This window comes from Streptomyces sp. WI03-4A, assembly GCF_033792105.1.
Classification (GTDB): domain Bacteria; phylum Actinomycetota; class Actinomycetes; order Streptomycetales; family Streptomycetaceae; genus Streptomyces; species Streptomyces collinus_A.
The window spans coordinates 115,344-230,686 of the sequence record NZ_JARAUO010000003.1 but is presented as its reverse complement, the minus strand read 5'-3'; the positions used below and the strand labels follow the sequence as shown (position 1 = coordinate 230,686).

The 115,343-nt window shown below is 72.4% G+C and carries 93 protein-coding genes (2 of these 93 cut by a window edge); 61 read left to right on the top strand and 32 right to left on the bottom strand.

Going from position 1 to position 115,343, the window contains the following annotated elements; all coding sequences use genetic code 11:
- The 4 genes from PV343_RS05895 to PV343_RS05880 form a co-directional block, all read left to right on the top strand.
- On the top strand, positions 1-1,396 hold the end of the coding sequence (locus PV343_RS05895) for a GNAT family N-acetyltransferase (protein ID WP_319145695.1). It extends 1,424 nt beyond the left edge of the window; only the last 1,396 of its 2,820 coding nucleotides appear in the window; its start codon lies beyond the left edge, outside the window; the stop codon is at positions 1,394-1,396.
- Positions 1,397-1,543: 147 nt separating this feature from the next.
- Complete coding sequence (locus PV343_RS05890) at positions 1,544-2,131, top strand: DUF5998 family protein (protein ID WP_319145694.1); 588 nt, start codon at positions 1,544-1,546, stop codon at positions 2,129-2,131.
- Positions 2,131-3,321 (top strand): alkaline phosphatase family protein, encoded by a 1,191-nt coding sequence (locus tag PV343_RS05885; protein ID WP_319145693.1) that lies wholly within the window; start codon positions 2,131-2,133, stop codon positions 3,319-3,321. Before PV343_RS05890 ends, PV343_RS05885 begins: the two co-directional genes overlap by 1 nt.
- A gap of 40 nt (positions 3,322-3,361) precedes the next feature.
- The gene (locus tag PV343_RS05880; RefSeq protein WP_319145692.1) at positions 3,362-4,012 is read left to right on the top strand and encodes a thymidine kinase; all 651 of its coding nucleotides are present in this window, start codon (positions 3,362-3,364) and stop codon (positions 4,010-4,012) included.
- A gap of 37 nt (positions 4,013-4,049) precedes the next feature.
- On the opposite strand, the gene PV343_RS05875 is transcribed toward PV343_RS05880, so the two are convergent.
- The 5 genes from PV343_RS05875 to PV343_RS05855 form a co-directional block, all read right to left on the bottom strand.
- Positions 4,050-4,925 carry a PhzF family phenazine biosynthesis isomerase gene (locus PV343_RS05875; protein WP_319145691.1) on the bottom strand — a complete coding sequence of 292 codons (876 nt, stop codon included), beginning with the start codon at positions 4,923-4,925 and terminating at the stop codon, positions 4,050-4,052.
- A gap of 98 nt (positions 4,926-5,023) precedes the next feature.
- Positions 5,024-5,995, bottom strand: a complete 972-nt coding sequence (locus PV343_RS05870) for an EcsC family protein (RefSeq protein ID WP_319145690.1) — start codon at positions 5,993-5,995, stop codon at positions 5,024-5,026.
- A gap of 197 nt (positions 5,996-6,192) precedes the next feature.
- Entirely contained in the window at positions 6,193-6,780 is a 588-nt protein-coding gene (locus tag PV343_RS05865; RefSeq protein ID WP_319145689.1) for a hypothetical protein, read from the bottom strand.
- Between the two features lie 72 nt (positions 6,781-6,852).
- The gene (locus tag PV343_RS05860) at positions 6,853-7,494 is read right to left on the bottom strand and encodes a hypothetical protein (protein WP_319145688.1); all 642 of its coding nucleotides are present in this window, start codon (positions 7,492-7,494) and stop codon (positions 6,853-6,855) included.
- 138 nt (positions 7,495-7,632) lie between these two features.
- The gene (locus PV343_RS05855; protein WP_319145686.1) at positions 7,633-8,253 is read right to left on the bottom strand and encodes a hypothetical protein; all 621 of its coding nucleotides are present in this window, start codon (positions 8,251-8,253) and stop codon (positions 7,633-7,635) included.
- A 228-nt stretch (positions 8,254-8,481) separates the two neighbouring features.
- Between PV343_RS05855 and PV343_RS05850 the strand changes: the two genes are divergently transcribed.
- The 5 genes from PV343_RS05850 to PV343_RS05830 are packed head-to-tail and all read left to right on the top strand — an operon-like array spanning position 8,482 to position 17,481.
- Complete coding sequence (locus tag PV343_RS05850) at positions 8,482-10,632, top strand: hypothetical protein (protein WP_319145685.1); 2,151 nt, start codon at positions 8,482-8,484, stop codon at positions 10,630-10,632.
- Positions 10,633-10,649: 17 nt separating this feature from the next.
- Positions 10,650-12,269, top strand: coding sequence for a class I SAM-dependent DNA methyltransferase (locus tag PV343_RS05845; protein WP_319145684.1), 1,620 nt, complete (start codon positions 10,650-10,652; stop codon positions 12,267-12,269).
- Positions 12,266-13,393 carry a restriction endonuclease subunit S gene (locus PV343_RS05840; RefSeq protein WP_319145683.1) on the top strand — a complete coding sequence of 376 codons (1,128 nt, stop codon included), beginning with the start codon at positions 12,266-12,268 and terminating at the stop codon, positions 13,391-13,393. The genes PV343_RS05845 and PV343_RS05840 overlap by 4 nt, the downstream gene beginning before the upstream one ends.
- Positions 13,390-16,665, top strand: a complete 3,276-nt coding sequence (locus tag PV343_RS05835; RefSeq protein WP_319145682.1) for a type I restriction endonuclease subunit R — start codon at positions 13,390-13,392, stop codon at positions 16,663-16,665. The genes PV343_RS05840 and PV343_RS05835 overlap by 4 nt, the downstream gene beginning before the upstream one ends.
- A 39-nt stretch (positions 16,666-16,704) precedes the next feature.
- Entirely contained in the window at positions 16,705-17,481 is a 777-nt protein-coding gene (locus PV343_RS05830; RefSeq protein ID WP_319145681.1) for a hypothetical protein, read from the top strand.
- Between the two features lie 87 nt (positions 17,482-17,568).
- Here the strand turns inward: PV343_RS05830 and PV343_RS05825 are convergent, their stop codons facing one another.
- Positions 17,569-17,784 (bottom strand): DUF397 domain-containing protein, encoded by a 216-nt coding sequence (locus PV343_RS05825; RefSeq protein WP_319145680.1) that lies wholly within the window; start codon positions 17,782-17,784, stop codon positions 17,569-17,571.
- A complete protein-coding gene (locus PV343_RS05820; protein WP_415923457.1) occupies positions 17,781-18,680 on the bottom strand; it encodes a helix-turn-helix domain-containing protein in 900 nt (299 codons plus the stop codon). Before PV343_RS05820 ends, PV343_RS05825 begins: the two co-directional genes overlap by 4 nt.
- Before the next feature lie 152 nt (positions 18,681-18,832).
- Between PV343_RS05820 and PV343_RS05815 the strand changes: the two genes are divergently transcribed.
- From PV343_RS05815 to PV343_RS05800, 4 genes are all read left to right on the top strand, one after another.
- Positions 18,833-19,369, top strand: coding sequence for an ATP-binding protein (locus PV343_RS05815; RefSeq protein ID WP_319145678.1), 537 nt, complete (start codon positions 18,833-18,835; stop codon positions 19,367-19,369).
- Positions 19,370-19,513: 144 nt separating this feature from the next.
- Positions 19,514-21,946 carry an AAA family ATPase gene (locus PV343_RS05810; RefSeq protein WP_319145677.1) on the top strand — a complete coding sequence of 811 codons (2,433 nt, stop codon included), beginning with the start codon at positions 19,514-19,516 and terminating at the stop codon, positions 21,944-21,946.
- Entirely contained in the window at positions 21,946-22,473 is a 528-nt protein-coding gene (locus PV343_RS05805) for a hypothetical protein (protein WP_319145676.1), read from the top strand. The genes PV343_RS05810 and PV343_RS05805 overlap by 1 nt, the downstream gene beginning before the upstream one ends.
- A gap of 68 nt (positions 22,474-22,541) precedes the next feature.
- Positions 22,542-25,961, top strand: a complete 3,420-nt coding sequence (locus PV343_RS05800; protein WP_415923455.1) for a HelD family protein — start codon at positions 22,542-22,544, stop codon at positions 25,959-25,961.
- Between the two features lie 14 nt (positions 25,962-25,975).
- Here PV343_RS05800 and PV343_RS05795 read toward each other — a convergent pair whose 3' ends face one another.
- A complete protein-coding gene (locus PV343_RS05795) occupies positions 25,976-26,767 on the bottom strand; it encodes a VOC family protein (RefSeq protein ID WP_319145675.1) in 792 nt (263 codons plus the stop codon).
- Between the two features lie 318 nt (positions 26,768-27,085).
- On the opposite strand from PV343_RS05795, the gene PV343_RS05790 reads away from it, so the two are divergent.
- Positions 27,086-27,937, top strand: coding sequence for a sulfurtransferase (locus PV343_RS05790; protein ID WP_319145674.1), 852 nt, complete (start codon positions 27,086-27,088; stop codon positions 27,935-27,937).
- A gap of 88 nt (positions 27,938-28,025) precedes the next feature.
- On the opposite strand, the gene sepH is transcribed toward PV343_RS05790, so the two are convergent.
- On the bottom strand, positions 28,026-29,066 hold the full coding sequence (sepH, locus tag PV343_RS05785) for a septation protein SepH (protein WP_319145673.1): 1,041 nt from the start codon (positions 29,064-29,066) through the stop codon (positions 28,026-28,028).
- Positions 29,067-29,545: 479 nt separating this feature from the next.
- On the opposite strand from sepH, the gene PV343_RS05780 reads away from it, so the two are divergent.
- Positions 29,546-30,328: a hypothetical protein gene (locus PV343_RS05780; protein ID WP_319145672.1), complete on the top strand. Its 783-nt coding sequence runs from the start codon at positions 29,546-29,548 to the stop codon at positions 30,326-30,328.
- Here PV343_RS05780 and PV343_RS05775 read toward each other — a convergent pair.
- Complete coding sequence (locus tag PV343_RS05775) at positions 30,252-31,571, bottom strand: D-arabinono-1,4-lactone oxidase (RefSeq protein WP_319145671.1); 1,320 nt, start codon at positions 31,569-31,571, stop codon at positions 30,252-30,254. The genes PV343_RS05780 and PV343_RS05775 overlap by 77 nt on opposite strands.
- Positions 31,531-32,769, bottom strand: a complete 1,239-nt coding sequence (locus PV343_RS05770; protein ID WP_319145670.1) for an MFS transporter — start codon at positions 32,767-32,769, stop codon at positions 31,531-31,533. Before PV343_RS05770 ends, PV343_RS05775 begins: the two co-directional genes overlap by 41 nt.
- A gap of 172 nt (positions 32,770-32,941) precedes the next feature.
- Here PV343_RS05770 and PV343_RS05765 point away from each other — a divergent pair, with 172 nt between their 5' ends.
- Both PV343_RS05765 and PV343_RS05760 read left to right on the top strand, forming a co-directional pair.
- The gene (locus PV343_RS05765) at positions 32,942-34,069 is read left to right on the top strand and encodes a ferrochelatase (RefSeq protein WP_319145669.1); all 1,128 of its coding nucleotides are present in this window, start codon (positions 32,942-32,944) and stop codon (positions 34,067-34,069) included.
- An 8-nt stretch (positions 34,070-34,077) separates the two neighbouring features.
- Entirely contained in the window at positions 34,078-34,896 is an 819-nt protein-coding gene (locus PV343_RS05760) for an inositol monophosphatase family protein (RefSeq protein WP_319145668.1), read from the top strand.
- 74 nt (positions 34,897-34,970) lie between these two features.
- Here the strand turns inward: PV343_RS05760 and PV343_RS05755 are convergent, their stop codons facing one another.
- The gene (locus PV343_RS05755) at positions 34,971-35,144 is read right to left on the bottom strand and encodes a hypothetical protein (RefSeq protein ID WP_167528465.1); all 174 of its coding nucleotides are present in this window, start codon (positions 35,142-35,144) and stop codon (positions 34,971-34,973) included.
- 413 nt (positions 35,145-35,557) lie between these two features.
- Between PV343_RS05755 and PV343_RS05750 the strand changes: the two genes are divergently transcribed.
- The 4 genes from PV343_RS05750 to PV343_RS05735 all read left to right on the top strand — a co-directional run bounded on the left by PV343_RS05750 (position 35,558) and on the right by PV343_RS05735 (position 39,106).
- Positions 35,558-36,211 (top strand): response regulator transcription factor, encoded by a 654-nt coding sequence (locus tag PV343_RS05750; RefSeq protein WP_003993508.1) that lies wholly within the window; start codon positions 35,558-35,560, stop codon positions 36,209-36,211.
- A 6-nt stretch (positions 36,212-36,217) separates the two neighbouring features.
- Positions 36,218-37,465: a sensor histidine kinase gene (locus PV343_RS05745; RefSeq protein WP_319145667.1), complete on the top strand. Its 1,248-nt coding sequence runs from the start codon at positions 36,218-36,220 to the stop codon at positions 37,463-37,465.
- A gap of 395 nt (positions 37,466-37,860) precedes the next feature.
- Positions 37,861-38,157 (top strand): DUF4193 domain-containing protein, encoded by a 297-nt coding sequence (locus PV343_RS05740; protein ID WP_005481602.1) that lies wholly within the window; start codon positions 37,861-37,863, stop codon positions 38,155-38,157.
- Between the two features lie 13 nt (positions 38,158-38,170).
- On the top strand, positions 38,171-39,106 hold the full coding sequence (locus tag PV343_RS05735; protein WP_319145666.1) for a hypothetical protein: 936 nt from the start codon (positions 38,171-38,173) through the stop codon (positions 39,104-39,106).
- On the opposite strand, the gene PV343_RS05730 is transcribed toward PV343_RS05735, so the two are convergent.
- On the bottom strand, positions 39,103-39,570 hold the full coding sequence (locus PV343_RS05730) for a DUF3093 domain-containing protein (RefSeq protein WP_319145665.1): 468 nt from the start codon (positions 39,568-39,570) through the stop codon (positions 39,103-39,105). The two genes, PV343_RS05735 and PV343_RS05730, sit on opposite strands and share 4 nt — an antisense overlap.
- Before the next feature lie 58 nt (positions 39,571-39,628).
- Between PV343_RS05730 and PV343_RS05725 the strand changes: the two genes are divergently transcribed.
- The 8 genes from PV343_RS05725 (at position 39,629) to PV343_RS05690 (ending at position 47,235) form a co-directional block, all read left to right on the top strand.
- The gene (locus PV343_RS05725) at positions 39,629-40,213 is read left to right on the top strand and encodes a PaaI family thioesterase (RefSeq protein WP_319145664.1); all 585 of its coding nucleotides are present in this window, start codon (positions 39,629-39,631) and stop codon (positions 40,211-40,213) included.
- Positions 40,210-40,788, top strand: a complete 579-nt coding sequence (gene dut / locus PV343_RS05720; RefSeq protein ID WP_319145663.1) for a dUTP diphosphatase — start codon at positions 40,210-40,212, stop codon at positions 40,786-40,788. The genes PV343_RS05725 and dut overlap by 4 nt, the downstream gene beginning before the upstream one ends.
- A gap of 1 nt (position 40,789) precedes the next feature.
- The gene (locus PV343_RS05715; protein WP_319145662.1) at positions 40,790-41,551 is read left to right on the top strand and encodes a DUF3710 domain-containing protein; all 762 of its coding nucleotides are present in this window, start codon (positions 40,790-40,792) and stop codon (positions 41,549-41,551) included.
- Between the two features lie 244 nt (positions 41,552-41,795).
- A complete protein-coding gene (locus PV343_RS05710; RefSeq protein WP_319145661.1) occupies positions 41,796-42,488 on the top strand; it encodes an ABC transporter ATP-binding protein in 693 nt (230 codons plus the stop codon).
- Positions 42,489-42,733: 245 nt separating this feature from the next.
- Positions 42,734-45,289: a sensor histidine kinase KdpD gene (locus tag PV343_RS05705; RefSeq protein WP_319145660.1), complete on the top strand. Its 2,556-nt coding sequence runs from the start codon at positions 42,734-42,736 to the stop codon at positions 45,287-45,289.
- Positions 45,286-45,972 carry a response regulator gene (locus PV343_RS05700; RefSeq protein WP_319145659.1) on the top strand — a complete coding sequence of 229 codons (687 nt, stop codon included), beginning with the start codon at positions 45,286-45,288 and terminating at the stop codon, positions 45,970-45,972. The genes PV343_RS05705 and PV343_RS05700 overlap by 4 nt, the downstream gene beginning before the upstream one ends.
- Positions 45,973-46,056: 84 nt before the next feature.
- Positions 46,057-46,455: an OB-fold nucleic acid binding domain-containing protein gene (locus tag PV343_RS05695; protein WP_078614821.1), complete on the top strand. Its 399-nt coding sequence runs from the start codon at positions 46,057-46,059 to the stop codon at positions 46,453-46,455.
- Between the two features lie 3 nt (positions 46,456-46,458).
- Positions 46,459-47,235: a DUF3159 domain-containing protein gene (locus PV343_RS05690; RefSeq protein WP_319145658.1), complete on the top strand. Its 777-nt coding sequence runs from the start codon at positions 46,459-46,461 to the stop codon at positions 47,233-47,235.
- Between the two features lie 83 nt (positions 47,236-47,318).
- Here the strand turns inward: PV343_RS05690 and PV343_RS05685 are convergent, their stop codons facing one another.
- The 3 genes from PV343_RS05685 to PV343_RS05675 form a co-directional block, all read right to left on the bottom strand.
- Positions 47,319-47,990: a TrkA family potassium uptake protein gene (locus tag PV343_RS05685; RefSeq protein ID WP_317445847.1), complete on the bottom strand. Its 672-nt coding sequence runs from the start codon at positions 47,988-47,990 to the stop codon at positions 47,319-47,321.
- Complete coding sequence (locus PV343_RS05680) at positions 47,990-48,661, bottom strand: potassium channel family protein (RefSeq protein WP_319145657.1); 672 nt, start codon at positions 48,659-48,661, stop codon at positions 47,990-47,992. The genes PV343_RS05685 and PV343_RS05680 overlap by 1 nt, the downstream gene beginning before the upstream one ends.
- A gap of 115 nt (positions 48,662-48,776) precedes the next feature.
- Positions 48,777-48,911 (bottom strand): hypothetical protein, encoded by a 135-nt coding sequence (locus PV343_RS05675; RefSeq protein ID WP_268825454.1) that lies wholly within the window; start codon positions 48,909-48,911, stop codon positions 48,777-48,779.
- Positions 48,912-49,072: 161 nt separating this feature from the next.
- Here PV343_RS05675 and PV343_RS05670 point away from each other — a divergent pair, with 161 nt between their 5' ends.
- Positions 49,073-51,121: an APC family permease gene (locus PV343_RS05670; protein WP_319145656.1), complete on the top strand. Its 2,049-nt coding sequence runs from the start codon at positions 49,073-49,075 to the stop codon at positions 51,119-51,121.
- A gap of 140 nt (positions 51,122-51,261) precedes the next feature.
- On the top strand, positions 51,262-52,590 hold the full coding sequence (locus tag PV343_RS05665; protein WP_319145655.1) for a class I SAM-dependent RNA methyltransferase: 1,329 nt from the start codon (positions 51,262-51,264) through the stop codon (positions 52,588-52,590).
- 74 nt (positions 52,591-52,664) lie between these two features.
- On the opposite strand, the gene PV343_RS05660 is transcribed toward PV343_RS05665, so the two are convergent.
- Positions 52,665-53,876 carry an MFS transporter gene (locus PV343_RS05660; protein WP_319145654.1) on the bottom strand — a complete coding sequence of 404 codons (1,212 nt, stop codon included), beginning with the start codon at positions 53,874-53,876 and terminating at the stop codon, positions 52,665-52,667.
- Positions 53,873-55,765 (bottom strand): FAD/NAD(P)-binding protein, encoded by a 1,893-nt coding sequence (locus tag PV343_RS05655; RefSeq protein ID WP_387951165.1) that lies wholly within the window; start codon positions 55,763-55,765, stop codon positions 53,873-53,875. The genes PV343_RS05660 and PV343_RS05655 overlap by 4 nt, the downstream gene beginning before the upstream one ends.
- A gap of 424 nt (positions 55,766-56,189) precedes the next feature.
- Here PV343_RS05655 and PV343_RS05650 point away from each other — a divergent pair, with 424 nt between their 5' ends.
- The 8 genes from PV343_RS05650 to PV343_RS05615 all read left to right on the top strand — a co-directional run bounded on the left by PV343_RS05650 (position 56,190) and on the right by PV343_RS05615 (position 64,159).
- Entirely contained in the window at positions 56,190-57,542 is a 1,353-nt protein-coding gene (locus tag PV343_RS05650) for a KamA family radical SAM protein (protein WP_319145652.1), read from the top strand.
- A complete protein-coding gene (locus PV343_RS05645; protein ID WP_319145651.1) occupies positions 57,539-58,396 on the top strand; it encodes an N-acyl homoserine lactonase family protein in 858 nt (285 codons plus the stop codon). Before PV343_RS05650 ends, PV343_RS05645 begins: the two co-directional genes overlap by 4 nt.
- Complete coding sequence (locus PV343_RS05640) at positions 58,393-60,285, top strand: FAD/NAD(P)-binding protein (protein ID WP_319145650.1); 1,893 nt, start codon at positions 58,393-58,395, stop codon at positions 60,283-60,285. Before PV343_RS05645 ends, PV343_RS05640 begins: the two co-directional genes overlap by 4 nt.
- Complete coding sequence (locus PV343_RS05635; RefSeq protein ID WP_319145649.1) at positions 60,248-60,790, top strand: cupin domain-containing protein; 543 nt, start codon at positions 60,248-60,250, stop codon at positions 60,788-60,790. The genes PV343_RS05640 and PV343_RS05635 overlap by 38 nt, the downstream gene beginning before the upstream one ends.
- Positions 60,791-60,822: 32 nt before the next feature.
- Entirely contained in the window at positions 60,823-61,224 is a 402-nt protein-coding gene (locus PV343_RS05630; protein WP_319145648.1) for a VOC family protein, read from the top strand.
- Between the two features lie 68 nt (positions 61,225-61,292).
- On the top strand, positions 61,293-62,744 hold the full coding sequence (locus PV343_RS05625) for an MFS transporter (RefSeq protein ID WP_319145647.1): 1,452 nt from the start codon (positions 61,293-61,295) through the stop codon (positions 62,742-62,744).
- Between the two features lie 100 nt (positions 62,745-62,844).
- A complete protein-coding gene (locus PV343_RS05620; protein WP_319145646.1) occupies positions 62,845-63,219 on the top strand; it encodes a cupin domain-containing protein in 375 nt (124 codons plus the stop codon).
- 82 nt (positions 63,220-63,301) lie between these two features.
- Entirely contained in the window at positions 63,302-64,159 is an 858-nt protein-coding gene (locus tag PV343_RS05615) for a LysR family transcriptional regulator (protein WP_319145645.1), read from the top strand.
- A 161-nt stretch (positions 64,160-64,320) separates the two neighbouring features.
- On the opposite strand, the gene PV343_RS05610 is transcribed toward PV343_RS05615, so the two are convergent.
- The gene (locus tag PV343_RS05610; RefSeq protein WP_319145644.1) at positions 64,321-65,433 is read right to left on the bottom strand and encodes a sensor histidine kinase; all 1,113 of its coding nucleotides are present in this window, start codon (positions 65,431-65,433) and stop codon (positions 64,321-64,323) included.
- An 11-nt stretch (positions 65,434-65,444) separates the two neighbouring features.
- Positions 65,445-66,122: a response regulator transcription factor gene (locus PV343_RS05605; RefSeq protein ID WP_319145643.1), complete on the bottom strand. Its 678-nt coding sequence runs from the start codon at positions 66,120-66,122 to the stop codon at positions 65,445-65,447.
- A 443-nt stretch (positions 66,123-66,565) separates the two neighbouring features.
- Here PV343_RS05605 and PV343_RS05600 point away from each other — a divergent pair, with 443 nt between their 5' ends.
- Positions 66,566-67,807 (top strand): DUF418 domain-containing protein, encoded by a 1,242-nt coding sequence (locus tag PV343_RS05600; protein ID WP_415923454.1) that lies wholly within the window; start codon positions 66,566-66,568, stop codon positions 67,805-67,807.
- A 53-nt stretch (positions 67,808-67,860) separates the two neighbouring features.
- Here the strand turns inward: PV343_RS05600 and PV343_RS05595 are convergent, their stop codons facing one another.
- A complete protein-coding gene (locus PV343_RS05595; protein ID WP_319145642.1) occupies positions 67,861-68,502 on the bottom strand; it encodes a TetR/AcrR family transcriptional regulator in 642 nt (213 codons plus the stop codon).
- Between the two features lie 79 nt (positions 68,503-68,581).
- On the opposite strand from PV343_RS05595, the gene PV343_RS05590 reads away from it, so the two are divergent.
- From PV343_RS05590 to PV343_RS05570, 5 genes are all read left to right on the top strand, one after another.
- The gene (locus PV343_RS05590) at positions 68,582-69,247 is read left to right on the top strand and encodes a class I SAM-dependent methyltransferase (RefSeq protein WP_319145641.1); all 666 of its coding nucleotides are present in this window, start codon (positions 68,582-68,584) and stop codon (positions 69,245-69,247) included.
- A gap of 169 nt (positions 69,248-69,416) precedes the next feature.
- A complete protein-coding gene (locus PV343_RS05585) occupies positions 69,417-69,689 on the top strand; it encodes a hypothetical protein (RefSeq protein ID WP_319145640.1) in 273 nt (90 codons plus the stop codon).
- Positions 69,686-70,489: a DUF6338 family protein gene (locus PV343_RS05580; protein WP_319145639.1), complete on the top strand. Its 804-nt coding sequence runs from the start codon at positions 69,686-69,688 to the stop codon at positions 70,487-70,489. Before PV343_RS05585 ends, PV343_RS05580 begins: the two co-directional genes overlap by 4 nt.
- A 38-nt stretch (positions 70,490-70,527) precedes the next feature.
- The gene (locus tag PV343_RS05575; protein WP_319145638.1) at positions 70,528-73,068 is read left to right on the top strand and encodes a CHAT domain-containing protein; all 2,541 of its coding nucleotides are present in this window, start codon (positions 70,528-70,530) and stop codon (positions 73,066-73,068) included.
- Positions 73,065-82,376: a hypothetical protein gene (locus tag PV343_RS05570; protein WP_319145637.1), complete on the top strand. Its 9,312-nt coding sequence runs from the start codon at positions 73,065-73,067 to the stop codon at positions 82,374-82,376. The genes PV343_RS05575 and PV343_RS05570 overlap by 4 nt, the downstream gene beginning before the upstream one ends.
- 52 nt (positions 82,377-82,428) lie before the next feature.
- On the opposite strand, the gene PV343_RS05565 is transcribed toward PV343_RS05570, so the two are convergent.
- The 5 genes from PV343_RS05565 to PV343_RS05545 form a co-directional block, all read right to left on the bottom strand.
- Positions 82,429-83,529: an acyltransferase family protein gene (locus PV343_RS05565; RefSeq protein WP_319145636.1), complete on the bottom strand. Its 1,101-nt coding sequence runs from the start codon at positions 83,527-83,529 to the stop codon at positions 82,429-82,431.
- A 60-nt stretch (positions 83,530-83,589) separates the two neighbouring features.
- The gene (meaB, locus tag PV343_RS05560; RefSeq protein WP_319145635.1) at positions 83,590-84,603 is read right to left on the bottom strand and encodes a methylmalonyl Co-A mutase-associated GTPase MeaB; all 1,014 of its coding nucleotides are present in this window, start codon (positions 84,601-84,603) and stop codon (positions 83,590-83,592) included.
- A 5-nt stretch (positions 84,604-84,608) separates the two neighbouring features.
- Positions 84,609-86,783: a methylmalonyl-CoA mutase gene (gene scpA / locus PV343_RS05555; RefSeq protein WP_319145634.1), complete on the bottom strand. Its 2,175-nt coding sequence runs from the start codon at positions 86,781-86,783 to the stop codon at positions 84,609-84,611.
- The gene (locus PV343_RS05550) at positions 86,783-88,591 is read right to left on the bottom strand and encodes a methylmalonyl-CoA mutase family protein (RefSeq protein WP_319145633.1); all 1,809 of its coding nucleotides are present in this window, start codon (positions 88,589-88,591) and stop codon (positions 86,783-86,785) included. Before PV343_RS05550 ends, scpA begins: the two co-directional genes overlap by 1 nt.
- 109 nt (positions 88,592-88,700) lie before the next feature.
- Positions 88,701-89,204, bottom strand: coding sequence for a MarR family winged helix-turn-helix transcriptional regulator (locus PV343_RS05545; RefSeq protein WP_319145632.1), 504 nt, complete (start codon positions 89,202-89,204; stop codon positions 88,701-88,703).
- An 86-nt stretch (positions 89,205-89,290) separates the two neighbouring features.
- Here PV343_RS05545 and PV343_RS05540 point away from each other — a divergent pair, with 86 nt between their 5' ends.
- On the top strand, positions 89,291-89,806 hold the full coding sequence (locus tag PV343_RS05540; RefSeq protein WP_319145631.1) for a YceI family protein: 516 nt from the start codon (positions 89,291-89,293) through the stop codon (positions 89,804-89,806).
- Positions 89,807-89,810: 4 nt separating this feature from the next.
- On the opposite strand, the gene PV343_RS05535 is transcribed toward PV343_RS05540, so the two are convergent.
- Complete coding sequence (locus PV343_RS05535; protein WP_319145630.1) at positions 89,811-91,520, bottom strand: hypothetical protein; 1,710 nt, start codon at positions 91,518-91,520, stop codon at positions 89,811-89,813.
- A gap of 278 nt (positions 91,521-91,798) precedes the next feature.
- Here PV343_RS05535 and PV343_RS05530 point away from each other — a divergent pair, with 278 nt between their 5' ends.
- From PV343_RS05530 to PV343_RS05510, 5 genes are all read left to right on the top strand, one after another.
- Positions 91,799-92,188, top strand: a complete 390-nt coding sequence (locus PV343_RS05530) for a cell division protein SepF (RefSeq protein ID WP_319145629.1) — start codon at positions 91,799-91,801, stop codon at positions 92,186-92,188.
- A gap of 101 nt (positions 92,189-92,289) precedes the next feature.
- Positions 92,290-93,498, top strand: a complete 1,209-nt coding sequence (locus PV343_RS05525; protein WP_319145628.1) for an ATP-binding protein — start codon at positions 92,290-92,292, stop codon at positions 93,496-93,498.
- Positions 93,495-93,839 (top strand): nucleotide pyrophosphohydrolase, encoded by a 345-nt coding sequence (locus tag PV343_RS05520; RefSeq protein ID WP_319145627.1) that lies wholly within the window; start codon positions 93,495-93,497, stop codon positions 93,837-93,839. Before PV343_RS05525 ends, PV343_RS05520 begins: the two co-directional genes overlap by 4 nt.
- 200 nt (positions 93,840-94,039) lie before the next feature.
- Complete coding sequence (locus PV343_RS05515; RefSeq protein WP_319145626.1) at positions 94,040-94,525, top strand: DUF6099 family protein; 486 nt, start codon at positions 94,040-94,042, stop codon at positions 94,523-94,525.
- Positions 94,526-94,639: 114 nt separating this feature from the next.
- The gene (locus PV343_RS05510; protein ID WP_319145625.1) at positions 94,640-95,563 is read left to right on the top strand and encodes an LLM class F420-dependent oxidoreductase; all 924 of its coding nucleotides are present in this window, start codon (positions 94,640-94,642) and stop codon (positions 95,561-95,563) included.
- A gap of 91 nt (positions 95,564-95,654) precedes the next feature.
- Here the strand turns inward: PV343_RS05510 and PV343_RS05505 are convergent, their stop codons facing one another.
- Entirely contained in the window at positions 95,655-96,662 is a 1,008-nt protein-coding gene (locus PV343_RS05505) for a D-alanyl-D-alanine carboxypeptidase family protein (protein WP_401696524.1), read from the bottom strand.
- 185 nt (positions 96,663-96,847) lie between these two features.
- Between PV343_RS05505 and PV343_RS05500 the strand changes: the two genes are divergently transcribed.
- From PV343_RS05500 to PV343_RS05480, 5 genes are all read left to right on the top strand, one after another.
- On the top strand, positions 96,848-97,786 hold the full coding sequence (locus tag PV343_RS05500) for a hypothetical protein (RefSeq protein ID WP_319145624.1): 939 nt from the start codon (positions 96,848-96,850) through the stop codon (positions 97,784-97,786).
- A 478-nt stretch (positions 97,787-98,264) separates the two neighbouring features.
- The gene (locus PV343_RS05495; RefSeq protein ID WP_319145623.1) at positions 98,265-99,734 is read left to right on the top strand and encodes a 3' terminal RNA ribose 2'-O-methyltransferase Hen1; all 1,470 of its coding nucleotides are present in this window, start codon (positions 98,265-98,267) and stop codon (positions 99,732-99,734) included.
- On the top strand, positions 99,731-102,301 hold the full coding sequence (locus PV343_RS05490; RefSeq protein ID WP_319145622.1) for a polynucleotide kinase-phosphatase: 2,571 nt from the start codon (positions 99,731-99,733) through the stop codon (positions 102,299-102,301). Before PV343_RS05495 ends, PV343_RS05490 begins: the two co-directional genes overlap by 4 nt.
- Before the next feature lie 98 nt (positions 102,302-102,399).
- Complete coding sequence (locus PV343_RS05485; protein WP_319145621.1) at positions 102,400-102,540, top strand: hypothetical protein; 141 nt, start codon at positions 102,400-102,402, stop codon at positions 102,538-102,540.
- A gap of 2 nt (positions 102,541-102,542) precedes the next feature.
- Positions 102,543-104,687, top strand: a complete 2,145-nt coding sequence (locus PV343_RS05480) for a RiPP maturation radical SAM C-methyltransferase (RefSeq protein WP_319145620.1) — start codon at positions 102,543-102,545, stop codon at positions 104,685-104,687.
- Between the two features lie 18 nt (positions 104,688-104,705).
- Here the strand turns inward: PV343_RS05480 and PV343_RS05475 are convergent, their stop codons facing one another.
- Positions 104,706-105,596: a hypothetical protein gene (locus PV343_RS05475; protein WP_319145619.1), complete on the bottom strand. Its 891-nt coding sequence runs from the start codon at positions 105,594-105,596 to the stop codon at positions 104,706-104,708.
- The gene (locus PV343_RS05470) at positions 105,593-106,711 is read right to left on the bottom strand and encodes an SPFH domain-containing protein (protein ID WP_319145618.1); all 1,119 of its coding nucleotides are present in this window, start codon (positions 106,709-106,711) and stop codon (positions 105,593-105,595) included. The genes PV343_RS05475 and PV343_RS05470 overlap by 4 nt, the downstream gene beginning before the upstream one ends.
- A 130-nt stretch (positions 106,712-106,841) precedes the next feature.
- Here PV343_RS05470 and PV343_RS05465 point away from each other — a divergent pair, with 130 nt between their 5' ends.
- The 3 genes from PV343_RS05465 to PV343_RS05455 all read left to right on the top strand — a co-directional run bounded on the left by PV343_RS05465 (position 106,842) and on the right by PV343_RS05455 (position 110,715).
- Entirely contained in the window at positions 106,842-108,065 is a 1,224-nt protein-coding gene (locus PV343_RS05465; protein WP_319145617.1) for an arginine deiminase, read from the top strand.
- Between the two features lie 88 nt (positions 108,066-108,153).
- Entirely contained in the window at positions 108,154-109,161 is a 1,008-nt protein-coding gene (gene argF, locus PV343_RS05460) for an ornithine carbamoyltransferase (protein WP_319145616.1), read from the top strand.
- Between the two features lie 108 nt (positions 109,162-109,269).
- Complete coding sequence (locus PV343_RS05455) at positions 109,270-110,715, top strand: amino acid permease (protein WP_319145615.1); 1,446 nt, start codon at positions 109,270-109,272, stop codon at positions 110,713-110,715.
- Here the strand turns inward: PV343_RS05455 and PV343_RS05450 are convergent.
- Positions 110,675-111,127: an ATP-binding protein gene (locus PV343_RS05450; protein WP_319145614.1), complete on the bottom strand. Its 453-nt coding sequence runs from the start codon at positions 111,125-111,127 to the stop codon at positions 110,675-110,677. The genes PV343_RS05455 and PV343_RS05450 overlap by 41 nt on opposite strands.
- 294 nt (positions 111,128-111,421) lie before the next feature.
- On the opposite strand from PV343_RS05450, the gene PV343_RS05445 reads away from it, so the two are divergent.
- Both PV343_RS05445 and PV343_RS05440 read left to right on the top strand, forming a co-directional pair.
- Positions 111,422-112,249, top strand: a complete 828-nt coding sequence (locus tag PV343_RS05445; RefSeq protein ID WP_319145613.1) for an enoyl-CoA hydratase family protein — start codon at positions 111,422-111,424, stop codon at positions 112,247-112,249.
- Positions 112,234-114,555, top strand: a complete 2,322-nt coding sequence (locus PV343_RS05440) for a bifunctional salicylyl-CoA 5-hydroxylase/oxidoreductase (RefSeq protein ID WP_319145612.1) — start codon at positions 112,234-112,236, stop codon at positions 114,553-114,555. Before PV343_RS05445 ends, PV343_RS05440 begins: the two co-directional genes overlap by 16 nt.
- Before the next feature lie 152 nt (positions 114,556-114,707).
- Here the strand turns inward: PV343_RS05440 and PV343_RS05435 are convergent, their stop codons facing one another.
- A protein-coding gene (locus PV343_RS05435; RefSeq protein WP_319145611.1) for a PaaX family transcriptional regulator C-terminal domain-containing protein crosses the window boundary here: on the bottom strand, positions 114,708-115,343 show its 3' portion. Its footprint extends 192 nt past the window's final position; only the last 636 of its 828 coding nucleotides appear in the window; its start codon lies beyond the right edge, outside the window; its stop codon occupies positions 114,708-114,710.

Here is a 115,343-nt window from a genome sequence, read left to right as displayed (position 1 = left end):
CGACACCGTCTCCGCGCTGTTGCGGCAGGCCGGGGTGATCCGGGTCGACACGATCACCGAGCTGGTCGACGCGGGCCTGCTCCTCGCCCGCCAGCCGCTGCCCGCCGGACCGCGGGTGGCGATCCTCGGCAACTCCGAGTCGCTGGGCGTCCTCACCTACGACCGCTGTCTGGCGGAGGGGTTGCGGCCGGCCCGCCCGGTGGACCTGACGACGGCGGCCACGGCGGCGGACTTCCGCCGCGCGCTCGGGCAGGCCCTGGCCGACGACACCCACGACGCCGTCGTCGTCACGGTGATCCCCGCGATCGGCGAGGGCGCGCCGGGCGACGCCGAGCTGGCCGAGGCCCTGCGGGCGGCGGCCGCCACGGTGCCCGGCAAGCCGGTGCTGGTGGTCCACGTCGAGCTCGGCGGACTCGCGGAGGCCCTCTCGGCCGCGGCGAGCACCGCCCCCCAGGCCGCCGACCGGCAGGCGGAGACCCCGGACCCCGCGGACCGGCCGCCCGCCGCGCTGCCGGCGACACCCCCCGACGGCACGCACCTGATCCCCGCCTACCCCGCCGCCGAACGCGCGGTCCGCGCCCTGGCCGAGGCCGTCCGGTACGGGCAGTGGCGGCGCGAGGCCGCCGACCCCGGCCGGGTCCCGGAGTACGACGACATCGACGAGAAGGGCGCCGCCCGGCTGATCGACACTCTGCTGCGGCGCGGCCAGGGCCTCACCATCGGGCAGGAGGAGACCTGCGAGCTGCTCGCCGCCTACGGCATCCAGGTTCGCCGGGCGCTGCCCGCGCCGTCTCCCGACGAGGCCGCCGAGGCCGCCCGCACCCTCGGCTACCCGGTCGCCCTCAAGGCCACCGCGCCGCACCTCAGGCACCGCGCCGACCTGGGCGGCGTCCGCCTGGACCTCGCCGACGAGGAACAACTGCGCCGCGCCTACGCCGAGTTGACCGAACTGTTCGGCAAGCCCGAGGAGCTGCGCCCGGTGGTGCAGGGCATGGCGCCGCGCGGGGTCGACACCGTCGTACGCGCCGTGATCGATCCGGCGGCCGGCGCCGTGCTGTCCTTCGGGCTCGCCGGTGCCGCCTCGCAGCTCCTCGGTGACATGGCCCACCGACTGGTCCCGGTCACCGACCGGGAGGCGACCTCGCTGGTGCGCTCGATCCGCACGGCACCGCTGCTCTTCGGCTGGCGCGGCTCCACCCCGGTGGACACCCCCGCGCTGGAGGAACTGCTGCTGCGGCTCTCCCGGCTGGTCGACGACCACCCGGAGGTCGTCGCGGTCACCCTGGAACCGGTCGTCGTCGCCCCGCACGGGGCGAGCGTCCTCGGCGCCACCGTCCGGCTCGCGCCCCCGCCCGCCCGCGACGACCTCGGCCCGCGCACGATGCCGGCGTACTGACCGGCCGAGGGGGGAATCACAGGGGAGATCACCGTCCGCAGGGCGGCGCGGTGCCCGTCCCGGGGCGCCGGCGTGCGGGCGGGCGGGCCGCGGCGGGTGCCCACGACTGGCCCGGACCGCCCTTGCCCACGGATTAGGATGGACGCCATGGCCAAGACCAGTACGACGACCCAGGGGCTGCGCGCGGCGATCGAGCGCAGCGGCTACTACCCGGCCCTCGTGGCCGAGGCGGTGGAGGCCGCTGTGGGCGGCGAGCCCATCCGGTCGTACCTGGTCCACCAGGAGACCACGTTCGACCAGAACGAGGTCCGCCGGCACGTGACCGTCCTGGTCCTCACCGGCAACCGCTTCATCGTCAGCCACACCGACGAGCAGGCCGCCGACACCACCTCCCCGACGCCGTACGCCACGACGTCCACGGAGTCCGTCAAGCTCGGCCGGATCTCGTCGGTCGTGGTCAGCAGGGTGGTCGCCAACCCGGAGCAGTACACGCCGGGCACCGTGCCCCGCGAGGTCGTCCTGACCATCGGCTGGGGCGCGGTCAGCCGCATCGACCTGGAGCCAGCCGCCTGCGGCGACCCCAACTGCGAGGCCGACCACGGCTACACCGGCAGCTCCACGGCGGACGACCTCAGCCTGCGGGTCAGCGAGGCCGGGGACGGCCCGGAGACGGTGCGCCAGGCGCTCGCCTTCGCGCAGTCCATCTCCGAGGCGACCGCGGACATCACGCGCTGATGGCCCAGCCCTCCCCCTGGGACCACCCGGAACCGCTCGCCCTGGACACGGCTCCGCTGCCCGAGTACGGCAGCGGCTCGCTCGCCGACCTGCTGCCCACGCTGGCCGCCGGCCTCGGCGTCCCCGGCACGACCGCCACGATCACGGAGCTGACTCCCGCCGACCGGGTCTGCGTCTTCCTGGTCGACGGCCTCGGCTGGGAGCAGCTCAGGGCGCACCCCGACGAGGCGCCCTTCCTGACCTCGCTGCTCGGCAGCTCGCGCGGCGGCACCGGGCGCCCGCTCACCGCCGGCTACCCGGCGACCACCGCGACCTCCCTGGCCTCCGTCGGCACCGGCCTGCCGCCGGGCGCCCACGGCCTGCCCGGCTACAGCGTGCGCAACCCCGACACCGGCGAGCTGATGAACCAGCTCCGCTGGCAGCCGTGGACGCCCCCGCGCCCCTGGCAGCCGTACCCGACGGTCTTCCAGCTGGCCCACGACGCCGGCGTGCACGCCGCCCAGGTGTCCTCGCCCACCTTCGAGCGCACCCCGCTCACCAAGGTCGCGCTCAGCGGCGGCGCCTTCCACGGACGGCTGTCCGCCGAGGAGCGCATGGACCTCGCGGCCGGGCAGCTCGCCGCGGGCGAGCGCTCCCTGGTGTACACGTACTACGCCGAACTGGACGGCGCCGGGCACCGCTACGGCGTCGCCTCCGACACCTGGCGCGGTCAGCTCATGTACGTCGACCGGCTCGCCCAGCGCCTCGCCGAGCAGCTTCCGCCGCGCAGCGCGCTCTACGTCACCGCCGACCACGGCATGGTCGACGTCCCGTTCGACGAACAGCACCGCATCGACTTCGACGAGGACTGGGAGCTGCGCGCCGGCGTCGCCCTGCTCGGCGGCGAGGGCCGGGCACGGCACGTGTACGCGGTCCCGGGCGCGGCGAACGACGTCCTGACGGTGTGGCGCGAGGTGCTCGGCGAGCAGTTCTGGGTGGCCTCGCGGGACGAGGCGATCGAGGCCGGCTGGTTCGGGCCGCACATCGACGAGCGGGTGTACGCGCGTCTCGGCGACGTGATCGCGGCCGCCCACGACGACGTGCTGATCATCGCCTCCGAGCGGGAGCCCAAGGAGTCGGCGCTGGTCGGCAACCACGGCTCGATGACCCCCGCGGAGCAGCTGGTCCCGCTGCTCGAAGTACGCTCCTGAGACCCCCTGCCCGTCCCCGCCGAAAGGTGCTCCACCCCTCATGCCCGAGCTGGTGTTCTTCTCCGGAACGATGGACTGCGGGAAGTCGACCCTGGCTCTGCAGATCGAGCACAACCGCTCCACGCGCGGCCTCGTCGGCATGATCTTCACCCGGGACGACCGGGCCGGCGAGGGCAAGCTGTCCTCCCGCCTCGGCCTGGTCACCGACGCCGTGGAGGTCGAGGACGGCCAGGACCTGTACGCCTACATCGTCGACCACCTCTCCCAGGGCGGCCGCGCGGACTACGTGATCGCGGACGAGGCGCAGTTCCTCGCGCCCGGGCAGATCGACCAGCTCGCGCGCGTGGTGGACGACCTCGGCATGGACGTGTACGCCTTCGGGATCACCACCGACTTCCGCTCCAAGCTCTTCCCCGGCTCCCAGCGGCTGGTGGAGCTGGCCGACCGCATCGAGGTGCTCCAGGTCGAGGCGCTGTGCTGGTGCGGCGCCCGGGCCACGCACAACGCCCGCACGGTCGGTGGGGAGATGGTCGTCGAGGGCGCCCAGGTGGTCGTCGGCGACGTCAACCAGTCGGCGGGCGAGATCGGCTACGAGGTCCTGTGCCGCCGCCACCACCGCCGCCGGATGACCGCCGCGACGTCCCGCGCGGCGGCCCTGTCCCCGGACGTGCTGCCGGTCACGGCGGACTGAGCGGGGCCAGGAGGCGAAGCGCCTCCTCGCCGGCGCGTCAGCCGATGCGAGCCCCCGCGCCTCCGACCCGGACGCGTGGGTCGCCCGCGCGCAGCGTGACCGTGAGCTCGCCGGGGCGGCCCAGGTCCTCGCCCTGGTGCAGGGTGAGGACGGCGTCCTCGGGAACCAAGCGCAGCTCACGGGCGTACGCGCCGAACGCGGCGGCCGCCGCGCCGGTCGCGGGGTCCTCGACGACGCCACCGACGGGGAACGGGTCACGGACGTGGAAGACGGCGGCCGACTCCCGCCACACCAACTGCACGGTGGTCAGGTCCAGGCGGTGCATCAGCGCTTCTAGGCGCGCGAAGTCGTACGCGAGGTCCGCAAGGCGGGCGCGGGTCGCCGCCGCGAGAACGAGATGGCGGGCGCCGGCGAACGCGATCCGGGGCGGGAAGGCCGGGTCGAGGTCGGCTGCCGGCCAGCCGAGCGCGGCGAGCGCCTCCGCGAGGTCGGCACCGGCGAGCTCCTCGACGTGCGGCTCGACACTGGTGAGCGTGGCCCTGACCGTTCCGCCCTCCTCGGTCACCTCCACCGGCACGGTTCCGGCGCGCGTCGCGAACACGAGCTCCCCGGGGCCGATCCGCTCGGCAAGCGCGACGGCGGTCGCGACAGTGGCGTGCCCGCAGAACGGCACCTCGGCCTTGGGACTGAAGTAACGGATGCCGTACGCCCGCCCCTCCGGCCCGCCGAAGCCTTCCGGGGGCGCGGTCAGGAACGCGGACTCCGAGTACCCGAGCTCGGCGGCGATGGCCAGCATGTCACCGTCGTCCAGACCGCCGGCGTCCAGCACGACGCCGGCCGGGTTACCGCCGGCGGGGTCACTGGAGAAGGCTGTGTAGCGCAGCACCTCGGGCCGTGGCGCATTTGTCGTCATGCTCGCGGCAACATGGCCGAGGCATGGCCTATTCCGCGGATGACCTGACGGGGCGCGGGCACCCGCAGAGGTCGTATCGCGGACCCGGCGGCCATCGGTTACGTGGCGTCGGTCTGGAGGCCGTCGTCTCGGTCGGTCGCCAGTGCGGTCGGCAGCGGCATCCCGTACTTGTCGCACAGGAAGCGGGTCTGGCAGTACCGCTGGGCGTCGGCGGCGACCCTGCCGAGGACCGCGGAATTCATACCGGCACCGATGAGGATTCCCACGACCGGCACTACCTTGGCGACGTTCTTGACCGGAACCCTGGAGCCGGCCGGGCCCAGCTGCTGCATCAGCTTCTCAAGGGCGGCCAGGAGGCGGTGGTCTTGGCGAAGTTTGTCCGACCACCTTATGCGTCCTTTGATCGCATTCGCAGCCCGTGCGGTGTCACGCAACGGCTTGGCCTTGGCTGCCTGTGCCATGAAGGACCGCTGTACCAGGCGCTGGATGAACTCCTGCTCTTCGGGATCCTTGGCGTCGTAGCCGTAGGAGTACGCGATGCGCGCTGCTATCGACGTGCTCAGGACCTGGACGACGAGGATGTCCGCTGTCATCGCGGCGGGGATACCGGCGACGGGCACCAGGGCCAGCAGGCCCATGGCGCCGCCTTCGACCGCACCGGTGGTCCGCCACTTGAGGGTGTTGCGGGTCAGCAGCCGGTCGCAGACCTTGAGGTCCTGCTGCCTCAGGTCGGTGAAACTGTCGATGTCGAGACCCTGATTGCGGGCGAGCTCCTCCACGCTCTTCGGGTCGTTGAGATCCATGGCCTTGTCGTTGACCAGCTCGAGCAACGCTGCCGCGCCTGCGAGCGCCGGTCGCAGGGCCGTGTCGGCGACCGCGTCACCTGCGCGACGGACAGGCTCCGCGACCGCCTCCGGCACAGCGTCCTTGACTCGCCGCGCCGCGTTTCCCGCGACCTCACCGGTGCGACTGAGCGCGGTGCTCGCCCAGTTCGGCAACCCACGGCGGTCGCTGCGGCGCTGCCAGTGCTCGTTGAGCTTGTCCCATACCTGCCTCTCGTACTCGCTCATCGGGGTCGCACCATCGACGAGTGGGTCGACGTAAGTGCTCACTAAGGGTCTCCATTTCGACTGTGATCGCCGGGCCCGCGACGGCCTGCCAACCGACATGTGTGTGAAGTACATCGTCCAGTCACAAGTTGCGAAAGAGGTGGGGATGCGCGGAGAAGGACGAAGCGCTGAGCGGTTGTCCCGAGTGGTTCGGCCGCTCAGTCACCGAGGGTGAACGCGAGGCCGCCCGCACGCAGTTCGTCCTCGGTCTGGGTGAGACCACCTCGGTGGGAGACCTCGACCGTGTAGAACTTCGAGCCCGGCGTGATGTCGTCGACCGTGAAGGGGAACTCGCAGCCCAGCTCCGTCGCCTGGCCGAGGCCCAGACTGCCCTTGGCGACGAGGGTTCCGGCGGCGTCGGTGACGCTGACCTGGGTGCCGAAGTCGATGTCGGAGTAGCCGTCCGTTCCGGAGCACGGGTCGCCGGAGCCGAGCCCTGAGCCGATTCCGTTGACGGTGAGCGTCCCGTCGGTGCTGAACGTTTCTTCCGCGTTACCGGCCAGCGACAACCCAGCCCAGCAGGCTCCCACCACGACGGCCCCGATGCCGGCGCCGATTGCCAGGACGGTCCCGCGCGACAGCCGCGACCAGCGGGAGGCGGACGGAACGAGCGAGGTGGGCGGGTGGTCGGGCAGGGCGGGTACCGGTTCGGCGGACGTGGGGGCCGGCGCCTCGGCCGCCTCCTGGACCGGCTCGGGGGCCATGGTTGGGTTGGGGGTGTGCGCCTGCTGTTCGGGGACGGACATTGCTGGACTTCCTCTCGGTTCGAAAGGCAGGGAGGTGGGACGGAAGGAGTGAGCGGCGGGGGAAGGCGGGGCTCAGCCTCGGCTCCGGCCGCATCGGTACTCGGCCAGCGCCCCGCTCGCCCACAGCGGGACCAGCCGGGGTATCTCGGTCGCCGGAACCATGCCGTTCAGGGAGCGCAGACCGAGCTTGGCCAGGGAGTCGGCGGCCTCGTTGAGCGGGTTGCCGACGTGAGCCTTCTCGTGGACGAAGGTCAGGCCGGGCGTGTACTCCGCGTACATCTGCAGCTTGACGAGGCTGGCCTGCCGGCCTCGCGAGCGCAGCCGGGTCTCGTAGCCGTCGGGCATCCGGTCACCGCCGTTCTGCCACTCGTGCAGGAGGTCGAGGGCGTCGAGGTTGTCGACGCGCACCTCGACCGGCAGGCCAGAGTGTGCTGCGAGGATCCGTCGCAAGCCCCAGTACACGGCCCGGAGCTCGCTGACGACCACGCGGACCCGGGGAGTGGTGAGGTACTGCGGGTAGAGGTGGGCGCGCAGTCCGGTCTCGCCGGTGGTGGCGAGGTAGCCGGTGCCCACCTTGTCGGCGGCGACGGAGGCGTCGGTGGCGACGACGATCGGCGCCAGGCCGACGGCCTTGACCGAGCTGTCGAAGTGCACCTGGTGACGCCCCCGAGCGGTGGGGCGGGGTGCGTGGGCGAGCGGAGAGCGACGGCCCATCGGCGGTTCCTCCTGTTCAAAAAGGGCGGGTGACGGAGTCGGAGACAAGGAGGAAGGTGATGGGGCGGCCCGGGACCGGGCCGCCCCACCGAGTCCGCCGCGTCCCCCCACGAGCGCGGCGGCGTGTGCGGGGGCCGGTCAGCCGACCTTGGCCCACTTCTGGCAGCCCTTGGTCTCGAAGTACTCGCCCTTGTTGACCGTCACGCGGCCCTGCCCCTGGAGGTTCTCGTTGGCGATGATCGCGCCGAACTCCCCGGAGGCGTCCTTGGTGCGGGCCCAGTAGCAGTTCTCGATGATGCTGTCCTTGTCGGGCCCGGCGGTCTTGTACGTGCCCGGCTGCATGTCCTCCCCGACGAGGTACTGGCCCTCGCCCCCGACCGTGGTGGCAGGCCCGGACTTCTTGGCCGGCTTCGGCTTGACGGTGACCTTCGCCGTGACCGTGACCTTCGGCTTCGGCTTGTCGTGGGCAGGGGCCGCGGTCTTGGTGACGGTGACGGCCGGGGCGGGATCGGCGGAGTCGCCCGTACCGCCGGAGTCCCCGTTGCCGCCGATGCCGGCGCCGACCAGGAGCGCGACGAACGCGGTCGCACCGTGGGTCAGCCACGCCTTGCGGCGCGACGGCTTCGGTCCCGTGGGCGGGCCGGCGGGGACCTGCCAGCCCCCGGCCGACGGCACCGACGGCGCGGCGCTCCAGCCGGGTCCGCCGCCGGCGCCGGAGGGCTGCGGGCTGCTGGGCGGCATCGAGGGCGTGTGGCTCATGGCGGTGATCCTTCGGTCGGCGTTGCGGCGCTTGGCGACCTCAAGGTGCCCGCCGTCCCAAATCGCGTCGCTAGGAATCACTGATAACCCGTATTATCAAGCGGGCTGTGCCACGCTTCCTTGATCAGCGGTAGATTGCTGACACCTGCCTCACCGAGGGGCGGGCCGCGAGGCGCGGAGGCGGTTAACGCCGGCCTCAGGACGCCAGGGGAGAGGGGGGCACGTCCGTTGACGACGCACACCGCCGTTCCGGCACCCTCACAGACGTCGCCCATCCTGCCCGAAACCCCGGCCTGGCGGATGACGTACGCCGAGATCGCCGCACTCGCCCAGGTCCAGCGCCCGGTGCCCACCACCTGGGCCCGCCGCCACCCCGACTTTCCCGCCCCGGTCACGCAGGAGGACGGGCGTCCCCTGTTCGACGCCCGTGCGGTCGTCGACTGGCTCGCCTCGACCGGCCGCGGCAACACCGACCCCCGCCGGCTCCGCGCCGAGCTGGCCCTGCACACGCTGGCCGCCTGGCGCACCCCGTCCCTGCCAGCGCCCGTCCTGATCGGTGCCCTGACCGCCCTGGTCTGCCTCCATCAGCAGCTCGACGCCCCCGCCGCCGACGGCCGCCCCTGGGACACCACCCTGGAGCGGGCCGCCGAACTCGACCCGGACGACCGCTTCCTCGTCTCCGAGCTGCGAGCCCTCCCCGATCCGGACCGCACCGGCCCGGCACTCGCCCACCTCGCCGACGAGCTGATCGACGCCGCCTACAACCCCGCCGAGGCCTTCGACTGGATCCTCCAGGCCCGCCACCGCCTCGGCTCCCGCGACCTGGCCGCCGACGAGCCCGTCCCGGCCGTGGTCCGCGCCCTCGCCGCCCTCTCCGGCGTCGACACCCTCGACGAGGGCGCGGTCGTCGCCGTCCCGCACGCCCGCACCGGCGACCTCCTGGCCGCCCTCCACGACCGCGCGGCCGAGGACTCGGGCCACATCCACCTCGCCGCCGACCCGGACCCGGCCCGTGTGCGGCTCGTGCGCCGGCGGATGCTGGTACGCGGGGTGTACGAGTTCCGACTGGACGTCGCCGACGGCGAGGAACTGACCGCCGACGAGTGGGGCTACCCGAACCTCCTCGTCTGCGCCCTGCCCTACGAGGCCGCCGAGACCCGCGACCCCAAGGCCGTCCTGGACCAGGTCGCCGCCCTCACCGACTACCTCGACACCGGCTCCACCGCCGTCGTCCTCGGCCCCGCCGACGTCCTCACCGGCCCGCTCGCCCGGCACGGCGACGCCGACCGGCTGCGCCGCTCCTTCCTGAAGCCCGGCCTGCTCAAGGCCGCGATCAGCCTGCCCGACGGCGCCTACGCCTACCGCCCCGGCTACCGCACGGCCATCTGGGTCCTCGCCCGAGTGCGGGAGGAGCAGCGCACCGGCCTCGTCCTCCTCGCCGACTACTCCTCCCAGCCCCTCAGCGAACCCGTCCTCGACACCCTCGCCGAGGACATCGCCATCTGGCGCGCCTCCGGCTGGACGCCCGACCCGCGTCACGAACCACGCCACGCCGCCATCGTCCGCGGCACCGACCTCGACGACGCCCCCGGCGCCGCTCTCACCCCGCAGCACCGCACGCTCGCCTCCCGCCACACCCGCACCGTCGTCGAACGCCCGGCGGTCATCGCCGATCTGCAGGGCCACCTGAGCGACCTCCAGGAGCGCGCCCGCACCCGCGAACTCCGGCTGGACGCCCAGGCGGAGCTGCGCTCAGAGGACCAGCCGGTACGCCGCACCACCGTCGACCGGCTCCTGCGCACCCGCCGCCTGCGCCGCCGCCCCGGCCACCGGTTCGACCCCGAACACCTCACCTCCGACGGTCACTACACGGTCCTCACCCCCGAGGAGATCCTCGGCACGGCCCGCATCGGCGGCCGCCGCATCGATCGCGGTTTACTGCTCACCGCCTACGAGCACGCCCAGTTCACCGAACCGGGCGACCTCGTGGTCACCACCCACCCGCGATTCGGCGTCCACGTCGACACGGAGGGCCTCTCCCTGGTCGCCGCCCCGGCCCGCATCCTGCGCGTCCACCCCGATGCCGACCCGCCGCTGCGGCCCCGGGTGCTGGCCGCGCTGCTGCGCGCGGCGGCAGCCGAGCACGCCCGCGCCGGCGGAGCCGTGCGCGCCTCCCGCAGCATCGAGGACCTCGTCGTCCCCGACCTGAGCCGTGCCGAGGCCGACCGCTACGAGGCCGTCCTCGCCGAGATCGAGTCCCGGGCGGCCCTGCTGCGCGAGCAGACCGCCGCGCTCGACGACCTCGCCCGCGTGATGGCGGCCGGCATGGCCGACGGCACGCTCACCATCCAGCACCTCCCGAACACCGACGCCCACTGAAGGAGACGGTCCACCCGATGCCTCCACGCAAGAAGCCCGCCGACCAGGCGGAGCTGTTCACCGCCTCCACCGCCAAGGAGATCCAGGACATCCTCTGGAAGGCGGCCGACAAGCTCCGCGGCTCCATCGACGCTGCCCAGTACAAGGAGTTCGTCCTCGGCCTGATCTTCCTGAAGTACGTCTCGGACGCCTTCGAGGAGCGCCGCACCGAGCTGGCCAAGGAGCTCGCCGAGGACGGCATCTCCGAGGACCAGATCGCAGACTTCCTGGAGGACCGCGACGAGTACACCGGCGCCCATGTCTTCTGGGTCCCGGAGACCGCCCGCTGGTCCTGGATCGCCGCCAACGCCAAGGCCCAGGGCGTCGGCAAGCTCCTGGACGAGGCGATGGACGCCATCATGCGGGAGAACGCGGCGCTCACCGGCGTCCTCCCCAAGATCTTCAACCAGGACCGCGTCGACCAGAAGCGCCTGGGTGAACTCGTCGACCTCATCAGCGACGCGCGTTTCGGTGGCAGCGAGGGGCGGCCTGCTCAGGACCTGCTGGGTGAGGTTTACGAGTACTTCCTCGGCAACTTCGCGCGGGCGGAGGGCAAGCGGGGCGGCGAGTTCTACACCCCGCGGTCGGTCGTCCAGCTGATCGTGGAGATCCTTGAGCCGTACGAGGGCCGGGTGTACGACCCGGCGTGCGGCTCGGGGGGCATGTTCGTCCAGGCCGCCAAGTTCATCGAGGCGCACCGGGGCAAGGGCCACAAGGCCGACATCGCGGTGTACGGCCAGGAGCTGAACGAGCGCACCTGGCGCCTGGCCAAGATGAACCTCGCCATCCACGGCATCGACGGCAACCTCGCCGCCCGCTGGGGTGACACCTTCGCCGACGACAAGCACCCCGACCTCAAGGCCGACTTCGTGATGGCCAACCCGCCCTTCAACATCAAGGACTGGGCGAGGGACGAGACCGACCCGCGCTGGAAGCATGGGGTCCCGCCGAGGAACAACGCCAACTATGCCTGGCTGCAGCACATGATCTCGAAGCTGGGGGAGAGGGGCACGGCCGGCATCGTCCTGGCCAACGGCTCGATGAGCTCTCAGTCCAGCGGGGAGGGCGAGATCAGGCAGACGCTGGTGGAGGCGGACCTGGTGGCGTGCATGGTGGCGTTGCCGTCGCAGCTCTTCCGCACGACGCAGATTCCGGCGTGCCTGTGGTTCCTGTCCAAGGACAAGTCCCCGCAGGGCGTACGGCGGTTGGATGACCGACGTGGCGAGATTCTGTTCATCGACGCTCGGGGGCTGGGCGAGATGGCCGACCGCACGGAACGCGTCTTCGTGGAGGCCGACGTCAGAAGGATCGCCGACGCCTACCACGCGTGGCGCGGCACGGCGTCGGCGCGTGAGGCGGGGGCGGCGTATGAAGACGTCCCCGGCTTTTGCTGCTCGGCGGACCTGAAGACGGTCCGCGAGCATGGGTACGTGCTGACGCCGGGGCGGTACGTGGGCGCCGTCGAGGCGGAGGAGGAGGACGCGGGGGCTGTTGCCGAGCGAATCAGCAAGCTGACGCAGGAGCTGTATGAGCTCTTCGGCGAGTCGGCGGAGCTGGAGAAGAAGGTGCGGGAGCACATGCGAGGTGTCGGCGCATGATCTGGCCTCGTGCAACGGTTTCCGAACTGTGTAGTGCTGTCACCAGCGGTGGAACGCCAAGGCGCTCGAATCCGGCCTATTACACACCCAAAGGGATTCCCTGGGTCAAGACTCAGGAATTGAATGACGGTCGGCTGGAGGACGCGGCTGAACACATTTCAGCGCAGGCGATCCAGGAATCTTCGGCGAAGCTCCTCCCCGCAGGGACGATCTTGGTAGCCATGTATGGGGCCACGGCCGGAAAGCTGGGTGTGCTGGGTCGTCCAATGGCCTGTAACCAAGCTTGCTGTGCCCTTGTTGTCAAACCTGGAGCGGCTGATCCGAGGTTTCTTTTCTACGCCCTTTTGAATTCGCGGGAAGAGTTGAAGGGGCTCGCGAACGGGGCAGCGCAGCAGAATCTCAGCGTGCGTGTGATCAAAGAATTCAGAATCCCGAATCCCTCTCTTGAGGTGCAGCAGCGCGCCGGAAGCCTCCTAGGGGCACTGGACGACAAGGTTGCTGTCAATGAGCGCATCGTCGGCACCTGCCGGGACCTCGCCGGTGCGTTGTTCCAGCAAGCCACGGTGAGTCCTGGGAGCCGGACGGTCCCGCTGAGCGAGCTCGCTGTCCATAAGCCCGGAAAATACCTGTCGAAGGATGCGTACGCGGCAGGCGGCCCCTATGCGGTGTACGGCTCCAACAGTGTTATGGGCTGGCATTCGGCATGTCTCTACGAAGGCAGATTCGCCGTCCTCGCGAGGATCGGGAGTAATTGCGGAAGCGTTCGGTGGTCGAATTCTCCGGCATGGGTGAACAACAATGCATCAGCGATCATCCCCAAGGATTCGCGCGATGCCCTACTGCTGAGGCATGCGCTGGACACGGTGGACATGGCGCCGCATCGCTCCGGCAGCGCACAGCCTTTCATTCGTGTCGACTCGCTGATGGCCACGGATGTCACCGTCCCGGCCGCATCCGACCACGGGCGCGTCACTGCCCAACTGGAGGCACTCGCCCGGCGAGAGGCCGTGGCCGGGCCTGAGAGCCGCCAGCTGGCTCAGCTTCGCGACACCCTCCTCCCTCAGCTCATGTCCGGCCGCCTCCGCGTCAAGGACGCCGAGAAGATTGTCGAGGACGCCACGTGACGACGCATCACGACGGAAACGACCACGACGACAGAACCGACCGCCGCCCCACCGAAGCCGACTGGGAGGCCCTCGCCCTCGATGAGCTGTCCGAGTTGGAGTGGCTGCCGGGCTCCGGCAACGAGTTCGCGCCCGGGTCCGGGCACCGGAAGTCCTGGGACGACCTCATCCTCTACCCGCACCTCCAGGAGGCGATCGAGCGTCTGAACCCGGAGCTGCCTCCGGACGCCGTCCGGGATGCCATTGCGATCGCCGCCACCCCCGGCTCCCAGGACACCTACGAGGAGAACAGGGCCGCGCACCGCCACCTCACCGCCGGTATACGGTCCGTCACCTATACCGACTCCTTCGGCGCCGAGCACAACCCCACGATCCGCCTCCTCGACCTGGCCGACCCGGACGCGAACACCTACCGCGCCCTCAACCAAGTCACGGTGATCGACGGCGACAAGAACCGCCGCTTCGACGTCGTCCTCTACGTCAACGGCCTGCCCCTCGCCGTCGTGGAGCTGAAGCGCGCCGGCGACGAGGACGCGACGCTCCAGACGGCCCACGCCCAGGTGGCGCGGTACGTCGAGGAGTTCCCGACCGCCTTCCGCCACAACACGATCGTCCTGCTCTCCGACGGCATCACCGCGAAGTACGGCACGCCGTTCACGCCGTACGAGCACTTCGCCCCCTGGAACACGGACGAGTTCGGCGCCCGCGTCGACCCGCTGACCGCGGACGGCTTCGCGGAGTCCGGACAGAACCTGGCGATCCACGGCCTGTTCAACCAGCCCCGCTTCCTCGAACTGGTCCAGTCGTGCGTCAACTTCGTCCCGTCGAAGCGGATGAAGCGGATCGCGAAACCGCACCAGTACCACGCGGTGACCCGCGCCGCCGAGGCCGTCCGTACGGCCGCCGCCAGTGACGGCAAGGCCGGCGTCGTCTGGCACACCCAGGGTTCCGGCAAGTCGGAGGAGATGGTCCTCACCACCACCATGGTGATGCGAGACCCGGCGCTGCTGAACCCCACGGTTGTGGTCGTCACCGACCGTACGGATCTCGACGACCAGCTCTACTCGACGTTCCAGGAGAGTGAGATCCTCCCGGAGATGCCCAAGCAGGTCGTCACCCGCGCCGAACTCCGGGAGGAGCTCGCGGCGAAGAGGACGGGAGGGATCCTCTTCACCACGCTCCAGAAGTTCGGCAAGACGAAGGAGGAGCGGGAGTCGGGCACCGACCACCCGATGCTCTCCGACCGCCGGAACATCGTCGTGATCGTCGACGAGGCGCACCGCAGCCACTACGACGACCTCAACGGCCTCGCCCGCCACCTGCGCGACGCGCTCCCGCACGCCACCCTGCTCGCCTTCACCGGCACGCCGATCTCCGAGGCCGACCGCAACACCCGCGAGGTGTTCGGCGACTACATCGACGTCTACGACCTCAAGCGGGCCGCCGACGACGGCGCGACCGTGAAGGTCTACCACGAGAGCCGCGTGATCCAGCTTGTCCTGGACCGCGACGTCGACCCGACCACCATCGACGAAGAGGCCGACCGCATCACCGACGGCCTCGACGACACCGAGCGCCGCCGCGTCGAGCAGGCCGTGGCGACGATGAACGCGATGTACGGCGCGCCGGCCCGGATAAGGGACCTGGCCGCCGACCTGGTGGAGCACTGGGAGGCCCGCCGGGAGCGCATGCGGCCGTTCGTCGGTGCTTCGGAGTCGGGCGGGGCGCCCGGCAAGGCCATGGTGGTGTGCGCTACCCGCGAGATCTGCGTACGCGTCTACGACGCGCTGCGCGAGCTGCGGCCCGAGTGGCACAGCGACGAGTTCGACAAGGGAACGATGAAGATCGTCTTCTCTTCGAACACCCGCAAGGACAGCGACGCGCTGCTCGCTCATGCCCTGACCGACAGTCGCCGCAAGTCGGTCATCAACCGGGCCAAGGACCCCGACGACGAGCTTGAACTGCTCATCGTCAACAACATGCTGCTGACCGGCTTCGACGCCCCGCCGATCCACACCATGTACCTGGACCGGCCGCTCAAGGGCGCCAACCTGATGCAGGCACTGGCCCGCGTCAACCGTCGCTTCCGCGGCAAGGAGGACGGTCTCCTCGTCGGCTACGCCCCGCTGACGGAGAACCTGCAGAAGGCCATCGCCGAGTACACGGAGGCGGATCAGCGCGACCGCACCCTCGGCCAGGACGTCGAGCGCGCGCTGGACGAGCTGCGCAACGAGTACGACGTCCTCACCGGCATCCTGCGCGGCTTCGCCTGGGAGCCGCTGCTCGACCGTCCCGGCCCCCGCGCGTTCGTCGACGCGGCCCTGAAGACGGCCAACTACCTGCGCGACCCCCGCACCACCGGCAACAACCCCGACCTGCTCAACGACCCGCGCCAGACCCTGGGCCGTCGCTTCCGCGACCACGCCTACCGCCTGGAGCGCTTCTGGGCACTGGCCGGCAGCTCGAAGGAGGTGGGGAACCGGTTCGCGGACAAGCCGGCCTGGAAGCGGCACATCCAGTTCTTCGCCGAGGTCCGCGCCTACATGGCCAAGCTGGACGCCATGGAGCGGGAGGCGCGCGGCCTCCCGGTGGCCCGTGACATCGAGCTGTACCTCGCCCAGCTCACCTCGTCGGTCGTGGAGACGGGCGGTGTGACGGACCTGTTCGCCGAGGCGGGCCTTGAAACCGCCGACCTGACCCACCTGAACGACGCCCTCGTCGCCCAGCTCCAGAACAGCGATACCCCGCACCTGGCGGCCGAGGCGCTGCGGCGGCTCGTCGAGCGGAAGATGCGCGAGGTCACCCGGCACAACATCGTCCGGCAGACCACGTTCTCCGAGCGCCTCCAGGACCTGATGGTGCGGTACATGCGCCAGCAGTACACCAGCGCCGAACTCATCGCGAAGCTGGTGGAGATGGCCAAGGAGGTCGCTGCCGACGCCCGGCGCGGCGAGAAGTTCGAACCGCCGCTGAACTGGCGTGAGCTCGCCTTCTACGACGCCGTCGCCGACCACGGCACGGCCCGCTCGCTCATGGGCGACGAAGTCCTGGCCGGCATCGCTCGCGAACTCGTCACCGAGGTCCGTCGCCAGCTCAAGCCCGACTGGATCGCCCGCGAGTCCGTCCGCGCCCGCCTGCGCAGCACCATCAAACGCCTCCTGGCCCGCAACAAGTACCCGCCGGACCAGCAGAAGGAGGCCATCGACCTGGTCCTCCGCCAGATGGAGCACTTCGCCAACGAGTGGTCCCAGAATGGCATGCCGGACAACTGAGCCAAGATTCGAGATCGCTTGAGCCCGAGGGGGGATGCTGTGAGTGAGCTAACCGAGCTTGTCGCCAGGCTGGAGGGGCAAGTACGTGAGGCGGAGGAGGCGCACCAGATCGCCGACCGCCTCTCGGATACCTGTGAGGAACTGCTCGACGAGATCCGCCAAATTTCATCCACCGTCTCTGAGCTCGGGTTCGAGCTGGACGGATACGTCGCGGACTGCGACTACTCAGCAGTGCAGCGAGCAGCGTACGAAATCCGCGGAGCCACTGACGGCGACAGCCTGCTCCCCATAGTTCGCCAGGTTCTCTTGCTCCAAGCGCTTCGAGACGGCGTAACACTCCCGGATCCGGCAGCGATCGAGTCGTTGCCAGAGTTGTCGGCCGAAGAGGTAGCGCACCCGACCCTCACCCTGGAAGAACTGTGGCGTGACTCCGAAATGGAACTCAAGGAACGAGAGGAGTCCGCACGGCAGATCTGGTGCGACGAAGGTGACGAGGCCGACCTTGAGGATGCCCTTCACGAAGCGCGAACGGAGGCCATCCAAGACCGGGCGACCCGCGCGGGGCGGCACCTCATGGAGCTGTGCGAGTACATCGCCGAGGACCTCTGTCCCAGGCTTGTGACCAGCGCCGAGAACGGGAACAGCAAGGAAACGCTCGAGGAGCTCGCGGCCATCGATGCTGCCGGCAAGGAGGCGGAACCGGCGTACAAAGTCTATGAAGTGGCGCTCTCGGAGCAGTACGAGAGCAGTCCTTCCTCGCTGGGAGCCGTGGGCGAAGACCTCATGTTGTTCGAAAGTTGGCTCGGTACCCAGTAGGCGCCACTTGGGATCAGCACAACGGGTACAACGAGGGCCCTGTCGACCGAGAGTGAGGTCGGCAGGGCCCTCACGACCGTACCCGCGTCAGACGCCCCGCTCCGACGAGGCCAGGCCGACGAACCCTGCCCATGCCTCACACGAGACCGAGAGGATGGGCCCCGCGACGGCCTTGGAGTCACGGACGTACACGACTGCGGTATCCGGCGCGACCTCTACACACTGACCGCCCTCGGTCCCGCTGTAGCTGCTCTTGAACCAGGCGAGCCCGGATGCTGCGGTCGAGGACTCAGCGTTGTTCATAGCGCCCCCAGCAACCCTTCGATGAACTTCGTCGACTCTCGCGGACTGAGAGCCTGTGATCGGATGATCCCATAGCGGGCGGAGGCGAGAGCCGTCTGTTCCGGGTCGGTCTCAAGAGCACTGGTCGCGTGTGTCTCGGCGTACACGAACTTCTTGCCGTCCTTGCGGGTGACGACTGTGAAGGGTCCGTTCACGCCTGCGTTTTCCTCGCATTCGGTCGGCATGACCTGGATCTCGACATTCTGCTTCTGACCGACGAGGAGAATGAGCTCCAGCTGTCCGCGCAGTACGCCCTCGCCGCCGTAGCGATGCCGCAAGACCGCCTCGTCCATCACGAAGCTCAACAGAGGAGCGGACCGTCGATCGAAGATGTCCTGCCGAGCCAGCCGAGCGGTCACCCGCTGCTCGACCGTTTCTGGGTCCAGCGGCGGACGCCGCATGGCGAGCAGCGCCCTCATGTACTCCTCAGTCTGGAGCAGCCCGTTGACGACGTGAGTGTCGTACATGAGGAGCTCAAGGCACTCCTTCTCCAACGCCGCCATCCCCTGGAAGAACACCGGATACTGAGCCCGCTCCACCTGGTCCTTCCACAGGCACAGCAACCCGCCCGCCCCCAGAACCTCGTCCGCGCGCTCGATCGCCCGGGGTGACGGAATCCTCCGCCCCTGCTCGAACGCCGCCACCGTGGAGGCCGAGTAACCGAGCCGCCGCCCGAACTCCTCGCGTTCCAGGCCCTCCCGCAGCCGCAGCGTCTTCAGGGTCTGCCCGAACGCGACCACGACTCCGCGCCCGGCCTCGTCCTCCGGGCGCCGTCCGGCCCCGTCGTCGTTGTCCCAGCCGTCTCCGAGACTCACGACCGCCCCGGTCTCCGCCTCCGCGTCCTCGCGCTCAGCCATGTCCGTCATCACCGCCTCCTCGACCCAACGCCCCCGCAGGGAAAGCCGTTACGGCGCACAGCGCCTACGAGCCCCGACACCGCGCGTACAGCCGCGCTCTGTCGCTGCGTCACCGCTGGTTACGCTACGCGACCAACGGCACTGTGATCGGCATGACGGCAAAACCCACCAATCGCACCGCCACCGCCCAACCCACCATCCCACACGCCCTCTTAAGCCCCGGCGCCACCAGCACCTCGCCCCCGGAGCACACCTTCGAGATGCGCTTCACCTCCACACCCCGCGGAGCCCGCCTCGCCCGCCGCCTCGCAGCCGTACGTCTGGACGGGTGGGGGATCCCGTACGGCACCGACGCGCACGACGCGGTCGTACTGATCGTCGCTGAGCTCACCGCGAACGCCGTGCGGCACGGACACGTCCCCGGCCGGGACTTCCACCTGCGCCTCCACGCCCCGCCCCACGACCGCGTCTTGCGTGTCGAGGTCACCGACACCCGCGGCGAACGCCTTCCCCGTCGCCCCGGCGTTCCGCAGGGCGCAGCCGACACCGAGGAAGAGGCCGGCCGGGGACTGCTTCTCGTATCGCAGCTCGCCGCCCGCTGGGACTGGCACCCGCGCCCGGACGGTCCGGGCAAGACCGTCTGGGCGGAGTACGTGTTCGCGGCGTCACAGCGTCAACCGCGCTGCTAACACGGGTTATCGACTGCTCCATACGCGTGCAGCCCAGCCCGCTCCTACGGTTCCATCCGTCGACAGGCACCGGCGGCCCCACCGCACCCGGCCTGTCGGTGCTCACCCCTTCCGCACCAGTACGGAAACCACGGGAGACACCACATGGACGCGATGGAACCGGACCCCACCCACGCCCTGCCGCTGCCCGACCTCGTCGAGGCCCGGCTGGCCGCCGACACGAAGCTCAGCGTCGCCGCGAAGGCCCTCGTCCGCGAGGCGCTCGGCGGCTCCGAGGGCGCCGAGAGCCCTGCCGGCACCGCGGCCGGCCCCGTCTACCTGGGGAAGGTCACGGTCACCGGCTTCCGCGGTGTCGGATCCCAGTCGCGGCTGAACCTGCGGCCGAAGCCGGGGGTCACCCTCGTCGTCGGGCGCAACGGGTCCGGCAAGTCGAGCTTCGCCGAGGCGATCGAGACCCTGTTCACCGGGACCAATGCCCACTGCGCCGGAGGACACCCGAGCCACGCCGTCCGCTGGCGCAACCTGCACCACGGTGAGACGACCGCCGTCGAGGCCAAGCTGGCCGTAGAGGGCGATCCGTCGCCGAGCACCCTCACCCGTACCTGGACCGGCGACGCCTTCACCGACTCCCGGGCCGTGCTGAAGCGGCCGGGACAGGGCGTCGTACCGCTGGAGCAGTCCGGCTGGGAGCAGGCGATGCGCGCCCACCGTCCGTTCCTGTCGTACGCCGACCTCGGCAACATGATCAACGGCAAGCCGTCCGAGATGTACGACAACGTCGCCGCGATCCTCGGACTCGACCACCTCAACGCCGCCGCCCGACGGCTGGCGGCCGTCAAGAAGGAACTCGAGGACGTCCAGAGGGCCGAGAAGGAGAAGAAGCCGCTCCTACACGCGGCCCTGGAGAACGCCGGGCACGACGACCGGGCGCTCAGGGCCCTGATGGCGATGGACGAGAAGGGCGGCCCCGACTACGCCGTACTCGACGCCCTGATCAGCGGCGTCCCCAAGGCCGATGAAGGCCGGCTGCGCGAGGCGCGGCTGGAGGCCGACGCCCAGGGCCCCGACCTCGACCGGGTGGGTGCCGCCGTCGATGCGCTGCGGCGTGCAATGGCCGACGCCGAGGATCTGAAGGGGACGGCGGCCGCCGACGCCCACAGCCGGGCCGGGCTGCTCCAGGCGGCTCTGCGGCACAGCGATCGTCACGCCGACGAGATGGCCTGCCCGGTCTGCGGCACGGAGCAGGTCCTGGACCGGGAGTGGACCAGGCGCGCCGAGGCGGAGGTCGCCGCTCTCCTGCAGGAGGCCGAGGCCGTGCGGAAGGCAGAGGCCGGAGTGCGGGACGGGATGCGCGCACTGCATGATCTGGTGCATGTGCCGCGGGAGTTCCCGGCCGCGCTCACCGGCCCGTGGCAGGAGTGGGGCGAGTGCCGGCGGATCACGGAACCCGCCGAGCTCGCCGAGCGGGCGCTGCGGGCGGCGGTGACGCTGGCGGACGCGTGCGACGTCGTGGCCCGGGCGGCGCGTGCGGAACTGGCGGCGCTGGACGAACGCTGGCGTGAGGTGGTCGGCCTGCTGGCCGAGTGGACGACGCTCCACCGCGAGGTCGTTGCCGCCAAGCCGCGCAAGACGGCGGCCAACGCCGCCCACACCTGGATCAAGAACCTCACGACCGAGATCCGAGACCTGAGACTGAACGCCTTCGCCGGGCACACGCAGCGGATCTGGGAGAAGCTGCGCCAGCAGAGCAGCGTCGACCTCAAGCACGTCGGCCTGCACGGCACCGAGAGGGCCAATGTTCGCAAGCTGATCATGGACGTGACCGTCGACGACACCGAGGCTCCCGCCCTGGGCGTCATGAGCCAGGGCGAGCTGCACTCGCTGGCCCTCTCCCTGTTCCTGCCCCGCGCCGCCACGGCAGACAGTCCCTTCGGCTTCGTCGTCATCGACGACCCGGTGCAGTCCATGGACCCGGCGAAGGTCGACGGACTGGCTCAGGTGCTCGACGAACTCGGCCGCGACCGGCAGGTCGTCGTCTTCACCCACGACACCCGGCTCCCGCACGCCTTCCGCAGCCAGGGCCTGCCGGTGACCGTGCTGAAGGTGGAGCGCGGCGAGAAGTCACAGGTCAGGGTCACGTCGGAGACCGACCCGGTCAAGGAGGCCATCGACGACGCCATGGCCCTCGCGAAGACCGAGAACTGCCCCGACCGGGCCCTGCGCAACGTCCTGCCGGCACTGTGCCGTGAGGCCCTGACGAAGGCGATCGTCGAGGCGGCATGGCTGCGCCGTGGTCGCACGGGACTGTCCGCCGACGCCCTCCAGGCCGCCCTCGACAGCACCGACCGGCTCATCCCGCTCGCGTCCTTCGCCCTCTTCGACGACGGCCGCGTCCACCCCGACGACGAGGTCAGGACCCGTCTGCGCGCGCTGTACGGGAGTGAGAGCACGGTCCTGATCCACCAGTGCCAGCAGGGCGCCCACCCCGGCGGATTCCTCCCGGGGGAACCGGTCGCCTTCGTCAGGAGGGTAGAGGACCTCGCCAACCGGATCCGCAAGCCGGAGGTGAACCTCTGATGCCCGCCACCCCCGCCGGTACCGACAGCGTCACCGCACTCCTCGCGACCGCCGACGGCCTCCTCTCCGCGAACCTGGGCGGCCCGCTGACCCCGGCAGGCCGGGACCGCGGCGCGGCCTACGCACTCCGGATCGCGCTCGAAGCCGCCGTCGACACGGCCCTCACGGCCCGGGAAGCCGGTCTCGACGAGGTCAGCACGCGGGCGAAGCTGCTCTGTCTGCGCCACTACACCGCCCCCGACCTCGCTCGCCGGGTCAACGCCCTGTGGAGCCGGCTCAGCGCGGCCTGCAAGTACCACCACGACGAAATGGGACCGACTCCCGCCCAGGTGCGCGCCTGGCGGGCGGCCGTCGGGGAGGTCGTCGGAGAGCTCACCACCGCACGCGGGACGACGAGCCTGGAATTCCCTCAGCAGAAGGCCGGGGGACACACGCCGACGAAGGTGAACGCCGACGCAATACGACGGGGAACGCCGGATGGTGCCGACAAGAACAGGAAGGTGCAGACGGCAACTGACCACACGTGATAATTCTGTGAAGGGGAGCGGACGCCATGCGTCCGCTGCGGCCTGAGAGCCGTGAGGGAGGGGAGCACGTGGAAGTACGCGCGCACGAGGAAGTCATCGCCACCGAGCAGAAGAGGGTGGATTTCGCCTACGACTGCTACGAGGCCCGGCTGGCGCAGATGAGCGGCAAATCTGTCGCCAAGGCGTCGGCCAGTGGAAAGGACAGCGTCGCCAACCTAATCAAGGCGCAGGAGCTGGCCGCCGCCTATGGCGGTCTGGGCGACGAGAGCCTGGTCATCGGCCGCGTCGACGTCAGTGATCCAGACGAAGGGATGGAGACCTGGTACGTCGGGCGCCGAGGTGTCTCTGACGACGAGCACAATCGGGTGGTCGTGGAGTGGACCAACCGGCTGGCCCGGAAGTGGTTCGACGCGTCGCCGGATTCGCCGGGAGACGTGGTGCTGCGCCGGCGGCTGATCTGCTCGCAGCGGGTCGTCGACGATTACGCCGACGACATCGTGCCCACGTCCCCGGCCGCGGTCCCCACCCACCCGGATAGCGCCGTGACCGCGCCGGACACCGGTGCGGAGACGCTGGAAGACGCCGGCACGGTCGCGCACCGGCCGGCCGGTCGGGACCAGAGGGCCGAGCAGGGGACTCCCGGCCGTCCCGGTCTCACCCCCGGCGATATCGCCCGCATCCAGCGGCGCAAGCCCCAGCAGCCGGACGACCTCCTGCTGCGTGACCTGCAGCGCTCGCGCAGCGGCCGCATGCGGGACATCGTCGAGACGATCCGGCGCGACCAGATGGCACTCGTCACCGAGGCGCCCTCCGAGATCCTGGTCGTGCAGGGCGGTCCGGGAACGGGTAAGTCCGCGGTCGGTCTGCACCGCGTGACGTGGCTGGTGAACAACGACCACTTCAAGGCGCGGGACATCCTGGTCATCGGCCCGCACCAGCGGTTCCTCGAATACGTCGGCCAGGTTCTGCCCACCCTCGGCACCCGGGACGTCAATGCCGTGCAGCTGTCCCGCCTGTGGGACGGCGACATCCGGGGCACCGACAGTGCGCGTACGCGACTGGTGAAGTCCGACGAGCGCATGGCCGCTGTGCTGCGGCGACGCGTCGAGAACGAGTACCGACCGGCAGCTCTCGACGACCTCACCACGCCACCCTCCTTCGAGGGGGACGAGCCCGCGTTCGTCGTCACCGCCGCCGGCACGCCCCTTCGTGTGGTCCGCTCGGAGATCCTCACCGCCCTCGAGGAGGTCCGGCAGGGTGGAGGGTCCTACCGCGAACGGCGTGACCGTTTCCGCGGACTCGTCATCGACCTGCTGCTGCGCGAACTCGTCGCCGTCGCGCCACGGCGCAGTCGCGACCAGACGATCCGTCGCGAACTGGAGCGCAACCGGCGCGTGGAGCGCCTCATCGAGCGTGTCTGGCCGTCGCCCGGCCCGGCGGAGGCCCTGCGCACCCTCTACGACTCGCCGCAACTGCTGCGAGCCTGTGCCGAGGGCATCCTGGAGGATATCGAGCAGTACGTCCTACAACGCCCGCGCGCGACCAGGGCGGACGAGGAGCCGTGGACGCTCGACGACCGCGTCTGCCTCGAAGAGCTCCGATACCTCATCACGGGTGAGACCCCACGTCATTACGGACACGTCATCATCGACGAGGCCCAGGACCTGACCCCCATGCAGGCCCGTTCCCTGCGGCGCCGCCTCGCGGCCGGCGGTTCCATGACGGTGCTCGGCGACCTCGCCCAGGCCACCGGCCCCCACGCCTTCACCGACTGGGACCGCCTGGGCACGCTTCTCTCCGACCACGGAGACTGCCGGCTTGCCGAACTGAACACGAGCTACCGCGTCCCCGCCGAGATCATGCGCTTCGCCGCGCCGCTGGCCCGCGCCGTCGCACCCGCGCTGCCGTACCCGCAGGCCGTCCGTTCGGCCGGTGACGACGCCGTCCGACTGGTCGAAACCGAACCGGGATCACTCGTTGCCGAGACGATCGCCCGTATCCGCCACTTGACCGGCACCACCGACGGGCAGAACCTCCTGCGTTCCGTGGCTGTCATCGTCCCTGACGAGTACGAGGCCGCCGGTGAGATCGAACGCCGACTGGACGAAGTCGACGGCATCACAGCTGACGAGCGCCAGGCCATCACCGTGCTTCCGGCTTCGCAGGCCAAAGGCCTGGAGTTCGACCACGTCCTCGTCGTAGAACCCTCCGCAGTCGCGGGCCACGACCCAGCCGGTCTTCGGCTTCTCTACATCGCCCTGACCCGAAGCACCCAGAGCCTCACGATCATGCACTCCACTCCACTTCCGGCGGTGCTGGCCGGCGCCGACGACCACCTTGAGCCGTCCGCAACCCCGCCCCCGCAGGGCGCAGAGACGACCGGCACCCTTGAGATCGGTGCAGAGCTCCGGGTACGGGTGGTCTCGATCAGCGGAGGCCGGTACAAGGCCGAGGCGCTTCACGGTGCCTCCGAGGTCCCGTTGTACGTGGCCGTGCGCAAGGACGCCGTAGCGCCGGCCATCGGGACCGAGCTGGACGTGTGGGTGATGCGCCGGACACCGAACGCCACCTTCGTCACGGCCGACGACTTCGGCCGTCTGCCGATCTCCCCGACCATGCTCGGGCGCTACGTGGACGCTCTAGCCGTCATGGAGGAGCTGACCCGCGTTGCGCCCCCGGAGAACGCCCGCGCCAGGGTCTCGGAGCTCAAGGGCATGGCAACCCGCTGCATGAAACTCGACCAGCACGACTGGCTGGATGTGTGGCGCGTTCTCGGCAGTCCCGACAAAGCAAGTCTCAGTCGGTTGCAGAACCTCGCCGTGAGCACCAACCTCGCCCTCAAGGCAGGGACCTTCGACCCGAACCTGTTCCAGTCCGAACTCGCCCGCAGCGGCTGGGCCTGCGCCCTGACGAGCGCGCGGAAGACCCTGACCGAGCGTGTGGCCGTCCCGGAAGACGCAGCCCGTCTGCCGGAAGTCACCGAAGCCGAGCCTCAGCCCGGCATCACCCAGACCCTTGAGCCCGCCGTGAAGGAGCCTGCTTCCATGTCCACCGCCGCCCAGACAACCCAGCCGGCCGGAGGCATGCTCCAGCACCTGGAAGAAGCTGTCACCGCCGACCGGAAGTGCAAGACCCACGAAGCGGTGCGTCTCGAATTGATGGCGGCTCTTCTGCGAGCCGACCTGCAGCCCGAGAGCTCCGCGCTCGTGGACGTCAGTTGCCGGACCGGCCAAGGGCTTTCGCTCTACGAGGTTCTCGGCGCCGATCGTTCATCCCACGCCGATCTCCGTGCAGGGGCGGCCCGTCTTCTCGAGATCGAGCACACCCTGCCCGCCAAGGCGGACCGCCTCTACATTTGTCTCTCCGAACCGCCGACGGAGGCGTGGTCGGCCCAGGCCATCCGTGACGTATTCACGGTCGAAGTCATCTGGCGCACCTCTGTCGGTTGGGACGGCGATGAAGCGAAGGCGGCATTGGCCGGCGAATAGGGGTGCCGAGCGGGTCAGTGCGGGTTCTCGATCACCGAGAACACCGCACCCTCCGGGTCCGCGACCGCGGCGACCCGGCCGTGCTCGCTGTCGTGGGCCGGGCCGAGCACCCGGCCGCCCAGTGCCTCGACCAGACGCAGGGTCTCGTCGACGTCGGCGACCTCGAAGTAGGTCAGCCAGTGCGAACCACGGTCGCGCGGCAGCGCGTGTCCCACGCCGTGCAGGCCGGCCACCGGGCGGCCGCCGAGGTCCAGGACGACATGGTCGAAGTCGGGGGACACCACCGGCTCCTCCTCGTACCCGAACACCGTCTCGTAGAACTTGGCGACGCTCTCGGTCTCGAAGGTGAGCAGCTCGTTCCAGGCGGGCGTGCCCGGCACCCCGCTGAGTGTCGCGCCGAGGTGGGGCGCCCCCTGCCAGATGCCGAACACCGCGCCGGAGGTGTCGGAGGCGATGGCCATCCGCCCGGCCTCGGCCGCGTCCAGCGGTCCCACCGCCACCGTGCCGCCGCACAGCCGCACCTGGTCGGCCGTCCGGTCCACGTCGTCCGAGGCGAAGTAGGGCGTCCAGGCGACCGGCAGCCGCTGGTCCGGCGTCAGCCGGCCGATGCCCGCCACGTCCTGCCCGTCCAGCAGCGCCCGCACGTACGGGCCGAGCTGCTGCGGTCCGGGCCGGAACTCCCAGCCGAACAGGGCCCCGTAGAACTCCTCGGTCGCGGCCAGCCCGTGCACCATCAGGCTCACCCAGCAGGGTGTGCCGGGCGCGCGACGCGCGCGTGGACCGGCCGACTCCCGTGCCTCGGTCATCGATCACTCTCTCCCCGGCCCCTCGCGGTGGCCGTGTCGCATCCGCTCCCGGACGGTGCGTGCCGCTGCGCGTGCACGCCCGTGCCGGTACTCACATCCCCCGAGGTGCTGCTCGCCGGGCCGCGCCGATCGCCCGGTGCCGTCTTCGGAAGGATGCCCGATCGGCCGTCTTTCGCCGCTTCACGACGATGGCCGACGGGTGTTCGACAGATGTACAGCGTGTGCCCGATCCCGTACGCCTGGTGATCGAGCCTGTCCGGCCGAGCAGAGTAGCCGTACCTGGACGCCGCGGCCACCCCTGGCGTAAGGATGGACGTCATGACAGCCATCATCACCGCAACCGAACTCGCCGAGGACCTGGCCGGACAGGCCCCGCCGGTCCTGCTGGACGTCCGCTGGCAGCTGAGCACGGCGAAGGCGGCGGGCGCCCCCGCCTTCGACGGCCGGGCCGAGTACGCGGCCGGGCATCTTCCCGGCGCGGTCTTCGTCGACCTGGACCGGGAGCTGGCCTCCGCCGCCGGGGAGCACGGCCGCCATCCCCTGCCGGACCTCGGGGAGTTCGGCGCGGCCATGCGCCGCGCGGGCGTGTCGTCGGGCCGGCCGGTCGTCGTCTACGACGGCGGGCAGGGCTGGGCGGCGGCGCGCGCGTGGTGGCTGCTGCGCTGGACGGGTCACCCGGACGTGCGGGTCCTCGACGGCGGGTTGCCGTCCTGGCGAGGTGAGTTGTCGACGGAGGCGGTCACCCCGGCCGAGGGCGACTTCGAACCGGTGCCCGCCGCGGCCGGGTTGCTGGACGCGGACGCGGCCGCCGCCCTGGCCCGCTCGGGTGTGCTGCTCGACGCGCGCGCGGGGGAGCGGTACCGCGGTGAGGTGGAGCCGATCGACCGGGTCGGCGGGCACATCCCGGGCGCGGTGTCGGCGCCGACGACCGAGAACGTGGGCCCGGACGGCCGGTTCCTGCCCGCGGCGGACCTGCGGGACCGCTTCAAGGCCCTGGGCGTGTCCGAGGACGCGCCGGTGGGCGTCTACTGCGGCTCGGGCGTCTCGGGCGCCCACGAGGTGCTGGCCCTGGCGGTGGCGGGCCTTCCGGCGGCGCTCTACGTGGGCTCCTGGTCGGAGTGGTCGGCGGATCCGGCCCGTCCGGTCGCCGTGGGTCCCGACCCGCAGTAGGCACGGTGGGCACGGGGAAGCGGGGGGCACGCGCGCGTGCCCCCCGCCTCCCTGGACCTTCAGCCCTTCAGACGGACGTACGTCCGGTTTACTCCTGCTTCTTGCGCCGGGTGCCGAACACGATCTCGTCCCAGCTCGGGACCGCCGCACGGCGGCCTGGGCGGACGCCGTCGGCTTCGGCCTGCCGGTCGGTGGACCCGATGAGCCGGTCGCGGTGGCTGCCGACCGAGCGCGGCATGAGGACGTCCGCGTAGGCCGAGCCGGCCGAGGCCGCGGGCGCCGGCGGCTCCTCCGCCTCGGGCTCCTCGACGGGCTCCTCCGTGACCTCGGCGGGCCGTTCCGGCACGACCAGGTCGCCCCGGAAGCTCGGCACCGCCTCCAGCAGGCTGGTCAGCGAGTCGCGTTCGCCCGTGCTCTCCTCGGCGGGCTCGGACGCCTGCGCCGGCAGGCTCGGGCGCTCCCGGTCGACGCGGTCGAGCGTGCGGTCCAGCGGACGGTCGCGCGGCAGCCGGGCGATACGCGGCACGAACGGGAAGCTCGGCTCCGCCACGGCGAGGTCGTCGGACTCGCCGATCAGCGAGCGGGCCTCGTCGTCCACGGCCTGGACGAGCCGCCGGGGCGGGTCGTACGTCCAGCTCGCCGAGTGCGGTTCGCCCGCGACCAGGTAGACGAGGAGGACCTCCCAGGTGCCGTCGTCGCGGCGCCAGGAGTCCCACTGCACGGTGTCCTTCTCGGCGCCGCGCAGCAGCAGCCGCTCCTGGACGGCCTCGCCGAGCAGCGGTCCCGCGTTCTCACCGGGGCGGCGGACCGGCGTCTTGCGGGCGCGCTCGGCCATGAAGGCGCGTTCGGCCAGCACCGGACCCTCGAAGCGCCGTACCCGGTCGACGGGGATGCCGGCGAGCTGGGCGACCTCTTCCGCGGTGGCACCGGCTCGTATACGCGCCTGGATGTCACGGGGGCGGAGATGGCTCTCCACCTCGATCTCGATCTGGCCGAGGCGGGGGCGGTCGCCGCGCACGGCGGCGCGCAGGCGCTCGTCGATCGGAAGCGTGTACTCCGTGGAATCGGCAGCCTTCAGCACCAGCCGTGTGCCGTCATTCGAGACGGCCACGACACGCAGTTCGGGCATGGGGACCTCCCGGGTGGTGCCTGCCGACGTCACGTGCGTCGCTGCTTCCGCTAGTCGAGTGTGGCCTGCCCGGGTGCAGCCTGCCACAACCTTGCCGAGTTGCCCGGCGTGTCGGGCACGGGCCCTGGATCGCCGTTATGGCACGGTTACCTGTTCGCAACGCTAAGTGACAAACTCCGTCACCCTGTGCAACTAGCCCCCTCCCGGCGGTCCTGCGAGGCCGCGGACACCCTGGTGGGGGACCGGACCCAGGGCTCGCAACAGTACTCCATTTGGACCATGTGCGTGGATGGGCACGCCGTCCAACTTCTGGCAAGGGACGCGACTTGGCCGCCGACAACCGATTTCGGCGATCATGAAGGTGGCGAACTTCACGCAATCGCCAGAAACGGAACTAATGGTTTCGTCCGCACGTCCCTTTCTCGTGCAGACGATCCATCAAGTCGTTCAAGTGCGGGAAAGGGAGGCAAGTTCCGGGTATGCGTGAAACGCCCGATGCGGGTCGCAAGCGGATCGACCTGAGCGTCCCCCAGGTCGCCGGCAGCGCCCTCGCGGCGGTCGTGGCGGCCAAACTGGCCTCGTACTTCGGGGTGTACGGCACGATCCTCGGCGCCGGCGTCGTCAGTGTGGTCGCCAGCTGCGGCGGCACCCTCTTCCAGCATTTCTTCCGTCGTACGGGTGAACAGCTGAGGGAGACGAAGCCGTCCGTCCGCCCCCGCCGGGAAGGAGCACCCGCTCCCGACGGGTTCGGCGAGGGAACCGTGTACCGGGCTCGGACGCGGACCTGGCGGCGCCCGGTCGTCGCGGCCGCCGTCGTCTTCGCGGTCACCATGGCCGGCATCACGACGTACGAGCTGGTGTCCGGCAGCAGCTTCAGCGGCGGCAGGGGCACCACGGTCAGCGACGCGGTCGGCGAGCGCGGCCGGTCCGTCCCGAAGACCGGCGGGACCGGATCCGCGACACGGCCCTCGGCCCCCGCCGCCGACCCGTCCTCCGGGTCCTCCCGGTCGTCCTCGTCCGGCGTGTCGCAGGGGACCGGCGGGGCGGCCGCGTCACCTTCCGGCGCACCCTCCGAGGGCACCGCGGGCGGCGGTACGGACCCGGGTGCGACGCGCGCGCCGTCCGGATCGGCGAGCCCGCGCCCGAGCGGCGACCCGGCCCCCGCGCCCAGCGGGTCCACGACCGCTACGCCCCCAGGACCCTCCGCAAGTAGTCGTTCTGGAACAGGCGTTCCGGGTCCAGCCGGTCCCGCAGCGCCGTGAACTCGCCGAAGCGCGGATACACCCGGGAGAAGTACTCGGCGTCCCGGGTGTGCACCTTGCCCCAGTGCGGCCTGCCCTCGTGCGCCGTGAAGATGCGCTCGGCCGCCGTGAAGTAGGCGTGGTACGGCGTCCCCCGGAACATGTGGACGGCGACGTACGCGCTGTCCCGCCCGGAGGCGGTGGACAGGGTGATGTCGTCGGCGGGGGCGGTGCGCACCTCCACCGGGAAGCTGACGCGCAGCCCGGAGCGGTCGACCATGGTCCTCAGCTCGCGCAGCGTGTCGGCCAGGGCCGCGCGCGGAACGGCGTACTCCATCTCCACGAAGCGCACCCGGCGCGGCGAGGTGAACACCTTGTAGGGGATGTCCGTGTACGTCCGCGCGGACAGGGCCTTGCTGGAGATCCGGGCGATGGCCGGGATGGCCGCGGGCGCCCCGCGCCCCACCCACTGGGCCACCTGGAAGACGCCGTTGGAGAGGAACTCGTCCTCGAACCACCCGGCGAGCTGCCCCACCGGCTGTTCCGGGCCGGCGCTGCGGTTGTTCCGCTTGGTGTTCGTGTTGCCGGTGTGCGGGAACCAGTAGAACTCGAAGTGCTCGTTCTCGGCCCACAGTTGGTCGAACTCGGCCAGCACCCGGTCGAAGGCCATCGGCTCCTCGCGGGCGGTGAGCAGGAAAAGGGGCTCCACGGCGAAGGTGAGGGCGGTGACGATGCCGAGCGCGCCCAGGCCGATCCGGGCGGCCGCGAAGACCTCCGGGTTCTCCTTCTCGGAGCAGGTGAGCACCGAGCCGTCCGCCGTGACCAGTTCGAGTCCCCTGATCTGGGCGGCGATCGAGGCGGACTCGCGGCCCGTGCCGTGCGTGCCGGTGCTGACGGCGCCCGAGACGGTCTGCTCCATGATGTCGCCCATGTTGGTGAGCGACAGGCCCTCGCGCGCCAGCGCGGCGTTGAGCCTCTTGAGCGGGGTGCCGGCCTCGACCGTCACGGTCATGGCGTCCCGGTCGATGCCTCGGATGCCGGCCAGCAGCTGCGGCCGGATCAGCACACCGTCGGTGGCGGCTATGGACGTGAAAGAGTGCCCGGTGCCGACCGCCTTCACCTTCAGGCCGTCCTCGGCGGCCGCGCGCACCGCGGCGGCCAGCTCCTCCACCGAGGCGGGTTCGACCTGACGGACGGGACGGGCGCTGACGTTGCCGCCCCAGTTACGCCAGGTTCCGTTCTTCGCGCTCACTGTGGTGCTCAACGGTGCCTCCCCGCCCCGCGGCCGGCCTGCGCAGCCGGCGGAACCCGAGGAAACCGACCGCGACCGCGACGGCCCCGGACACGGCCGGAACCCCGTACCCGGCCCGCGCGCCGGCTGCGTCGATCACCCAGCCGGCCGCGGAGGAGCCGAGCGCGACGCCGACCGCGAGGCCGGTGCTCACCCAGGTCATGCCCTCGGTGAGCTTCGCGCGAGGTACGTGCTCTTCGATGAGGGACATCGTCGTGATCATCGTCGGTGCGATGGACAGCCCCGCAACGAACAGCGCCACGGCCAGAAGCGGCAGGTTTCCGGCCAGTAGGAGGGGGATCATACTCACGGCCGTCGCCGCCACGCCCAGCAGCCAGCGGCGTTCCGGCGCCCCGGCGAACCGCATCAGCCCGAAGACCGCGCCCGCCAGGCAGGAGCCGGCCGCGTACAGCGCCAGGACGACGCTCGCGGCGCCCTTGTGGCCGCGCTCGTCGGCGAAGGCCACCGTGACCACGTCGACGGACCCGAAGATCGTGCCCGTCGCCACGAAGGTGAGCACCAGCACCTGGAGCGGCGCCGAGCGCAGCGCGCTGCCGCCGCCGTGGTGCTCGCGCGGGTGCGGCTCCGGCTCGGTGGCCCGCTGGGCGGTCAGCCAGAAGACCCCGGCGGCCAGGAAGCAGGCGGCCAGCAGGGGGCCCGCCTCCGGGAACCAGGCCGTGCACAGGCCGATGGAGATGATCGGCCCGAAGATGAAGCAGGCCTCGTCGACCACCGACTCGAACGAGTAGGCGGTGTGCAGCTTCGGCGTGCCCCGGTACAGGGCGGCCCAGCGGGCCCGGATCATCGCGCCCAGGCTCGGCACGGAGCCGATGCCGGCGGCGCACACGAACAGCACCCAGTCCGGCCGGCCGAAGTGCGCGGCCAGCAGCAGCCCGGCCGCGGCCGTGAGCGCCGCCAGGGTCGCGGGACGCAGCACCCGGCGCTGCCCGTGCCGGTCCACCAGCCGGGAGATCTGCGGGCCGATCACGGCGGCGGACAGGGCGATGGTGGCCGACAGCGCGCCCGCGAGACCGTAGCGCCCGGTGAGCTGGGAGACCATCGTGACCACGCCGATGCCCATCATCGACAGCGGCATGCGGCCGAGGAAGCCCGCTGCGGAGAAGCTCTTGGTGCCGGGCTCGGCGAACAGGGCGCGGTAGGGGCTGGGCACGTGGTCTCCGGAGAGGATCAGTAAGGCGCGAATGCGGCTGATACAGCTTACGAGTTAGGTGACCCTAAACGCACCGGGGAGGACGGCGGGAAATTTCCGGCCGAACCGGCCGCAAACCGGCTCCCCACCGCGCCGCGTCCCCGCTGTCGGTACCGGGTGGGAGGATCAAGACATGCCAGACGCGCTCGATGCCAGCCCCTACGACGCCCTGCTCCTGCTCTCCTTCGGCGGCCCCGAGGGCCCCGACGACGTGGTCCCGTTCCTGGAGAACGTCACCCGCGGCCGTGGCATCCCGAAGGAACGCCTGAAGGAAGTCGGACAGCACTACTTCCTGTTCGGCGGGGTCAGCCCCATCAACGACCAGAACCGCGCCCTGCTGGACGCGCTGCGCGAGGACTTCGCCGGGCACGGTCTCGACCTGCCGGTCTACTGGGGCAACCGCAACTGGGCGCCGTACCTGACGGACACCCTGCGCGAGATGACCGCCGACGGCCGCCGCCGCGTCCTGGTGCTCGCCACCAGCGCCTACGCCTCCTACTCGGGCTGCCGCCAGTACCGCGAGAACCTCGCCGACGCGCTGGCCGCCCTCGAGGCCGAGGGCCTGGAGCCGCCGAAGGTCGACAAACTCCGGCACTACTTCAACCACCCCGGGTTCGTCGAGCCGATGGTCGACGGGGTGCTGCGCTCGCTCGCCGACCTCCCCGAGGACGTCCGCGACGGCGCCCACATCGCCTTCACCACCCACTCCATCCCGACCTCGGCGGCCGACACCTCCGGCCCGGCCGAGGCCCACGGCGACGGCGGCGCCTACGTCGGGCAGCACCTGGACGTGGCCCGGCTGGTCGCCGACGCCGTCCGCGAGCGCACCGGCGTCGACCACCCCTGGCAGCTCGTCTACCAGTCCCGCTCCGGCGCCCCGCACATCCCCTGGCTGGAGCCGGACATCTGCGACCACCTGGAGGAGCGGCACGCCGCCGGCGTCCCGGCCGTCGTCATGGCCCCGATCGGCTTCGTCTCCGACCACATGGAGGTCCTCTACGACCTCGACACCGAGGCCACGGCCAAGGCGGAGGAGCTGGGCCTGCCCGTGCGCCGCTCCGCCACCGTGGGCGCCGACCCCCGTTTCGCCGCCGCCGTCCGCGACCTGGTCCTGGAGCGGGCCGGCGCGGAACGCGGCCAGGAGGTCACCCGCTGCGCCCTGGGCGCCCTCGGCGCGAGCCACGACCTCTGCCCGGTCGGCTGCTGCCCCGCCCGTGCCCCCCGCCCCGCCGCCGCGGGCGCCGACAGCCCCTACGCGTGAGGAGCCCCGTGACCGACGCCGCCCTGCACCGGGACCTGCTCGACCTGGCCCTGGAGGCCGCCGCCCGTGCCGGTGAGCTGCTGCGCGACGGACGCCCCGCCGACCTGGCGGTGGCCAGGACGAAGTCGAGCCCCATCGACGTCGTCACCGAGATGGACATCGCGGCCGAGAAGCTGATCACCGACCTGATCTCCGGGCGGCGCCCCGACGACGGCTTCCTCGGCGAGGAGGGCGCCTCCGTGGCGGGCACCAGCGGCGTCCGCTGGGTGATCGACCCGCTCGACGGCACCGTGAACTACCTGTACGGGCTGCCGACCTGGGCGGTGTCCATCGCGGCCGAACACGACGGCGAGACCGTCGCCGGGGTCGTCGCGGCGCCTATGCGCGGCGAGACGTACCACGCGGTACGCGGCGGCGGCGCCCACGCGACCGGCGCCTGGGAGGGCGAGCGCGCGCTGTCCTGCCGCCCCGCACCCCCGCTGGACCAGGCACTGGTCTCCACCGGCTTCAACTACGTCGCCGCGGTCCGCGCCCACCAGGCCGAGGTGGCCGGCCGGCTCATCCCGCTGCTGCGCGACATCCGGCGCAGCGGCTCGGCCGCCGTCGACCTGTGCGACGTGGCCTGCGGCCGGCTCGACGGCTACTACGAGCGCGGACTCAACGCCTGGGACGTCGCGGCGGGCGATCTCATCGCCCGGGAGGCCGGCGCCCTGACCGGTGGAAGGCCCGGAGAGCGCCCCGGACGCGACCTGACGGTGGCGGGCACCCCCGGCGTCTTCGAGCCCCTCCAGCGGCTCCTGGAGGACTTCGGGGCCTGGCACGACTGACCCGCTCCGGGGCACACGCAAAAGCGGGACCCCCGGCGCTGGATTCGCCGGGGGCCCCGCTCGTGCTCGGCCGGTCAGACGCGTGACGCGCCGACTTCCACACCGTGGTCGGCGGCGAGGCGGCGCAGGTCGTCGAGCTCTGCCTGCTCCACCTCGACGAGGAAGTCGTCGCCCTCGTCACGAGCCCGCGACAGGTCGGACTCGGTCGCCCTTATGCGCTGGAGAAGCCCTGCGGTGAATGCGTCCATGCTGCGCCCCCTCGTCCTGGGTCGTGGGTCGGGTGGCACGGGGGTGTGCCGTTCGGAAGGGGCGATCACGTCTTACGCAGGTGCCCAGCGCAGCCCGGCCGGGCGGCGACGGTGCCGGACACCCGCGCCCGCTCTGCGGAAGCGGACCGCGATGTACCGCATGGTGTTGCGGCACGTGCAGAGCGTGATCGCGGGGTGTAAAGCCGTCCTCCCCCCGCTCCCTTCCGCGGAAACCTCAACCACTCGAAAAAATCCCGCATTCCCGGGCCCGTGACCGGATGCCTGCCGCCCGAACCCCGCCTTACAGCCGACTTATGGCCGAAAAGGGCAGGATGGAGGCCACATCCCACGGACACCCCTGCCCGTGCGCGCCCACGGCGCGCAGCGCGGTGGACACAGGAAGGACAAGCGACGTGCGCGTACTCGTCGTCGAGGACGAGCAACTGCTCGCCGATGCGGTGGCCACCGGACTGCGCCGGGAGGCCATGGCCGTCGACGTCGTGTACGACGGTGCGGCCGCCCTCGAACGCATCGGCGTCAACGACTACGACGTGGTCGTTCTCGACCGCGACCTGCCGCTCGTGCACGGTGACGACGTCTGCCGCAAGATCGTGGAGCTGGGCATGCCCACGCGGGTGCTCATGCTCACCGCCTCCGGTGACGTCAGCGACCGCGTGGAGGGCCTGGAGATCGGCGCCGACGACTACCTTCCCAAGCCGTTCGCGTTCAGCGAGCTGATCGCGCGGGTGCGGGCCCTCGGGCGGCGCACCAGCGTGCCCCTGCCGCCGGTCCTGGAGCGCGCCGGCATCAAGCTCGACCCCAACCGCCGCGAGGTCTTCCGCGACGGCAAGGAGGTCCAGCTCGCGCCCAAGGAGTTCGCCGTCCTGGAGGTCCTGATGCGCAGCGAGGGCGCGGTCGTCTCGGCCGAGCAGCTGCTGGAGAAGGCCTGGGACGAGAACACCGACCCGTTCACCAACGTGGTGCGCGTGACCGTCATGACGCTGCGCCGCAAGCTCGGCGAGCCCCCCGTGATCGTCACGGTGCCCGGCTCCGGATACCGGATCTGATCCGCCGTGGCCGCGACACCCGCGCCGCCCCAGGCGCCCCCGAAACCCACCTGGGACCCCAGGACGCCGCAGCCGCCCTTCCCGTGGCTGCGCCCGACCATCCGCATACGGCTCACGCTGCTCTACGGCGGCATGTTCCTGATCGCCGGCATCCTGCTGCTGTCGATCATCTACCTGCTGGCCGCGCAGGCGATCAGCAGCGGCAACCAGCCGCTGTTCAAGATCGTCGACTTCCAGAAGCTCCAGGTGTCCAGCGACAACTGCCCGGCGATCAACACCAAGAGCCTGCCGCTGCAGGACTTCAAGGACGCCATCGCGCACTGCATGGACCAGCAGCGCCAGACGGCCCTCGACGACCTGCTCAGCCGCTCGCTGCTGGCCCTGCTGGGCCTCGCCGTGATCGCCTTCGCGTTCGGCTACGCGATGGCCGGCCGCGTGCTGTCGCCGCTCGGCCGGATCACCCGCACCGCGCGCGCGGTGGCCGGCTCCGACCTGTCCCGCCGGATCGAGCTGGACGGCCCCGACGACGAGCTCAAGGAGCTGGCGGACACCTTCGACGACATGCTGGAGCGCCTGCAGCGGGCCTTCACCGCCCAGCAGCGCTTCGTCGGCAACGCCTCCCACGAGCTGCGCACCCCGCTGGCGATCAACCGCACGCTGCTGGAGGTGCACCTGTCCGATCCGGGCGCCCCGGTGGAGCTGCAGCAGCTCGGCAAGACGCTGCTGGCCACCAACGAGCGCAGCGAGCAGCTGGTGGAGGGCCTGCTGCTGCTCGCTCGCAGCGACAACCAGATCGTCGAGCGCAAGCCGGTCGACCTGGCGGAGGTGGCCGGCCAGGCCATCGACCAGGTGCACGCCGAGGCGGAGGCCAAGGGCGTCGAGATCAGGGGCGAGCGCAGGACCGCCGTGGTGCAGGGCAACGGTGTGCTGCTGGAGCGGATCGCGCTGAACCTGGTGCAGAACGCGGTGCGCTACAACGTGCCCGAGGACGGCTGGGTGGAGGTGGCCACCGAGACCGAGCACGGCCAGGCGGTGCTCACGGTGTCGAACACCGGCCCGGTGGTACCCGCGTACGAGATCGACAACCTCTTCGAGCCCTTCAGGCGGCTCCGTACGGAGCGCACGGGCAGCGACAAGGGCGTCGGTCTGGGCCTGTCCATCGTGCGGTCCGTGGCCCGCGCGCACGGCGGCCACATCGTGGCGCGGCCCCGCGAGGGCGGTGGTCTGGTGATGCGTGTCACCCTGCCGCTGTGACCGGGGTTCGACACTCGCGGAGGATGTTCGCTTTGCGCGGAATTTTCAGACCACCGTCTGGGGTTCCACCTGTGTGATCAATCACATGGGCGGATTTCCAGCCATGCACTCTCTGTGATCATGACAGGGGCCGCAAAGCCGGGAAAATCCTTGTTTTCAGGGCTCTTGATCACGGGAAGTACACGGTGAGGCGCCTTTGAGGTGCGACATTCGAACCGTGTACGGTCCACACCGCCATCCAAGCCGATCACTCCAGGGAGATCGGGTTGGGTGTCGATTGAGTAACAGACCTTGATGTGAGGCAAAATCTCCGCCTCAGGTCGGGCACAAGTCCGGCCTCTCACGCGTTACGTGCGCTGGAGAGACACCGCAGACACCCAGAGGGGGAGAGCGACATGGCAACCGATTACGACACTCCACGCAAGACCGACGACGACGTCGACTCGGACAGCCTTGAAGAGCTGAAGGCCCGCCGGAACGACAAGTCCACCTCAGCGGTGGACGTCGACGAGTTCGAGGCCGCAGAGGGCCTCGAACTCCCGGGCGCCGACCTCTCGAACGAGGAGCTGGCCGTCCGCGTACTGCCGAAGCAGCAGGACGAGTTCACCTGCATGAGCTGCTTCCTGGTACATCACCGCAGCCAGCTGGCCCGGGAGAAGAACGGTCAGCCGATCTGCCGCGACTGCGACTGAGGACGGGTCGGCCGTGACTGGCTCGACCCCTCCACGGAAGCGCCGCTTCTCCAGGCGGGGAGCGGACAAGGGGCCGTACGACGGCCCGCACGGCGCGCGTGACGACGAGCGGGGCTCACCCGACGCGGGAGCCTCGCTCGAAGCGGCGTCCGGCCAGGACCAGCCGGCGTCGGCCGAACAGCCCGCGCCCGTCGCCCGGCGGCGGGTCGCGGTGGTCCGGGACAAGGCCCGGCATCTGGCCCGGGAAGGCGCCCGCAAGGGCGGCAGCCGGGCTCGCGCGGGGCTGGCCTACCTCGCGGACCGCATCATCGAGATCGCCCCGCGTGTCCCCGTACGCGACCTCGCGACCCTGCGCAGGCAGTTCCCGGGTCTCGGACCCGAGCAGCTCGCCGACAAGCTCGTCACGGGCGCGGCGGCCGGGACCTCGACCGTCGGGGCCGGGATCGGCGCGGCGGCGATGCTGCCGGTGCCGCCTGCCATGCCGACCGAGCTGGCCGCGGAGATCACCGGCGTGGCGGCGATCGAGCTGAAGCTGATCGCCGAACTGCACGAGGTGTACGGCGTACGCCCGCAGGGGAACCTGAAGGTCCGCAGCACCGCGTATCTGTCCTCCTGGTCGGGGGAGCGCGGGATCAACGTGACGAAACCGTCGACCGTCGACGCGGCCCTCGGCGGCCAGATGAAACGCGAACTGCGGCAGCAGATCATGAAGCGGATGGTCAGGGACCTGCCCAACCTCATGCCGTTCATGGTGGGCGCCGCGGTGGGGGCGGCCATGAACCGCCGCGACACCAAGAAGCTCGCCGCCCGGATCCGGGCGGATCTGCGCAAGGTCCAGGTGCCCTGGGACGAGCTGTCGGGGCTTCCCGCCCTGGAGCGCCCCGAGCACCCGGTGAGACTGGGCGACCTGCCCGAGGTGCTGGGCGACCGCCCCGACGACCTGCCCTAGGCGGTCTGCTCGCTGCGGGCCGCCTCGATCGCCGCCGCGAGCCGCTCCGGCTCCCGCGTCGACAGGTACAGGTAGGGCGTCGGGTCCTCCGGATCGGTGACCTCCACCCGCAGGGCCCCGGGGATGTAGGCGCGCAGCAGCAGGAAGGCGCGGGTGTCGGCCTTGTACGTGCGCCAGGCGCGCGCCTCCTCCGCGTCCAGCACCTCCGACCCGCCGAGCGCCGAGACCGGGATCCGCGCCTCGCCCGCGATCAGGAAGCCGCCCACGACCCGGATGCGCGGGGACCCGTAGGCGCTGGCCACCACGGCGGCCGCGGCCGTGCCGCCGACGAGGCCGCCGAGCAGCGGCAGCGTGCCGAAGGGGAGCAGGATCAGGGCGAACGAGACGCCCACGAGGAAACTGATCAGCCACCACGAGCGCGGGGCGGTGAGGCGTTCTTCGTAGGGGGTGGCGGAGTGCTGCATGGGGCCAAGCTTGGCACGGTATCCGCAACCCGCCGACGCGCGGGTAAGGTCTGCGGACGTGAGTGGTAGTTCCGCAGCTCTTCAGCCTCCCGCCGACGCGGTGACACCCGTACGGCACCCCGACGCTCCCGCACCCGGCGAGCTTCTCGGGGCCCACTACGAACGCTGTTTCGGATGTGGACACGAGCAGCCGCACGGGCTGCACCTGGAGGCGCGCGCCGGCGAGGGCGTCTCGCTGACCGCCGAGTTCACCGTCCAGCCCGCCCACCAGGGCGCCCCGGGCCTCGCGCACGGCGGGGTGCTGGCCACCGCTCTCGACGAGACCCTCGGCTCGCTGAACTGGCTGCTGCGCACCATCGCGGTCACCGGCCGGCTGGAGACGGACTTCGTGCGGCCGGTTCCAGTGGGCACCACGCTGCACCTGGCGGCGGAGGTCACCGCCGTGGCCGGGCGGAAGATCTACTCCACCGCCACCGGGCGGATCGGCGGCCCCGAGGGGCCCGTCGCCGTGCGTGCCGACGCCCTCTTCATCGAGGTCAAGGTCGACCACTTCATCGACCACGGCCGCGACGAGGAGATCAAGGCCGCCATGAGCGACCCCGACCAGGTCCGGCGCGCCCGCGCCTTCGAGGTGAACCCGTGACGCACGACGCCGCCACGGCCCCCGGTGCCCGGGGCCCCCTGAACGTGCTCATCCGCCGAGTCGACGCGGACGTACCGCTCCCGGCGTACGAGCACCCGGGCGACGCCGGGGCCGATCTGCGCACCACCGAGACGTGTGAACTGGCACCCGGTGAGCGGGCCGTCCTGCCCACCGGAGTGTCGATCGCCCTCCCCGAGGGGTACGCGGCCTTCGTACACCCACGGTCCGGGCTGGCCGCCCGCTGCGGTGTCGCCCTGGTGAATGCCCCGGGGACGGTTGATGCCGGGTACCGTGGGGAGATCAAGGTGATCGTGGTGAATCTCGACCCGCGCGAGTCCGTGCGGTTCGAGCGCTTCGACCGGATTGCCCAACTGGTCGTCCAGCAGGTCGAGAGGGTCCGCTTCCAGGAGGTCGCGGAGCTTCCCGACTCGGCGCGGGCCGAAGGGGGCTTCGGGTCCACCGGTGGCCATGCCGCGGTGGGCGACGAGAGCGGCACAAGCGGTCGGGCCGCCGATGGCGGTCCGGCGGGTGGGAATCGATACGCTTCGGTCGTATCCGACCGGGAAGGACAGTGACGTGTTCGGACGTCGCAACAAGAAGGGTGCCGCCGAGGACGCGGCCGGCGAGGCCGAGCAGGTCGTCGACAGCGTCGACACCGAGGCGGACGAGGTGGAGGCCGGGCGCGAGCGCGTCCGGCTGGAGCCGGAGCCCAGGCCCGACGGGCCGTGGGACAGCACTGAGGTGCGCGACCCGGGCGAGGGGCGCGTCGACCTCGGCGGTCTGTTCGTGCCGGGCGTCGACGGCATGGAGCTGCGGGTCGAGGTGGCCGGTGACGCGATCGTCGCGGCGACCGTCGTGCTGCGCGACAGCGCCGTCCAGCTGCAGGCCTTCGCCGCGCCCAAGCGTGAGGGCATCTGGGGCGAGGTCCGCGAGGAGATCGCGGGCGGCATCACCCAGCAGGGCGGCATCGTCGACGAGGTCGAGGGCCCGCTGGGCTGGGAGCTGCGGGCCCAGGTGCCGGTGCAGCTGCCGGACGGCACCGGCGGCTTCCAGGTCGTGCGGTTCATCGGTGTGGACGGCCCGCGCTGGTTCCTGCGCGGTGTGATCTCCGGCCAGGGCGCCGTCCAGCCGCAGGCCGCCGGGCTGCTGGAACAGATCTTCCGGGACACGGTCGTGGTCCGCGGCGAGGGCCCGATGGCGCCCCGCGACCCGATCGTCCTCAAGCTGCCGAACGACGCCCAGATGGTCCCCGAGGGCGTCCAGCAGGAGGAGGGCTCGCGCTTCTCCGGCGGCATGGGCCAGCTCCAGCGGGGTCCGGAGATCACCGAGGTCCGCTAGACACCCGCTCGACGAGCGGTGCGAGGGCCGTACCCCTGTGGGGTGCGGCCCTTTCGCCTGCGCGGGTGCGTGTACGGGTTCCGGCCCTCGTCCGTGCGACCGGGCGTGACTGCCGGCGACACCGCCCGCACCGTTGAACGGCGGGACGCCCGGCGGCGATACTGACGCCCGGTCCACGAGTGATCACGGGGACCGCGGTGGACCAGGACCGGGGGACCGCGGGGGACGACGGGGAGGCAGCAGCATGAGCCGGGTGCTCACCGAGACGATGGTGCGGATCGAGGACGTCCACAAGTCCTACGGGCGCGGCGCCGCCGCCGTCCACGCCCTGCGGGGGGTCTCCCTGGAGATCCCGCGCGGCGAACTCGTCGCCCTCAAGGGGCGCTCGGGCTCCGGCAAGACGACCCTGCTGAACATCGTCGGCGGGCTCGACACCCCGGACCGGGGGCGGGTCGAGGTCGACGGGCGGGACCTCGCCGGCCTCGGCGAGAACGGGCTGCTGGAGCTGCGCCGGGACCGGATCGGGTTCGTCTTCCAGTCCTTCGGGCTCATCCCGATCCTCACCGCGGCCGAGAACGTCGGCGTACCGCTGCGGCTGCGCCGGGCCGACCCGCGCGAGCGCGAGGAGCGCGTGGACCTGCTCCTGTCCCTCGTCGGGCTCGCCGACCACGCGGCCCAGCGGCCCGGCGAGCTGTCCGGCGGCCAGCAGCAGCGCGTGGCGATCGCCCGAGCCCTCGCCAACCGCCCCGCGCTGCTCATCGCCGACGAGCCCACCGGCCAGCTCGACGCGGAGACCGGGCACGCGGTCATGGAACTGCTGCGCGCCGTCGTCCGCAGCGAGCAGGCCACCGCCCTCGTCGCCACCCACGACGCCACCCTCCTCGACCTCGCCGACCGGGTCCTTGAATTGCGGGACGGCGAGATCGTCGAGAACTGAGCGTCCCCGCGTCCGCGTCCCCGGAGCCGCCCGTCCCCGGAGCCGCCGGGCCCCGACGGGACTGCGGGCTGCCTCCGCGGTCCGTCGGGCCCTGCCCTACCCCCGACGGTGCAGCAGCCCGGCTCCCGGGGCCGTCAGAGTCGCGTCAAAGACCGCCGGAGAACGGGCCAACCGGCCATTCGCCCACATCCTTGGCCGTAGGGTCGACGCTGCGTACACAGCAGTCACGGGAAGACAATGGGGCCATGGCGCGTGGCAAGCTTCGGATCTACCTCGGTGCGGCACCGGGCGTGGGCAAGACCTACGCCATGCTGTCCGAGGCGCACCGGCGCGTGGAGCGGGGCACCGACTGCGTCGTGGGCTACGTCGAACACCACGACCGGCCACGCACCGAGGTGATGCTGCACGGCCTGGAGCAGGTGCCGCGCAGACGGCTGGAGCACCGGGGCGCGACCTTCGGCGAGATGGACGTCGACGCGGTGCTGCACCGGGCCCCCGCCGTCGCCCTGGTGGACGAACTCGCGCACACCAACGTGCCCGGGTCCCGCAACGCCAAGCGCTGGCAGGACGTCGAGGAACTGCTCGCCGCCGGGATCGACGTCGTCTCGACCGTCAACATCCAGCACCTGGAGTCCCTGGGCGACGTGGTCGAGTCGATCACCGGGGTGCGCCAGCGCGAGACCGTCCCGGACGAGGTGGTCCGCCGGGCCGACCAGATCGAACTGGTCGACATGTCCCCGCAGGCCCTGCGCCGCCGCATGGCGCACGGCAACATCTACCAGCCGGACAAGGTCGACGCCGCCCTGTCCAACTACTTCCGGCCCGGCAACCTCACCGCCCTGCGCGAGCTGGCGCTGCTGTGGGTGGCCGACCGGGTCGACGAGTACCTGAACGCCTACCGCAGCGAGCACCGGGTCTCCCGGATCTGGGGCTCCCGCGAGCGGATCGTGGTCGGGCTGACCGGCGGGCCCGAAGGCCGCACCCTGATCCGGCGCGCGGCGCGGCTCGCCGAGAAGGGCGCCGGCGGCGAGGTGCTCGCCGTCTACATCTCCCGCAGCGACGGCCTGACCTCGGCCTCGCCGAAGGAGCTGGCCGTGCAGCGCACCCTGGTGGAGGACCTGGGCGGCACCTTCCACCACGTGGTCGGCGACGACATCCCGGCCTCCCTGCTCGACTTCGCGCGCGGCGTCAACGCCACCCAGATCGTGCTCGGCTCCTCGCGCCGCAAGACCTGGCAGTACGCCTTCGGACCCGGCGTCGGCGCCACGGTAGCCCGGGAGTCCGGACCCGACCTCGACGTCCACATCGTCACCCACGAAGAGGTCGCCAAGGGCCGCGGACTGCCCGTCGCCCGGGGCGGGCGGCTCGGCCGGACCCGGATCGTCTCGGGCTGGCTGGTCGGCCTGGCCGGCCCGGCGATCTTCGCGGTGCTGCTGAACACCGTCGACCTCGGCCTCGCCAACGACATGCTGCTGTTCCTCGCCGTGACGGTGGCCGCGGCCCTGCTCGGCGGCCTGCTGCCGGCCCTGGCCTCGGCGGCCTTCGGCTCCCTGCTGCTGAACTACTTCTACACCCCGCCGCTGCACCGGCTGACCGTCGCCGACCCCAAGAACATCGTGGCCATCGCGATCTTCTTCGGCGTCGGCATGTCGGTCGCCTCGGTGGTCGACCTCGCCGCCCGGCGCACCCACCAGGCCGCCCGGCTGCGCGCCGAGTCCGAGATCCTCTCCTTCCTCGCCGGCAACGTGCTGCGCGGCGAGACCGGCCTCGACGAACTGCTGGAGCGGGTCCGGGAGACCTTCGCCATGGAGTCGGCGGCCCTGCTGGAGCGGGCGGGCGACGTCGAGCCGTGGACCTGCGCGGGCCGCGCCGGGTTCGGGCCCCCGCTCCGGCGGCCCGAGGACGCCGACGTCGACATGCCGGTCGGCGACCACATGGCCCTCGCGCTGACCGGCCGGGTGCTGCCCGCCGAGGACCGCCGGGTGCTCGCCGCCTTCGCCGCGCAGGCCGCCGTCGCGCTGGACCGCAGGCGCCTGCAGGAGGAGGCGGACCAGGCCAAGGAGCTGGCCGAGGGCAACCGCATCCGCACCGCGCTGCTCGCCGCCGTCAGCCACGACCTGCGCACCCCGCTCGCCGGGATCAAGGCCGCGGTCTCCTCCCTGCGCTCCGAGGACGTGGCCTGGTCCGAGGAGGACCGGGCGGAGCTGCTGGAGGGCATCGAGGAGGGCGCCGACCGGCTCGACCACCTCGTGGGCAACCTCCTCGACATGTCCCGCCTGCACACCGGCACCGTCACCCCGCTCATCCGCGAGATCGACGTGGACGAGGTGGTCCCGATGGCGCTGTGCGGCGTCCCCGAGGACAGCGTCGAGCTGGACGTGCCCGAGACGCTGCCCATGGTCGCCGTCGACCCCGGGCTGCTGGAGCGGTCGGTGGCCAACCTCGTGGAGAACGCCGTCAAGTACAGCCCGGCCCGGCACCGGGTCCTGGTGTCCGCCAGCGCCATAGTGGACCGGGTCGAGGTGCGTGTCGTGGACCGCGGGCCCGGGGTGCCGGACGAGGCGAAGGACCGGATCTTCGAACCCTTCCAGCGGTACGGCGACGCCCCGCGCGGCGCCGGGGTGGGCCTGGGCCTCGCCGTGGCCCGTGGCTTCGCCGAGGCCATGGGCGGCAGCCTGAACGCCGAGGACACACCGGGCGGCGGGCTCACCATGGTGCTCAGCCTCCGCGCCGCCGGGACGCGCCCCGAGCCCCTCCCTGTCGGGGAGCCCAGCACAGAACCGGAAAGGCAGGTTTCATGACCCGTGTGCTCGTGGTCGACGACGAGCCGCAGATCGTGCGTGCCCTCGTGATCAACCTCAAGGCGCGCAAGTACGACGTCGACGCGGCACCCGACGGCAGGACCGCCCTGGACCTCGCCGCCTCCCGCCACCCGGACGTGGTCGTCCTCGACCTCGGGCTGCCCGACATGGACGGTGTCGAGGTGATCAGGGGGCTGCGCGGCTGGACCCGGGTGCCGATCCTGGTCCTGTCCGCGCGCCACTCCTCGGACGAGAAGGTCGAGGCGCTCGACGCGGGCGCCGACGACTACGTCACCAAGCCCTTCGGCATGGACGAGCTGCTCGCCCGGCTGCGGGCCGCCGTCCGCCGGGCCGAGCCGGTCGGGCCCGGCGAGGACGACGTGACGACGGTGGAGACCGACGGCTTCACCGTCGACCTGGCCGCGAAGAAGGTCAACCGGGCAGGCCGGGACGTCCGGCTCACCCCGACAGAGTGGCACCTGCTGGAGGTCCTGGTCCGCAGCCCCGGCCGGCTGGTCAGCCAGAAGCAGCTGCTCCAGGAGGTGTGGGGGCCCTCGTACGGCACCGAGTCCAACTACCTGCGCGTGTACATGGCCCAGCTGCGCAGGAAGCTGGAGACGGACCCCTCGCACCCGAGGCACTTCATCACGGAGCCGGGGATGGGCTACCGGTTCGAGAGGTGAACTCCGGGAGGTGACTCCCTTGGTGAACTTCCAGGAGGTGAGCTGCCTTACAGCCCTCTCGGCGGGTCCCGGTACGCTTCAGATATGAGTGCTGTTCCTCGTTCCGAAAAGCCGGCCGGCCGGTTCCGGCGGATGCTCGACCGGCTCTCCACGTCGCAGGAGGACCTGGAGTCGGAGGAGCTGCGGGAGGACACCGAGACCGCCGGTTGCGTCCGGATCGGTGACTGCCGTGACCGGCAGATCGTCACCGTAACTGGTACCTTGCGCACGGTCACTCTGCGACCGCGCGCCGGAGTCCCGGCCCTGGAGGCCGAACTGTTCGACGGCTCGGCGGCGCTCGACGTGGTGTGGCTCGGCAGGCGCTCCATCGTGGGCATAGAACCGGGGCGCAAGCTGATCGCATCGGGCCGGATCTCGATGAGCCGGGGCCGCCGTGTGCTGTTCAACCCGAAATACGAACTGCGACCCCTCGGACGGGAGTAGCCGGTGACGTCCCTCGACAAGCCGACCGAAGACACCGAACAGACCCAGCCGGACGAGGCCCGCGACGCCCGCGCGGTCACCGAGGCCGCGCTGTTCGAGGCGTTCGGCGGTGTCCGCGGCATGGTCGAGACGGTCCTGCCCGGGCTGCTCTTCGTCGCGATCTTCACGATCAACAAGGACCTGCACGTCTCGGCGATCGCCGCGCTGGCCGTGTCGCTGGTGCTGGTGGTGGTGCGGCTGGTCCGCAAGGACACCGTCAAGCACGCCTTCAGCGGCGTCTTCGGCGTGGCCTTCGGCGTCGTCTTCGCGATGTTCACGGGCAACGCCAAGGACTTCTACCTGCCCGGCATGCTCTACACGCTGGGCCTGGCGCTGGCCTACATCGTCACGACCCTCGCCGGGGTCCCGCTGATCGGCCTGATCCTCGGCCCGGTCTTCAAGGAGAACCTCTCCTGGCGCACCCGTAACCCGGGCCGCAAGAAGGCGTACGCCAAGGCCAGTTGGGCCTGGGGCCTGATCCTGCTCGCCAAGTGCGCGATCCTCTTCCCGCTGTACTGGTGGGCCAACACGGCCCAGCTCGGCTGGGTGCTGGTCGCGCTGAAGATCCCGCCGTTCCTGCTCGCGGTCTGGCTCACCTGGGTCTTCCTGGCGAAGGCACCCGCGCCGATCGACGTCTTCGCGGAGATGGAAGAGGCCGAGAAGGCGGAGAAGGAGCGCAAGGCCGCCCTGGCAGGCGAGGCCGGCGACCCGTCGGGCGGACGGCACCGCCGGGGCGCGTAGACGACCAGAAGCACGCGAAGGGCGCCCTCGGCAGCGAGGGCGCCCTTCGTCGTCGTACCGGCACAGGACCGGTCAGGAGACCGTCACGCGTCCTCGCGGCGCACCGACAGCAGCTCCTCCAGCTGCTCCTCCCGGGCCTGGGCGGCCACGAAGAGCAGTTCGTCGCCCGGCTCCAGGGAGTCCTCCCGGGACGGGGTCAGGACCCGGGTGCCCCGGATGATCGTGACCAGCGAGGTGTCCTGCGGCCACTCCACGTCGCCGACCTGGGTGCCGGCCAGGGCCGACTCCTCGGGCAGGGTCAGCTCGACGAGGTTGGCGTCGCCGTGGCTGAAGCGGAGCAGCCGGACCAGGTCGCCGACGCTCACCGCCTCCTCGACCAGGGCCGACATCAGACGCGGCGTGGACACGGCGACGTCGACGCCCCACGACTCGTTGAAGAGCCACTCGTTCTTCGGGTTGTTCACCCGGGCGACGACGCGCGGAACGCCGTACTCCGTCTTGGCGAGCAGCGAGACCACCAGGTTGACCTTGTCGTCACCGGTCGCGGCGATCACCACGTTGCAGCGCTGCAGCGCCGCCTCGTCCAGGGACGTGATCTCACAGGCGTCGGCCAGCAGCCACTCCGCCTGCGGCACCCGCTCCACCGAGATGGCGGTCGGGGCCTTGTCGATGAGCAGGACCTCGTGGCCGTTCTCCAGCAGCTCGCCCGCGATCGAGCGGCCGACGGCGCCGGCTCCGGCAATGGCGACCCTCATCAGTGACCGCTCTCCTCTTCCGGGCCCCCGGCGAACGCCGCCTCGACCTTCTCCACGTCGTCCGTCCGCATCATCACGTGCACCAGGTCGCCCTCCTGCAGCACCGTCTGGGAGGTGGGCAGGATGGCCTCGCCCAGGCGGGTCAGGAACGCCACGCGGACGCCGGTCTCCTCCTGGAGCCGGCTGATCTTGTGACCGACCCACTTGGGGGAGGCGTGCACCTCGGCGAGCTGCACCCCGCCGGTGGGGTCGCGCCACAGGGGCTCGGCGCCCGAGGGCAGCAGACGGCGCAGCATCTGGTCGGCGGTCCAGCGGACCGTGGCCACGGTGGGGATGCCCAGGCGCTGGTAGACCTCGGCGCGGCGCGGGTCGTAGATGCGGGCGGCCACGTTCTCCACACCGAACATCTCGCGGGCCACGCGCGCGGAGATGATGTTGGAGTTGTCACCGCTGGAGACGGCGGCGAAGGCGCCGGCCTCCTCGATGCCCGCCTCGCGCAGGGTGTCCTGGTCGAAGCCGACACCGGTGACCCGGCGTCCCCCGAATCCCGGGCCCAGTCGGCGGAAGGCGGTGGGGTCCTGGTCGATCACGGCGACCGTGTGGCCCTGTTGCTCCAGGGTCTGGGCGAGAGCGGAGCCCACTCTTCCGCAGCCCATGATGACGATGTGCACGACCGTCCTTCCGGTGTCCAAAAGTTACTGCTCAGCATCAGGGTCTCAGACCGACGCCCAAAGCTACACAGGAGCCGTTCGGGCTGGGCACCCCCCGTGCCCCGGATCGTCGCGATCACTGACCCGGTTCGCTGTCCGGGACCACGGACGGCAGGTCCCGGCGAGTGATGCTGCGCACGCTGAACAGGGTCAGGATTCCGAGGCCGAGCAGTGCGACCGTGGCACCGATCAGCTCTGCGGTCGCGGGCATGGGACCTCCGGAGTGCGATGACATGCGGGGTTTGCCATCTAGGCACGCGGAGCGCGCGGACCACGGAATCCGCAGTTCCGAGCCCCCGGGAATTCACTCGTGAGGCAGAACCGGGATGCCGGGTGGGCGGTAACGTGTTCGACCCCCTACGATCCTCTGTCGTGTCCAAACTGACCGACGTGCCCAAACGGATCCTGATCGGGCGCGCACTGCGCAGTGACCGGCTGGGCGAGACGCTCCTGCCGAAGCGCATCGCACTCCCCGTCTTCGCCTCCGACCCGCTGTCCTCCGTCGCCTACGCGCCGGGGGAGGTCTTGCTGGTCCTGTCCATCGCGGGCGTGTCGGCGTACCACTTCAGCCCCTGGATCGCCGTCGCGGTCGTCGTGCTGATGTTCACGGTCGTCGCCTCCTACCGGCAGAACGTGCACGCCTACCCGAGCGGCGGTGGCGACTACGAGGTCGCGACCACCAACCTCGGGCCGAAGGCCGGCCTCACCGTGGCCAGCGCGCTGCTCGTCGACTACGTCCTGACCGTCGCCGTCTCCATCGCCTCCGGCATCGAGAACCTCGGCTCCGCGGTCCCGTTCGTGGTCCAGCACAAGGTGCTGTGCGCGACCGCCGTGATCATCCTGCTGACCCTGATGAACCTGCGGGGCGTGAGGGAGTCGGGCAAGCTCTTCGCGATCCCGACCTACGTGTTCGTCGGCGGCGTCTTCGTCATGATCGCGTGGGGCGCGTTCCGGGGCCTGGTCCTCGGCGACACCATGCACGCCCCGACGGCCGACTACCACATCAAGGCCGAGCACCAGGGCCTGGCGGGCTTCGCGCTCGTCTTCCTGCTCCTGCGCGCCTTCTCCTCCGGCTGTGCCGCCCTGACGGGCGTGGAGGCCATCTCCAACGGCGTCCCGGCCTTCCGCAAGCCCAAGTCCAAGAACGCGGCGACCACGCTCGCCATGATGGGTCTGCTCGCCGTCACGATGTTCTGCGGCATCATCGCCCTCGCGACGGCGACGAACGTCCGCATGGCCGAGCACCCGGCCACCGACCTGATCCACAACGGCAGCCCGGTCGGCCCCGGCTACGTCCAGAACCCGGTGATCTCCCAGGTCGCCGAGGCCGTGTTCGGCAAGGGCAGCTTCCTGTTCGTCCTGCTGGCCGCCGCCACCGCCCTGGTGCTGTTCCTCGCGGCGAACACGGCGTACAACGGCTTCCCGCTGCTCGGCTCGATCCTCGCCCAGGACCGCTACCTGCCGCGCCAGCTGCACACCCGCGGCGACCGCCTCGCCTTCTCCAACGGCATCGTGCTGCTGGCCGGCGCGGCGACCCTGCTCGTGGTCATCTACGGCGCGGACTCCACCCGGCTGATCCAGCTCTACATCGTCGGCGTGTTCGTGTCCTTCACCCTCAGCCAGACCGGCATGGTCCGGCACTGGAACCGCCACCTGGCGGTCGAGAAGGACGCGGCCAAGCGCAGCCACATGATCCGCTCCCGCGCGATCAACGCCTTCGGCGCCTTCTTCACCGGACTGGTGCTCGTCGTCGTCCTGGTCACCAAGTTCACGCACGGCGCCTGGGTCGCCCTGCTGGGCATGTGCATCTTCTACGCGACCATGACGGCGATCCGTAAGCACTACGACCGCGTCGCCGAGGAGATCGCGGCCCCCGAGGGCCCGAGCGACGACAGCGTCCGGCCCTCCCGGGTGCACTCCGTGGTGCTGATCTCCAAGATCCACCGGCCCACCCTGCGCGCCATGGCCTACGCCAAGCTGATGCGCTCGGACACCCTGGAGGCGCTCACCGTCAACGTCGACCCGGCGGAGACCAAGGCGCTGCGCGAGGAGTGGGAGCGGCGCGGGATCGACGTACCGCTGAAGGTCCTCGACTCGCCGTACCGCGAGATCACGCGGCCGATCATCGAGTACGTCAAGGGCCTGCGCAAGGAGTCCCCGCGCGACGCCGTCTCCGTGATCATCCCCGAGTACGTGGTCGGTCACTGGTACGAGCACCTGCTGCACAACCAGAGCGCCCTGCGGCTCAAGGGACGCCTGCTGTTCACGCCGGGCGTCATGGTGACCTCGGTGCCCTACCAGCTCCAGTCCTCCGAGGCGGCCAAGCTGCGCGCCCGCAGGCGCCAGGAGTGGAACGCGCCCGGCGCGGTCCGGCGCGGCCCGGCGGTGGAGCGGCCGAAGGAGCCCGCCGCCAAGGAGTGAGGCACGGGTCCCGGGCTCCGGACGTGAGCGCGGGACCGGGGCACGGGAACGAGGCCGTAGACTGGTGGGCTGTTGTCAGGCCCGCCGGTCCGCGGCCTCTTCCCTTGCCGCGGTCCCTCCCGATCTGGAGTCACCCCACCATGCAGGCAGAACCGACCCAGTCTCTGGTGGGCGAGGAGTACGAGGTCGAGATCGGCCCCGTCGCCCACGGCGGCCACTGCATCGCCCGCACCGCCGAGGGCCAGGTGCTCTTCGTCCGGCACACCCTGCCCGGCGAACGGGTGGTGGCCCGGGTCACCGAGGGCGAGGAGGGTGCCCGCTTCCTGCGCGCCGACGCCGTCCGGATCCTGGAGGCGTCCAAGGACCGCATCGAGGCCCCCTGCCCCTACGCCGGGCCCGGCCGCTGCGGCGGCTGCGACTGGCAGCACGCCAAGCCCGGCGCCCAGCGCCGCCTCAAGGGCGAGGTGATCGCCGAGCAGCTCAAGCGGCTCGCGGGCCTCACCCCCGAGGAGGTCGGCTGGGACGGCACGGTGGTGCCCGCCGAGGGCGACAAGCTGCCCGCCGGCGAGGTCCCGCAGTGGCGCACCCGCGTGCAGTACGCGGTGGACGCCGACGGCAACGCCGGACTGCGCCGCCACCGCTCGCACGAGGTCGAGCCGATCGACCACTGCATGATCGCCGCACCCGGCGTCAGCGAGCTGGGCATCGAGGACCGGGACTGGGCCGGCATGGCCGCCGTCGACGCGATCGCCGCAACCGGCTCCCAGGACCGCATGGTCATCCTGGAGCCGAAGCCCGGCGCGCGACTGCCGCTCGTCGAGCTCGACCGGCCCGTCTCCGTGATGCGCGTCGACGAGAAGGACGGCGGCATCCACCGCGTCCACGGCCGCGCGTTCGTCCGCGAGCGCGCCGACGACCACACCTACCGCGTCGGCAGCGGCGGCTTCTGGCAGGTCCACCCGAAGGCCGCCGACACCCTGGTCAAGGCCGTGATGCAGGGCCTGCTGCCGCGCAAGGGCGAGATGGCCCTCGACCTCTACTGCGGCGTCGGCCTCTTCGCCGGGGCCCTCGCCGACCGCCTCGGCGAGAAGGGCGCGGTCCTCGGCATCGAGTCCGGCAAGCGCGCGGTGGAGGACGCCCGGCACAACCTGGCCGACTTCCCCCGGGTCCGCGTCGAGCAGGGCAAGGTCGAGTCGGTCCTGCCGCGCACGGGCATCACCGAGGTCGACCTCGTCGTCCTCGACCCGCCCCGCGCCGGAGCAGGCCGCAAAACGGTGGAACACCTGGCGTCCCTGGGCGCCCGCCGCATCGCGTACGTCGCCTGCGACCCCGCCGCCCTCGCCCGCGACCTGGGGTACTTCCGCGACGGCGGATACCGGGTGCGGACGCTGCGGGCGTTCGACCTGTTCCCGATGACGCACCATGTGGAGTGCGTGGCGATTCTGGAGCCTGCCGAGAAGAGCCGCTGACCTGGCGTTGCGGGGGCGGGCCCTGGGGCGGGGCTGAGCCTTCCCGCCCCTCGGCACGGAAGCCGGCCTTCGCGTCAGCCGCCGCCCACCCCGCCCCGGCGCGCCACCAACGCGCACCCGGCGGCCCCCGCCCCCGCCGCGGTCAGCGCCCACCACGCGGCCTGTGGGGCCGCGGTGAACAGGGCCCCGCACAGGAGCGGTCCCGCGGCCGCGCCCAGGGACACGCCCATCTGGCTGTAGGCCGTGGCCCGCTGTTCCTGCCCGGGGTACGGCAGCCCGATCGCGTAGTGCAGCAGCCCCGCCCAGCCCCAGCCGCCGCCGTACGCGAGGAGGGCGCCCGCGGCGGTCAGCGCCGGGTGTGTCCCGGTGAGCAGTGCCGTCCCGCACGCCCCGGTCAGGAACAGGACCGTCAGCGCGGGCCGGATCGCCTCCGGGCGGCGCGCGATCAGCCAGCCGGTGCCCAGGCGGACCGTGATGTTGAGGGCCGCGCCGGCCGTCGCCACCGCGCTCGCCACCGCAAGGGAGGTGCCCCGGGTGGTGAGGGACAGCAGCAGGAATCCGCCCAGTGCGTTGCCGACCATCGCCCCGAGGAACCCGGCGCAGCTCAGCGCCGTCAGGTAGCGGTCCGGGCGGAGCGGCGCGCGCTGTCGCGCGGGTCCGCCGGTCCGGGGGCCGGGAGACTCGTGCCCGCGCAGCAGCGGCACCGTCGCCACCGCGCACAGGACGGCTGTCAGCCCGAACAGCGGGCGCCAGCCGGCCGGCTGGGCGAGCAGTGGCATGGACGCGCTCGCCAGCAGGGTCGCCGCCGGAACCGCCGCCTGCTTGAGGCCGAAGGCGAACGCCCTGGTGCGGGGCGGGCAGCGGCGCATGAGCAGGGCGTTGGTGTGCGGCTGGGTGGAGCCGTACACGAACCCCCCGAGCACGGAGCTCACCCACAGGCCCACCACCGGTGCCGCCGCCGCGCAGCCCAGACCCAGCGCGGTGACGCCCAGCGCGACCGCCAGGACTCGTTCCACCACCTGGGGCACGGAGGCGTGCTTGGTGACGTACGCACCGGCCAGTGAGGCCAGCCAGTACACCGCCAGCACCGCTCCGATGCGCGTCGAACTCCACCCGTACTCGGCGGAGATGAGCCCGTTGGCCGCGCCCGGCAGGAACACCGGCAGTGAGGTGAGGACGGTGACGACCGCCACGGTCGACGCGGTGGTCAGGCCGCTGCCGCCCGGCCCGCCGGTCGCGGGGCGGACGGTGGAGCGCGCCCGGGGGAGCGTGCCCGGGGTCTTCACCGGGCGCCCGCCGGGGCGCCGGCCGTCAGGGGGCCGCGGCCCGTGCGGGGCGTCGCGCCCAGGGCGAGAACGGCCCGTGCGATGGCGTCCGAGTCTCCCAGCGTCACCGAGTCCACGCCGGGCCGTACACCCGCCGCCGTCGCCCAGTGCACCCCCTCCGTCGGGACGCCCAGCGCGAAGCGGCCGGGGTGCGGGGTCCCGCCCGCGTCCAGGACGCGGGCGGGTCTGCGGGTCACGGCGAGGGCGCCCGTCTCGTGGTGGCCGCCGTCCGGGTCGGGGATCCGGTACGGGGCCGCCTGGCCGGTGTCGAGGAGGTGGCGCAGCAGCGGGTCGGACGTCGTGCGCACGTCGGAGTCCTGTATCCGCGCCTCGATGAGCGTGGTGACGGTGACGGCGCCGCCCGGGACCACCGCCGAGGACACCGCCCAGCCCGTCGCCGTGGCGGTCACCCGCATCGCCGGGCCCAGCGGGGTGAGGACACCCGCGCGGACCAGCGCGGCCATCTCCGCGATCCGGCGTCCCGGCGGACCGACGGACAGGGAGGCGTTCAACGGCGTGTACCAGTGCACGAGTTCGTCGCGGTAGGAGGCGCCGGTGAGCCCCGCGTGGTCGACGACCTGGCGGATCTCGTTGCGCAGGTCGCGCAGCGCGTCCAGGGCCGCTTTGACGGGCTCGTCGACGTTCCCGCCGCGGGCCAGCGCGGCATCGCGCTCCAGGTACGAGGCCAGCCACGCGGTGAACTCCGCCCGCCCGCGCAGCGCTTCGGGCGGGTGCGGGGCGGTGAGGGAGTCCCAGTCCCAGCGGTCCCCGGCCGCGATGCCGTACCTGTCCAGCAGCCGCTCCTGCGCCCATCCTCCGGCGGGCGCCGCCAGGTAGCCGTGGAGGAACGCGGCGCGGGACTCCTCCGTTGCGCCGAGGCGCCGCAGCAGGGCCTTGTAGTAGACGAGTTCGACCTCACAGGCGATCAGCGGCCAGACGTCCCTGCGGAAGCTCAAGCCCCCGTCCGCGGCCCGGGCCCGTAACGCGTCGATGGTGCGCGGCGTGAGCAGCACCGGCCGGTGGCGCCCGCCCGGGCCCTTCTGGTTCTCGCCACGCGCCTGGTACGGCAGCCCGCGCCGGGACCCCGCGTACAGGCGCGGTTCGCGGCCGGAGGCCCGGTAGGCGAGCGTGCCGTCCGGCCGCTCGTCGAAGCGGCCGCCCCGCCCTCGGGTGAACAGCGCCAGGTAGTCGAAGAACGCCAGGCCGAGGCCGCGCAGCGCCACCGGTTCACCCGGGGCGATCGCGCCGAGCCCGGTGTCGGCGGGGTTGCCGGGCGGGATGCGCCGCGGCCCGGGGCCCTGGGGCGCCCGGACTCCGGGCACGTGTCCCTGCGCCAGGACCACCGCGTCCAGCCGCAGCCGCGTACCGCTCGCGAGGCGCAGCACGTCGTGGCCGTCCCCGGCGTCCCCGGCGTCCAGGGCGGTCGCGGTGTCCCGGTGCACGCGGACGCTCACCCGGGCGGGTGCGGTGCGCACGACCCACCGGAAGGCCCAGCGCAGGTAGTGGCCGTACAGTGCGCGCGAGGGGTACGAGCCGGGCCGCAGCTCCCGCGCCTCCGCGAGCACGTCGGGCGGACGGTCACCGGGGTCCGCGGCGAGCGATGCCGCCCACGCGTACAGATCGGGCCCGGGCACCACCGGGCCCGCACAGCTCACTTCGGCGTCGGTGAACACCGTGATCTGCTCCGCCACCGTGTTCATCAGCAGGTGCGCGGACTGGTCGGTGCGCCACACGCGGCCCGCGCCCGCCGGGGCCGGATCGACGACGTGGACGGTCACCGGACCGCCGGCCGGATCCGCCGCCGCGTTGGCGCACAGACGCTCCAGGACACTGAGTCCGCGCGGGCCCATGCCCACGATGCCGACCTCGAGTCGACCGTTCAAAGGAAGATCCCCCGCTTCCTGTACCGCGCGTGCCGCGCGGGTGCCGTGAATTGAGACGCCTCGGCCGGAAACAGCCGGCGAACCGGCGACGCCCGATCCTAAGCACCGTCCCCGAACCCCGGCCAAGCGATTGATGCACGCCGCATCCGATTGATGCGCCGCGCTCATGGAAGCCATTCATGCGCTCCGCGAATCAATACGCGCCGGAAGCTATTTCTCCCGCCCGCTCGCCCCGGGCTACGTTTCCGGTGCGGCGAACGAACGGCGCCACATGGCTGGAAACACCAGACCAGACGGGTGCGGGGATGCACAGATGCGCGGGAGCCCCCGCATCCGCCCTGGCGCCGCCGTTCACCGCAATTCCCTTCCAGCCACCTGACGGGGGTCCGCCATGGAAATTCCGAGCCACGCCGGAAGCCAAGCGAAGTACAAGCCCTACAATCGCTCCTCCATCAAGCGCGCGCCCCAATGGGAGCGCATTCCGCACGAACTGCGCGAGGCCGTGGAGGTCGTGTCCCACGTCCTGCCGTTCCGCACCAACCAGTACGTGCTCGACGAACTGATCGACTGGGACCGAATACCCGACGACCCGATCTTCCGCCTCAACTTCCCGCACGAGTCGATGCTCGACCCCGACGACTACGCGACCCTGCGCGACGTGCTGCGCTCCGGTGACAAGCAGCGGCTCGCCAAGGAGATCCACGCGGCCAGGACCCGGATGAACCCGCACCCGGCCGGCCAGCTCACGCACAACGTGCCGCAGCTCGACGGGGAGGTGGTGCCCGGCATCCAGCACAAGTACAAGGAGACGGTCCTCTTCTTCCCCAGCGCGGGCCAGACCTGCCACGCCTACTGCACGTTCTGCTTCCGCTGGCCCCAGTTCGTCGGCGAGGAGGACCTGCACTTCGCCGCCAAGGACGCCGAGGGACTGTGCGCCTACCTGCGGCGCCACCCCGAGGTCACCGACGTCCTGATCACCGGCGGCGATCCGTTGATCATGCGCACCGCGACTCTCGAACGCTACCTCGAACCACTCCTGGCGCCTGAATTCGCCCACGTGCGCAACATCAGGATCGGGACCAAGGCGGTCGGCTACTGGCCGCAGCGCTTCGTCAGCGACGTCGACGCCGACGACCTGCTGCGCCTGTTCGAGCGGATCGTCGGGGCGGGCAAGCACCTGGCCCTGATGGGTCACTACAACCACCCGGCCGAACTGCGCCCCGCCGTCGCCCGAGAGGCCCTGCGCCGTATCAACGGCACCGGCGCCGTGGTGCGCATGCAGTCACCCGTGCTGCGCCACATCAACGACGACCCGGCCGCCTGGCACGAGCTGTGGACCGAGGGCGTACGCCTCGGAGCCGTCCCCTACTACATGTTCGTCGAGCGGGACACCGGCGCCCGCGCCTACTTCGAGCTGCCGCTGACCGAGGCGTACGACATCTTCCGCACCGCCTACGCGAGCGTCTCCGGTCTGGCACGGACCGTGCGCGGCCCGTCGATGAGCGCCTTCCCCGGCAAGGTCATGGTCGACGGCACGCCCACGATCAGGGGCGAGAAGGTCTTCGCCCTGCAACTCCTGCAGGCCCGGCAGGGCCACCTGGTGCGCCAGCCGTTCTACGCCGCGTTCGACCCCGAGGCCACCTGGTTCGACCAGCTCGTACCCGCCTTCGGCGAACGCAGGTTCCCTTGGGAGAACGCGACCGTCCCGGCCCAGGGCCGTCGGCTCGACCTGGTGGGGGCGTGAGCACCGTGAACGGGGACACCCCGCTGTACGAGGTGCTCGCGCTGCGCTTCGGCACCCATGAGGGACGCCCGGCGCGTGACAACTTCCTCCTGGACGAGGGGCAGTTCACTCCGGGCTCCGACATGCCCAACGACTACTACCTCTGGGTGGTCCGCGACGAGCGGCACTTCCTGCTGGTCGACACCGGATTCCCCGAGGACATGGCGCGACGGCGCGGGCGCACCCTCTTCCGCGACCCGGTGGAGGCCCTGGGCGACCTCGGCGTCGCCGCCGGGGACGTGTCCGACGTGGTCGTGACGCACCTGCATTACGACCACGCCGGCAACCTCGACCGGTTCCCGCACGCCCGGATCCACCTCCAGGAGGAGGAGCTGCGGTTCTGCACCGGGCCCTCGATGCGCCACCACGTGGTGCGCAGGCCGTTCGAGCCGGTCAATGTGAAGACCGCCGTACAGGCCCTCTTCGAGGACCAGCTGGTGCTGCACCGCGGCGAGGCGGAGATCATCCCCGGCGTCACCGTGCATCCGGTGCCCGGCCACACCCCCGGCTCCCAGGTGGTGCGGGTGCCCACCGCTCGCGGCTGGGTGGTGCTCGCCGGTGACGCCGCGCACCTGTGGGCCAACATCCGCCTGCGCAGCCCGTTCCCGATCCTGGAGAGCCTCACCCCGATGCTCGACGGGTACGACACGATCGAGGCGCTGGCCGACGGGGACGACCACGTCATCCCAGGCCATGACCCCCTGGTGGCCCTGCGGTTCCCGCCGCTGCCCGGCGCACCCGACTGGACGTGCCTGCACGAGCCGGCCGTCGACGGTCTGCCGGCCGCCGCCGCGAGCGCAGGGGCCGCGCGATGACCGCGCTGCAGGTGGCCGTCGTGGGCGTGGGACCGCGCGGCCTGAGCGTGCTGCAGAAGATCGCCGAGCTGGCCGGCCGACTCCCCGACGGGCACACGCTGGACGTCCACCTCATCGATCCGGGCGACGGCGGTCAGGGTGCGCACTCCGCGCGCCAGCCGGCGCACCTGCTCACCAACACCGTCGCCAGCCAGGTGTCGATGTTCGCCGAGGGGGGCGGACCGTCGTTCACCGAATGGGCGGCCGCCGCGGGCTACCGCGCCTTCGACAGCACGTACCACCCGACCGGGGACGACAGCGGAGCACCGGTCGACGAACACGCCTATCTTCCACGGCGGTTGCTCGGCTCCTATCTCAGCTGGGTCTTCGACCGGACGCTCGGCTCGCTGCCGGACGGCGTACGGGTCGTCCAGCACCGCGACCGGGCCGTGGACGTCGCGCCCGTCGTCGGCGACCGCTACGCCGTACGCCTGGCCGGCGGCTTCACCGTCGTCGTCGACTACCTGTTCCTGACCACCGGCCACTGCGAGCGGGTGCCCACCGGCGAGGACCGGGCCCACGCGGAGTTCGCCCGTGAGCACGCGGACCGCAATCCGCACCTGGCGTACTTCCCCACGCCCTACCCGGTCGAGCTGCTCCAGCGCATCGCGCCGGGATCCACCGTCGCGGTGCAGGGGTTCGGTCTGACGGCTCACGACGTGATCTCCGAACTCACCGCCGGCCGCGGCGGAACCTTCCACGGCATCGGACCCGACACCGAGTACCGCCCCTCCGGGCGGGAGCCGCGCATCCTGTTGTTCTCCCGCCAGTGCCTGCCGTTCAGCGCGCGCGGGGTCAACCAGAAGGGTGTCACAGGCGGCCACCGGGCCCACTTCTTCACCCCGGAGGCGGTGCGCGCACTGCGCCGCCTCCGCCCGGACGGAAAGCTCGACTTCGTCGAGGACGTGCTGCCGTTGCTCGTGAAGGAGATGGGCTACGCGTACCGCGTGGCGTGGGAGGGCCGGTCCGTCCCGCCCGAGGGGTACGAGCTGTCACCGGACGAACGGCGGATCGTCGAGCGGCTCCTCCACCCGCTGGACGGCGCGGAGTTCACCGACCAGGCCGCCTTCCGGCGCTTCTTCACCGACCACGTCGCCGAGGACCTGGCGCAGGCCGAACTCGGCAACCTCACCAGCCCGGTGAAGGCCGCCACCGACGTCATCCGCGACACCCGGGCCGCACTGCGGGAAGCGGTCGAGTTCGGCGGTCTGACACCCGCGTCGCACCACGTCTTCAACACGGTGTACGTCCCGCTGATGAACCGGGTCTCCTTCGGGCCGCCGCGCCACCGCAACCACCAGCTGCTCGCCCTGATGCGGGCCGGGGTGGTCGACCTGGCCGGCGGCCCCGGCGGACGGCTCGTACCGGATCGGGAACAGGGCCGGTACACCATCCGTACCGACTACCCGGGCGGCACGGAGGTCCGGCACGCCGACGCGCTGGTCATCGCCCGGCTCGACGCGTTCCATCCCGAGCGCGACCGCTCGCCGCTGACCGCCGCACTGCTCGCGCGCGGCCTCGTCCGCCCGTACCGAAACGGCGACTGCGTGCCCGGCGGCATCGACATCGACGAGACCGGCCGTCCGTTCACGGTGCGGGGCACGCCGCTGCGCGGCGTCTGGGCCGTCGGCTATCTCGTCGAGGGACCCCGGTTCTACACGCACGCGCTGCCCCGGCACGGCATCGCCTCGCAGTTCGTCCGGGACGCCGACGCAGCCGTCCGCGACATGGTCGCGGACGCGCGTCACCGCCCCCGGACGGCGGGTGCCGACGCCCTCACCCACCCCTACGACTCCGCGCGGGAGGCCGAGCATGCCGGTGCAGACCGGACGACAGTTTCCGTACCTTGAGTTCCGCAGGCGTCACGTCCTGCAGACCCCGGCGCCGGTGGTCTGGCCCTGGGAGACCCTGGCCGGTGAGCTGGCGGCGGCCGAGCACTCGGAGTACGGCACCCTGACGCTCGCCGGACCCGACGGCGGCCACGAGATCGTGCCGGGGACGTCCATGACGTTCCAGTCGGTACGCCCCGGCGAGCGCACGACCCCCCACGCGCACTCCTGGTGGCACCTGTACTTCGTACGGTCCGGTTCGGGCGTCCTCGTACTCGACGAGACGGACGAGACCGCCGAACTGAGTGACGGGGACGTGCTGTTGATCCCCGCCTGGTGGGCGCACCACTTCGAGAACCGGGGCTCGGAGGGGGACCTCCTCCTCCTGAACATGTCGAACCTGCCCCAGCAGGCCGCCCTGCACAACAAGTTCTCCCGCGAGGGGATCCGGGCCGGCCGGACGACGGTCGAGGGCGCGGCGGCGGCCCCGCCACTCTCCCCTCACCCGCAGGTCAGCGGCGCCTAGTGCGCGCAAGCGATCATTCGAAGGAGTCGAAGATGTTGAAGCGCATCGATCACGTCGGAGTGGTGGTCGACGACCTCGCCGAGGCACGGGCGTTCCTGGAGAGCCTGGGAATGGTCCTCGAACGGGCCCAGGAGGTCCCGGAGCGGAACGTGAAGATCGCGTTCTACCACTGTGGCGACGGCCGCATCGAGCTCATCGAGCCCACGACGCCCGAGGCGCGCGAGCGCCGGCTCGGCGAGGGCAACCAGGCCCGCATCGAACACATCGGTGTCGAGGTCGAGGACGTGCCCACGATCATGCGGGCGGTGCGCGGTCTGGGCGTCGACCTGACCACGAGCGAGCCCGTCGCCGTCGGGCCGAACCTCAACGCGTGGACCCAGCCCGCCACTTCCGCCGGCATCCAGTTCCAGCTGGTGCAGCGGGACGCGGTGTAGCACACGCTCGGCCGGTCCTGCCGGACCGCGTTGCCCCGTACATACCAGCCAAGGCGGAGAAGAGTTCCGTGAAGATCACTTTGGTGCACCGGTCGAAGGCGACGACCACGGGGTCACCGGGCCCCGGACGACCCCGGCGGCACGCGGGCTGGGTGCTGGCCTCCCTGCTCGGCGGCATGTTCCTGGGCAACGTGGACATCGCCGTGGTGAACGTGGCCATCCCCTCGATCCGCGACCGTCTGCACGCCTCCAGCGGCGAGCTGGAGCTCATCGTCTCCGGGTACACCCTCGCGTACGCGATGCTGCTGATCACCGGAGCCCGCCTCGGTGAGATCCGCGGCCGGCGCCGGACTTACCTGGCCGGGCTCGCGGTGTTCACCCTCTCCTCCCTGGGCTGCGGCCTCGCGCCGGACGGCGTCACGCTGGTGGCGGCGCGCGTGGTCCAGGGCGGGGGCGCGGCGCTGATGGTCTCGCAGGTGCTGACGGGTATCCAGGTCAACTTCGAGGGGGAGGCGAGGCGCCGCGCGCTGGGCGCGTACACCGCCGTCCTGGGGGTGAGTTCGGTGATCGGGCAGGCCCTCGGCGGCGTCCTCGTCTCGGCGGACGTCCTGGGGACGGGGTGGCGGCCGATCTTCCTCGTCAACGTGCCGATCGGGATCGTCCTGCTCGTCGCCTCGTACGTGTTCCTGCCTGCCGACGAGGATCGCGGCGCCAGGAAGCTGGACGTGAGGGGCGTGGGACTCCTGTCCGCGGCGCTGTTCCTGCTGGTGGCTCCCCTGGTGCTGGGGCAGGACGCGGGCTGGCCGTGGTGGGCCTGGGCGTCGCTCGCCGCTTCGCTGCCGGCCTTCGCGCTGTTCGCGAAGGCCGAGCGGGACATCGCGCGGGGCGGCGGCGAACCGCTGATGAACGTGGCGCTGCTCGCCCGCCGTCGGGTGGCCCTGGCGCTGGTCTCCCAGGCGGTCACCCGCGCGGGCTACTTCGCCCTGCTCTTCGTCCTCGCGCTCTACCTCCAGCAGGGCCTGGGCAGGAGCGCGGTGTACGCGGGACTCCTGCCCATCGCGTGGGTGGCCACGTTCGCCCTGGTCGGCCCGGTCCTGGGGCGGGCCGGCGCGCGCACGCGCCGCCTGGCGGCCCCGGTGGGCGCCCTGCTGATGGCGGTGGCCTTCGCCGGGGTGGCGGCCGGTCTGCAGAGCGCGGCATGGCTGGTGCCGCTCCTGGGCATCGGCGGGATCGGCTACGGCGCGGCCTTCAGCGGGACGCTGGCGCACCTGACGGAGTCCGTGGAGGCGGCGTACGCGTCCGACGTGAGTGGCCTGTTCAACACGACGCTCCAGGTCGGCGGAACGATGGGCGTGGCGGTCTTCGGCACCGTCTACCTCGCCCTGACCGAGCACACCGGTACGGCGCGGGAGGCGTTCGGCACGACGAACGCGTGGCTCGCCGCCGTGTCGGTGGCCGCCGCGGCACTGATGGCGATGGCGGGGCGGACCGGGCAGGCCGCGAAGAGGAAGACGCCGTAGGGCGGTTCCTCGCCCCGCGGACGGCGACGCACCCACCCCGCACATCAACCGGGCTCCGCGGAGCCCTCACACACCGGACACGAATCAAGGAGTACGCATCATGGATGTCATCCGTCACCCGGGGGACGCGACCAAGGGTCCTGAGGACCGGTTCTTCGGAGACGTGTGGCTGTGGCCGCGCATCGGCGCCACCGCCAACGCCGAAGTACGCAACGTCCTCTTCACCCCCGGATCGCGCAGTGCCTGGCACCGCCACCCGGCCGGCCAGGTCCTGCATGTCACCGAAGGCGTGGGACTGCTGGGCTTCCGCAGCGGCGAGGTGCAGGAGATCCGCGCCGGGGACACGGTCGTCTGCCACCCGGGCGAGGAGCACTGGCACGGTGCCGGTCCGGGGACCTTCATGACGCACATCGCCGTCACCGACGGCCCCACGCAGTGGAAGGAGCACGTCACGCAGGAGGAGTACCAGGGCTGAGCCCGAGACGCCCACGGTGCGGAGGGGAACCCGGACCGGACGTCCGGGTTCCCGCCGCGCCGCTCCGCATATGGTGTCGATCATGGGTATCGAGTTACACCATCTGCGGGGTTTCCTGGCGGTCGCGGAAGAACGGCACTTCACCCGGGCGGCGAAGCGGATGGACGTGTCCCAGCCGACGCTCAGTCGCAGCATGCGGCGTCTGGAGTCGCTGCTCGGGAGACGCCTGCTCGAACGGACGACGCGTCAGGTGACGCTCACCCCGGACGGTGAGGCGCTCTACGCGCAGTTGAGTGTCCTCATACCGAGGCTGGAGGCGGCGCTGTGGCCCGAACCGGAGGACGAGGTGTTCCGTGTGGGCTTCGCCTGGGGGTTCCCGTCCCCCTGGCCTCAGGTGGCGATCGCGCGCTTCGAGGCGGAGACGGGCCTGTCGGTGAGCGTGCGGCGCCATGACGCGAAGCTCGCGGGGGTGGACCGGGGCCATGCCGACGTGGCGGTGCTGCGCGGGCGCGTGACGGCGCCGTCGGGCATGCGGTCCGTGACGTTGCTGCACGAACGCAGGATCGTCGCCGTCTCGACCCGTTCGGAGCTCGCCGGGCGCGAGGAGATCAGCTGGACCGAGATCGCGGACCACCAACTGGTGCTGAACGAGGTGAGCGGGACGACGAACCTCGACGAATGGCCCGTGGACCGACGGCCCGAGGTGGCGGTGACGTGCCGCAACTTCGACGAATGGCTGGAGGCGGTGGCGGCGAACAAGGGGCTCGGTGTCGTGCCGGAGTTCGTGGGCCGCCAGCACATCCACGCGTTCGTCTCGTTCCTGGAGATCCCGGACGCCCCGCGGGTGCCCCTGCAGTTGGTGTACCCGCAGCACGGGGGGCATCCGAAGGTGGAACGGTTCGTGGAGATGGCTCGGGAAGCGGTGAAGGGCGAGGCGTAGGGCCCGGCTCAGCCCCGGGTACCCGGGGCTGACGCCCCGGCGGCGGCGTTCCTCAGGAAGAGGGCGGCGACGGCCAGTTCGCCGAGCGCGAGCAGGATGAGCCGGTCGACGGGGGCGGCCGGCTGAAATCGGCGGACGTTGATCCCATGGGTGAGTGCGGCTCACCCCGCCCCCTCCCTGGGAAGTTCGAGGTGGAGTTCGTAGCCGCCGTCGGGGGTGGGGCCCGAGGTGACCGTGCCGCCGAGGAGTTCGGCTCGCTGGCGCAGGCCCAGCAGGCCGTGGTGGGCGCCGGGGAGGGGGAGCGGGGGGCGGGTGGGGGCCGTGTTGGTGACGGTGACCTTGACCTGGCCGTTCGCGTGGTGGAGACGGACCGTGGCCGTGGCGCCCGGCGCGTGTTTGCGGACGTTGGTCAGGGCCTCCTGGACCGTCCGGTAGACGGCGCGCTGGACGGGCGGGGACAACCCCTCGGGCAGGTCCGTCTTCAGCTCCGCCTCCATGCCGCTGCCGTCGACCAGCCGTTGCAGGTCGGCGAGGGACGGCTGCGGTGTGAGTTCCGTGGGGCGGCTGCCGGAGGCGCGCAGCACGCTGACCATGTGCCGCAGCTCGTCCAGGGTCTGCACGCTGAGCCGCCGGATCGCGGCCGCGTCCCGCTTGGCCTCCGGGTCCTGGCTGCTCACCTGGAGCGCTCCGGCCTGTACGGCGATGAGGCTGACCTGGTGGGAGACCACGTCGTGCATCTCCCGCGCCAGCTGCGCCCGCTCCCGCGCCAGCACGCTCTGCGCCGTCAGCAGCCGCTCGTGCTCCCGCGCCTCGGTGATCTCGGTGAGCCGGAGAGACAGTTCGCGGCGGGCCTGGACCAGCTGGCCGAGGAAGACCGGGGCGGCCGCCGTGGCCACGGCGTAGATGAGGTGGACGACGTTGTGGGTGCCGGAGAGCTCGTTGGCCCTCAGCGTCGACCACGGCCAGGGCAGGAAGTCGATGATCGCGTACGTCAGGGCGCAGCAGGCCAGCAGGACCCGGTGCCGGCTGAGCGAGGCGAGCGTGTATAGCGCGGCCAGCGTGGCGAACACCGCGTCGGAGACCATCGCGGTGGGGATCGTCAGCAGGAACGTCGTCAGCGGCAGGCGGCGGCGCAGCAGCAGGGCGAAGGAGCCGAGCAGCGCACAGCTCATGGCGGGCTGCTGCCCCAGGTCGACGTTGGCCCACGTGTCCGCCAGGGCGACCAGCACCAGGAGCACGTCCAGCAGCACGGCCGGCACCCTGTGGCGCGTCACCCCGTGGCGCGTCATCCGGCGGCCTCGTCCCGTTCGGGGTCCCGCTCCGGGCCCAGCAGACCGGCCCGCTCGGCGATCAGCGCGGCCTGCACCCGGCTGCTGACCTCCAGCTTGCCGAACACGGCGCTGACATGGCCCTTGACCGTGCCGGCGCTCAGGTGCATCCGTTCGCCGATGTCGGCGTTGGCGAGACCGTCCGCCATCAGCACGAGGACCTCGCGCTCCCGCTCGGTGAGCCGGGCCGTGAGCCGGGCGGCCGGCTCGCGCTCGCCCTTGTCGAGATAGCCGTCCACCACCGTGCGCGTCACCTTGGACGACAGCACCGTCCCGCCCTCGGCCAGCGCCCTGACCAGGTACGGGAGCTGCTCCGGGTCGGTGTCCTTGAGCAGGAAGCCCGCGGCGCCCGAGCGCAGGGCGGCCGCCACGTACTCGTCGGCGTCGAACGTGGTGAGCATGGCCACGACCGGCGGGTCCGGCATGCGGCGCAGGTCCGCCAGTACGGTGAGCCCGTCCACGTCCGGCATCCGGATGTCCAGCAGGACGACGTCGGGGCGCGACTCGCGCACCGACCGCACGGCCTGGCCGCCGTCGACCGCGGCCACGACCTCGATGTCCTCGGCCGTGGCGAGGATGTGGGTGAAGCCCGTGCGGACCAGGGCTTCGTCGTCGACCACCAGGACCCGGATCACGTGCGCTCCGCTCGTCGCCCGCCCCTCGTTCGGATGCGTTCGTCCGGATGCGTACCACCGTGGAGCGCACGCACAGCGCGGCGGAGACGATTCCCGCCGATTGGCGGCGCGGCCCCGGCCGGTCGTCGGGGCGGCTCCGGCCGACCGGCGGGGTGCCTTCGGAAGGACGGCGGGTGAGCCGTGGCGGCCGCCCGGCGGAACCTGGAGACATGACCCAGAAGGCGTGGTCGGCCGTGTCCGCCCGGGCGCCGCGCGAGCGTGCGGCGGGGCCACCGCCGGGCGAGCGTGCGGCCGAGGGGGTGGCGGGCCGGCCGCGTGAGCTTCAGCCCGGGCGTGCGGCGGGTCCATCGCGGGAGCGTGAGGCTGAGCGTGCGGCGGGTCCATCGCGGGAGCGTGAGGCTGAGCGGGTGGCGGGTCCATCGCGTGGGCGTGAGGTCGAGCGGGTGGCAGGTGCACTGCGAGAGGCCCAGCCTGCGGCGGACCGTGCCCACGGAACCGGCGCCGCGCCCTCGACAGGGCGGCTGATCGGTGTCGACCTCGCCCGCGGCCTCGCCGTCCTCGGCATGTTCTCCGCGCACATCGGGCCCGACGTGACCGTCGGCGGCCCGGTGGGGTTCGTGCTGGAGACGGCCCGCGGCCGTTCCTCCGCCCTCTTCGCGCTGCTCGCCGGCTTCTCGCTGGTCATCATCACCGGCCGCCCGCACCCCCGGACCGGCCGCCCCGGCCGGCAGGCGGTGGCCCGGGTCGCGATCCGCGCCTGTGTCCTCGTGGTGCTGGGCTACGCCCTGACCGCCCTGGACACCCCGGTGAACGTGATCCTCGGCTACTACGGCCTGATCTTCCTCGCCGTGGTCCCGCTGTACCGGCTGCGGGCCGGACCGCTCGCCCTCGTCGCGGCCGCCGGCGCACTCGTCCTGCCCCAGCTGCTCTACGTGCTCCGGCAGGCGATCGAGGACGGCGACTGGGCGGACACCGTCGCCGCCTGGGACCCGCTGGCGAGGCTCAGCGGCTCCGGCGGCTTCACGGAACTGCTGGTCACCGGCGACTACCCGGCTCTCACCTGGATGCCGTTCGTGGTCGCGGGCATGGCGATCGCCAAGCTCGACCTCAGCCGGCCCGGCATCCGGTCCCGGCTGGCCGTCACCGGCGGGGCGCTCGCCGTGCTCGGTTACGGCGGCTCCTGGCTGGCCCTGCGCCTGGTCCCGGGCGCGCTCGCCTCGGTCGGGGCCGCCGCCGACGGCGGTTCGCCGGGGTCGGCGTGGTGGTCGGACACCGTCGGCACACCCGAGGGCCACACCCCGCTCGCCTGGCTGCTCGTGGCCGCGCCGCACAGCCAGACGACCTTCTCCGTCATCGGCAACACCGGCGTGGCCGTGGCCGTCCTCGCCGCCTGCCTGGCCGTCGTCGAGAGGCTGCCGCGCCTCACGCGCGCGGCCACTCCGGTCGTGGCGGTCGGCCGGATGGCGCTGACCGCGTACGTCCTGCACATCGTCGCGCTCTGGTTCTTCGACGAGGTCTGGTACGTGCCGGCGGTCGACAGCGACGCCATGAACGCCTTGCCGGTGCTCGTGGGCTTCGCCGCGGCCATCACCCTGCTGGCGACCCTGTGGACCCGCCGGTTCCGGCGCGGCCCCCTCGAACAGGCCCTCCACGTCGCCACCGGGGCCGCGCGATACGTGGAGTGAGGGGGCGGAACAGGTGGTGAAGGGGGGAGGGGGCGCACCTGGACTTCGTCGTCCTACGGCTCCCCGTCACCCCGGGACAGCAGCGCGCGTAGGGCGAGGTCCGTCAGTTCGGCCTCCACCTTGTCGCGCTCGGGGACGACCGCCGCGCGGAAGGAGCGGCCCGCCAGGAGGGAGACGAGCCACCAGGCGGCGGTGCGCGGGTCGACGTCCCGCCGGATGTCGCCGGCCGACCGGCCGCGCTCCAGCAGGCCGGCGAGCATGTCGGCGAGGTGCTGGTGGACCTGGCGCAGCGCCGCGCCGAGGTCCGGGTCGTGGGCCAGGGCCGTGGCGTCCGCGAAGAGGAACCCGTGCGCGCCGGGCCGGTGGAAGCGGTCCATGTGCGCGGGGTCGAGGAAGGACGTCAGCACCTCGGGGACCGGGCGGCCCGTGTCTGCGGCCTGGTGCAGGAGCGCGGACACCGACTCCACGGCATGGTCCAGGGTCGCCCGGTACAGCGCGGCCTTCGAGCCGAAGTTCTGGAAGACGACCGGTTCGCTGACCCCGACCCGCTTGGCGATCTCGGAGACCTTCCCGCGCTGGTAGCCGGTCTCCGAGAACACCTCGGTGGCCGCGGCCAGGATCGACGCCCGGCGCTCGGCGGCGGGCAGACGGGTGCGCGTGCGGGCACGGGGGCTGGGCTCGGTCACGTCGGTCATCGTATGCCCCTTGCCCTCTTTCTTAGTCGGGACTAAGTTAGAACCGTACTTAGTGGTGGCTAAGTTATGGAGGAGGATCATGCCCCTCGGAAGCCTCATGCAGGGCGGACCGCACCCGGACACGCCCGGCGTGACCATCGCGAGCCCGCGCACCTACGAACTCTTCGGCGCCGTCTGCTTCGCCGGCCGCCGCGACCGCTCCTTCACCCGGCTCGCCGGACTCAGTGGCGCCGGACACGGCGACCGCGTCCTCGACGTCGGCTGCGGCACCGGCTACCTGACCCGGCGCATGGCCGCCCAGGTCGGCCCGGACGGCGCGGTCACCGGCGTGGACCCCTCGCCGCCGGTCCTGGCCCACGCCCGCAGCAGGAAGCGGCGCCCCGGCAGCGCGCCCTGCGCCTACCGCGAGGGGATCGCCGAGGCGCTCGACCTGCCCGACGCGTCCTTCGACACGGTCGTCACCAGCCTGATGCTCCATCACCTCCCCGAGGACCTGCGGCTGCCTGCCCTGTGCGAGATGCGGCGCGTGCTGCGCCCCGGCGGGCGGCTGCTGGTCGCGGAGTTCCGGCCGCCGAGCAGTCGCCTCGGCCGCCTCCTGGTGCACGGCGGAACCGCCCACGCCATGGCGTACAACCGGGTGGACGTCCTGGACGGCCTCGTCGCCGACGCCGGCTTCGAGGTGAGCGGCCACGGTGACGTCCGGCCCTGGCTGTACTACGTACAGGCGCGGCGCACGGAGGAGTGACGGAAGCGTCGGGGGGAGGGGCGCCCGACGCCGATCCGGCGGGCCGCTCCACCGTGTCGGGCCACTCACCGGACAAGGGTCATGGGTGGGAGATATGTTGTTCTTGCCTCAACAGGCCACGGCCGTGAGCGAATTGGTCATCGGGATCCTTTCGACGCAGTGAGGACGCATGCCCGACGCAGACTCCTTCCACGAGGTGTACGAGGACGACGACCTGCCGCCCCGGGTGCCCGTACGCCCGGCCCGGCGGTCCGACGACGGGTCCCAGGACCACTACGGCGTGGTGCGCCCCGACCCCACCGCGGACGATCCCCAACACGACGAGACCTCGCCGCAGTTCGTGCTCGGGACTCAGGCGCCGGCCGCGCCCGGCGCGCCGGTTCCGGGAGGGGACACGTCCGCGCAGCAGCCGGCGCGGCAGCCCGGCGACTCCGCGGGGTGACCGAGGAGTTGCCCACGTCCTTCAGCGCGGTCCTGGTCTTCATGGTCTTCGTGGTGCCGGGACTCGCCTTCGAACTGAGCCTGCGCCGGCGGACCCCCGCCCGCGTGGAGAGCACGTTCGTGGAGACCGCGCGGGTGGTGCTGGTGGGCGCGCTGACCACGGCCACGGCGACCGCGTTGCTGATCGCCCTGCGTGAGCTGCGGCCGCGCAGCCTGCCCAGCCCGACCGGACTGCTGGCCCACACGGGCCGCTACGCGACGGCCCACCCGGAGCTCAGCGCGATCGGGCTCGCGGCGGAGCTCTTCACCGCCACCGCGCTGGCGCTGCTCGCCGTCGGGCTGATCCGCCCCCCGACGGGCGGCGGCATCCAGGGCTTCGACGACGTCTGGTACGAAATCCTCTACAACGAAGTCCCGGCGGGCAAACGCCTCAAACTGGTGGTCGCGCTCAAGAGCGGTGGCTACCGTGTGTCGGGGTTCTTCCACACCATGAACACACATCCCGAGGTCGACCGGAGAGAACTGGTCCTCAAGGGCGTCGAGATGTTCCGCGAGTCGGAGACGGCGACCGACCAGGCCTGGCCGGCCACCTTCGTCCGCCTCGCGATCCCCGCACGCGAGATCGCGTGGCTGGCCGTGGCGCACGCCTCCCAGCCGGCGAGCGCGGCACCCGCGCCCGGCGCCCCGGCACCGCCACCGCCACCGCCGGTCCGGGTGAGGGACCGGCTGCGCAGGTTCCAGTGGCAGCTCGCCGCCGCCGTACTGGCCCTGGAAGCGGTGGTGTTGCTCCTCGCGGGGTGAGGTGGGGGAGCGGGGCACGAACACGGGGGTGAGACGCAGTGGATGAAGCGCATGTCGTCGAGCTGACGCTCAGTGAGACCGAAGTGCTGGTCGGCGAAGAAGGAGAGGAGCGCTGGACCGCTTCGGTCACTCTGCATCGGCCACGACATCAGGTCACGGTCTCGGGGCGCGGTGCGGGCGAGGACCTCGGTGCGCTGACCGCCGACTTCAGGAAGAGCGTCGGCAGCCAGACGATCGGCCGTGCCCTGCGTGCGCTGCTGCTGCCTGCGGAGGTCGAGACGGCGTTCCAGGATGCCTACCTCGACGCCGTGCGGGCCGATGCCCTGCTGTACGTGCGAATCCGCTGTGTCGACCCGCGGTTCGCCGGTCTGCCCTGGGAACTCACCCGCACGAGACTGCCCGTGTCGGCGTCGGCTCAGCAGTTCCGGCAGGTCCAGTTGGTCGGCGACCCGGTCCGGTGCGTCCTCTCCCGGGCGTCGGAGCACGACATCGCTCCGGCCCGGAAGGTACCGCTGCGCTCGCTCGTGGCCTCGGCGGCCGACGCCCTGGAGCATTCCCGGCCGGACGACGAGTTCGACTGGTCCCTGCACACGGCCTCGGCGGCCGAGCAGTTGCTGGAGCGGCTCGGCCGGTCCAGTCTGCTGGCGGCCGCCACCCGTCAGCAGCTCATGGAGCAGCTGAAGACGACCGCTCACGTCGTGTGCGTCATCGCCCACGGGTGGGACAGGCCGGCCACGGGCGGCGTTCGGGACTGCGGCATCGTGCTGAACGGCGACCCGGAGGAGGACTACCTCGCGGCCGCCGAACTGGCCGAGATGCTGGCACGGTCGGGCACCCAGCTCGTCGTCCTCATCTCGTGCGGCACCGCCGGGACCGGCGACGGCTTCCGCGGCTGGGGCAGCACCGCGGACCACCTCATCGCCTCGGGGATCCCCGCGGTCGTCGCCATGCAGGCGCCGGTCGAGCACGAGATCGGGCAGAACTTCCTGGTCGGACTCGTGGCCGGACTGACGCGAGACGGCGAGATCCACGCCGCGATGGCCGAAGGACTCCGTGAGATCGTCGAGACCTCCGACATCGTCGGGCACCTGGGCGTCCCCGCCCTCTACACCGCCCGCAACGGACTGCGCCTGCGCGACGCACCGCCCGCACCCGTGCTCGGCCCGCTGCGGGCCTACCCGGTCGTCCCGGCCCAGGAGACCGGCGAGCCGACGCTGGGGACCGAGGGCCGGCGGGTGCAGCTCGACACCGTCTGGGTGCTGGAGCGGCGGCCGTTCGCCGGTGTCCTGCTCGACGGTCTCGGCCACGACCTCGCGCAGGACCTGAACCGGGCGGAGAGGGCACTCGACCCTCCGCTGAAGCGGGCCGGGCTGCCCGCTCGCCAGTGGTTCGCCACCGATCTGCGGCAGCCACCTCCGCAGAGAGCCACCTGGGAGCCTGCCGCTGCCCGTACCGAGGGGGAGTGGAACGACTTCCGCGACAAGTACGACTGGCCCGCCCGCGAGGCCGGGACCGGGACCGCGGCGGAACGCAAGCCCAAGGACCCGCCGTCCAAGCGCGAGGCCGTCGACGGCTGGGTCCTCCGTGTCCACCTGCCCGTACAGCTCGACGACGCGTGGCGACGCGCGCGTGAAGCGTGGTTGGAGCGGCTCACCGGTGGGAGCGGTGGCCGCGCCCGACCGTTCGTCGTCGTGCTCGAAGGCTCGGTGGCCGACCTGGAGGCCCACGGCCCCGCCGCACTGAACGGCGTCCGGAGGGATCTGGAGGACCGCCTCGGCATCCCGGTCACCGCACTGAGCCGCCACCGTCCCGGCGACCGGTCCCAGGCCCGGGGGGCGGAGGCGGGTACGGCCGCCTCAGAAGGTCGGCCGGGCACCACCGAAACGGATTTGCGTGCGCTGCGCCGCCAGGACCCGGCGCGTTACGCACGGGAGCTGGAGCGGCTCGCGGCCGACGAGACGCTGCCCGGCCATCGCGAGTCCCTGACGGTCGCCGCCGACTACGACGAGGACGTCCACGCCTGGATCCGGGCGCTCGGAGCGAACCGGCCCGTGCCCCGCCCGGGCGCCCTGCCCCTCGGCATCGACACCGAGCGGGCCGACACCATCGCCCTGGCGCTGCTCAAGGTGCGGCAGCCGCTCCTCGACGCCGACCTGCGCGCCTGGGACGACCTGATCCTGTCCTGCCCCGTCCGCCGTCTGGTGCGCCGGTACGGGACCAAGTGGGCCGTGGACCCACCGGACGAGGGCCAGCTCGTGAGCTGGCTGTCCGACCACCCCGACAGCGCTCCGGCCGCGGTCCGCGCGGGACTCCCCGTACCGATCGGCAAGGTGCTCAGCCGCCTGCCACGCGCCACGGCCTGGTGGCCGCTCCTGCGGGCCACCGATCTGGACCGCGAGGCCGTGAGCCTGCTCCTCCGGCTACCCGTGACCGAACGCCACGCCCTAGGTCTGGTCCGGGCAGAGCCGACGCCGGCCGGCGTCGAGGCCGGCGACCTGGTCGAACACATCAGGGAGTCGGTGGGCCGTGCGCCGACCAGGCTCCGACACCCCGCTCCCACCGACGAGGCAACACGATGATCGAGGACTGGTACTTCTGCTCCGCCATGCGCGACACGCCGCACGGGACGCACGCCTACCTGGCCGTACTGGACGTGCTGGACGCGCCCGCGGAACTGGGCGAGGCGGTTCCCGACGCGCTGGACGCCCTGGAGGACTGCGAGCCGTGGACCGCGCTGCACGTCGCGCCCCGGCTGCTGCGGCTGGCCACCGGCGGAGGGGAGAACGCCGAGCTCTGCCTGGAGCACCTGCTCGGCACGGTGGCCCACACGGTGGGCGGCGGCAAGGTCGCCGAAGCGCTCACGGACCTGTTACGGGCCTGCGCGCAGGAGAGCCCGTCCCGGGCGGGCGCGCGGTTGGGTCATGCCGCGACGACCTGGGGCGACACGGCCAAGCCCTCGGCCACCGATGAGCCGTTCCGCGAGCTCACCCACTATCCGCAGGAGACCCTCCTGCTGGCCGCGACCGCCCACCTGGCCGAGCACCCGGACGCCGCCGAGAGCATCAACTCGGAGCTGGGCAACGAGGGTTCGTCGCTGGAGGAACTGACCCGCCGCGCCCTGGCCCACGAGTACGGACGCCTGCCGTTCCTGCTCGCCCTGCGTGCCCTCGGTGACGTCGCCTCCGGACCGGCCGAACGGAACCGGCTGCTGAAGGCGCTGTGCCGGCCCGCCGTCGGCTGGGTGGACCTGGAGCCGGACCTGATGACGGCCGCCGCCCGCCTGCTGCACCTCGGCACCGGACGGGACACCGAGGCCGCCGTGGCCGACCTGGACACCGACGCCGTCACCCTCAACGGGTTGCGCGGACTGGTCAGGCTGCGCGGCGACGTCCGGCCCAGGACACCCGCCGCGCGCGTCCTCGACCGGCTCGGCCTGCCGGGCGAGAAGCCGCCGCCCGCGCTGTCCGCGGTCCTGTGGCAGCAGGCGCTCTGGGACCTCGCGGCCCGGGTCCATCCCGTGGCGGCGGCCGCGGTGCTCGTCGACCGGTGGGGCGCGCCCGGCGGCCGGCCCCACTACCCCGTGTGGTTCAGCGGCCCGGTCGAACACAGGGAACGCATCGCATGGGCCCGCCAGCTCACGGACCTGTGGCAGCTGCGGACCGGTCCGGTGCGGCCCCCGCAGCAGAAGGGCGGGGGCGCCGGACACGTGATCAAAACCGGCCACCTGGACGCCCCCAGGCTCCCGAGCCTGGCCTCCTGGGCCTTCTCGCCCTGGGTGGACCGGGCCCTGGTCGGCCGGGACGCCGCGGGCGGAGCCGACCGCTTCCCCACGGTGCACGACCAGGTGGTGCTGCTGCGGCTGCTGTCGTCCCTGCGCACGGCGGTCCGCCTGCTGCGGCACGGCGGCGAGCAGGCCCGCTTCCTCGCCGACCTGGTGATGCACGGCACCGAGGTCCTCACCGAGGGCAGGCTCGGGCAGCACATGCGGGAGATCGCGAACGGCGACGAGCAGCACAAGGACTCCCCGGTCCCGCCCGCGCTCGTACCGCTGGCCTTCTCCGCCTTCCGGACGGGGATGTACGCCCTGCGCGGGGTGTACCCGGAGCTGCATCCGGAGGTGTTCGCCCAGCGCACCGTCGCGAGCACGGACCCCGAGGCGCTGCGGGACCCCACCCAGCGCTTCTACCGCCAGGCCCAGCTGCTCCACCGGGACGGGGGAGCCCTCAACGTGCTGGTGCGGGCCGTGCTGGAGGCGCTCTCGGGTGCCAGCGGACCGCAGGACCGCACCCCGCAGAGCCGCTGGTTCGACGGCGAACCCGCGATCGTCGAGCTGGTGCTCGACCTGGCCGCCCGCCGGCTCCACCCCTGGGCCCATCGCCAGAACCTCGGCAACGCGCTGCTGCTGCAGCAGCTGCTTCTCGAACGGCAAGTGACGGCCGACCGCATGGCGCACAACCGCGACATGGACCGCCGGCCGCAGACCTTCCACGAGATCCTGCTCATCGCCCCGAGCGACCTGGAGACGTCCGACGACCTGGAGACGTTCGACCGGTGGATCGACAGGGCCCGGCGGACCAACGGCGCCGCACACCTGCTCGCGGCAGCCTCGGTCCGGCTGCTGCAGGCGATGAAGCAGCCCCGGGACGGCCTGCCGGACGGCGCGCTGCGTGCTCTGGTCGACGAGTGGGTGAGCCGGATGGACCGGGTCCGCGCGCCCAAGGAGTTCGCGCGGCTGACCCGCTGGTACATGCTGCAGATGTTCGACGTGATCCAGGACGACAGCGAGCAGGACGTCCGGGTCATGCACAAACTGCTCGACGTCTTCACCGAGTTCGGCCTGCGCACCCCAACCGACCAGCGACTGCTCTTCAAGAGGCTGGTCGAACCGGAGCCGCTGGCCGAACCGAGGCCGCTGCCGTCCGGGGCCGCCACCACCGTGCGCACCCGCCTGCTCAGCCTGTCCTACGACGGACGGCTCGCCCAGGCCGGGGTGGACCGGGCCACGCAGGACGTGTGGGAGCGGGCCATGTACCGGGAGACCGGGCAGTCGCTCGGACGTCAGCTCGACTGGCTGGTCAGGTCCCTGACGCGGGACGCCTCCGGGGACGGCCGGGAGAACCGCGCGTTCGTCGAGCGGTCATGGGAGAAGTCGGTCCTCAGCTCGGACCTCCGGTCGCAGACGGTTCCCCTGGGCACCTCCGAGCGGCACCTGGCCGGAGCCGCGCGCAAGGGCAAGGCCCCGGACCCCCGCACGGTAGTGGCCCAGTTCGCCTACCAGAGCCGGGACGAGGCGGTGTTCCACCACCTGCCGGTCGACATGAAGCAGGGGGAGACCTACGACCTGTACAACGAGCCCGGCCAGCGCGACAAAGTCATCAGGGAGGCGCGTCAGGGGCGGTCCCCGAGCGTGGTCGGAGTGGTGTGCGGGCGGACCGGGGAAGGGAGACTGCTGCTCAACTGCGGCCTCGGACAGCCGTTGGAGGCGTCCGCCGACCACAGTGTCGAGGTCGGTGACCCGGTCCGGTTCCAGCTCGGCCACGACCGTTACGAGGGCATCGAGGTCTACGGAGTGCCCCAGAAGCTCCCCGTGACGCATCGGGTGGGTGACGTACGGCGGGTGCGCGTCACCCTGCGACCGGCCAAGGGGATGGCGGGAGTGGTCCTCGCGGACGCGCCGGACGACACCGAGGAGGGCGCCGGGCCGCTCTCCGCCTGGGACCCGGACCTCACCAGGGGATTCGCTCCGGCGGACGAGAGGCCCGGTAACGTCGTCGAGACCGTCGCCCGCTACGAGACGGACGGCTGGCACCCCGTCGACCGCGGCTTCACCGAGTTCCTGGCCTCCGAACTGCCCTACGGCGGCGGGACGGTGGCGGTCCTGACCCTGATGGAGCAGACCGCCGCGGAGCCGGGGGCCTGGCGGTTCGGGCTGCGGCCCGGACACACCTACCTCCTGCCGGACCGCTGCTGGGACCCGGAGTCCGCGGCAGCGCTGCGCGAGGAGATCGCCGAGGCACGGGACCCGGTCGGACTTCGCTGCTGGGTGACGGTCACCGATCCGCCGGACAAGGAGCCGCCCCGGCTCACGCTCGTCAGCGAGCCACCGGACGACCTGCCGGAGTCCGAGTGCTTCGAGGCTGCGGCGGGCGGCCTCGACACCAGGAACCTGCGGTGGCGCGACCTGTGCTCCGGGGACACCGTCGAGGTGGTCCTCAAGGACCGGCGCGGGTGGGTGGAACACGGCATCCCCGGGTTTCCTGTCATCGTCGTCAAGGACATGCCGCCGCACTCGGCGGACTCCGTCGAGCAGACGGTGACCGGCTGGGACGAGCGCGGCATGCGCACGGCACAGGTCAAGGCACTCGTCGACCCGCACCTCGACGCCCAGCAGGCGACCACGGAGGCGTTCCATCGGCTGCACGACCTCAGGGCCGGCGATGTCGTCCGGCTGCGGGGCGGGGTCAAGTCACCGTCGCGCGGGGGTACGTACAACGCCTGGACGGTCGAGGGGAACATCCAGGTCGCCGTCGAGGCGGAGTCCGTGATGCTGCGTCCCGCCAGGGACGCGGACGAGTGGCAACGCGCGGTCAGGGGCCGGGACGCCGTCGTCACCAGAGTCACCTGGACCGACCGCGACACCCCGACCCTCCACCCGCGCGACGTCGCACAGCCGGTGTCCACCGACGACCTGCTGGCCCAACTGCCCGAGGGGACGCCCGCCGAGGTCGGCAAGCTGCTCGCGGGCGCGCACCACCTCGACGGCGTGCTGCTCTCGGCACCGACGTCGCACTCCGGCCAGACACCGCAGGTCTGGTTGAGGGTGGGCGAACACGTCGTCGACGTCCGCATCCCGTGGGAGGCGTTCCCGGAACCGGCCCGTTCCAGCGGTGACCGGGTGAAGGCCTGCCGTACGGGCGGATACTGGGCCTTCACCGTGGTCCGCCGCCGCGTCTTCGCCCGGTGTCTGTGGAGGCTGGACGAGACGCCGGGACGCAATCACGCCTATCTCGGAACCGCTCTCGACACGTCGCAAAAGCGATTTCCGCTCGGGCAGGTGCACGGCCAACCTGGGGTGCTGGCCGACTTGAGCAAGCTGCGCAGGCGCGGCCAGGACGAGTTCACTTCCGCCCCGGTGTCCCTCGGAACCCCCTTCCTGGACGGCGGCAAGCGAGGGAGGCAGCAGGGGCGAGACGCCGTGAGCCGGCACCGCGCGCAGGTGTCGCTCGGGCGCGGCCGCTCGGCCTGGGGCTACACCAGGGCTCGCTTCGAGACCGAGCAGGCGTGGCAGGTCGACTCCGTCGAACTGGAGCTGACCCCCAGGGGGCGCGCCCGGTTCTACGACGTGCGCCGGATCTTCAAGCTCACCGAGGCGCGCAGCGGACAGACCGACGGTGATCAGGACAAGGCGTGGCCACTGGTCATGAAGGCGGCCGGCTGGAACGCCGAACTGCGCGACCGGGAGGCCGTGCTGCTGCCGGTGCCGGTCGACGACTCGGGGCGCCGCGTCAGCCTGCCGCCGGTACCCCTGGAACCGGACGAGCGGCCCCACGTCGAGGGCGCCACGTACGCGCGCAAGAACGCCCGGGTCGTGGTGCGGCCGGTCCCCGCGCCCGCCGAGGGCACCGTGCCGTACACGGCCTCGTTCCGCCAGGTGCAGCCGCTGCGCCTGGGCACCTTCATGGAGATCCACAACATCGTCGCCGGCCGCGAGACGGAGACCTCCCTCTACTTCGTCGGCCTGGTACCGCGGGACCGGTCACGCGGCGGGCGCCCCCAGCCGGACCGGCTGCTCTTCGAGTACGGGTACGGACGCACCCTCCAGGTCCACCTGAACGACGTGAGACTGGACGGCCGTCCGCTGCGCGGCGCCAGGGAACTGCCGGTCTTCCACGGCGACCAGGTCACCCGCGTCACCATCACCCCGAAGGTGCGGCGGGGCGACGAGCCGAAGGGCCAGGACCGGTTCTGGCTGGACCTGCACGGGCACGGGATCCGCTGGTCGACCGAGCGCCGGCTGCGCCGGGAGGCCGGTCTCGGCATCCTCTCCCGGCTGACCGTGCGCCTGGACCGGGAGGCCGACACGGCTCACGTCCTCGGCGTCGAGACCCTCAGCAGGGCGCCCGCCACCGACGAACGCGCGGGCGAGGGCCCGGAGGAGGTCTGCACGCCCCGGCTCCGGCTGACCCAGAAGGGCATGGCGTCCGTCCTGAGTCACTACCCCACCGGCCCCGACGTCGTGCGTGTGCTCGGAAGACTGGACATCGAGAGGTGGGACCGCACCAACGGCCTGGAGGTGCAGTTCCGCCACGTGCGGCCGGTGGTCGACCCCAAGGCCCAGGACGGCATCCGGCACAACGAGCACGTCTTCATGTGGGCCGAGCGGATCCAGCAGCACCGCAACGACGTCACCCTCGACCTGGCGCTGGAACTCGGCTCGGAGCAGGCCCCCGAACGGATCGTCGCCCGGGTCACGCGCCGGACGTTCGCGCACCGGGAGGACCTGCTGCGCCGCATCTACGAGGAGAGCAGGCAGAAGGAGGACGCGCTGACCGGGACGCCCTATCTGGTCGAGCTGCGTCGCTGGCGGCAGGGCGACGGCCACTTCGAGGGGCGGATGACCAAGGCGCCGGCCCGGCGCGCCAAGGCGCTGCTCAGCCTTCTGACCACGCGCGACCCGTCCTGTTTCGCCACGGTCACGGCGGACGAGCCGGATCATCTGCGGCTGGAGCTGCGGGCGGGCATCCACGTCTCCCTGACCCCGGCGGACATCGCCGAGTCGGACGACGTGGAGCCGGGCACCGTGGTGCGCGTCACCCGGACCGAGGACGACCGGTTCCGGCTCCGGACGGCCCTGCCCAGCGACTCCGCGTACGCCGTCGACGGCCGTGAGGCCGTGGTGTTCCCCAAGAACCCCCTGCTGAGCGGGAACCGGCCCCTCGCGAAACAGCTGAAACAGCCGCTGTTCACCGTCTCGGGCCTGCCCAACACGGAGCTCTTCGCCGCCCAGGCCGAAACGGAGGACGCCACGCTCGCCGGCATCGGCCGGGTGATGCGGCACCCGCACCCCAAGACCGGCCGGCTGCGCACCGGGTCGCAGGACCTCGTCCTGGAGGCCACGGAACCCGGCGAGAGCAAGGTCGCCTGGCTCTCCGTGGATCCCGGCACCCTGGAGGCGCGCCTGGCCCCGGTGATCCCCGGCGAACCGGAGCAGGGCCCGGGAGAGCGGGCTAAGGCTCCGGCACACCCGGGCACGCCGATCGACCCGGCGCAGCTCTCCTTCGCCGACCGCGGCGCCCGCTGGATCGCCGAACGGCACGCCGTCGCGCGTGACGTGCCGCACGACGGCCGTACCGGGCACTGGCCCGACGGCACCCCGGGGTCGGTGGTCCGCGAGGAACTGGACCGCCGGGGCAGCGAGCCGCCGGTGATCCCCGCCGACGGCCCGACCCTGCGCTTCCCGCTGGAGCAGGGCCGCCACTACGGCTTCCCCGCCGGGCACCTCACCGTCCGCCGCGCCGGCGCCGACCGACGGACCGGCAAGGGCAAGGCGGAAGCGGCCGGCAGGCGACGCACGGACGAGGAGGCACATCTCTGTCCCGTCGCGGGCCCGGTACGGCACGCCGGGGGCACGGGCGAGGCCGACGGTCTGTGGCTGGAGCTGTCGCCCGGCCGGCTCGCCGAGGTGCCGGGCGGCCTGGTGCACACCCTGCGCAACGGTGTCCTGGAGTCCCTGGAGGGGCTGTGCTGGGACCTGTTCCGGCCCGGTGACATGGTGTGGGCCACCGCCCATCAGCGGGGCCTGACCGAACCGGCCTGCGTCGTGCTGCGGGACTGGCGACCGGGGCTGCGCGGCGCCCTGGGCGACGCACCCGCCGTCCTGACGGTCCGCACCGCCGACCCCGGGTCCGGCACGCTGCACCTGGGCGGCGGCGACCGGGAGTTGCGGTACCCGGTCACCCGGGAGGCGGCGGTCCGGCACGCCGAGGGCAGCACGGTCCGGCTCACCCCGGACAACCGCCTCGCCCCCTGGTCCGGCGCCCCCGAGCCCGGGGACGCCGTACTGCTGGGCTGCGACCAGGACGGCGTCCTGCACGTGCACGGCGTCCCCGGCGCCGCCGTCGCCCTCGCCGAGGACGGCTGGGCGGACGACGACTGGCTGCGCCGGGAGCTGTCGGCGCCACCGGAGCGGGTTCTCGCCCTGCTGGCCATGGTCGACGGGGCGCTTCCCGTGACCGTCGAGCGGGCCGGGGCCGACGGCACTCTGCTGGTGTCCCGCGCGGGCCAGCCGCGCCTGCCGGCCGGGCCCGAGCGGCGATGGCAGGTGCCGGCCCGGCCGGCGGGGCGGCTGGCGGACGGCCGGCTCGTGCTCAGCGCGGGCGGTGCCCTGCTCGCCGTCCCCCTCGACCGGCTGGTACCCGGTCTGCCCGCCGAGGCCGCCGACGCGGTGGCCGCGACGCTGACCGGACCGGAGCGGCCAGGTGCCGGTGCCCGGACGCTGTGGCTGCACAGCGGGGCCGACGGGACTCCGGAGACCGGGCTGCGCATCCGGCAGGAGGCCGAGCGGCTGGTCCTGCCGCTCGCCGCGGTCGACGGGAACGGCGGCGACGCGAACCCGGCGGGCCTGCTGTGCCAGGAGAAGGCGTCGGGGGCGCTGCGCTGGTTGCCCGCGGCGCACGCGGCCTGGGCGAACCTGACGGGCGGCCAGTTGCACGAGCACCTGGTCGAGCCGGAGCGCCACGTCTGGGCCCAGGTCGTCGCGCGCGGACACGTCTCCTGCACGTCCTCGGCCTCGGCGCTCAGTCACTTCCGGCGCCTGCGGATCGGCCAGCCGGTCCGGCTCGTCGTGCTGGGCGGCGTGCCTCGCAGGGCTCCCCACGGCCGGCACCGGTACCTGGCCCGGCTGGAGAGCAACGACCTCCTCGTGTCCTTCCTCAGCAGGGCGTCCAACCTCCCGGACGACCAACGGCTCGTCGGTGAGGTGGAGGCGCTGACCGATCACACCGAGGGCGGCGCGGCGCAGGTGCGCACCGTGCACCGCAACCAGCGCGGCATCGTGCCCGACGTGCCCAGCATCGTCGTCGCGGCGAACAAACCGCCGGCCCGCTTCGACCGTTACCGGGACGTGTGCCTCGACCCGGACGCCGTGATCGAGGACGAGGACGGGGAGACGACCGCCAGACAGCGTCTGGTGCGGGCGGCGTGGCACCACCTCGAAGCCGGCGGGTCCGGGAAGCCGTCGGCCGAGGCGGAGCAGGCGCTGGACCACTGGGCCGACCTCTGCATGAGGGAGCGCTGGGAGGAGAAGGAGGCCGACCTCCTGCCGCTGCTCGCGGCCACGTTGCTGACCGCGGCGAAGGGCGCGGACAACGAGGACGACGCGGGGCTCGCCGTCGATCTCGCGTACCACCTGGGCGCGCGGGCCCTGCGGGCCGTCCACGTCGATCCCATGCTGGCGTCCTGGATCGCCGTCGAGCAGCACCGGACGGGCCTGTGGGGGAGGCTCGGTTCCGTGACGGTCACCTCGCTGCTCGAACCGGCCGACCTGGAGCGGCTGGTGTCCTTCGGGCGGGCCCGGCTCTACCGCGCGGCGGTGGAGAAGGAACCCGAACTGGAGCTGATCGCACGGGGACTCCTGCTCTCCGTCGGGGAGCCGGTCCACCTCGACCCGCTGCTGGACCCGCCGGGCATCATCGCGGAACTGTCCCGCATCCGCCGCGCCCTGGTTCCCCCGGGCAACGAGACGCGGGCGCAGGACGGTCTCCACCCCGCGCAGATCGCCTTCCTCGCGTCGGTGTTCCGGGCCGCCCTGCGCAACGCGCGCCACGCGGTGCTGCCGGGCGTGCTCTTCACCCCGCCGGACTGGTCGGGCGAGGCGGCCGGAGCCTGACCGGGGTCCGACCGCGGTCCCCACCACGGCCTGTGGCGGTGGGGACCGCCGGTCAGGCGTTCCCCACCGCCGACCGGGACCGGCCTTCGCCGCCCGCCGTCCCGCGGAAGTCCCACTCCGTCCTCGGCTCCACCACGAATCGGAAGACCCGCCGCACCGGTGGCGTGCACAGCGCGGTCACGGCCGCCGCCGCCACGAGCGCCGCAGTGGCCCAGCCGAGGGGCCGGTGCACCCAGTGGGGGTCGTACCAGCCCCAGAACCGGGAGCCCTGGGCGAGGAATCCGTGCAGCAGGTACCCGTAGAGCGTGCCGCCGCCGAGCACGGTGAACCAGGTCCTGCGCCCGGGCACCCAGGCCAGGAAGCAGGCGACCAGCAGCAGTGAGCAGCCGAAGGTCGCCAGGGTCATGACGGGCCCGTACCAGTCGGGTGTGCCGAGTTCGGCGGCGCTGTCGCGGTGCATGAACCAGGAGGAGCGCGGCCGCGCCAGGTACGCCACGGCGAACCCGCCGGCGAACACCGGCACCGCCAGCACCCGCGTCCGCAGGGTGCGGACCCGCGAGAAGTGCTCGGGCCGCAGGCACAGGCCCAGGACGAAGTACGGCAGGAACTGCAGGACCCGCTGGAGATCGAGGTCGTTGCCGATCGACGGGGAGAGGGTCGCCAGCATCGCCACGACGAGCGCGAGCGGCAGCGGCCACCGGACGAGCCGCCACAGCGGGGCGGTCAGGCGCCAGACGAAGAGGGCCGCGAGGAACCACGTCAGATAGAGCGGGTCCAGCAGACTGACGGGGCGGTCCGGGACCTGGTCCGTCCACCGGGTGAAGAACGTGTACGCCGTCTCGAAGACCACGTAGGGAACGGCGATCCCCGTCACCAGCCGCGCGATCCGCGCCGGCGTCGCCTCGAAGCCGCGGGAGAAGTAGCCGGCGATGACGATGAACGCGGGCATGTGGAAGGCGTAGACGAGCGTGTACAGAGCGGTGACGGTACGGCTGTCGTCGCGCAGCGGCTCCCACGCGTGGCCGATCGCCACCAGCACGATCGCCAGGTACTTGGCGTTGTCGAAGAACGCGTCCCGCTGCGCCGCGGCCCCGGCGCCCGAGGTCGCCCCGGCCGCCGGGGAGGGCGCGGATCCTGGTCTGCGGTACGGCATCCCAGCCGTCTCACCCCACGCCCGCCCCGCAAACCCGCCACCGTCACGGTGTCGCGCAGCTCACATGCCGGGACCGGGGCGCCCGGCCCCGTCGGTGCTCGCGAACGCCCGCAGGATCTCCTCCGCCGCCAGCGTCGCCGTCAGCGAGCCGTCCTTCACCCGCTGTTCGAGAGCCGGGGCGGTCTCGCGTACCGCGGGGTGCGTGCGCAGGCGGTCCAGGAGTTCGTCCCGGACCATCGACCAGGTCCAGTCGACCTGCTGGTCCCGGCGCTTGGCGGCGAGCCGGCCCGTGGAGTCCAGCAGGGAGCGGTGCTGTTCCAGGCGGTCCCACACCACGTCGAGGCCCGACGACTCCCGGGCGCTGCAACTGAGCACCGGAGGCGTCCAGAACGCGTCCTTGCCGTGCATCAGGCGCAGCGCGCCCGACAGTTCGCGGGCCGCGGCCTTCGCATCGCGCTCGTGCGGGCCGTCCGCCTTGTTGACGGCGATGACGTCGGCCAGCTCCAGGACACCCTTCTTGATGCCCTGCAACTGGTCGCCGGTGCGGGCCAGGGTCAGCAGCAGGAAGGAGTCGACCATGTTCGCCACGGCCGTCTCCGACTGGCCCACGCCGACGGTCTCCACCAGGATCACGTCGTAGCCCGCCGCCTCCATGACGACCATCGACTCCCGGGTGGCCTTCGCGACGCCGCCCAGCGTGCCCGCGCTGGGGGAGGGCCGGACGAAGGCCGCCGGGTCCACCGCCAGCCGCTCCATCCGCGTCTTGTCGCCGAGGATCGAGCCGCCGGTGCGGGTCGAGGACGGGTCCACCGCGAGCACGGCCACCCGGTGGCCCAGGGAGGTCAGCAGGGTGCCGAACGCGTCGATGAACGTCGACTTGCCGACACCCGGCACCCCGCTCACGCCGATCCGCCGCGCCCGGCCGCTGTGCGGCAGCAGCTCCGTGAGCAACTGCTGGGCCAGCGCCCGGTGCTGGGGGCGGGTGGACTCGACGAGCGTGATGGCGCGGGCCACCAGGGCCCGCCTGCCGTCGAGCACACCCTTCACATACGTGTCGAGATCGATCGCTGCCATCGGGCCTACAGGTCGTGGCCGAGGTCGGCCGACAGCCGCTTCACCAGGTCGTACGCGGCGTCCGGGATCACGGTGCCGGGCAGGAACACGGCCGCCGCGCCCATCTCCAGCAGGACCGGCACGTCCTGCGGCGGGATGACACCGCCGACCACGATCGTGATGTCCTCCCGGCCCTCCTCGGCCAGCTTCTCGCGCAGCGCGGGCACGAGGGTGAGGTGACCGGCGGCCAGCGACGACACGCCGACCACGTGCACGTCCGCCTCGACCGCCTGGCGGGCGACCTCCTCCGGCGTCTGGAACAGCGGGCCGACGTCGACGTCGAAGCCGAGGTCGGCGAAGCCGGTGGCGATCACCTTCTGGCCCCGGTCGTGGCCGTCCTGGCCCATCTTGGCGACCAGGATGCGCGGGCGCCGGCCCTCGGCCTCCTCGAAGGCGTCCACCAGGGCGCGGGTGCGGTCCACGGACGGGGACTCCCCTGTTTCGTTGCGGTACACGCCGGAGATCGTACGGATCTGGCTCGCGTGCCGGCCGTACACCTTCTCCAGGGCGTCGGAGATCTCACCGACGGTCGCCTTGGCCCTGGCCGCGCGCACGGCGAGCTCCAGCAGGTTGCCCTCGCCGTCCGCGGCCCGGGTGAGCGCGTCCAGCGCGTCCCGGCAGGCGGTCTCGTCCCGCTCCGCGCGCAGCCGCCGCAGCTTCTCGATCTGCTGGGCGCGCACGGAGGAGTTGTCGACCTTGAGGACCTCGATCTGCTCGTCGCTGTCCACGCGGTACTTGTTGACGCCGATCACCGGCTGGCGTCCCGAGTCGATCCGGGCCTGGGTGCGCGCGGCGGCCTCCTCCACGCGCAGCTTGGGGATGCCGGCGTCGATGGCCTGCGCCATGCCGCCCGCCTGCTCGACCTCCTGGATGTGCGCCCACGCCTTGCGGGCGAGGTCGTACGTCAGCCTCTCCACGTACGCGCTGCCGCCCCACGGGTCGATGACCCGGGTGGTGCCCGACTCCTGCTGGATGAGGAGCTGGGTGTTGCGGGCGATGCGGGCCGAGAAGTCGGTGGGCAGGGCCAGCGCCTCGTCGAGGGCGTTGGTGTGCAGCGACTGGGTGTGCCCCTGGGTCGCCGCCATCGCCTCGACACACGTGCGCGTCACGTTGTTGAACACGTCCTGCGCGGTCAGCGACCAGCCCGAGGTCTGCGAATGCGTGCGCAGCGACAGGGACTTGGTGTTCTTCGGCTCGAACTGCGCGACCAGCTTGGCCCACAGCAGCCGTGCCGCGCGCAGCTTGGCGATCTCCATGAAGAAGTTCATGCCGATCGCCCAGAAGAACGACAGCCGGGGCGCGAACGCGTCCACGTCCAGACCGGCCTCGCGACCCGCCCGGATGTACTCCACGCCGTCGGCGAGGGTGTACGCCAGCTCCAGGTCGGCCGTCGCACCGGCCTCCTGGATGTGGTAGCCGGAGATGGAGATGGAGTTGTAGCGGGGCATCCGCTGCGAGGTGTACGCGAAGATGTCGGAGATGATCCGCATCGACGGCTTGGGCGGGTAGATGTAGGTGTTGCGGACCATGAACTCCTTCAGAATGTCGTTCTGAATGGTCCCGGCCAGCTTCTCGGGCGGTACGCCCTGCTCCTCCGCCGCCACGATGTACAGCGCCAGGATCGGCAGCACCGCGCCGTTCATCGTCATCGACACGGTCATCTTGTCCAGCGGGATGCCGTCGAACAGCTGGCGCATGTCGTAGATCGAGTCGATGGCCACGCCCGCCATGCCGACGTCACCGGTGACGCGCGGGTGGTCGCTGTCGTAGCCCCGGTGCGTGGGCAGGTCGAAGGCGACCGAGAGGCCCTTCTGGCCCGCCGCCAGGTTGCGCCGGTAGAACGCGTTGGACTCCTCGGCGGTGGAGAAGCCCGCGTACTGGCGGATCGTCCAGGGCTGGTTGACGTACATCGTCGGGTAGGGGCCGCGCAGGTACGGCGCCATGCCCGGGTAGGTGCCCAGGAAGTCCAGGCCCTCCAGGTCGCGGCCGGTGTACAGCGGCTTGACCCCGATGCCCTCCGGGGTCTCCCACAGCGGTGCCGCGCCGCCGGACGCCCGCTCGGCGGCGGCCCGCCACTCCTCGGCGCTGCCGTCGGCGGCCGGCGTCCCCAGCTCGATGCCGGCGAAGTCGGGGATTCCCATCAGGACACTCCCATGCGGTCGAGGGTCGCGGACAGGACGTCGACGGCGTCGCAGCCCGCGAAGACGTACGAGTCGACGCCCGCGTACGCGGCCGGGCGGCCCGCGAGGAACACGTGCCGGGCGCCTGCGGCGCGCAGCGACTCGGCGGCCTGCGCGGCCTGTTCGGCGTACAGGTCGTCGCTGGAGCACAGCACGGCCTCGGTGGCACCGCTGTCCTCGAAGGCGCCTCCGGTGACCGGTTCGATGCCGCCGGCCTGGAAGAGGTTGGCGGCGAAGGTCGAGCGTGCGGTGTGCGCGGCGGCCGGGCCGAGGGTGGCCAGGAAGATCCTGGGGCGTGCGCCGGTCGCCGCGAGGTGGGCGTCGGAGCGGGCGCGCAGGGCCTCGTACGCCTCGTCGCGGCGCACCCGGGGCAGCCCGCCGGACGGCGGCTGGGGCGCGGGCACGCGCTCCACCGGCTTCTCGGACAGCAGCGGGAACTCGCTGACACCGGTGATGGGTTCGCGCCGCTTGGCGAGCTTCTTGGAGCGCTCCGCCCAGGTCGTCGCCAGGTCGGTGCGCAGGCGGCCGGAGCGCAGCACGGCCGCCTGGCCGCCGTCGCGCTCGACGGACCGGAAGAACTCCCAGGCGGCGTGGGCGAGTTCGTCGGTCAGCCGCTCGACGTACCAGGAGCCGCCCGCCGGGTCGATGACCCGTGCCAGGTGGGACTCCTCCACCAGGATCGTGGAGGTGTTGCGGGCGATGCGCCGGGCGAACGCGTCCGGCAGGCCGAGCGCGTGGTCGAACGGCAGCACGGTGACGGAGTCGGCGCCGCCCACTCCGGCGGCCAGCGTGGCGACCGTCGTGCGGAGCATGTTCACCCACGGGTCGCGGCGCGCCATCATCACCGGCGAGGTCACCACGTGCTGGACCTGGGCGCCGGCGCCCGGCGCGCCGGACACCTCGGCGACCCGGCCCCACAGCCGGCGCGCGGCGCGCAGCTTGGCGATGGTCAGGAACTGGTCGGCGGTGGCCGCGTAGCGGAACTCCAGCTGGGCGCAGGCCGCTTCGACGGTGAGGCCGGCCCCGGTCAGCTCGCGCAGGTAGGCGACGCCGGTGGCGAGGGAGGCGCCCAGTTCCTGGGCGGCCGAGCCGCCGGCCTCGTGGTACGGCAGCGCGTCCACGGTCAGCGCGCGCAGGCCCGGGTACTGCTCGGCGCAGCGCGCGGCGAGGGCGGCGACGGGCGCGAGGTCCTGCGGGGTTCCGGTGCGGGCCTGGTACCCGAGCGGGTCGGCGCCCAGGTTGCCGCGCACGGCCTTCGGGTCGACGCCCTTGTCCTCGTACAGCCGCAGCAGTGCGGCCGCGGCGGCCTCGGTGTCGGGGCCGGCGTCCAGGACCACCGGGGCCAGGTCGAGGTAGACGCCGTCGAGGGCGCGCGGCAGGTCGGCCACCGGGATGCCGCCCTCGCCGAGCACCAGCCAGAGCGAGGTGACGCCGTTCTCCAGGTCCCCGAGGACCGCTCCGTCGGTGAGCGCCGCGTGCCGCTGCCGTACGTCCCAGCCGCCCGCGGTGTTGCCCTCGGGGCGGCCGCCGCGCAGGTACGGGGCGAAGCCGGGCAGGCCGGGGTCGGGCGCGCCGTCGCGCGCCGTGTACAGGGGCCGGGTGCGCAGCCCGTCCTCGAGCGTCGTGGACAGAGCGTCCTCAGCTGCCTCGCCCGAGACTTCCTTGCCCGACTTGCGCAGCACACCCTCGACCAGGCGTTGCCACTGCTCGTGTGTCGCGTCAGGGAACTCGGCGGCCAGTGAGAGCCCGTCGTCAGGCAGGACCGTCATGGCTCGGATGCTAGGGCAGTGCGCTCAACCGAGTGCGGGGAGGGCCCTGTGACGTTTCCCTCCTTGCGGCTGTGACCTGCACCTCGCCCCGCTTCAAGGGGGCGATTTCCTATGGTTCGTACGGGTTCTCGGCGAGGCCGGGGATGAGCGCGCCGAGCGCCTCGCGCTGCTCCGGGCCGACGAACCGGGCGAGCGCCTGGGTGACCGTCTCGGCCAGGGTGCCGGACACCTCCCGCAGCCGGCGCCTGGCCTTCTCGGTGAGCGCGACCTCGATGCCCCGCTTGTCGCCGCAGACGGACTCGCGGGTGACCAGGCCCGCCCTCTGCAGACACGCGATCTGGTAGGTGAGCCGGGTCTTGGGGCGGCCCAGCAGCTCGGCGATCCGGGTCATGCGCAGGCCGCCGCGCGGCTGCTCGGCGAGCAGGCACAGGATGAGGAACTCGTCGTGCGAGACGTCGAGGGACTCCTTCACGGCGCACCGCAGCCGCTGCTCCACCGCGCCCGTCGCGGCCAGCAGCAGCATCCAGGCCCGCAGTTCGCCCGGGAGCAGGCCGCCGCCGCCCGCGGTGGGGCAGGCGGGCTGGTCGGCGGGGGTCTCGTCGCGGGCGGCCATGGTGTCGAGTCTATCTGTTGTCCAAATTTGGATATTGGGCTAGCGTGCAGTCATCCAAATTTGAACTAGTGATTCGGAGGGCGGCCATGACCGTCGCCGTGGAAACAGGCAACTGGCGGCTCGACCCGGCGGCGTCCGCCGTGAGCCTGCGGCACAAGACCTTCTGGGGCCTGGTCACCGTCAAGGGCGCCTTCGCCGCCGTCACCGGACAGGGCGAGGTCCGGCCCGACGGCTCGGCCGCCGGCACCGTGACCCTGGACGTCGCCTCCCTCGACACCGGCAACGCCAAGCGCGACGAACACCTGCGCTCGGCCGACCTGCTGGCCGCCGCCGACCACCCCGAGATCACCTTCGCCGTCCGCTCCGCCGAGCGCCTCGACGGCGACGACGTGCGGGTCACCGGTCAGCTGACCGTGCGGGGCGTCAGCAGGCCGCTGACCCTCACCGCGCGCCTGACCTCGGCGACGGCCGAGGCGCTCGCCCTGGAGACCGAGTTCACCGTCGACCGCGACCGGTTCGGCGTGACCTGGAACCAGCTGGGCATGATGCGCGGCCTGACCACGGTCACCGCCGCGCTGCGCTTCACCCGCGCGGCCGCCTGACGGATCAGCCCCTGCGGCCCAGCTCGGCCGGGTCGAGGTCGCGGGTGGAAAGGGTCTGCGGACCCGCCGTGAAGGCGCGCAGCCGGATATGGGCGCCGGGCCGCGCGGGCAGCGGGAACCTCCCGGACGGCGCCCGCAGTTCGACGGTCGCCGTGGTGTGCCCGGGGATGGTGGCGGGGCCGCGCGTCAGCGACCAGTACCGGCTCATGCCCTGGCCCGTGGTCAGCATGTAGTGCGGGGTGAGCGGGCCGCCCCCGGTGTTGGTCACCCGCACGGTCACCGCCGACAGCGAGCGCGCCGTGGCCCGCCGGGCCGCCGTGACGTCCATCCGCAGCGGCGGCCCGCCCGTGACCGCGAGCACCGCGCTCACCAGGGCGGGCAGCACCAGCAGGACCACCGCGCCCACCAGTGCGGGCCGGCGGCGCGGGCCGCGCAGCGGGCGGGGGCGCGGCTGCCAGGCACGCGCGAACTCCGGCAGCGGCGCGGTGACCGCCGCGGCGAGCCACAGGGGGGTCATCATCAGGTAGTAGCCGTCCTGGGAGCGGGTCGCCAGGTAGAAGGCGCACCAGGGCAGCACCGTCGCCGCCGGGCCCAGCCGCCGTACGAACAGCACGAACAGCGCCAGCAGGGCCGCGGCCAGCAGCATGCTCGCGTGGCCGTACCAGTCGAGCCGGTCGCTGCCGTGCGTGAAGTACAGCGAGACGTCCACCAGGCCCTGCCCGTGCAGGATCGCGCCCTGGGTGAGCGGCAGGGCGATCCCGCCGAGCCAGGGACCCGGCTCGTGCACGAGGAAGTACGTGTTGATCAGCAGCCAGGCGGTCGCGGCGACGCCCAGCATCCGCAGCACCACCAGCCGCGCCGGGCGGGCGCCGAGTTCGCCCCGGCGTACGGCGTAGATCCCGGCCAGCAGGAACGGGGTCACGAACCAGGGCAACTGCTGGGTGGCGCACGCGGCCCCCAGGCAGACGGCCCGCGCGATCCCCGGCGTGCCCAGCCGGCCGCCGGCACCGGTGCGCGGCCAGCCGACCACCACGGGGATCAGCAGCACCATCGCCAGGATCGCCGGATAGCCCTGCCGCGCGTACAGCGGCAGGAAACCGAACCCCAGGCAGACCATGGTCGCCGCCGAACGCCACGGCACCGGCAGCAGCCGCCACAGCAGTGCGGCGCCGGTGATCAGCGCGAGCGTCGCCGTCGCGGTCGCCGGGGCGCCGCCGTGGCCCAGCCACAGCAGGGGCGCGGTCAGCAGCGGTGCCAGCGGGGGATAGCCGTAGGTGAGGTCGTAACCGCCGGTCGTCGTCGCCGTGAGCGCGACGCCCTTGCCGTGGAACAGCCAGGGCCAGGGCTGCCCGTACACCGGGTGCCCGGCGACCATCTCCCGGGCGGCCTGGGTGGTCAGCACCGCCTCGTCGCCCCCGGCGTGGTTCAGCGCCCAGGTGCACAGCGTGAGCGCGACGGCGGTGAGCAGCACGACGAGGTCGAGGCGGGCCAGCGAGCGCGCCCGGCGGACCGTCAGCGCGAGCACGCCGCTGACCAGGATCGAGGCGTAGCAGACGGAGATGACCCCGGCCAGGACGACGTGGTGGGTGGCCGCCTGCGTCCACACCGCGCGGGTGCCGATGAAGAGGCTCACGTCGGCGAGCAGGGTCAGGACGCGATGCCATTGCGCGGGGCCCCGGACGTCGTCCGCGCGGCTTCCGGGAGCGGCGGACACCGCCGACAGTGTCCGCCGGCCGGGTGTCACCTGTGTTCGTTCTGCCAAGTGCACGGGACCGGACGCTAGTGGCGGCCGGTGAGCGGGGCGCGACGAGAGGTGAAGAGTCGGGTGTGAGGGCGGTAAGAAGCGGGCGTATGCATACATGTGGCGCGCGCGAGGGGAGCGGTGCACGGCGTGAGGGGTCGCGCAGTGTGTCGCAGTTGGGCCGAACGGGTGACTTGGCGTAAGAATTGGCCGGTGCAGGCATGGAGTGCGAGTCAGGTCGGGGGGAGCCGGTGAGCCGTTACGACGTCACCGATGAACAGTGGGAAGGGCTCGCCCAGGTCGTGCCGCTGAGAGGCCGGGACGCCTGGCCGTCGGCGGTGGACCACCGCTCGCTGCCGGACGCGGAGACCGAGACGCGGCGCCGGTTCGTCGTGCTGCGGGTCAATGTCTTCGCGGACGCCCGCGAGGTGGCCGAGACCCTGATGGCAGGGGCGCCGGTGCTGCTGGACCTGTCCGGCGCGGAGGGCGACGTCGCCAAGCGCGTCCTCGACTTCAGCACCGGGGTCGTCTTCGGCCTCGGCAGCGGGATGCACCGGGTGGACCGCAACGTGTTCCTGCTGACGCCGCCGGGCACGGAGGTCAGCGGGCTGATGGAGAGCGCGGGCGTCTCCGGCGGCTGAGCCGGGCCCGCTTCCGCGGTCACGGGGGAGGGTCCCTCGTTCGTAGGAAGGTGCGGCGGGCAAAACGGTTCACCGGATCGGCGGAGGCATAGCGTCCGCATATGGCCGTGTCTTCGGCGCCCGCCGAACCCTCCGCGCTCGCCGAGCCGTCCGTGTCCGGCGGGCCGTCCGCGTCCGTCGGGCCCGCCGGTCCCGTCGACGTACGGGCCCGGATCACCGAGTTGCGGCTGTCCGCGTTCGCCGGGCACCAGCGGGCCGCGTTCCCGTTCGGGGCGGTCACCCTGTTCGCCGGGCGCAGCGGGGCGGGCAAGTCGACCGCGCTCGCCGCCTACGAGGCGCTGGCGCGGCTCGGCGGGGGAGCGCCCCTCGTCGAGGTGTTCCCGGAACCCGGCGCCTGCGTCCCCGAGCGGGCGCGCCCCGACGGCCAGGGGCGGCGGGGCTTCCGCATCGGCTGCACGGCCGACGGCGCCGAAGGGCCGGTCCGGCTCGACGTCGCCGTACAGGCCGAGCCGGAACTGCGGATCGTCGGCGAGCGGCTGACGGCCGGCGGGGTGGTCCTGCTGGAGACTGCCCTGCGCGACCCCGGCCGCCGGACCGTCCAGGCCGCCTGGCACACCGCCGGCTCCGCCCCGGTGACCCGGGCCCCGCTGCCGGACGACCGCCTGGGCACCGCCCTGCTGCCGCTGCGGGTGGCCGGCAAGACCGACGGGCAGCGGCAGGTGCTGGCCGCCGCCGAGCAGATGGTCGTCGCCCTGCGCTCCGTCTTTCCCTGCGACCCGCGACCCGAGTACATGCGCGTCCCCGTCCCCACCGGCACCGGCCGCCTCATGCGCGGCTGCGACAACCTCGCCGACGTCGTCTGGCGCACCCGGTTCGAGTGCGGCCGCCGGCACGCCCTGCTGGTGGAGGCGCTGCGGGCCGGCTGTGCCGGTCCGGTGGCCGACCTGGTCGCCGAGCCGCTGGCCGACGGCACCGTCCGGGCCCTGCTCGACCGGGGCGGCGGCCCGCGCACCGAGCTGGCCCGGCTCGGCGACGGCGAACTGCGTTACGTCGCGCTGGCGCTGGTGCTGCTGACCGGGCCCGGAGTGCTGGACGTGGACACCCCGGGCGAGGTGCCCGACGCCCTGCGGACCCTGACCGTGCTCGCCGACGGCTTCGACCGCGGCCTCGACCCGGACCAGCGCCGCGCGCTGCTGCGGACGGCGGCCCGGATGGGCGAACGCGGCCACATCCGCTGCGTGGGCGCGGTGAGCGACGCCTCCTGGGCGGTGGGGACCGAGGGCGTCACAGTGGTACACCTGAAGCCGTGACGGAACACCCTGACCTGGCCGGACTCCAGCGCAGGCTGGCCGAGTTCGCCGCCGCGCGCGACTGGCAGCCCTACCACACGCCCAAGAACCTCGTGTCCGCGCTGAGCGTGGAGGCCTCCGAACTGGTCGAGATCTTCCAGTGGTTGACGCCGGAGGAGTCGGCCCGCGTGATGGCCGACGCCGGCACCGCGCACCGCGTCACCGACGAGGTCGCCGACGTGCTCGCCTACCTCCTCCAGTTCTGCGAGGTCCTCGGCATCGATCCGCTGGCCGCCCTGGCCGCCAAGATCGAGCGCAACGAACACCGCTTCCCCCTCCCGGGCGCCGGGGACGCACCCTGACCCGACTCGGACGGAAACGCCCGGACTCTTCCGTTCCGCTATCACTCTCCGCAGTCGAAATCGCGCCCGAATCCGAATTGTTGTCCACAGATTTCGGGCTTCCTCTGGCTTTTCGTCTCACCACACCTCACTCTGGGTAATGAATAAGGGAGTTCAAGCGGACGTGCGGGAACGCACGGCGGACGGGACGGGGGCAGCGCATGGATGCACTGTGGCTCATCGCGACGAGCAGGCGGGCCCTGGTGGGCGGCGCCGACATCCCCGAGATGATGGCGGAGGTGTGGCAGGCACAGGCCCTGGCCCAGGCGATCGGCAGTCGCCTCGCGGTGTCCGGGCCGCCCGAGCTGCGGGGCGAGGCGCTGGGCCTGACCGAGCTGGCGGGCCGGGGCTGCGGCGTCCTGGACCCTCCCGAGCTGGACCCGGGCGACCTGCGCGCCGCCCAGCTCACCGAGCTGGACGACGCCCGGCAGACCCTGCTGTGCCTCGGCGGCCTGCTCGCCGAGGTCGGTATCGCCCTGGTCGGCATGGCCAGCGCGGCGGCCGACGAGACGACGTACTGGCAGTGCATGGAGGCCATCGACGCGGCCGACGAGTCCCGTGACCGCGTCCTGGAGATGCTGCGCAAGCTCGCGGCACGCGAGGAGGTGTTACCCGAGCCCACGGAGGACAGCCCGACCGGCGTGTGACCCGCGACCGGCGTGCGCCCCGTTCCGGGCCGGGCGGATCCCACCCGGCCGGGCACCGCCGCGCCCGGCGGTGCCGGTGAGGTCCCCGGGGCGGGTGGCGTGCAGGATAGGTGTATGGACCTTCGAATCTTCACCGAGCCCCAGCAGGGGGCCACGTACGACACCCTGCTCACCGTGGCGAAGGCCACCGAGGACCTCGGGTTCGACGCCTTCTTCCGCTCCGACCACTACCTGCGGATGGGCAACGTGGACGGGCTGCCCGGCCCCACCGACGCCTGGATCACCCTGGCCGGGCTGGCCCGCGAGACCCGGCGCATCCGTCTCGGCACGCTGATGACGGCCGGCACCTTCCGGCTGCCGGGCGTGCTCGCCATCCAGGTGGCCCAGGTCGACCAGATGTCCGGCGGCCGCGTCGAACTGGGTCTGGGCGCGGGCTGGTTCGAGGAGGAGCACAAGGCGTACGGCATCCCCTTCCCCAAGGAGAAGTTCGCCCGTCTGGAGGAGCAGCTGGAGATCGTCACCGGGCTCTGGGCGACCAAGACCGGCGAGACCTTCGACTTCCACGGCCGCTACTACGACCTCACCGAGTCGCCCGCGCTGCCCAAGCCCGCCCAGTCGAGGATCCCGGTGCTCATCGGCGGTCACGGCGCGACCCGCACCCCGCGGCTCGCGGCCCGGTACGCGGACGAGTTCAACATCCCCTTCGCCTCCGTCGAGGACAGCGAGCGGCAGTTCGGCCGGGTGCGCGCCGCCGCCGAGGAGGCGGGCCGCCGGGCGGACGACCTGACGTACTCCAACGCGCTCGTGGTGTGCGTGGGCCGGGACGACCAGGAGGTGGCCCGGCGCGCGGCCGCGATCGGGCGTGAGGTGGACGAGCTGAAGGCCAACGGCCTGGCCGGTTCCCCGGCCGAGGTCGTCGACAGGATCGGGCGGTACGCCGCGATCGGTTCCCGGCGGATCTACCTCCAGATCCTCGACCTCGACGACCTCGACCACCTTGAGCTGATCGCCGGGCAGGTCCAGTCGCAGCTCTCGTAGCACCCCCGCCAGGGAGCCGGCCGGGTGGATGCCCGGCCGGCCCCTCCGGGACCCTTCCGGGCCCGCGGTCCGGCTGTCCGGCGGTCCGGCGTCAGCCGATGTGCGCGAAGCCGTAGTCCAGGATCTTCTTCGCGTCCTTGAACCGCTCGTCCACCGACGTGTCGGCGAGCACGGTGCCCACCACGGTCTTTCCGCCCCGGGTCGCCGCGAACACCAGGCAGAACTTCGCCTCCGGGCCCGAGCCGGTCTTCACGCCGATCGCGCCCCGGTAGGAGCCGAGCAGCGTGTTGGTGTTCTTCCACGGCTCCATCGCGTGCGTGCCGCCGCCCGGCCGGTACGACGTCATGGCGTCGTACGTCTTCGTACCGACGACCTTCTTGAACGTCTTGTTCTTCAGGGCGACGGCGGCCAGCTTGGCCAGATCGCGCGGAGAGGCGTGGTTGTTGCCGTTGGACACCCCGTCGAAGGAGTCGAAGTAGGTGTTGTTCAGGCCGAGTTCGTGCGCCTTGCGGTTCATCCGGGAGATGAAGGACTTCGTGCGCTGCTGGGTCGTCGAACCGGTCCCGTAGGTGTCCGCGAGGGCGTAGGCCGCGTCGCAGCCCGACGGCAGCAGCAGCCCGTACAGCAGGTCGCGCACCTTCATCGAGTCACCGAGGATCAGCTTCGCGCTGGAGTAGCGCTGGCCGCCCGTCGCCGGGTCGATGACGTAGTCCGTGTACTCCTTCTTGATCTTCACCTTCTTGTCGAGGTCCAGGTGCGGCTGCGACAGCACCACGAGCGCTGTCATGATCTTCGTCGTGGAGCCGGTCCGCAGCGGCCCGTCCGCCGCCTTGCCGAAGAGCTGCTTCGACGTGGCCGCGTTCATCGCGTACGCGCCCTGGGCGGACACCGTCGGTGCCGCGGCCGCCGCCGCGGGCTTGGCGGCGGCGGTCCTCTCGGCCGGAGCGGCCGCCTGGGCCGGAGCGGCCGCGAGGACGCCCGTGCTCAGGACGGCCCCGGCCACCACCGCGACGGCGCCTCGCGCCGTGACGCTTCTGCCGACTCCCGCGCGGCCCGTTCGGCATGCCCGGTCGGCTCGGTCGGTTCGGTCCATGGTCATGGTTCCCCCTTCTGTCAGCGGTCAGTTGACAGTGGGTCAGTCCATCAGGTCCGGCGGCGTCGAGCCATGGCGAGGATCACAGGAACCGGGGCGATGTGCGCGCGCTGTGGCCGGCTTGTGCCGGAACTGTGGGCTCCATCACGGCGCTCACGCTCCTGGCCTGGTCGGATGGCCGGGTGCGCAAAGTGCTGCCTCTTCTTCTCACCGGCCTGCTGGCCGCGTCCGCCTGCCAGTTCACCGGTCAGGACGACGCCGGCGACCGGGCCCGTCGCCTCAACACCCGGACGGCGTTCCCGTTGAACGCCTACATACCCGACCCCTCGTCGGACGGCGGAAAGGCCGTGGGCAAGGCGCAGTGGATCCTCGCCAAGCGGTGCATGGTCCGCCTCGGCTTCCCCGGCTTCGCGACGCTCGCCACCGCGGCCGTCGAGTCGACGTACCCGGTCCAGCGAGGCGTCCCCGAGAGCCACGGGCCGCTGGGCGACGACCGGCCCTACGGTGTCGACGACCCCGACCGGGCGGCCGAGGACGGCTACCGCGGCCGGCCCGACGACGGCTCCACCCAGCCCATGGAGTGGTCACCCGACCAGTACCGCGCCCTCACCGGCGCGTCCGGCTCCGGCGGCGGCCGCCGCGTCCACGGACGGACCGTCCCCGAAGGCGGCTGCCTCGGGCAGGCCGGACGGAAGATCAACGGCCCCGCGCGCAAGGCGGCGAAGATCGGCGGCCTGACGCTCACCGGCTTCTACTCGACCCCCATGGAGCTCTGGTACACCTCCCGCCGGCAGGCGCGGAAGGACCCGGCCTGGAAGAAGGCCGACCGCGACTGGTCCGCCTGCATGAAGGAGCAGGGCTTCCACTACCCGGCCCCGGAGAAGGCGGCCGTGGACACCGCCTGGTTCGGGACCGAGGAGCCGTCGAAGAAGGAGAAGGAGACGGCGGCCGCCGACGCCCGGTGCAAGCTCGACACCGACTACATCGGCACCGTGCACGCCGTCGAGGTCCGCGCGCAGAAGGCGGCCATCAGCAAGCACAGGAAGGAACTGGCCGACACGCGCGCGGCGGACCGCCGGGCCGTCGAGCGCGCCCGGGCCGTCGTCGCCAAGGACGAGAAGGACTCCTGAGCGGGAGGCGTCCTCCGCCGGAGGGCACCCGGCCCGAGGCGCTCGGAAGGGCACCCGGCCCGGGGCGGCTTTCGCCGAGAGGCGCCCCACCCTGAAGGCGCCTCCGCCGGAAGGCACCTGGGCCGAGGCGCCCGCCGGAGGGGAGACCGGCCCGAGGCGTCCTCCGCCGGAAGGCGCCCCACCCAGGAGGCCCCCAGCCGGAAGGCAGCCCGACCCGAAGGCGTCCTGCCGGAAGGCAACCCGGCCCGAGCGTCCCAAGCCGAATGGCACCCGGGCCTGAGGTCCCACCGCCGAAAGGCGCCGCCACTCGAACGCGGCCCCCCATCGGAGGGCGCCGCCACTCGAACGCGGCCCCCCGCCGGAGGCGCCGCCACTCGGATGCGCCCCGTCGGAAGGCGCCGTGCCGGTCGGGCGGGGATGTCGGTCTTCGTGGGAAAACCGGTGGTCGCGGGGGCGCGGGCGGGGGAGACTCGGCCCTGTGTTCCTGACGATATCCACGCGCGGCACCGCCGCCCACCCGGCCACCGACCTCGGGTACCTGCTGCACAAGCACCCCGACAAGGCGCAGACGTTCTCCACCTCCTACGGCACCGCCCACGTCCTCTACCCCGAGGCGGACGCCGAGCGGTGCACGGCCGCGCTGCTGCTGGAGGTCGATACGGTCGCGCTGGTCCGCCGGGGCAAGGGCAAGGGCCGCGGCGGAGCACCCGACGCGGCACTCGCGCAGTACGTCAACGACCGCCCGTACGCGGCCTCCTCGCTGCTCGCAGTCGCCCTGAGCGCCGTGTTCTCCAGCGCCCTGCGCGGGGTGTGCAACGCCCGCCCCGAGCGGGCCGTCGCGCCCCTGCCGCTGCGCATCGAGGTGCCTGCCCTGCCCGCCCGCGGCGGCCCCGCCCTCGTACGGCGGCTGTTCGAACCGCTCGGCTGGGCGGTGACCGCCGAACCGGTCGCCCTGGACACCGAGTTCCCCCAGTGGGGCGACTCGAGGTACGTCCGGCTCGTCCTGGAGTCGGAGGCGCTCACCCTCGCCGAGGCGCTGCGCCACCTGTACGTCCTGCTGCCGGTCCTCGACGACGCCAAGCACTACTGGGTCTCCTCCGACGAGGTCGACAAGCTGCTGCGGGCCGGTGAGGGCTGGCTGCCCACGCACCCCGAGCAGAAGCTGATCACCAGCCGGTACCTCTCCCGGCGCTGGTCCCTGACCCGGCAGGCGATGGAGCGGCTGGAGCTGGTGCGCCTCGCCGAGGCCGACGACAGCGAGGTCGAGTCGATCGACAACGCCGTCGAGGAGGAGACGGAGGCGGAGGAGAAGCCGGCACCGCTCGCCGTACTGCGCCGGGAGGCGATCCTCGCCGCCCTGCGCGCGTCCGGCGCCGCCCGGGTCCTCGACCTCGGCTGCGGCCAGGGCCAGCTCGTGCAGGAACTGCTCAGGGACGTCCGGTTCACGGAGGTCGTCGGCGTCGACGTCTCCGTGCGGGCCCTCACCATCGCCTCGCGGCGGCTGAAGCTCGACCGCATGGGGGAGCGCCAGGCGTCCCGGGTCCAGCTCCTGCAGGGCTCCCTGGCCTACACCGACAAGCGGCTCAAGGGCTACGACGCGGCCGTGCTCAGCGAGGTGATCGAGCACCTCGACCTGCCCAGGCTGCCCGCCCTCGAGTACGCCGTGTTCGGGCACGCCCGCCCGCGCACGGTCCTCGTCACCACCCCCAACGTCGAGTACAACGTGCGCTGGGAGACCCTGCCCGCCGGACACGTCCGGCACGGCGACCACCGCTTCGAGTGGACCCGCGAGGAGTTCCGCGCCTGGGCCCGCACCGTCGCCGAACGGCACGGCTACGAGGTCGCGTTCACCCCCATCGGCCCGGACGACCCCGAGGTGGGGCCGCCCACCCAGATGGCCGTCTTCCACCGCCACGACGACACCCAGAAGGAGGCGAAGGCAGCATGACCGAGAACAGCACGGCCGAGAACAGCACGGCCGAGACCCGCGCGGGGCGCGTCCTCCCCGTCACCGACCTGTCCCTGGTCGTCCTCGTCGGCGCCTCCGGCTCCGGCAAGTCGACCTTCGCCCGCAAGCACTTCAAGCCCACCGAGGTGATCTCCTCCGACTTCTGCCGCGGCCTGGTCGCCGACGACGAGAACGACCAGAGCGCCTCCGGGGACGCCTTCGACGTCCTGCACTACATCGCCGGCAAGCGGCTGGCCGCCGGCCGCCGTACCGTCGTCGACGCCACCAGCGTGCAGCAGGACAGCAGGCGGCAGCTCGTCGAACTCGCCAAGAAGTACGACGTGCTGCCCATCGCCATCGTGCTCGACGTCCCCGAGGAGGTGTGCGCCGAGCGCAACGCCGCCCGCACCGACCGTGCCGACATGCCCCGCCGGGTCATCCAGCGGCACATCCGGGAGCTGCGCCGCTCGCTGCGCCACCTGGAGCGCGAGGGCTTCCGCAAGGTGCACGTGCTGCGCGGGACCGAGGAGGCCGAGGCCGCCACCGTCGTCACCGAGAAGCGGTTCAACGACCTGACCCACCTCACCGGCCCGTTCGACGTCATCGGCGACGTCCACGGCTGCTCGGCCGAACTCGAGGCGCTGCTCACCGCACTGGGCTACGACGACGGCGTGCACCCCGACGGCCGCACCGCCGTGTTCGTGGGCGACCTGGTCGACCGCGGTCCGGACACCCCGGGCGTGCTGCGCCGGGTGATGTCGATGGTGAAGGACGGCCACGCGCTGTGCGTGCCCGGCAACCACGAGAACAAGTACGGCCGGTTCCTCAAGGGCCGCAAGGTCCAGCACACCCACGGGCTCGCCGAGACCGTCGCGCAGATGGAGGGCGAGAGCGAGGAGTTCAGGGCCGAGGTGCGCCGCTTCCTGGACGGCCTGGTCAGCCACTACGTCCTCGACGGCGGAAAGCTCGTCGTCTGCCACGCGGGCCTGCCCGAGAAGTACCACGGCCGCACCTCGGGACGGGTCCGTTCGCACGCCCTGTACGGCGAGACCACCGGCGAGACCGACGAGTTCGGGCTGCCGGTGCGCTACCCGTGGGCGGAGGACTACCGGGGCCGCGCGGCCGTCGTCTACGGGCACACCCCGGTCCCGGAGGCCACCTGGCTCAACAACACCATCTGCCTGGACACCGGCGCGGTCTTCGGCGGCAAGCTGACCGCGCTGCGCTGGCCGGAGCGCGAGCTGGTCGACGTACCCGCCGAGCGGGTCTGGTACGAGCCGGCACGGCCGCTGCGCACCGAGGCGCCCGGCGGCCACGACGGACGGCCGCTGGACCTCGCGGACGTGTACGGCCGCCGGGCCGTGGAGACCCGGCACGCCGGCCGGGTCGCGGTCCGCGAGGAGAACGCGGCGGCGGCCCTGGAGGTCATGAGCCGCTTCGCCGTCGACCCGCGCCTGCTGCCGTACCTGCCGCCGACCATGGCACCGACGGCGACCAGTCACGTCGACGGCTACCTGGAGCACCCGGCCGAGGCGTTCGCGCAGTACGCGGCGGACGGGGTGCCGCGGGTCGTGTGCGAGGAGAAGCACATGGGCTCGCGGGCCGTGGCCCTGGTCTGCCGGGACGCGGACGCGGCACGCGCGCGGTTCGGCGTCGACGGCCCCGGCGGGGCGCTCTACACCCGTACCGGGCGGCCGTTCTTCGACGACGAGAAGGTGACCGAGGAGATCCTCGGCCGGCTGCGCTCGGCCGTCGGGGACGCGGGCCTGTGGAAGGAGCTCGACACCGACTGGCTGCTGCTGGACGCCGAGCTGATGCCCTGGTCGCTGAAGGCCTCCGGTCTGCTGCGCAGCCAGTACGCGGCCGTCGGCGCGGCCTCGGGTGCGGTGTTCCCGGGCGCGCTCGCCGCGCTGGAGGCCGCCGCCGCGCGCGGCACCGACGTGGGCGGCCTGCTGGAGCGCCAGCGCGGCCGGGCCGCCGACGCGGCCGCGTTCACCGACGCCTACCGGCGCTACTGCTGGACGACCGACGGCCTGGAGGGGGTCCGCCTGGCCCCCTTCCAGCTCCTGGCCGTCCAGGGCCGCAGCCTCGCCGCGCTCCCGCACGACGAGCAACTGGCGCTGCTCGACCGGCTGGTGGAGCACGACGGCACCGGGCTGCTGCAGACCACGCGGCGGCTGTACGTCGACACGGGCGACCCCGAGTCGGTGCGGGCCGGTGTCGACTGGTGGCTGGAGATGACCGGCCGGGGCGGTGAGGGCATGGTCGTCAAGCCGCTCGGCGCGCTGGTGCGCGACGGGAAGGGGCGGCTGGTGCAGCCCGGCATCAAGTGCCGGGGCCGCGAGTACCTGCGGATCATCTACGGCCCCGAGTACACCCGGCCGGACAACCTGGCCCGGCTGCGGCAGCGGTTCCTGAACCACAAGCGGTCGCTGGCGATCCGTGAGTACGCCCTCGGCCTGGAGGCCCTGGACCGGCTCGCGGACGGGGAGCCGCTGTGGCGGGTGCACGAGGCGGTTTTCGGGGTGCTCGCCCTGGAGTCGGAGCCGGTGGACCCGCGTCTGTGACCGTGCGGACACGGGACGCCCTTGTGTCGCACACACTTTCGTCCATATGGTGGACGGCCGTGCGACACAAGGGTGTTCGAACGTGCGGAGGGGGAGCGGTGGAGACCGTGGAGACCGCGGAGACGCGGAGCGAGCGGCCGGAGGGGGCGGTGGGCATGGAGATCAAGAAGGTCGTGGTCCGCGAGGACCGGAGCACCAGCCGCCGGCCGGCGATCCTGGAGAAGCGGCCGACCCGCTGAGCATGCGCGTTCACCTGGTCACGATGCCGTGGCATCCGCTCGACCTCCCTTCACTGCAACTCGGCCTGCTCAACCGGCTGGTGCGGCGGGCCCGTCCGGACGCCGAGGTGACCGAGTTCCACGGCTCGCTGCGCTGGGCGGAGTACCTGCTGGAGCACTCCGGGGGGCGGCTGCGGCCGGGCGACTGCGTGGCGGTCGGCTCCGACGCGATCTTCCACGGCCTCGGCGACTGGGTCTTCTCCGGCGTCCTGTACGACGACCCCGGCTGGGGCCTGGAGCGGCTGCGTGACTACGCGGCCCGGCGGGACGTCCCGGTCGGCACGGCCGTCGACATGCGCCCGTACGCCGCCGGGTTCATCGATCTGTGCGCGGGCGTGATCCTGGCGGACGAACCGGACCTCGTCGGGTTCACCAGCACGTTCATGCAGAACGTGGCCTCCCTGGCGCTCGCCCGTGAACTCAAGCGCCGCCGGCCCGGGTTGACCGTGGTGTTCGGGGGCAGCAACTGCGAGGGGCCGATGGGCCACGCCCTGCACCGCAACCATCCCTTCGTGGACCACGTGGTACGCGGCGAGGCCGAGTACGCCTTCCCGGCCCTGCTGGAGCACCTGGCCGGGGGCACCGCGCCGGTGGACGTGCCCGGCCTGTGCTGGTGGGACGGACCCGTGTCGCGGGCCAACACCGAGACCCGGCGGACCGTGGCGCCCGCCGACATCCCCTCGCCCGACTACGACCAGTGGCAGACCGCCCTGGACGCGTCCCCGGTGCGGGAGTTCATCCACCCGAAGCTGGTGGTCGAGGGCGCCCGCGGCTGCTGGTGGGGGGAGAAGCACCACTGCACCTTCTGCGGGCTGAACGGGTCCGCCATGGCCTTCCGCGCCAAGCCGGGCGAGCGGCTGTGGGCGGAGCTGGACCGGCTGGTCCGCCGCCACCGCATCCTCGACGTGGTCACCGTCGACAACATCATCGACATGGCCTACTTCCGCGACTTCCTGCCCCGGATCGCGGGCAGCGGCTGGGACCTCAGGCTGCACTACGAGGTCAAGTCCAACCTCACGCCGGGCCAGTTGAGGCTGCTCGGCGAGTCGGGCACCGTGCACATCCAGCCCGGCATCGAGAGCCTGGGCAGCCGGGTCCTCGACCTGATGGACAAGGGCGTCACCGGCGCCCGCAACGTGCGCACCCTGCGCGAGTGCGAGAACCACGCGCTGACCTGCTCCTGGAACCTGCTGTACGGCTTCCCCGGCGAGACGGCGGACGACTACGCGCCGGTCGTCGACCAGCTCCCCGCGCTGGTCCACCTGCAGCCGCCGAGCGGCGCGCACCGCATCCAGCTGGAACGGTTCAGCCCGCACTTCACCGACCCCGGCCTCGGCTTCGGCAAGCGCCGGCCGGCCGAGATGTACCAGCACGTGTACGACCTGCCCGAGGGCGAGCTCGCCGACCTGGTCTACCTCTTCGACACCGACGACGCGGGCCTCGCGGGCCCGGCGGAGCACCGGCTGGTCGAGGCCGTCGCCGCGTGGCGGGCCGGACACGCCCACTCCCGGCTGCTGTTCGCCGCGGACGGCGCGGACCTGCTGGTGCGCGACCGGCGGCACGGGTGGCCGCCGGCCACCCACCGCTTCACCGGCTGGCGGGCCGAGGCGCTGCGCCGCCTTGAGGACGGGCGTACGGTGCCCGCGCTGCACCGGCTGCTGACGGGGGACGGCCACGACGTGCCGTCCGACGCCCTCGACCGCTGGGTGCGGCACGCCCTCCGTCTCGGCCTGCTGTTCCGGGACGGCGGCACCTACGTCGCGCTCCCCACCTGGGGCGAGCCGGTCCGGCTGCCGGAGGGCGCCGTAGGCACCGCCCCACAGGACCCCGCCCACGGGATCCTCTACCACCGGCGCGGACCCGGCTTCGTCAGCGTCATCGACCGCAGGGAGCCGGGCACCACGGTCCGGCTCACCCTCGACCACCCCGACCTGCTCGCCACCTTCGACCTGCTGTCCACACCCACCCCCCTCACCGCCCTGGCCCCCGTCCAGCGCAGAGCGGTCGACCTCCTCACCGCCGAACACCTCGTCCGCGTCGACGACGGCCTGGCCACGGCCCTGCCCCCACGGATCGACCGGTGGCCGGTGCCGTGCACGGCGATCTGAGGAGGCGGGCGGGCTTCCTCACCCCACCAACCGCAACCGCCGGTCGCAGACGCCGACGCGGATCGTCTGGCCCCAGGTGAGCTGGAGGGCGTCCGTTTCGATGCCGTCGCCGAAGGCGATCAGGTGGTCGGACTCCACGGTGAGGGACAGGGAGGCCGAGGCGCGGAGCCGGCCGGCCACCAGGGTGGTGCCGGTGGCCGGGGAGGGCCAGGCCTCGCGGACGAACCACAGCAGGCCGTCCTCGGTGGGGGAGGGCAGCGGCAGTGCGCCGCCCCGTTCCTGCCAGACCGAGCGCAGCCAGCCGGTGGCGCCGGTGCCGGTGCCGACCAGCAGCCCGGAGGAGGCCTGGGCCTCGACGGCACCCCCGTCGCCGTCGAGGCCCAGGCGGTAGCGGGCGGTCTGGTGGCCGGGCGTGCCGAGGTAGATCTCGTTGAGCGCCACCAGCCGCTGGGTGTCGTCGGCGACGGCCTCGACCATGGTGAGTTCGTCCACCGCGGTCCCGGCCGCCGGCAGCAGCTTCGCCGCGTCCGCCGGGCGGTGCCGTACCAGCACTCCGGGATTGCGCCCGGGGTCGGTGTCGATGCCGATGACCGGCTGGCCCGTCAGGTACTTGGCGGCGTTCGCCACCAGCCCGTCCTGGCCGACCACGACCACCACGTCCTCCGGGGCGAACAGGAACCGGTCCAGGTCGGCGCGCTCCACCCGGGCCTGGCGCCAGGTCAGCGGCACCGCGGCGGCCACCTCGGCCAGGGCGCCCCGGGCCCTGCGGTGGCGTTCGGCGACCTCTTCGATGTCCCGGCCCCGGGAGGCGAGGAAGAAGGCGGCCTGGCCGTGCGTGCCGTGCCGGGCCACCAGCTCCTCGTACTCGGTGGTGCGGTGGACCAGGACGGCCCGCCGGGCGAGGCTCACCGGGCGCCCTCGGCGTCGCCGCCGAGCTTGGCCAGCAGCCCGGTCAGCACGTCGGGGGAGACGGTCACGCTGTCGATCCGCGGCAGGTTCTCGGCGAGCCGGGTCGCGGTGAGCGCCCGCAGGGTCGTCGTCCCGTCCACTCCGGCCTCGGTGTGCACCCGCAGCCAGGCCGCCTGTGCCTGCGCCCGCGCCTCCCCGACCTCGCGCGCGGCCTCGGCCTCCGCGCGGGCGAGCTGCCGGGAGCGGGCCGCCTCCGCCTCGGCGAGCTTCAGCGTCCGGGCGGCCTCGGCCTCGGCGAGCCCCACGGAGCGGGTGGCCTCCGCCTCGGCCAGCTTCACCGACCGCGCCGCCTCCGCCTCGGCGCGCACCGCGTCCGCGGCCGCCTGTTCCTCGGCCTCGCGGCGTGCGTTGGTGCCGCGCTGCTCGACCAGCTGTTCCTCGCGGCGGGCCAGCTCGATCCGGCTGGCCAGCTCGTTCTCGGCGATGGCGCGCTCCCGCTCGACCGCCACGGCCCGCCGTTCGTAGGTGGCGCGGTCGGCCTCCTGCTGGATCTGCTCCCGGGCCGGGGTGCGCAGCGCCCGCTCCACCTCGGGCTCGGGCCGCAGCGCCATCACGCGGACGGCGACCACCTCGATGCCGGTGGCCGGCAGCCGGGGCTCGGCGCCCAGTCCGGCCGCGACCCGCTCGCGCACCGCCGCCACCCCGTCCACCAGCGCCGCCGCGAGGGGCGTGCGCGCCAGCACGTCCAGTGCGTGCTGCTGGGCCGTCTCGGTGAGCAGGGTGCCGAGCTGGTCCAGCGGGGTGCCCCGCCAGGCGCCCGTGTCCGGGTCGATCGAGAAGTCCAGGCGGGCGGCGGCAATGGCCGGGTCGGCGATCCGGTAGGTGACCGTCGCCTGCACCGAGACGTCCTGGAAGTCGGAGGTGCGGGCGTGGAAGGTCATCGCCAGCTCCCGGTCGTCGACCGGCACCTCGGAGAGCGCGGCCGTCAGCGGGCGGAACCAGAAGCTGAGCCCGGTCCCGTCGTGCACCAGCGCGCCGGAGCGGTGGTGCCGTATGTGCGCCGTGGGCGCCCCGCGCAGATGGCGCCAGCCCAGGCGCCGGGTGATGTCGGCCATGGATCCCCTCGCTTTTCGTCATGACGACGATAAGCGGGAGTCCCTGTTCTCGTCAAGGGGACGAAAACAGGAACTGGCGGAAACGGTCAATGGGAGCGTGAAGGTGGTCGTCCCCGGCCAGGATGGAGGCATGGCATACCACGTCCACTCCGAGGCCGGGCGACTGCGCCGCGTGATCCTGCACCGGCCCGACCTCGAGCTCAAAAGGCTCACGCCCAGCAACAAGGACGCCCTCCTCTTCGACGACGTGCTGTGGGTGCGCCGGGCACGCGCCGAGCACGACGGGTTCGCCGACGTCCTGCGTGACCGGGGGGTCGCCGTCCACCTCTTCGGCGACCTGCTCACCGAGACCCTGGACGTCCCGGAGGCGCGCTCCCTCGTCCTCGACCGGGTCTTCGACGAGAAGGAGTACGGCCCGCTCGCCACCGACCACCTGCGCGCCGCCTTCGAGACGCTGCCGGCGCGCGAACTGGCCGAGGCCCTGGTGGGCGGCATGACGAAGCGCGAGTTCCTGGAGGCGCACGCGGAGCCGACCTCCGTGCGGTTCCACGTGATGGACCTCGACGACTTCCTGCTCGGCCCGCTGCCCAACCACCTCTTCACCCGCGACACCTCCGCCTGGATCTACGACGGGGTCGCCATCAACGCCATGCGGCGGCCCGCCCGGCAGCGGGAGGCCGTGCACTTCGAGGCGATCTACCGGCACCACCCGCTGTTCCGCGACGAGACGTTCCGGGTCTGGTCCCGGGGGCAGGCCGACTACCCCTCCACCATCGAGGGCGGCGACGTCCTGGTCATCGGCAACGGCGCCGTCCTCATCGGCATGAGCGAGCGCACCACCCCGCAGGCCGTGGAGATGCTGGCGCACAAGTTGTTCGCGGCGGGCTCCGCGTCCACGATCGTCGCGCTCGACATGCCCAAGCGGCGGGCCTTCATGCACCTCGACACCGTGATGACCATGGTCGACGGCGACACCTTCACCCAGTACGCCGGTCTCGGCATGCTGCGCTCGTACACCATCGAGCCGGGCGCGGGCGAGCAGGAGCTGAAGGTCACCGACCATCCGCCGGAGCACATGCACCGCGCGATCGCCGCCGCGCTGGGGCTCGGCCAGATCCGGGTGCTGACCGCCACCCAGGACGTGCACGCGGCCGAGCGCGAACAGTGGGACGACGGCTGCAACGTGCTCGCCGTGGAGCCGGGTGTCGTCGTCGCCTACGAGCGCAACTCCACCACCAACACCCATCTGCGCAAACAGGGCATCGAGGTGATCGAGATCCCCGGCAGCGAGCTGGGCCGGGGCAGGGGCGGCCCGCGCTGCATGAGCTGCCCCGTCGAGCGCGAGGCGGTGTGACCGACCGGACGCGTGGGGGCCGCATATAAATGCCATTGGTCGTATAGAATTCCAGGGTCCTCAGTCCTCGTACCTTTGGAGCGCCCCCATGGCGACCGTCCCGACCGCCCTCGCCGGCCGTCACTTCCTCAAGGAGCTGGACTTCACCGAGGAGGAGTTCCGCGGTCTGGTCGAGCTGGCCGCCGAGCTGAAGGCCGCCAAGAGGGCCGGGACCGAGACGCAGTACCTGCGCGGCCGCAACATCGCGCTGATCTTCGAGAAGACCTCGACGCGCACCCGCTGCGCGTTCGAGGTCGCCGCCGCCGACCAGGGCGCCCACACCACGTACCTCGACCCCTCGGGCTCGCAGATCGGCCACAAGGAGTCGGTGCGGGACACCGCCCGGGTCCTCGGCCGGATGTTCGACGCCATCGAGTACCGGGGCGACAGCCAGGCCGGGGTCGAGGAGCTGGCCGCGCACGCCGGCGTGCCCGTCTACAACGGGCTCACGGACGACTGGCACCCCACCCAGATGCTCGCCGACGTGCTCACCATGACCGAGCACGGCACCAGGCCGCTGAAGGAGACCGCCTTCGCCTACCTCGGCGACGCCCGCTTCAACATGGGCAACTCCTACCTGGTCACCGGCGCCCTGCTCGGGATGGACGTGCGGATCGTCGCGCCGAAGTCCTACTGGCCGGCCCAGGAGATCGTCGACCGCGCCCGGGAGCTGGCCGGGTCCTCCGGCGCCCGGATCACGCTCACCGAAGACGTCGCCGAGGGCGTCGCGGGCGCCGATTTCGTCGCCACCGACGTCTGGGTCTCGATGGGCGAGCCCAAGACGGTGTGGGACGAGCGGATCACCGCCCTCGCCCCGTACGCCGTCACCATGGACGTCCTGCGTGCCACCGGCAATCCGGACGTGAAGTTCCTGCACTGCCTGCCGGCCTTCCACGACCTCGGCACCAAGGTCGGCCGGGAGATCCACGAGAGCCACGGCCTGACCTCGCTCGAGGTCACGGACGAGGTCTTCGAGTCCGCCCACTCCGTCGTCTTCGACGAGGCCGAGAACCGGCTGCACACCATCAAGGCCGTGCTGGTCGCCACCCTCGCCTGAGTCGATTTATCCTGACCGGCGGCCCTCGGACCACCCTTCCGGGGCCGCCGCCGCGACCGGGGAAATCCCCACGGGTCGCCCGCACCACCAGAAACGAGCACCACCCGCATGCCCGCCTCCCGCATCAAGTCCCCGCACCTGCTCGTCGCCGAATCCGGCGCCGACCGTGAGGGCCACGGCCTCAAGCGCACCATGGGCCTCTTCCAGCTCATCTGCTTCGGCGTCGGCGCCATCGTCGGCACCGGCATCTTCGTCGGCCTCTCCGACTCCGTCGCCCAGGCCGGCCCCGCCGTGGTCGTCTCCTTCGTGCTCGCCGCGATCACCTGCGTCTTCACCGCCCTCTCCTTCGCCGAGCTGGGCGGCGCGATCCCGGTCTCCGGCTCCTCGTACTCCTTCGCCTACGCGGGCCTGGGCGAGTCCACCGCCTTCCTGGTCGGCTGGTGCCTGCTGCTGGAGTACGGCATCTCCATCTCGGCCGTCGCGGTCGGCTGGAGCCAGTACGTCAACGAACTGCTGCACAGCCTCACCGGCTGGCAGCTCCCGGCCGTGCTCTCCGCCGGCCCCGGCGACCACGGGATCGTGAACCTGCCCGCCGTGATCGTCATCGCCATGGCGTCCGTGCTGCTGGTGCGCGGGGTGCGGGAGAGCGCCGGGGCGACCGCCGCCATGGCCGCCGTGAAGCTGGTCATCCTGCTGGCCTTCTGCGCCATCGGCTACAGCGCCTTCAAGCACGGCAACCTCACCCCGTTCTCCCCGGCCGGCCTCGGCGGCATCGGCGCGGGCACCACCGCCGCGTTCTTCTCCTACATCGGCTTCGACGCCATCACCACGGCCGGCGAGGAGGCGAAGAACCCGCGCCGGGACATCCCCGTCGCCATCCTCGTCTGCATGGGCCTGGTCACCCTGCTGTACTGCGCGGTCGCGCTCGCCGCGATCGGCGCCATCGGCGGCCACCAGGTCGCCGACCGGCCCGCCGCGCTGTCGTACGTCGTCAACCAGGTCACCGGCTCCACCGTCGGCGGCGGGGTGATCGCCTTCGGCGCGGTCGTCGCCATCGCCTCCGTGGTGCTCGCCGTGATGTACGGCCAGACCCGCATCCTGATGTCGATGTCCCGGGACGGCCTGATCCCGCGCGTCTTCGAGAAGGTCTCCCCGAAGACCTCCACCCCGGTGGCCGGCACGCTCATCGTCGCCGTCGTCTTCGCCGTTCCGGCGGCCTTCGCCTCGCTCGACGCCGTGATGAACCTGTGCACCATCGGCACGCTCGCCATCATGGCCGTCGTCAACATCACCGTGATCGCCCTGCGCCGCCGCGAGCCCGGCCTCGACCGCAGCTTCCGGGTGCCGTTCTACCCCGTGGGCCCGCTGCTGGGCGTCGGCTTCTGCCTGTACCTGATGTACGAGACCGGCTGGCGGACCTGGGTCCAGTTCGCGCTGTTCGTCGTGGCCGGCCTCGTCGTGTACCTCGCCTACGGGCGCCGGCACTCCACGCTGGCGCGGCCCGTCCCCGCGGTCACGCCGGGCGCCGCTGAGCGGGAACCACAGGCAGTCTGAACCACACCGCCTTGCCCGACGGGGTGGGGCGGTGACCGCAGGACGAACTGAGGGCGCGGATCAGCAGCAGGCCGCGCCCGCCCTCCTGCCAGACGTCGGGCTCCTCGATCACCGGGCGGGTCAGATGACCGGGCGGCGCCGGGTCCGGGTCGTGCACCTCGACCTGGCAGCCGCTCGGCCGCAGCTCCACCACCAGCTCTATCGGGCCGCGGCCGGCCGTGTGCTCCACCGCGTTGGCCACCAGCTCCGCCGTCAGCAGCTCGGCGGTGTCGCTGTCGGCCGGGTGCTCCACCTCGGCGATGGCCGTACGCACCAGAGCACGGGCCACCGGCACCGCGGCGGCGGTGTGCGGCAGCGCGATGCGCCAGGAGGCCGATTCGGTGGGGCGTTCGTGCAAGGCGAGTCCGTTCATGGAGCAGGCTGTCCTGCTTTCGACTAGGGAATGGTACGGGCCCGGTCGCACAGGACGGCCGCCGGGCGCCGCTCGGGACCATCGGCCCCGGTACCGGGCGGCCTACCCACGAGGACGCGCCGCCTCGCCCCGCCCGGCCCACTGTTACGACGCTGTCGACGACCGGTGACGCCCGTGACCGGACCGGGCCGCGCCCCACCCCGTTGTCGCGCCATCGTGACGACGGTCACGAACGGGTGATAGCTTTTCCGGGTAGCGCACGTGAGGCACCGCCCCCCTAGGAGGCCGCACGTCATGAGTCCCTTCACCGGCTCCGCCGCCCGCACCCGCGACTGGGAGCACCTGCGGGTCCAGATCGCCGACGGGGTCGCCACCGTCACCCTCGACCGGCCCGCCAAGCTCAACGCCCTCACCTTCGGCGCCTACGCCGATCTGCGTGACCTGCTCGCCGAGCTGTCCCGGGAGCGGTCCGTGCGCGCCCTGGTGCTCGCGGGCGAGGGGCGCGGCTTCTGCTCCGGCGGCGACGTGGACGAGATCATCGGCGCCACCCTGGCCATGGACACCGCCCAGCTCCTCGACTTCAACCGGATGACCGGACAGGTCGTACGGGCGGTGCGGGAGTGCCCGTTCCCCGTGATCGCCGCCGTGCACGGGGTGGCGGCCGGCGCCGGCGCCGTCCTGGCGCTCGCGGCCGACTTCCGGGTCGCCGACCCCTCCGCCCGGTTCGCCTTCCTCTTCACCCGGGTCGGCCTGTCCGGCGGTGACATGGGCGCGGCCTACCTGCTGCCCCGGGTCGTCGGCCTCGGCCACGCCACCCGGCTGCTGATGCTGGGCGAGCAGGTCCGCGCGCCCGAGGCCGAGCGCATCGGCCTGATCAGCCTGCTCACCGAGGAGGGCGGGGCCGACGAGGCCGCCGCCGCGCTCGCCCGCCGGCTGGCCGACGGGCCGGCCCTGGCGCACGCGCAGACGAAGGCGCTGCTGACGGCGGAACTCGACATGCCGCTGGCGGCCTCCGTGGAGCTGGACGCCTCCACCCAGGCGCTGCTGATGAACGGCGAGGACTACGCGGAGTTCCACGCCGCGTTCCGGGAGAAGCGGCCTCCCAAGTGGCGGGGGCGGTGACCGTGCGGCGCATCGCGATCATCGGCGGCGGCCCCGGCGGCCTGTACGCGGCCGCCCTGCTGAAGCGGCTCGACCCCGCGCGGGAGATCACCGTCTGGGAACGCAACGCCCCCGACGAGACCTTCGGCTTCGGCGTGGTGCTCTCCGACGAGACCCTCGGCGGCATCGAGCACGCCGACCCCGTCGTCTACGAGGCACTGAAGAAGGAGTTCGTCCGCTGGGACGACATCGACATCGTGCACCGGGGGGTGCGCCACCGCTCCGGCGGCCACGGGTTCGCCGCGCTCGGCCGCCGCCGGCTGCTGCGGGTCCTGCACGAACGCTGCCGCTCGCTCGGTGTGGAGCTGCGCTTCGCCACCGAGGCGCCGCCCCTCGACGAGCTCCGCGCACGGCACGACCTGGTCGTCGCCGCCGACGGCGTGCGCAGCACCACCCGCACGGCCCTCGCCGACGCCTTCCGCCCCCGGGTGACCGAGCACCGCTGCCGGTACATCTGGCTGGCCGCCGACTTCGCCTTCGACGCCTTCCGCTTCGAGATCGCCGAGACCGAGCACGGCGTCATGCAACTGCACGGCTACCCCTACGCGGCCGACGCCTCCACCGTCATCGTCGAGATGCGCGAGGAGGTCTGGCGGGCGGCGGGACTCGACCGGGCCGGACCGCGGGAGTCCGTGGAGCGCTGCGCCAAGGTCTTCGCCGACGCCCTCGGCGGACGGCCGCTGCGCTCGAACAACTCGGCCTGGACCACCTTCCGCACGGTCGTCACCGAGCACTGGTCGCACGGCGACGTCGTCCTGCTCGGCGACGCGGCCCACACCGCCCACTTCTCCATCGGCTCCGGCACCAAGCTCGCCGTGGAGGACGCGCTGGCCCTCGCCGCGTGCCTGGCGGAGCAGCCCGACGTGCCCGCCGCCCTGGCCGCCTACGAGCAGGAGCGCCGGCCCGTCGTCGCCTCCACCCAGCGGGCCGCCCGGGCCAGCCTGGAGTGGTTCGAGGACCTGGGCCGCTACCTCGACCAGCCGCCCCGCCAGTTCGCCTTCAACCTGCTCACCCGCAGCCGCCGGGTCACCCACGACAACCTCCGGCTGCGTGACGCCCACTTCACCGAGGCCGTCGAGCGCGAGTTCGGCTGCCCGCCGGGCACACCCCCGATGTTCACCCCGTTCCGGCTGCACGGCCTGACCCTGCGCAACCGGGTCGTCGTGTCGCCCATGGACCTCTACTCGGCCGTCGACGGCGTCCCCGGCGACTTCCACCTGGTCCACCTCGGCGCCCGCGCCCTCGGCGGGGCCGGCCTGGTGATGACCGAGATGGTGTGCGTCAGCGAGGAGGGGCGCATCACCCCGGGCTGCACCGGCCTCTACACCGCCCGCCAGGGCGAGGCGTGGCGGCGGATCACCGACTTCGTGCACACCCAGGCGCCCGGCACGGCGATCGGTGTGCAGCTCGGCCACTCCGGGCGCAAGGGCTCCACCAGGCTCATGTGGGAGGGCATGGACGAACCGCTGCCCGAGGGCAACTGGCCGCTGTCGGCCGCCTCCCCGCTGCCGTACCGGCCGGACGGCCAGATCCCGCGCGAGCTCTCCCGGGCCCAGCTCACCGACGTCCGCGAGCAGTTCGCGGCGGCCGCCTGGCGGGCCGCCCGGGCCGGCTTCGACCTGCTCGAACTGCACTGCGCGCACGGCTACCTGCTCTCCGGCTTCCTCTCCCCGCTCACCAACCTGCGCACCGACGCCTACGGCGGCTCGCTGGAGAAGCGGCTGCGGTTCCCGCTGGAGGTCTTCGACGCGGTGCGCGGAGTGTGGCCGGACGACCGCCCCATGAGCGTACGCATCTCGGCCACCGACTGGGCCGAGGGCGGCACCACCGCCGAGGAGGCGGTCGCGATCGCCCGGGCCTTCGCGGCGCACGGCGCCGACGCGATCGACGTCTCCACCGGCCAGGTCGTGGCCGGGGAACGGCCGGAGTTCGGGCGGTCGTACCAGACGCCGTTCGCCGACCGCATCCGGCACGAGGTCCGCGTCCCGGTGATCGCCGTCGGCGCGATCTCCTCCTGGGACGACGTCAACTCCCTGATCCTGGCCGGGCGCACCGACCTGTGCGCCCTGGCCCGCCCGCACCTGTACGACCCGCACTGGACCCTGCACGCGGCGGCCGAGCAGGGCTACCAGGGCCCCGGCGTGGTCTGGCCCGCCCCCTACCGGGCGGGCAGCAGGCGCCCCCAGACCGGCCGCACGGACGCGCCGAGGCCGCGGCTGGCGCTCGATTCGGTCACAGCCCTCCCACCCGATCCGCACGGTTCCTGAACCGGTCCTGGTGGTCGCGGGGCATCTTCACGACGGACACCGAGAACCTCCGGGTGCTCCTCGACCACGGCCTGCCCGCGGTGATCTACCTCGCCGTCGGGCACGGGACGGCGGTGCGGCTGCGCCGCTTCTGCCCCCGCGCCCGGGACCGCTCAGCCCGCCGCGGGCCCGGCCCCCACGAACCCGGCCCCCGCGTCCCGCAGCCGCTCGTGCAGCCCCCGGAACACCTCCGCCGAGCGGACGCCCGGCCAGTCGGCCGGAAGCAGGTGGGCGGGCAGGCCGGGGTCGGTGTACGGGAGGTGGCGCCAGGTGTCGAGGGCGAGGAGGTAGTCGCGGTAGGCGTCCTCGGGTTCGGTGTCCGTGCGCCCCTCCCAGGCGTGCAGCACGGGCGCGTGCGCGTCGAGGAAGCGCTCGTGCTCCTTGGCGATCGCCGCCAGGTCCCACCAGCGGGCGACCGCCTCCGGGGTGGGGGCGAAGCCGAGGTGCTCGCCGCGGAAGAAGTCGACGTACGGGTCCAGACGCAGCCGCCCCAGGGTGTGCCGGGTCTCCTCGTAGAGCCGGGCCGGGGCGATCCACACCCCGGGCGCCGCCGTACCGAAGCCAAGGCCGGCCAGCCGGGAGCGCAGCACATGCCGCTTCTGCCGCTCCGACTCGGGCACCGAGAACACCGCGAGCACCCAGCCCTCGTCCTCAGGCGGCCCGGCCAGATAGATACGGCGGTCGCCGTCGTCCATCAACTGACGGGCCTCGGGCGAGAGCTCGTAGCCGGCCGCCCCGGTCGTGGTGCG

What these genes read in the sequence shown, in the direction of transcription:
- PV343_RS05890 (WP_319145694.1), top strand. Translation starts at nt 1,544, where the DNA reads ATGGCCAAGACCAGTACGACGACCCAGGGGCTGCGCGCGGCGATCGAG.
- PV343_RS05885 (WP_319145693.1), top strand. Translation starts at nt 2,131, where the DNA reads ATGGCCCAGCCCTCCCCCTGGGACCACCCGGAACCGCTCGCCCTGGAC.
- PV343_RS05880 (WP_319145692.1), top strand. Translation starts at nt 3,362, where the DNA reads ATGCCCGAGCTGGTGTTCTTCTCCGGAACGATGGACTGCGGGAAGTCG.
- PV343_RS05875 (WP_319145691.1), bottom strand. Translation starts at nt 4,925, where the DNA reads ATGACGACAAATGCGCCACGGCCCGAGGTGCTGCGCTACACAGCCTTC.
- PV343_RS05870 (WP_319145690.1), bottom strand. Translation starts at nt 5,995, where the DNA reads ATGAGCGAGTACGAGAGGCAGGTATGGGACAAGCTCAACGAGCACTGG.
- PV343_RS05865 (WP_319145689.1), bottom strand. Translation starts at nt 6,780, where the DNA reads ATGTCCGTCCCCGAACAGCAGGCGCACACCCCCAACCCAACCATGGCC.
- PV343_RS05860 (WP_319145688.1), bottom strand. Translation starts at nt 7,494, where the DNA reads ATGGGCCGTCGCTCTCCGCTCGCCCACGCACCCCGCCCCACCGCTCGG.
- PV343_RS05855 (WP_319145686.1), bottom strand. Translation starts at nt 8,253, where the DNA reads ATGAGCCACACGCCCTCGATGCCGCCCAGCAGCCCGCAGCCCTCCGGC.
- PV343_RS05845 (WP_319145684.1), top strand. Translation starts at nt 10,650, where the DNA reads ATGCCTCCACGCAAGAAGCCCGCCGACCAGGCGGAGCTGTTCACCGCC.
- PV343_RS05840 (WP_319145683.1), top strand. Translation starts at nt 12,266, where the DNA reads ATGATCTGGCCTCGTGCAACGGTTTCCGAACTGTGTAGTGCTGTCACC.
- PV343_RS05825 (WP_319145680.1), bottom strand. Translation starts at nt 17,784, where the DNA reads ATGAACAACGCTGAGTCCTCGACCGCAGCATCCGGGCTCGCCTGGTTC.
- PV343_RS05820 (WP_415923457.1), bottom strand. Translation starts at nt 18,680, where the DNA reads ATGGCTGAGCGCGAGGACGCGGAGGCGGAGACCGGGGCGGTCGTGAGT.
- PV343_RS05815 (WP_319145678.1), top strand. Translation starts at nt 18,833, where the DNA reads ATGACGGCAAAACCCACCAATCGCACCGCCACCGCCCAACCCACCATC.
- PV343_RS05810 (WP_319145677.1), top strand. Translation starts at nt 19,514, where the DNA reads ATGGACGCGATGGAACCGGACCCCACCCACGCCCTGCCGCTGCCCGAC.
- PV343_RS05805 (WP_319145676.1), top strand. Translation starts at nt 21,946, where the DNA reads ATGCCCGCCACCCCCGCCGGTACCGACAGCGTCACCGCACTCCTCGCG.
- PV343_RS05795 (WP_319145675.1), bottom strand. Translation starts at nt 26,767, where the DNA reads ATGACCGAGGCACGGGAGTCGGCCGGTCCACGCGCGCGTCGCGCGCCC.
- PV343_RS05790 (WP_319145674.1), top strand. Translation starts at nt 27,086, where the DNA reads ATGACAGCCATCATCACCGCAACCGAACTCGCCGAGGACCTGGCCGGA.
- sepH (WP_319145673.1), bottom strand. Translation starts at nt 29,066, where the DNA reads ATGCCCGAACTGCGTGTCGTGGCCGTCTCGAATGACGGCACACGGCTG.
- PV343_RS05780 (WP_319145672.1), top strand. Translation starts at nt 29,546, where the DNA reads ATGCGTGAAACGCCCGATGCGGGTCGCAAGCGGATCGACCTGAGCGTC.
- PV343_RS05765 (WP_319145669.1), top strand. Translation starts at nt 32,942, where the DNA reads ATGCCAGACGCGCTCGATGCCAGCCCCTACGACGCCCTGCTCCTGCTC.
- PV343_RS05755 (WP_167528465.1), bottom strand. Translation starts at nt 35,144, where the DNA reads ATGGACGCATTCACCGCAGGGCTTCTCCAGCGCATAAGGGCGACCGAG.
- PV343_RS05740 (WP_005481602.1), top strand. Translation starts at nt 37,861, where the DNA reads ATGGCAACCGATTACGACACTCCACGCAAGACCGACGACGACGTCGAC.
- PV343_RS05730 (WP_319145665.1), bottom strand. Translation starts at nt 39,570, where the DNA reads ATGCAGCACTCCGCCACCCCCTACGAAGAACGCCTCACCGCCCCGCGC.
- PV343_RS05710 (WP_319145661.1), top strand. Translation starts at nt 41,796, where the DNA reads ATGAGCCGGGTGCTCACCGAGACGATGGTGCGGATCGAGGACGTCCAC.
- PV343_RS05705 (WP_319145660.1), top strand. Translation starts at nt 42,734, where the DNA reads ATGGCGCGTGGCAAGCTTCGGATCTACCTCGGTGCGGCACCGGGCGTG.
- PV343_RS05700 (WP_319145659.1), top strand. Translation starts at nt 45,286, where the DNA reads ATGACCCGTGTGCTCGTGGTCGACGACGAGCCGCAGATCGTGCGTGCC.
- PV343_RS05695 (WP_078614821.1), top strand. Translation starts at nt 46,057, where the DNA reads ATGAGTGCTGTTCCTCGTTCCGAAAAGCCGGCCGGCCGGTTCCGGCGG.
- PV343_RS05685 (WP_317445847.1), bottom strand. Translation starts at nt 47,990, where the DNA reads ATGAGGGTCGCCATTGCCGGAGCCGGCGCCGTCGGCCGCTCGATCGCG.
- PV343_RS05675 (WP_268825454.1), bottom strand. Translation starts at nt 48,911, where the DNA reads ATGCCCGCGACCGCAGAGCTGATCGGTGCCACGGTCGCACTGCTCGGC.
- PV343_RS05665 (WP_319145655.1), top strand. Translation starts at nt 51,262, where the DNA reads ATGCAGGCAGAACCGACCCAGTCTCTGGTGGGCGAGGAGTACGAGGTC.
- PV343_RS05655 (WP_387951165.1), bottom strand. Translation starts at nt 55,765, where the DNA reads ATGGGCCCGCGCGGACTCAGTGTCCTGGAGCGTCTGTGCGCCAACGCG.
- PV343_RS05650 (WP_319145652.1), top strand. Translation starts at nt 56,190, where the DNA reads ATGGAAATTCCGAGCCACGCCGGAAGCCAAGCGAAGTACAAGCCCTAC.
- PV343_RS05640 (WP_319145650.1), top strand. Translation starts at nt 58,393, where the DNA reads ATGACCGCGCTGCAGGTGGCCGTCGTGGGCGTGGGACCGCGCGGCCTG.
- PV343_RS05635 (WP_319145649.1), top strand. Translation starts at nt 60,248, where the DNA reads ATGCCGGTGCAGACCGGACGACAGTTTCCGTACCTTGAGTTCCGCAGG.
- PV343_RS05630 (WP_319145648.1), top strand. Translation starts at nt 60,823, where the DNA reads ATGTTGAAGCGCATCGATCACGTCGGAGTGGTGGTCGACGACCTCGCC.
- PV343_RS05620 (WP_319145646.1), top strand. Translation starts at nt 62,845, where the DNA reads ATGGATGTCATCCGTCACCCGGGGGACGCGACCAAGGGTCCTGAGGAC.
- PV343_RS05615 (WP_319145645.1), top strand. Translation starts at nt 63,302, where the DNA reads ATGGGTATCGAGTTACACCATCTGCGGGGTTTCCTGGCGGTCGCGGAA.
- PV343_RS05595 (WP_319145642.1), bottom strand. Translation starts at nt 68,502, where the DNA reads ATGACCGACGTGACCGAGCCCAGCCCCCGTGCCCGCACGCGCACCCGT.
- PV343_RS05590 (WP_319145641.1), top strand. Translation starts at nt 68,582, where the DNA reads ATGCCCCTCGGAAGCCTCATGCAGGGCGGACCGCACCCGGACACGCCC.
- PV343_RS05585 (WP_319145640.1), top strand. Translation starts at nt 69,417, where the DNA reads ATGCCCGACGCAGACTCCTTCCACGAGGTGTACGAGGACGACGACCTG.
- PV343_RS05570 (WP_319145637.1), top strand. Translation starts at nt 73,065, where the DNA reads ATGATCGAGGACTGGTACTTCTGCTCCGCCATGCGCGACACGCCGCAC.
- PV343_RS05565 (WP_319145636.1), bottom strand. Translation starts at nt 83,529, where the DNA reads ATGCCGTACCGCAGACCAGGATCCGCGCCCTCCCCGGCGGCCGGGGCG.
- meaB (WP_319145635.1), bottom strand. Translation starts at nt 84,603, where the DNA reads ATGGCAGCGATCGATCTCGACACGTATGTGAAGGGTGTGCTCGACGGC.
- scpA (WP_319145634.1), bottom strand. Translation starts at nt 86,783, where the DNA reads ATGGGAATCCCCGACTTCGCCGGCATCGAGCTGGGGACGCCGGCCGCC.
- PV343_RS05550 (WP_319145633.1), bottom strand. Translation starts at nt 88,591, where the DNA reads ATGACGGTCCTGCCTGACGACGGGCTCTCACTGGCCGCCGAGTTCCCT.
- PV343_RS05545 (WP_319145632.1), bottom strand. Translation starts at nt 89,204, where the DNA reads ATGGCCGCCCGCGACGAGACCCCCGCCGACCAGCCCGCCTGCCCCACC.
- PV343_RS05540 (WP_319145631.1), top strand. Translation starts at nt 89,291, where the DNA reads ATGACCGTCGCCGTGGAAACAGGCAACTGGCGGCTCGACCCGGCGGCG.
- PV343_RS05525 (WP_319145628.1), top strand. Translation starts at nt 92,290, where the DNA reads ATGGCCGTGTCTTCGGCGCCCGCCGAACCCTCCGCGCTCGCCGAGCCG.
- PV343_RS05515 (WP_319145626.1), top strand. Translation starts at nt 94,040, where the DNA reads ATGGATGCACTGTGGCTCATCGCGACGAGCAGGCGGGCCCTGGTGGGC.
- PV343_RS05510 (WP_319145625.1), top strand. Translation starts at nt 94,640, where the DNA reads ATGGACCTTCGAATCTTCACCGAGCCCCAGCAGGGGGCCACGTACGAC.
- PV343_RS05505 (WP_401696524.1), bottom strand. Translation starts at nt 96,662, where the DNA reads ATGACCATGGACCGAACCGACCGAGCCGACCGGGCATGCCGAACGGGC.
- PV343_RS05490 (WP_319145622.1), top strand. Translation starts at nt 99,731, where the DNA reads ATGACCGAGAACAGCACGGCCGAGAACAGCACGGCCGAGACCCGCGCG.
- PV343_RS05480 (WP_319145620.1), top strand. Translation starts at nt 102,543, where the DNA reads ATGCGCGTTCACCTGGTCACGATGCCGTGGCATCCGCTCGACCTCCCT.
- PV343_RS05470 (WP_319145618.1), bottom strand. Translation starts at nt 106,711, where the DNA reads ATGGCCGACATCACCCGGCGCCTGGGCTGGCGCCATCTGCGCGGGGCG.
- PV343_RS05465 (WP_319145617.1), top strand. Translation starts at nt 106,842, where the DNA reads ATGGCATACCACGTCCACTCCGAGGCCGGGCGACTGCGCCGCGTGATC.
- argF (WP_319145616.1), top strand. Translation starts at nt 108,154, where the DNA reads ATGGCGACCGTCCCGACCGCCCTCGCCGGCCGTCACTTCCTCAAGGAG.
- PV343_RS05455 (WP_319145615.1), top strand. Translation starts at nt 109,270, where the DNA reads ATGCCCGCCTCCCGCATCAAGTCCCCGCACCTGCTCGTCGCCGAATCC.
- PV343_RS05450 (WP_319145614.1), bottom strand. Translation starts at nt 111,127, where the DNA reads ATGAACGGACTCGCCTTGCACGAACGCCCCACCGAATCGGCCTCCTGG.
- PV343_RS05445 (WP_319145613.1), top strand. Translation starts at nt 111,422, where the DNA reads ATGAGTCCCTTCACCGGCTCCGCCGCCCGCACCCGCGACTGGGAGCAC.